The 102,487-nt window shown below is 67.6% G+C and carries 104 protein-coding genes, 4 tRNA genes and 2 pseudogenes; 58 read left to right on the top strand and 52 right to left on the bottom strand.

Annotated features, from left to right (window positions below; all coding sequences use genetic code 11):
• On the top strand, nt 1–697 hold a 697-nt coding region (gene purQ / locus A5691_RS00735), incomplete at its 5' end, for a phosphoribosylformylglycinamidine synthase subunit PurQ (RefSeq protein ID WP_369830449.1).
• On the opposite strand, the gene A5691_RS00730 is transcribed toward purQ, so the two are convergent.
• The 3 genes from A5691_RS00730 to A5691_RS00720 form a co-directional block, all read right to left on the bottom strand.
• Nucleotides 694–2,073, bottom strand: a complete 1,380-nt coding sequence (locus A5691_RS00730; RefSeq protein ID WP_197694426.1) for a wax ester/triacylglycerol synthase family O-acyltransferase — start codon at nt 2,071–2,073, stop codon at nt 694–696. The genes purQ and A5691_RS00730 overlap by 4 nt on opposite strands.
• 73 nt (nt 2,074–2,146) lie before the next feature.
• The gene (locus A5691_RS00725) at nt 2,147–2,962 is read right to left on the bottom strand and encodes a lysophospholipid acyltransferase family protein (RefSeq protein ID WP_067752299.1); all 816 of its coding nucleotides are present in this window, start codon (nt 2,960–2,962) and stop codon (nt 2,147–2,149) included.
• Nucleotides 2,963–3,216: 254 nt separating this feature from the next.
• Nucleotides 3,217–3,684: a hypothetical protein gene (locus tag A5691_RS00720; RefSeq protein ID WP_067752302.1), complete on the bottom strand. Its 468-nt coding sequence runs from the start codon at nt 3,682–3,684 to the stop codon at nt 3,217–3,219.
• 211 nt (nt 3,685–3,895) lie between these two features.
• Here A5691_RS00720 and A5691_RS00715 point away from each other — a divergent pair, with 211 nt between their 5' ends.
• Entirely contained in the window at nt 3,896–4,294 is a 399-nt protein-coding gene (locus A5691_RS00715) for a VOC family protein (protein ID WP_067891515.1), read from the top strand.
• On the opposite strand, the gene A5691_RS00710 is transcribed toward A5691_RS00715, so the two are convergent.
• From A5691_RS00710 to A5691_RS00675, 8 genes are all read right to left on the bottom strand, one after another.
• Complete coding sequence (locus A5691_RS00710) at nt 4,288–4,746, bottom strand: cupin domain-containing protein (protein ID WP_067891519.1); 459 nt, start codon at nt 4,744–4,746, stop codon at nt 4,288–4,290. The two genes, A5691_RS00715 and A5691_RS00710, sit on opposite strands and share 7 nt — an antisense overlap.
• 3 nt (nt 4,747–4,749) lie before the next feature.
• Nucleotides 4,750–6,201, bottom strand: coding sequence for an NAD(P)/FAD-dependent oxidoreductase (locus A5691_RS00705; RefSeq protein WP_068017523.1), 1,452 nt, complete (start codon nt 6,199–6,201; stop codon nt 4,750–4,752).
• 25 nt (nt 6,202–6,226) lie between these two features.
• On the bottom strand, nt 6,227–6,907 hold the full coding sequence (locus A5691_RS00700; protein ID WP_067752314.1) for a haloacid dehalogenase type II: 681 nt from the start codon (nt 6,905–6,907) through the stop codon (nt 6,227–6,229).
• 2 nt (nt 6,908–6,909) lie between these two features.
• Entirely contained in the window at nt 6,910–7,503 is a 594-nt protein-coding gene (locus A5691_RS00695; RefSeq protein WP_067752317.1) for a TMEM175 family protein, read from the bottom strand.
• Complete coding sequence (locus A5691_RS00690) at nt 7,503–8,426, bottom strand: DUF427 domain-containing protein (RefSeq protein WP_082950076.1); 924 nt, start codon at nt 8,424–8,426, stop codon at nt 7,503–7,505. Before A5691_RS00690 ends, A5691_RS00695 begins: the two co-directional genes overlap by 1 nt.
• A 154-nt stretch (nt 8,427–8,580) precedes the next feature.
• Entirely contained in the window at nt 8,581–9,255 is a 675-nt protein-coding gene (locus A5691_RS28470; protein ID WP_067891529.1) for a TetR/AcrR family transcriptional regulator, read from the bottom strand.
• On the bottom strand, nt 9,252–9,941 hold the full coding sequence (locus A5691_RS28465; RefSeq protein ID WP_067752323.1) for a TetR/AcrR family transcriptional regulator: 690 nt from the start codon (nt 9,939–9,941) through the stop codon (nt 9,252–9,254). Before A5691_RS28465 ends, A5691_RS28470 begins: the two co-directional genes overlap by 4 nt.
• 78 nt (nt 9,942–10,019) lie before the next feature.
• On the bottom strand, nt 10,020–10,892 hold the full coding sequence (locus A5691_RS00675; protein ID WP_067891532.1) for an alpha/beta fold hydrolase: 873 nt from the start codon (nt 10,890–10,892) through the stop codon (nt 10,020–10,022).
• 216 nt (nt 10,893–11,108) lie between these two features.
• Here A5691_RS00675 and A5691_RS00670 point away from each other — a divergent pair, with 216 nt between their 5' ends.
• Nucleotides 11,109–12,812: an MOSC and FAD-binding oxidoreductase domain-containing protein gene (locus A5691_RS00670; protein WP_067891537.1), complete on the top strand. Its 1,704-nt coding sequence runs from the start codon at nt 11,109–11,111 to the stop codon at nt 12,810–12,812.
• A 14-nt stretch (nt 12,813–12,826) separates the two neighbouring features.
• Here A5691_RS00670 and A5691_RS00665 read toward each other — a convergent pair whose 3' ends face one another.
• The 3 genes from A5691_RS00665 to A5691_RS00655 form a co-directional block, all read right to left on the bottom strand.
• Nucleotides 12,827–13,567 (bottom strand): SDR family NAD(P)-dependent oxidoreductase, encoded by a 741-nt coding sequence (locus tag A5691_RS00665; RefSeq protein ID WP_067891539.1) that lies wholly within the window; start codon nt 13,565–13,567, stop codon nt 12,827–12,829.
• Nucleotides 13,568–13,634: 67 nt separating this feature from the next.
• On the bottom strand, nt 13,635–14,432 hold the full coding sequence (locus A5691_RS00660; RefSeq protein ID WP_067302911.1) for a family 1 encapsulin nanocompartment shell protein: 798 nt from the start codon (nt 14,430–14,432) through the stop codon (nt 13,635–13,637).
• Entirely contained in the window at nt 14,432–15,439 is a 1,008-nt protein-coding gene (locus A5691_RS00655) for a Dyp-type peroxidase (protein WP_067891542.1), read from the bottom strand. Before A5691_RS00655 ends, A5691_RS00660 begins: the two co-directional genes overlap by 1 nt.
• Nucleotides 15,440–15,605: 166 nt before the next feature.
• Here A5691_RS00655 and A5691_RS00650 point away from each other — a divergent pair, with 166 nt between their 5' ends.
• A complete protein-coding gene (locus tag A5691_RS00650) occupies nt 15,606–16,865 on the top strand; it encodes a M18 family aminopeptidase (protein ID WP_082950075.1) in 1,260 nt (419 codons plus the stop codon).
• Nucleotides 16,866–16,888: 23 nt separating this feature from the next.
• Here A5691_RS00650 and A5691_RS00645 read toward each other — a convergent pair whose 3' ends face one another.
• Together A5691_RS00645 and A5691_RS00640 are read right to left on the bottom strand one after the other, a co-directional pair.
• On the bottom strand, nt 16,889–17,257 hold the full coding sequence (locus A5691_RS00645; RefSeq protein ID WP_067752341.1) for a DoxX family protein: 369 nt from the start codon (nt 17,255–17,257) through the stop codon (nt 16,889–16,891).
• Nucleotides 17,258–17,302: 45 nt separating this feature from the next.
• Nucleotides 17,303–17,752, bottom strand: coding sequence for a nitroreductase family deazaflavin-dependent oxidoreductase (locus A5691_RS00640; RefSeq protein WP_068017518.1), 450 nt, complete (start codon nt 17,750–17,752; stop codon nt 17,303–17,305).
• Nucleotides 17,753–17,940: 188 nt separating this feature from the next.
• Between A5691_RS00640 and A5691_RS00635 the strand changes: the two genes are divergently transcribed.
• The 5 genes from A5691_RS00635 (at nt 17,941) to A5691_RS00615 (ending at nt 23,305) form a co-directional block, all read left to right on the top strand.
• On the top strand, nt 17,941–18,363 hold the full coding sequence (locus tag A5691_RS00635; protein ID WP_068017515.1) for a hypothetical protein: 423 nt from the start codon (nt 17,941–17,943) through the stop codon (nt 18,361–18,363).
• Complete coding sequence (locus A5691_RS00630; RefSeq protein WP_068017511.1) at nt 18,360–19,889, top strand: multicopper oxidase family protein; 1,530 nt, start codon at nt 18,360–18,362, stop codon at nt 19,887–19,889. Before A5691_RS00635 ends, A5691_RS00630 begins: the two co-directional genes overlap by 4 nt.
• 65 nt (nt 19,890–19,954) lie before the next feature.
• Nucleotides 19,955–20,302 (top strand): VOC family protein, encoded by a 348-nt coding sequence (locus A5691_RS00625; protein WP_067752354.1) that lies wholly within the window; start codon nt 19,955–19,957, stop codon nt 20,300–20,302.
• A 50-nt stretch (nt 20,303–20,352) separates the two neighbouring features.
• Complete coding sequence (gene purL, locus A5691_RS00620; RefSeq protein WP_068017507.1) at nt 20,353–22,650, top strand: phosphoribosylformylglycinamidine synthase subunit PurL; 2,298 nt, start codon at nt 20,353–20,355, stop codon at nt 22,648–22,650.
• Between the two features lie 19 nt (nt 22,651–22,669).
• Complete coding sequence (locus A5691_RS00615) at nt 22,670–23,305, top strand: CPBP family intramembrane glutamic endopeptidase (protein ID WP_068266371.1); 636 nt, start codon at nt 22,670–22,672, stop codon at nt 23,303–23,305.
• On the opposite strand, the gene A5691_RS00610 is transcribed toward A5691_RS00615, so the two are convergent.
• On the bottom strand, nt 23,287–24,501 hold the full coding sequence (locus A5691_RS00610) for an MCE family protein (protein WP_067752216.1): 1,215 nt from the start codon (nt 24,499–24,501) through the stop codon (nt 23,287–23,289). The genes A5691_RS00615 and A5691_RS00610 overlap by 19 nt on opposite strands.
• A 19-nt stretch (nt 24,502–24,520) precedes the next feature.
• Here A5691_RS00610 and A5691_RS00605 point away from each other — a divergent pair, with 19 nt between their 5' ends.
• From A5691_RS00605 to purM, 3 genes are all read left to right on the top strand, one after another.
• Complete coding sequence (locus A5691_RS00605) at nt 24,521–24,910, top strand: sterol carrier family protein (protein ID WP_067752213.1); 390 nt, start codon at nt 24,521–24,523, stop codon at nt 24,908–24,910.
• Between the two features lie 139 nt (nt 24,911–25,049).
• Nucleotides 25,050–26,585 carry an amidophosphoribosyltransferase gene (gene purF / locus A5691_RS00600; RefSeq protein WP_067752210.1) on the top strand — a complete coding sequence of 512 codons (1,536 nt, stop codon included), beginning with the start codon at nt 25,050–25,052 and terminating at the stop codon, nt 26,583–26,585.
• Between the two features lie 71 nt (nt 26,586–26,656).
• On the top strand, nt 26,657–27,751 hold the full coding sequence (gene purM, locus A5691_RS00595; protein ID WP_067752207.1) for a phosphoribosylformylglycinamidine cyclo-ligase: 1,095 nt from the start codon (nt 26,657–26,659) through the stop codon (nt 27,749–27,751).
• A 61-nt stretch (nt 27,752–27,812) separates the two neighbouring features.
• Here the strand turns inward: purM and A5691_RS00590 are convergent, their stop codons facing one another.
• Both A5691_RS00590 and A5691_RS00585 read right to left on the bottom strand, forming a co-directional pair.
• On the bottom strand, nt 27,813–27,998 hold the full coding sequence (locus A5691_RS00590) for a DUF3073 domain-containing protein (protein ID WP_067752204.1): 186 nt from the start codon (nt 27,996–27,998) through the stop codon (nt 27,813–27,815).
• 144 nt (nt 27,999–28,142) lie between these two features.
• Nucleotides 28,143–29,225, bottom strand: a complete 1,083-nt coding sequence (locus tag A5691_RS00585) for a folate-binding protein YgfZ (RefSeq protein ID WP_067780700.1) — start codon at nt 29,223–29,225, stop codon at nt 28,143–28,145.
• Between the two features lie 96 nt (nt 29,226–29,321).
• Between A5691_RS00585 and A5691_RS00580 the strand changes: the two genes are divergently transcribed.
• Nucleotides 29,322–30,182: an aminodeoxychorismate lyase gene (locus A5691_RS00580; protein ID WP_156675657.1), complete on the top strand. Its 861-nt coding sequence runs from the start codon at nt 29,322–29,324 to the stop codon at nt 30,180–30,182.
• Nucleotides 30,183–30,424: 242 nt separating this feature from the next.
• Here the strand turns inward: A5691_RS00580 and A5691_RS00575 are convergent, their stop codons facing one another.
• The 8 genes from A5691_RS00575 to lmeA form a co-directional block, all read right to left on the bottom strand.
• Nucleotides 30,425–31,966 (bottom strand): sensor domain-containing protein, encoded by a 1,542-nt coding sequence (locus tag A5691_RS00575; RefSeq protein ID WP_067752195.1) that lies wholly within the window; start codon nt 31,964–31,966, stop codon nt 30,425–30,427.
• A 141-nt stretch (nt 31,967–32,107) separates the two neighbouring features.
• Nucleotides 32,108–34,483 carry a hypothetical protein gene (locus tag A5691_RS00570; RefSeq protein WP_067752193.1) on the bottom strand — a complete coding sequence of 792 codons (2,376 nt, stop codon included), beginning with the start codon at nt 34,481–34,483 and terminating at the stop codon, nt 32,108–32,110.
• A gap of 129 nt (nt 34,484–34,612) precedes the next feature.
• Nucleotides 34,613–35,332, bottom strand: coding sequence for an FABP family protein (locus A5691_RS00565; RefSeq protein WP_231980970.1), 720 nt, complete (start codon nt 35,330–35,332; stop codon nt 34,613–34,615).
• Between the two features lie 145 nt (nt 35,333–35,477).
• A complete protein-coding gene (locus tag A5691_RS00560; protein WP_067269500.1) occupies nt 35,478–35,780 on the bottom strand; it encodes a DUF1416 domain-containing protein in 303 nt (100 codons plus the stop codon).
• Between the two features lies 1 nt (nt 35,781).
• On the bottom strand, nt 35,782–36,615 hold the full coding sequence (locus A5691_RS00555; RefSeq protein WP_067752190.1) for a sulfurtransferase: 834 nt from the start codon (nt 36,613–36,615) through the stop codon (nt 35,782–35,784).
• A gap of 34 nt (nt 36,616–36,649) precedes the next feature.
• Entirely contained in the window at nt 36,650–37,120 is a 471-nt protein-coding gene (locus A5691_RS00550; protein WP_067752187.1) for a DUF4395 domain-containing protein, read from the bottom strand.
• A 108-nt stretch (nt 37,121–37,228) separates the two neighbouring features.
• Nucleotides 37,229–37,318: an Ms5788A family Cys-rich leader peptide gene (locus A5691_RS29045; protein ID WP_368730642.1), complete on the bottom strand. Its 90-nt coding sequence runs from the start codon at nt 37,316–37,318 to the stop codon at nt 37,229–37,231.
• An 82-nt stretch (nt 37,319–37,400) separates the two neighbouring features.
• Nucleotides 37,401–38,213 (bottom strand): mannan chain length control protein LmeA, encoded by an 813-nt coding sequence (gene lmeA, locus A5691_RS00545; RefSeq protein WP_067780725.1) that lies wholly within the window; start codon nt 38,211–38,213, stop codon nt 37,401–37,403.
• A gap of 176 nt (nt 38,214–38,389) precedes the next feature.
• On the opposite strand from lmeA, the gene A5691_RS00540 reads away from it, so the two are divergent.
• The 6 genes from A5691_RS00540 to pstB all read left to right on the top strand — a co-directional run bounded on the left by A5691_RS00540 (nt 38,390) and on the right by pstB (nt 44,148).
• Nucleotides 38,390–39,166, top strand: a complete 777-nt coding sequence (locus A5691_RS00540) for a response regulator transcription factor (RefSeq protein WP_067752184.1) — start codon at nt 38,390–38,392, stop codon at nt 39,164–39,166.
• Nucleotides 39,163–40,077 (top strand): mycothiol synthase, encoded by a 915-nt coding sequence (gene mshD / locus A5691_RS00535; RefSeq protein ID WP_068015796.1) that lies wholly within the window; start codon nt 39,163–39,165, stop codon nt 40,075–40,077. Before A5691_RS00540 ends, mshD begins: the two co-directional genes overlap by 4 nt.
• 162 nt (nt 40,078–40,239) lie before the next feature.
• Nucleotides 40,240–41,367: a phosphate ABC transporter substrate-binding protein PstS gene (gene pstS, locus A5691_RS00530; protein ID WP_067752177.1), complete on the top strand. Its 1,128-nt coding sequence runs from the start codon at nt 40,240–40,242 to the stop codon at nt 41,365–41,367.
• A gap of 48 nt (nt 41,368–41,415) precedes the next feature.
• Nucleotides 41,416–42,447, top strand: a complete 1,032-nt coding sequence (gene pstC, locus A5691_RS00525; protein ID WP_369807406.1) for a phosphate ABC transporter permease subunit PstC — start codon at nt 41,416–41,418, stop codon at nt 42,445–42,447.
• Nucleotides 42,444–43,358, top strand: a complete 915-nt coding sequence (gene pstA, locus A5691_RS00520) for a phosphate ABC transporter permease PstA (RefSeq protein ID WP_067752225.1) — start codon at nt 42,444–42,446, stop codon at nt 43,356–43,358. Before pstC ends, pstA begins: the two co-directional genes overlap by 4 nt.
• Before the next feature lie 13 nt (nt 43,359–43,371).
• Nucleotides 43,372–44,148, top strand: coding sequence for a phosphate ABC transporter ATP-binding protein PstB (gene pstB / locus A5691_RS00515; RefSeq protein ID WP_067752171.1), 777 nt, complete (start codon nt 43,372–43,374; stop codon nt 44,146–44,148).
• Between the two features lie 9 nt (nt 44,149–44,157).
• Here pstB and phoU read toward each other — a convergent pair whose 3' ends face one another.
• From phoU to A5691_RS00490, 5 genes are all read right to left on the bottom strand, one after another.
• A complete protein-coding gene (gene phoU, locus A5691_RS00510; protein WP_067752168.1) occupies nt 44,158–44,826 on the bottom strand; it encodes a phosphate signaling complex protein PhoU in 669 nt (222 codons plus the stop codon).
• Between the two features lie 56 nt (nt 44,827–44,882).
• Entirely contained in the window at nt 44,883–46,943 is a 2,061-nt protein-coding gene (locus A5691_RS00505) for an LCP family protein (protein WP_068015266.1), read from the bottom strand.
• Between the two features lie 220 nt (nt 46,944–47,163).
• Nucleotides 47,164–48,297, bottom strand: a complete 1,134-nt coding sequence (dusB, locus tag A5691_RS00500; RefSeq protein ID WP_067752162.1) for a tRNA dihydrouridine synthase DusB — start codon at nt 48,295–48,297, stop codon at nt 47,164–47,166.
• A 7-nt stretch (nt 48,298–48,304) separates the two neighbouring features.
• Nucleotides 48,305–49,327: an acyl-ACP desaturase gene (locus tag A5691_RS00495; RefSeq protein ID WP_068015263.1), complete on the bottom strand. Its 1,023-nt coding sequence runs from the start codon at nt 49,325–49,327 to the stop codon at nt 48,305–48,307.
• Between the two features lie 173 nt (nt 49,328–49,500).
• Nucleotides 49,501–50,106 carry a TetR/AcrR family transcriptional regulator gene (locus tag A5691_RS00490; RefSeq protein WP_067752156.1) on the bottom strand — a complete coding sequence of 202 codons (606 nt, stop codon included), beginning with the start codon at nt 50,104–50,106 and terminating at the stop codon, nt 49,501–49,503.
• A gap of 66 nt (nt 50,107–50,172) precedes the next feature.
• Here A5691_RS00490 and A5691_RS00485 point away from each other — a divergent pair, with 66 nt between their 5' ends.
• Nucleotides 50,173–51,201, top strand: coding sequence for an oxygenase MpaB family protein (locus tag A5691_RS00485; RefSeq protein ID WP_067752153.1), 1,029 nt, complete (start codon nt 50,173–50,175; stop codon nt 51,199–51,201).
• A 15-nt stretch (nt 51,202–51,216) separates the two neighbouring features.
• On the opposite strand, the gene A5691_RS00480 is transcribed toward A5691_RS00485, so the two are convergent.
• The 3 genes from A5691_RS00480 to A5691_RS00470 are packed head-to-tail and all read right to left on the bottom strand — an operon-like array spanning nt 51,217 to nt 52,391.
• Complete coding sequence (locus tag A5691_RS00480; protein ID WP_067752150.1) at nt 51,217–51,420, bottom strand: zinc transporter Slc39a7; 204 nt, start codon at nt 51,418–51,420, stop codon at nt 51,217–51,219.
• Between the two features lie 19 nt (nt 51,421–51,439).
• The gene (locus A5691_RS00475) at nt 51,440–51,847 is read right to left on the bottom strand and encodes a metalloregulator ArsR/SmtB family transcription factor (protein ID WP_082950072.1); all 408 of its coding nucleotides are present in this window, start codon (nt 51,845–51,847) and stop codon (nt 51,440–51,442) included.
• A 43-nt stretch (nt 51,848–51,890) separates the two neighbouring features.
• The gene (locus A5691_RS00470; RefSeq protein WP_067752146.1) at nt 51,891–52,391 is read right to left on the bottom strand and encodes a nucleoside deaminase; all 501 of its coding nucleotides are present in this window, start codon (nt 52,389–52,391) and stop codon (nt 51,891–51,893) included.
• A gap of 85 nt (nt 52,392–52,476) precedes the next feature.
• Between A5691_RS00470 and A5691_RS00465 the strand changes: the two genes are divergently transcribed.
• Nucleotides 52,477–53,373, top strand: a complete 897-nt coding sequence (locus tag A5691_RS00465) for a class I SAM-dependent methyltransferase (protein ID WP_068018522.1) — start codon at nt 52,477–52,479, stop codon at nt 53,371–53,373.
• A gap of 31 nt (nt 53,374–53,404) precedes the next feature.
• Here the strand turns inward: A5691_RS00465 and A5691_RS00460 are convergent.
• Nucleotides 53,405–53,477: transfer RNA gene (locus A5691_RS00460), tRNA-Lys, on the bottom strand.
• Between the two features lie 124 nt (nt 53,478–53,601).
• Here A5691_RS00460 and A5691_RS00455 point away from each other — a divergent pair.
• The 3 genes from A5691_RS00455 to A5691_RS00445 all read left to right on the top strand — a co-directional run bounded on the left by A5691_RS00455 (nt 53,602) and on the right by A5691_RS00445 (nt 53,880).
• A tRNA-Glu gene (locus A5691_RS00455) sits at nt 53,602–53,674 on the top strand.
• Between the two features lie 29 nt (nt 53,675–53,703).
• Nucleotides 53,704–53,780 (top strand) — tRNA-Asp (locus A5691_RS00450).
• Between the two features lie 26 nt (nt 53,781–53,806).
• Nucleotides 53,807–53,880, top strand: a tRNA-Phe gene (locus A5691_RS00445).
• 79 nt (nt 53,881–53,959) lie between these two features.
• Here A5691_RS00445 and A5691_RS00440 read toward each other — a convergent pair.
• The 3 genes from A5691_RS00440 to A5691_RS00435 all read right to left on the bottom strand — a co-directional run bounded on the left by A5691_RS00440 (nt 53,960) and on the right by A5691_RS00435 (nt 56,602).
• Entirely contained in the window at nt 53,960–54,214 is a 255-nt protein-coding gene (locus tag A5691_RS00440; RefSeq protein WP_067751898.1) for a DUF2510 domain-containing protein, read from the bottom strand.
• Nucleotides 54,215–54,385: 171 nt separating this feature from the next.
• Complete coding sequence (locus A5691_RS27760; RefSeq protein WP_156670031.1) at nt 54,386–54,595, bottom strand: hypothetical protein; 210 nt, start codon at nt 54,593–54,595, stop codon at nt 54,386–54,388.
• Between the two features lie 297 nt (nt 54,596–54,892).
• Nucleotides 54,893–56,602: a CocE/NonD family hydrolase gene (locus tag A5691_RS00435; RefSeq protein ID WP_067751902.1), complete on the bottom strand. Its 1,710-nt coding sequence runs from the start codon at nt 56,600–56,602 to the stop codon at nt 54,893–54,895.
• A gap of 58 nt (nt 56,603–56,660) precedes the next feature.
• Here A5691_RS00435 and A5691_RS00430 point away from each other — a divergent pair, with 58 nt between their 5' ends.
• The 7 genes from A5691_RS00430 to A5691_RS00400 all read left to right on the top strand — a co-directional run bounded on the left by A5691_RS00430 (nt 56,661) and on the right by A5691_RS00400 (nt 62,915).
• Complete coding sequence (locus tag A5691_RS00430; RefSeq protein ID WP_067751905.1) at nt 56,661–57,263, top strand: TetR family transcriptional regulator; 603 nt, start codon at nt 56,661–56,663, stop codon at nt 57,261–57,263.
• Nucleotides 57,264–57,305: 42 nt separating this feature from the next.
• Nucleotides 57,306–57,998, top strand: coding sequence for a M15 family metallopeptidase (locus A5691_RS00425; RefSeq protein ID WP_067751908.1), 693 nt, complete (start codon nt 57,306–57,308; stop codon nt 57,996–57,998).
• A 56-nt stretch (nt 57,999–58,054) separates the two neighbouring features.
• The gene (locus tag A5691_RS00420; RefSeq protein ID WP_067751911.1) at nt 58,055–58,867 is read left to right on the top strand and encodes a class I SAM-dependent methyltransferase; all 813 of its coding nucleotides are present in this window, start codon (nt 58,055–58,057) and stop codon (nt 58,865–58,867) included.
• Nucleotides 58,868–58,940: 73 nt separating this feature from the next.
• Nucleotides 58,941–60,518, top strand: a complete 1,578-nt coding sequence (locus tag A5691_RS00415; RefSeq protein ID WP_067751914.1) for a methylmalonyl-CoA mutase family protein — start codon at nt 58,941–58,943, stop codon at nt 60,516–60,518.
• Entirely contained in the window at nt 60,518–60,943 is a 426-nt protein-coding gene (locus tag A5691_RS00410; RefSeq protein WP_068018524.1) for a cobalamin B12-binding domain-containing protein, read from the top strand. Before A5691_RS00415 ends, A5691_RS00410 begins: the two co-directional genes overlap by 1 nt.
• Nucleotides 60,928–61,884: an LLM class F420-dependent oxidoreductase gene (locus tag A5691_RS00405; protein ID WP_067759832.1), complete on the top strand. Its 957-nt coding sequence runs from the start codon at nt 60,928–60,930 to the stop codon at nt 61,882–61,884. Before A5691_RS00410 ends, A5691_RS00405 begins: the two co-directional genes overlap by 16 nt.
• A complete protein-coding gene (locus A5691_RS00400; RefSeq protein ID WP_067759829.1) occupies nt 61,881–62,915 on the top strand; it encodes a CaiB/BaiF CoA-transferase family protein in 1,035 nt (344 codons plus the stop codon). Before A5691_RS00405 ends, A5691_RS00400 begins: the two co-directional genes overlap by 4 nt.
• 41 nt (nt 62,916–62,956) lie before the next feature.
• Here A5691_RS00400 and A5691_RS00395 read toward each other — a convergent pair whose 3' ends face one another.
• Complete coding sequence (locus A5691_RS00395; RefSeq protein ID WP_067759826.1) at nt 62,957–63,859, bottom strand: LysR family transcriptional regulator; 903 nt, start codon at nt 63,857–63,859, stop codon at nt 62,957–62,959.
• Between the two features lie 165 nt (nt 63,860–64,024).
• On the opposite strand from A5691_RS00395, the gene A5691_RS00390 reads away from it, so the two are divergent.
• Entirely contained in the window at nt 64,025–64,918 is an 894-nt protein-coding gene (locus A5691_RS00390; RefSeq protein WP_067759819.1) for an SDR family oxidoreductase, read from the top strand.
• 113 nt (nt 64,919–65,031) lie between these two features.
• Here A5691_RS00390 and A5691_RS00385 read toward each other — a convergent pair whose 3' ends face one another.
• The 3 genes from A5691_RS00385 to A5691_RS00375 are packed head-to-tail and all read right to left on the bottom strand — an operon-like array spanning nt 65,032 to nt 66,974.
• A complete protein-coding gene (locus tag A5691_RS00385; protein WP_067888158.1) occupies nt 65,032–66,297 on the bottom strand; it encodes an amidohydrolase family protein in 1,266 nt (421 codons plus the stop codon).
• Between the two features lie 4 nt (nt 66,298–66,301).
• Entirely contained in the window at nt 66,302–66,616 is a 315-nt protein-coding gene (locus tag A5691_RS00380) for a DUF4286 family protein (protein ID WP_067759852.1), read from the bottom strand.
• A gap of 22 nt (nt 66,617–66,638) precedes the next feature.
• Nucleotides 66,639–66,974, bottom strand: coding sequence for a 2Fe-2S iron-sulfur cluster binding domain-containing protein (locus tag A5691_RS00375; protein WP_067759850.1), 336 nt, complete (start codon nt 66,972–66,974; stop codon nt 66,639–66,641).
• 122 nt (nt 66,975–67,096) lie between these two features.
• Between A5691_RS00375 and A5691_RS00370 the strand changes: the two genes are divergently transcribed.
• The 4 genes from A5691_RS00370 (at nt 67,097) to A5691_RS00355 (ending at nt 71,385) form a co-directional block, all read left to right on the top strand.
• Nucleotides 67,097–68,500, top strand: a complete 1,404-nt coding sequence (locus A5691_RS00370) for a class I adenylate-forming enzyme family protein (RefSeq protein ID WP_067759816.1) — start codon at nt 67,097–67,099, stop codon at nt 68,498–68,500.
• Nucleotides 68,478–69,383: an acyl-CoA dehydrogenase family protein gene (locus tag A5691_RS00365; RefSeq protein WP_067759810.1), complete on the top strand. Its 906-nt coding sequence runs from the start codon at nt 68,478–68,480 to the stop codon at nt 69,381–69,383. Before A5691_RS00370 ends, A5691_RS00365 begins: the two co-directional genes overlap by 23 nt.
• Entirely contained in the window at nt 69,370–70,458 is a 1,089-nt protein-coding gene (locus A5691_RS00360; protein WP_067759804.1) for an acyl-CoA dehydrogenase family protein, read from the top strand. The genes A5691_RS00365 and A5691_RS00360 overlap by 14 nt, the downstream gene beginning before the upstream one ends.
• A gap of 165 nt (nt 70,459–70,623) precedes the next feature.
• Nucleotides 70,624–71,385 (top strand): enoyl-CoA hydratase/isomerase family protein, encoded by a 762-nt coding sequence (locus A5691_RS00355; RefSeq protein WP_067759793.1) that lies wholly within the window; start codon nt 70,624–70,626, stop codon nt 71,383–71,385.
• 12 nt (nt 71,386–71,397) lie between these two features.
• Here the strand turns inward: A5691_RS00355 and A5691_RS00350 are convergent, their stop codons facing one another.
• On the bottom strand, nt 71,398–72,261 hold the full coding sequence (locus tag A5691_RS00350) for a proline iminopeptidase-family hydrolase (RefSeq protein ID WP_369807441.1): 864 nt from the start codon (nt 72,259–72,261) through the stop codon (nt 71,398–71,400).
• Nucleotides 72,262–72,452: 191 nt separating this feature from the next.
• On the opposite strand from A5691_RS00350, the pseudogene A5691_RS00345 reads away from it, so the two are divergent.
• The 3 genes and pseudogenes from A5691_RS00345 to A5691_RS00335 all read left to right on the top strand — a co-directional run.
• Nucleotides 72,453–72,629 (top strand): annotated as a pseudogene (locus A5691_RS00345) (acetyl-CoA C-acyltransferase); the annotation flags it as partial.
• Nucleotides 72,630–72,668: 39 nt separating this feature from the next.
• Complete coding sequence (gene meaB, locus A5691_RS00340; protein WP_068018527.1) at nt 72,669–73,547, top strand: methylmalonyl Co-A mutase-associated GTPase MeaB; 879 nt, start codon at nt 72,669–72,671, stop codon at nt 73,545–73,547.
• Nucleotides 73,548–73,747: 200 nt separating this feature from the next.
• Nucleotides 73,748–74,659: a thiamine pyrophosphate-dependent enzyme gene (locus A5691_RS00335; protein ID WP_067759765.1), complete on the top strand. Its 912-nt coding sequence runs from the start codon at nt 73,748–73,750 to the stop codon at nt 74,657–74,659.
• Here the strand turns inward: A5691_RS00335 and A5691_RS00330 are convergent.
• Nucleotides 74,652–75,305 (bottom strand): response regulator transcription factor, encoded by a 654-nt coding sequence (locus A5691_RS00330; RefSeq protein ID WP_067759759.1) that lies wholly within the window; start codon nt 75,303–75,305, stop codon nt 74,652–74,654. The genes A5691_RS00335 and A5691_RS00330 overlap by 8 nt on opposite strands.
• Before the next feature lie 107 nt (nt 75,306–75,412).
• Here A5691_RS00330 and A5691_RS00325 point away from each other — a divergent pair, with 107 nt between their 5' ends.
• Together A5691_RS00325 and A5691_RS00320 are read left to right on the top strand one after the other, a co-directional pair.
• A complete protein-coding gene (locus A5691_RS00325; protein ID WP_067759754.1) occupies nt 75,413–76,633 on the top strand; it encodes a sensor histidine kinase in 1,221 nt (406 codons plus the stop codon).
• Nucleotides 76,634–76,696: 63 nt separating this feature from the next.
• Complete coding sequence (locus A5691_RS00320) at nt 76,697–77,071, top strand: limonene-1,2-epoxide hydrolase family protein (protein ID WP_067759748.1); 375 nt, start codon at nt 76,697–76,699, stop codon at nt 77,069–77,071.
• Here the strand turns inward: A5691_RS00320 and A5691_RS00315 are convergent.
• Together A5691_RS00315 and A5691_RS00310 are read right to left on the bottom strand one after the other, a co-directional pair.
• Nucleotides 77,068–78,687, bottom strand: coding sequence for an FAD-dependent oxidoreductase (locus tag A5691_RS00315; RefSeq protein ID WP_068018530.1), 1,620 nt, complete (start codon nt 78,685–78,687; stop codon nt 77,068–77,070). The genes A5691_RS00320 and A5691_RS00315 overlap by 4 nt on opposite strands.
• A gap of 14 nt (nt 78,688–78,701) precedes the next feature.
• On the bottom strand, nt 78,702–79,379 hold the full coding sequence (locus A5691_RS00310; RefSeq protein WP_067759737.1) for an IclR family transcriptional regulator: 678 nt from the start codon (nt 79,377–79,379) through the stop codon (nt 78,702–78,704).
• Nucleotides 79,380–79,503: 124 nt separating this feature from the next.
• On the opposite strand from A5691_RS00310, the gene A5691_RS00305 reads away from it, so the two are divergent.
• Genes A5691_RS00305 through A5691_RS00270 form a run of 8 tightly spaced genes read left to right on the top strand, consistent with a single transcriptional unit; the run spans nt 79,504 to nt 88,651 of the window.
• Nucleotides 79,504–80,367 (top strand): alpha/beta fold hydrolase, encoded by an 864-nt coding sequence (locus A5691_RS00305; RefSeq protein WP_068018534.1) that lies wholly within the window; start codon nt 79,504–79,506, stop codon nt 80,365–80,367.
• Nucleotides 80,367–82,073: a bifunctional 3-(3-hydroxy-phenyl)propionate/3-hydroxycinnamic acid hydroxylase gene (locus A5691_RS00300; RefSeq protein ID WP_067759727.1), complete on the top strand. Its 1,707-nt coding sequence runs from the start codon at nt 80,367–80,369 to the stop codon at nt 82,071–82,073. Before A5691_RS00305 ends, A5691_RS00300 begins: the two co-directional genes overlap by 1 nt.
• The gene (locus tag A5691_RS00295; protein ID WP_067759723.1) at nt 82,021–82,938 is read left to right on the top strand and encodes a 3-carboxyethylcatechol 2,3-dioxygenase; all 918 of its coding nucleotides are present in this window, start codon (nt 82,021–82,023) and stop codon (nt 82,936–82,938) included. Before A5691_RS00300 ends, A5691_RS00295 begins: the two co-directional genes overlap by 53 nt.
• Nucleotides 82,935–84,671 carry an FAD-binding protein gene (locus A5691_RS00290; protein ID WP_067759718.1) on the top strand — a complete coding sequence of 579 codons (1,737 nt, stop codon included), beginning with the start codon at nt 82,935–82,937 and terminating at the stop codon, nt 84,669–84,671. The genes A5691_RS00295 and A5691_RS00290 overlap by 4 nt, the downstream gene beginning before the upstream one ends.
• A 3-nt stretch (nt 84,672–84,674) precedes the next feature.
• The gene (locus A5691_RS00285; RefSeq protein ID WP_067759710.1) at nt 84,675–85,982 is read left to right on the top strand and encodes an LLM class flavin-dependent oxidoreductase; all 1,308 of its coding nucleotides are present in this window, start codon (nt 84,675–84,677) and stop codon (nt 85,980–85,982) included.
• A 31-nt stretch (nt 85,983–86,013) separates the two neighbouring features.
• Nucleotides 86,014–86,838 carry a coniferyl-alcohol dehydrogenase gene (locus tag A5691_RS00280; RefSeq protein ID WP_067759707.1) on the top strand — a complete coding sequence of 275 codons (825 nt, stop codon included), beginning with the start codon at nt 86,014–86,016 and terminating at the stop codon, nt 86,836–86,838.
• The gene (locus tag A5691_RS00275; RefSeq protein WP_067891025.1) at nt 86,835–87,827 is read left to right on the top strand and encodes a cyclase family protein; all 993 of its coding nucleotides are present in this window, start codon (nt 86,835–86,837) and stop codon (nt 87,825–87,827) included. Before A5691_RS00280 ends, A5691_RS00275 begins: the two co-directional genes overlap by 4 nt.
• A complete protein-coding gene (locus A5691_RS00270; protein ID WP_067891028.1) occupies nt 87,827–88,651 on the top strand; it encodes an alpha/beta fold hydrolase in 825 nt (274 codons plus the stop codon). Before A5691_RS00275 ends, A5691_RS00270 begins: the two co-directional genes overlap by 1 nt.
• On the opposite strand, the gene A5691_RS00265 is transcribed toward A5691_RS00270, so the two are convergent.
• The 4 genes from A5691_RS00265 to A5691_RS00250 form a co-directional block, all read right to left on the bottom strand.
• On the bottom strand, nt 88,648–90,282 hold the full coding sequence (locus A5691_RS00265) for a multicopper oxidase family protein (protein WP_067891031.1): 1,635 nt from the start codon (nt 90,280–90,282) through the stop codon (nt 88,648–88,650). The genes A5691_RS00270 and A5691_RS00265 overlap by 4 nt on opposite strands.
• Nucleotides 90,283–90,431: 149 nt before the next feature.
• Entirely contained in the window at nt 90,432–91,298 is an 867-nt protein-coding gene (locus A5691_RS00260) for an ABC transporter substrate-binding protein (protein ID WP_067759688.1), read from the bottom strand.
• Between the two features lie 5 nt (nt 91,299–91,303).
• A complete protein-coding gene (locus A5691_RS00255; RefSeq protein ID WP_067759683.1) occupies nt 91,304–92,047 on the bottom strand; it encodes an SDR family NAD(P)-dependent oxidoreductase in 744 nt (247 codons plus the stop codon).
• A gap of 33 nt (nt 92,048–92,080) precedes the next feature.
• Nucleotides 92,081–92,848 (bottom strand): SDR family oxidoreductase, encoded by a 768-nt coding sequence (locus A5691_RS00250; RefSeq protein ID WP_067759678.1) that lies wholly within the window; start codon nt 92,846–92,848, stop codon nt 92,081–92,083.
• Between the two features lie 148 nt (nt 92,849–92,996).
• Here A5691_RS00250 and A5691_RS00245 point away from each other — a divergent pair, with 148 nt between their 5' ends.
• Nucleotides 92,997–93,803 (top strand): SDR family NAD(P)-dependent oxidoreductase, encoded by an 807-nt coding sequence (locus tag A5691_RS00245; RefSeq protein WP_067759673.1) that lies wholly within the window; start codon nt 92,997–92,999, stop codon nt 93,801–93,803.
• A 10-nt stretch (nt 93,804–93,813) separates the two neighbouring features.
• Here the strand turns inward: A5691_RS00245 and A5691_RS00240 are convergent, their stop codons facing one another.
• Nucleotides 93,814–94,458 (bottom strand): PAS domain-containing protein, encoded by a 645-nt coding sequence (locus A5691_RS00240; protein ID WP_067781453.1) that lies wholly within the window; start codon nt 94,456–94,458, stop codon nt 93,814–93,816.
• A gap of 219 nt (nt 94,459–94,677) precedes the next feature.
• On the opposite strand from A5691_RS00240, the gene A5691_RS00235 reads away from it, so the two are divergent.
• The 8 genes and pseudogenes from A5691_RS00235 to A5691_RS00205 form a co-directional block, all read left to right on the top strand.
• Nucleotides 94,678–95,343 (top strand): TetR family transcriptional regulator, encoded by a 666-nt coding sequence (locus A5691_RS00235; RefSeq protein WP_067759664.1) that lies wholly within the window; start codon nt 94,678–94,680, stop codon nt 95,341–95,343.
• A gap of 11 nt (nt 95,344–95,354) precedes the next feature.
• The gene (locus A5691_RS00230) at nt 95,355–95,549 is read left to right on the top strand and encodes a ferredoxin (protein ID WP_067759844.1); all 195 of its coding nucleotides are present in this window, start codon (nt 95,355–95,357) and stop codon (nt 95,547–95,549) included.
• Between the two features lies 1 nt (nt 95,550).
• On the top strand, nt 95,551–96,798 hold the full coding sequence (locus A5691_RS00225; protein ID WP_067759658.1) for a cytochrome P450: 1,248 nt from the start codon (nt 95,551–95,553) through the stop codon (nt 96,796–96,798).
• A gap of 159 nt (nt 96,799–96,957) precedes the next feature.
• Nucleotides 96,958–98,019 carry an amidohydrolase family protein gene (locus tag A5691_RS00220; protein ID WP_197505044.1) on the top strand — a complete coding sequence of 354 codons (1,062 nt, stop codon included), beginning with the start codon at nt 96,958–96,960 and terminating at the stop codon, nt 98,017–98,019.
• A gap of 8 nt (nt 98,020–98,027) precedes the next feature.
• A complete protein-coding gene (locus A5691_RS00215; protein ID WP_067759648.1) occupies nt 98,028–99,278 on the top strand; it encodes a Xaa-Pro peptidase family protein in 1,251 nt (416 codons plus the stop codon).
• Nucleotides 99,268–100,386: a Xaa-Pro peptidase family protein gene (locus A5691_RS00210; protein ID WP_067759643.1), complete on the top strand. Its 1,119-nt coding sequence runs from the start codon at nt 99,268–99,270 to the stop codon at nt 100,384–100,386. Before A5691_RS00215 ends, A5691_RS00210 begins: the two co-directional genes overlap by 11 nt.
• A 2-nt stretch (nt 100,387–100,388) precedes the next feature.
• Nucleotides 100,389–100,507: pseudogene (locus A5691_RS29040) on the top strand (enoyl-CoA hydratase/isomerase family protein); the annotation flags it as partial.
• A 113-nt stretch (nt 100,508–100,620) separates the two neighbouring features.
• On the top strand, nt 100,621–102,487 hold a 1,867-nt coding region (locus tag A5691_RS00205), incomplete at its 3' end, for a CaiB/BaiF CoA-transferase family protein (protein WP_231975404.1).

Raw genomic sequence — 102,487 nt, 5'->3', positions numbered from 1 at the left:
GCAGGGTCGTGGCGATCGCCCCCGCGCGCAGGTAGTCGCCGTAGGAGAAACCGCCGGGCACCACCACGGCGTCGACGCCCTTGAGGTCGGCGTCGGCGTGCCACAGGCTGACGGCCTCGGCACCGACACGCCGCGCCGCCCGGGCGGCGTCGACGCCGTGGTGGTGCCCGGCGGTTTCTCCTACGGCGACTACCTGCGCGCGGGGGCGATCGCCAGGTTCGCCCCGGTGATGGGCGAAGTTGTGGCCGCCGCAAACCGCGGCATGCCGGTGTTGGGCATTTGCAACGGGTTTCAGGTGCTCTGCGAGGCGGGGCTGTTGCCGGGGGCCCTGACCCGCAACGTCGGTTTGCACTTCGTCTGCCGCGATGTGTGGTTGCGCGTGGCGTCGACGTCGACGGCCTGGACGTCGCGTTTCGAGCCCGATGCGGACTTACTGGTGCCGCTGAAGTCCGGCGAAGGCCGCTACGTGGCGCCCGCCGACGTCGTCGAGGAGCTCGAGGGCGAGGGCCGGGTGGTGTTCCGCTACCACGACAACCCCAACGGCTCGCTGCATGACATCGCCGGCGTCAGTTCCGCCAACGGTCGCGTGGTCGGACTGATGCCGCATCCCGAGCACGCCATCGAAGCGTTGACGGGGCCGTCCGACGACGGCTTGGGCCTGTTTTATTCGGTATTGGACGCGGCGCTGTCGGTCTAGGCGGAAACGCCTGCCGCGGAGCGCAATTCGGCGAACGATGCGCAGATGGCGTCGGTCGCCTCGTGCGGGTCGTCAAACGTCCGGTCATCGGTGAGCACGGCGACGCCCAGCTGGTCGACATAGCTCCACACGGTGATGTTGACCGGGGCGCCCGGTGATAGCACCCCGGTCGAGTAGATCTCGGTGACCGTCGCGCCGCCGAAGTGTCCGCGCTCGCGCGGGCCCACCACGCTGGAGACCGCGACGTTCATCAGCTTGTTGGGTGCGTCGCGCCGCCCCAGCCACCGGAATGCGGCCGGAGCGAACGCGGTCGGCAGATAGGCCATCAGCCGGCCGTAAAGCTCGGGGCCGAGGATCTCGTGGTCTTCCTTGGCGATTCGGGTCGCCAGCGCCACCAGCCGTGCCCGTTCGGCGGGATCGGCGACGTGCACCGGCAACGAAATCATCAGACCGCTGATCTCGTTTCCGGTGATGCGGTCCGACTTGTCGGTGGCCGTCGGCACCGACGCGATGAGCGGCCGGTCGGCCGCGCCGTCGTAGGCCAGCAACAGTGTGCGCAGGCCGCCGGCCGCCGTGGCCAGTATCAGGTCGTTGAGGGTGATGCCCAGCGCCTTGGCGGTCGCCTTGGCTTCGGCCAGCGGCAGCGTCGTGCTGGCGAACCGCCGCACGGGCGACACGACGTGATTCAGGAAGGTCGGTGGAGCGTCGAAGGCCTCGGCCAGATCCGGGTGGGCACCCCGTTCTCTGGATCGGCGGCGGACCCGCGTCAACCCGGTGGCGGCATCCCTCAGCAGCCCGGGGAGCTCGGCGATCTGCCGCGCGTGGTCGCGGGCGGCAGATCGCAGCAGGTCGGCGGGCGACGCGGTGACGCCCGCTTCGTCGTTGTCCCGCTCGTCGGTCGGCCCGTCCTCGAGATCCATGGCGCGCGCCAAGAGGTTGACGGAGGCCACACCGTCGGCCAGCGCGTGATGGACCTTGCCGATCAGGGCGTACCTTCCCCCGGCCAGTCCCTCGGCGAAGTGGAATTCCCACAGCGGGCGGCTGCGGTCCAGCGGCATCGAGGCGACCTGGCCGATCGTCTGATCGAGTTCTAGCCGCCCGCCGGGCGCGGGCACCTGCACCCGCCGGAGGTGGTAGTCGAGGTCGACCGCGCAGTCCTCCTGCCACATCGGGTGATGCAGCTGCCAGGGAATGTCGACGAGCTTGTAGCGCAACGGTTCCAGCAGGTGCAGCCGGCGTCGCACGTGGCGGCGGAACGCCTCGAAACCGAAGTCGGAGTCAGCGGGGTCGATGACCGCCACTTTCAATGTGTGAGTGTGGAGGTTCGGTGTCTCACTGTAGAGCAGCATGGCGTCCATGCCGTTCAACCTTTTCACGCGCCACCCTGCCGGACAATCAAGTTGCGCTGCAGCGGATTTCGCATGATGTCGAACCTCGAGTCGCGGTCGGTCAGCCTAGGATGGGCAGCTTGCGTTGACCGGCCAATCGCTGGAGGGCCGACTCCATCACCCCGCGCACGTAGGCGTCGACTTCGTCGATGTCGGGATCGTCGCCGAATTGGGCCGTGACGTCGATCGGTTTGAGTACTTCGGTGACGATCTTGGCCGGCAGTGGCAGGTTCGGCGGGAAGATGACACTGAGTCCGAAGGGGAATCCGAAGCTCACCGGCAGAATGTCCATGCGCGCCCTGGTCAGCCCCAACTTGCGCGCCAGCCAGTTTCCGCGGGTCAAGAAGAGCTGAGTCTCCTGGCCCCCGATCGACACGGTAGGCACGATTGGCACCCCGGCCTCGATGGCGGTCCGCACGTAGCCGGTGCGGCCGTTGAAGTCGATGGTGTTGGCGCTGAAGGTGGGCCGGTAGGAGTCGTAGTCGCCGCCCGGGAACACCAGCACCACCGCGCCCGAGTGCAGCGCGGCGGCGGCGTTTTCACGGCTGGCCTCGATGACCCCGAGGCGGCGAAGCCAGCCATCTAAGGGTCCCATGAAAATGCCGTAGTGGCCCAGGGTGTAGACGGGGCGGTCGTAGCCGAACTTCTCGTAAAAGGCCGGGGAGAAGATCAGCACGTCGGGCGTCAGCATGCCGCCCGAGTGGTTGGACACCACCAGCGCGCCGCCCGACGGCGGGACGTTGTCGATGTTGCGCACCTCGGCGCGATACCACCGCTTGATGACCGGTCCGAGGGCCTTGCTGACCTGCTCGGTGAAGGCCGGATCCCATTTGGTGGTCTCGTGGTTGTCGGCCACCTCAACGCCGCTACCCGCCATGGCTCCCCGCCGTCCGTGTCAGTGCTGTTTGGCATTGATTGCCGATGTGACGCAGATCTCAAACCCCGTGCCTGTTGAGCATATAATACTCTCCGAAAAAGAGAATGTCATATCCGTTTGCTGAGCGGTTTGGCCGCGGCGGGGACGCGCGCCTAACGTCCGTTTGCACTCGGATTTTCGGGCTCGCCGGCTCATCGGCGCAGAGCGGGGACGCCGCTCGCCGCCCCGTTGGGGTGACGACCTGTCCGGCAGGATCAGCCCGCGTCCCGCAACAACGGATGCGCCGTCGGCAGTTCGACGGCGGGGCTCAGAGCGTCGAACAACTCGGTCGCATCCGCAATGGTGTGGTCGACGAAGGCGGCGAAATCGTCAAACGAGACGCTCCGTCGAATCCAGTGCGACCTGCGCGCCACCACGCCGATGCGCTGCGGATCGGACGACCCGTGCACGATCGCGGTCACCTCCCGATCCTGGCGGTTCCAGGTGTCCGAGAAGTGCACCAGCCAGGGCCGCTCGGTGGCGGGGAAGAAGCAGCCGGGAGTCACCCGAATGATCAGCACATCGCCGTGCGCGGGCGAGATCTCGAGATGGACGTGCAGGCGCCGCGGGTGGGCGCTGGTGACGAAGAAGTATTCGCGATCATGATGGCCACGGAAATAGCGGCGCCCGCGGACGCGCAGGTACCGTTCGACCAGGTTCGCGCACATCGGCTCGTTCGTCATGAAAACATGCTGCGGCCAGTGGCTTTGCGGATGCTGGGAGACAAGCCATGAGTCGCCGAAGAATCTGTTGAGAATTGGCTGAGTGAATGGGGAAAGGTTCCATCGGCCGACGATGTCAGCGGGCAGACGCCGCTCGACGATCACGGCGCCGGGCGAGTCGGATTAGTCTGGTGCCAAATGGTTTTCGCTCAGCCGTAGGGGAGGGCCGAACATGGAGCTCATCGTGGAACGGATCGACCATGTGGTGCTGAACTGCCGAGACGTCGAGGACACGGCCGCGTGGTACGAGCGGGTCCTCGGGATGCGGCGGGAAACGTTCGGGCCGTCCAACCGAATCGCGCTGCGGTTCGGGGACCAGAAACTGAACCTGCGGCCCGTCGGGGCGCTGGGGGACGATCCCGAGTGGGTCACCGGTTCGGTCGAAGCGGCCGGGTCCGAGGACTTGTGCTTCATCACTCGTTGCAGCCCGGGCGAGGTGCATGCCCACCTCGTGCGATGTGGGGCGGAGATCGTTGCGGGACCGGTGACCAGGACGGGGGCCCTGGGTCCGATGATCTCCCACTACTGCCGCGACGTCGACGGCAACCTGGTCGAAATCGCGGTTTACTGAAGGGGATACAACGCCGGCAGGTTCACCACGACCGCCTCTTGGGTGCTGCGCGCGATCACCACCTCCGCGGGCGTGTTCGGGTCGGGGTTTTCCTCTCGGTGCGGCAGATACGGCGGGATGAAGACGTAGTCGCCGGGTGAGGTCGAGATCCTCACCTCTTGCGCGCCGTCGTGAAAGACGAATTCCGGGTGGCCGCTGCGCACGTAGATGGCGGTTTCCGAGTCGCCGTGATGGTGGTTGGACGAGACGGTCGACGGTGACGCGTGCGTCTCGCCCATCCAGAGCTTTTCGGCGCCGACTGACGTTCCGCTGAGCGCGGCGAAGCGGCGCAGTCCCTCCGATTGCGCGGTGTCGGAGCTGATGTCCGCACCCCTGACGTGGTGCACCCGGTTGTGGGTCGCTTCCGGTGTTGCCTCGTCGAAGTCTGGGTGGAATCCATCTGCGGTAGCCATGCGTCAATTATGGTCCGACGCATCCCGATACGCCTCGAGGAGCCGCAGCCACAGCTCGCTGACCGTGGGGAAGCAGGGCACCGCGTGCCACAACCGGTCGATGGGCACCTCGCCCGCGACGGCGATGGTGGCGGAGTGGAGCATCTCGGTGACTCCCGGCCCAACCAGCGTGACCCCGAGCAAACGCCCACGGTCGAGGTCCACCACCATCCGTGCGCGCCCGGCGTACCCGTCCGCATAGAGCTTGGCCCCCGTCACGACGTCGCCGATCTGCACATCGACGGTGCGCAGCCGGTACCCGGCCTGTTCGGCTTGCCTGGCCGTCAGGCCGACGGCGGCGGCTTCGGGCACGGTGAAGAAGGCCTGCGGCACAGCGTAATGGTCGGCGGTGGTTGCGTGCCGGCCCCACGGTGCGGTGTCCAACCGGGCGCCCGCGGCCCGCGCTCCGATGGCCGCTCCGGCAATGCGACCCTGGTACTTCCCCTGATGGGTCAGCAGGGCCCGGTGATTGACGTCGCCCGCGGCGTAGAGCCAACCGTCTTCGATGGCCCGTACTTGGCAGGTGTCGTCGACGTCGAGCCAGTCGCCGGGCGTCAGCCCCACGGTGTGCAGGCCGATGTCATCGGTGAGCGGTGCGCGACCCGTCGCGAAAAGCACTTCGCTGACCACCAATTCGGAGCCATCGTCCAATTCGAGGGTCACCTCCGCGCCCTCGGGCCGGCGCAGCGTGCGCACCGATACGCCGACGCGCACGTCCACGCCCGCATCGGCGAGGCCACGGCCGATGAGTTCACCGACGAAGGGCTCCATCCGCGGCAGCAGACCCGAGCCCCGCGCAAGGAGGGTCACCTGAGATCCCAATCCGCGCCACGCAGTCGCCATTTCGACGCCTACGCCGCCGGCGCCCACCACCGCGAGCCGCTCGGGGACCGAACTGCTTTCGGTGGCTTGGCGGTTGGTCCACGGCCTCGCCTCGTCGATGCCGGGCAAGTCGGGCAAGAGGGGCCGGCTTCCGGTGCAGATCACGACGGCGTGCCGCGCGGTCAGCACGGACGTCGCCCCGTCGGACGCGGTGACCGCGACTCGCCGGGCGCCGTCCAACCGGCCATGGCCGCGCACCAGGGTGGCGCCGATTCCACCCACCCAGCCGGCCTGGCCGGTGTCGTCCCAGTCGGTGACGTAGCGGTTGCGGCGGCCGAAGACCCCCGGAATGCCGATGGACCCGCTGACCGCCTCCCGCGCGCCGTCGACTTGGCGGGCCTCCGAGATGGCAATCACCGGACGCAGCAAGGCTTTACTGGGCACGCAGGCCCAGTAGGAACACTCGCCGCCGACGAGTTCGCGCTCGACTATGGCGACACTCAGGCCTGCGGCCCGGGCGCGCTCTGCGGCGTTCTGCCCGATCGGCCCGGCGCCGAGCACAACGACGTCATAGCCCGACTCTTCGTGTGCCATCGTTCGTGGTCCTCCCCGGTTGTCCTCAGTGGTCGATCAGCTGCGCGGCCAGCTGGCGCAGGTCGCCCGCCACCAGGTCCGGTTGGGGCAGTCCGTCGACGGGCAGCGGCGGATTGCCGGGCCGCGCGATGAGCGCCCCGCCGAAGCCGACACTCTGGGCGCCGAGGGTGTCCCATACGTGGGCGGCCACCATCATGCAGTCAGCCGGGGCCACTCCGAGCGTCTCGCACGCATACCGGTACACGGTGGGCGACGGCTTGAAGGCGCGGCAGGCATCGACACTCAATTGGTGTTCGAAGAATTCGGCCAGCCCGGAACTCTGCAGCGCCGTAGGACCATCCGGGTTGGGCGGCGAATTGGTCAGGGTGACCAGACGAAAACCGTTGTCTTTCAACATGGTGAGCCCCTCCGCCGCATCCGGGTGGGCCGGCATGGTGAGCAAGCCGTTCTTCAGCCGGTGCGCGTCATCGTCGGAGACGGCCACGCCGTGGATATCGCCGACCATACGGAACACACCTTGGGCCAGCGTGGAGAAGTCCACATAACTATCCGCCAACGTCGCGGACATCGAATACATGACCAGCTGGGCGAACCACTCGCGGAGCACCCGTTCATCGCCGAACAGCTCGGTGAAAAGCGGTGCGAGTGACTCGATGTCGACCAACGTTTCGTTGACGTCGAAAACCAGGACGGAGGGCACGGGCATGGTCAAACCTCGATCTTCTTCGGATTGGGAACATCCGGTCGTAAATACCCGATCAGACAAACGCAAATCAATGTCATTCCCAGCAACGGCCACCAGAGGGCGGTCACCCCGGCCGTCGTGAAAACGCCGACCGTGATGAATGACCTCATCCGCATCAACCTACGCATCCGGTCGGTGGGGCCTTCGTGGGCCGGCCGATCGATCACTTCCCGGCACAGCGCCAGATAGGTGACGTTGACCAGAACGAAGACGAACGCGTACAACGCCACGGGCGCAGCGGCGAGCCTGCTGTCGGCGATCCACTCGGTGGTGATCGGGAGGAGGGATACGGAAAATAGGTGGGCGAAATTCGACCACACCAGCCGCGGCGTCGCCAGCTCCGCATAGCCGAACAGGTGATGATGGTTGACCCATACGATGGCGATGAAGAAATAGCTGACGACATAACTCAGGCCGGTGGGCCACAGTGGTAGCAAGGCGCTGAAGCTGGCCGCGGCGGGCGGCTTGAGCTCGAGCACCAAGATCGTGATCAGCACCGCGAAAACGCCGTCGGAGAACGCTCCTACCCGATCCGGACTGGTTCTCCGCCCGACCACTACGCCTGCCCGGACGATTGGTGGTTTCGTTCCTGCACTACCCCGACATTGCCCTCGGCACCGTGAAAATCCGAGACCTCTTCGATGTCGAGCCCCCGGTCGACGCCGTGTGGAATGACGGTCTGGCCGGGCTCGAGCCGCAACTGTTTGCCGTCGAGGTAGACGTCGATCTTGTCCGGTTCGAAGGACACCAGATCGCCAACTCGTATCACCTCGCGCCAGGCGTTTCGATACGACCACGCCGCCCGCTTGCGGTCGCCGATATCGTAGTAGGAGCAGATCCCCTTGTATGGGCAAAAGGTCTGCGTGTCAACCAGTTCGAGGGCAGATTCGTCGACGTCCTCGCGGGGCACGTACCAGCGTGGAGCGAATCCGGATTCGTACAAAGCTAGTGGGTGCTTGGTATCGGCAATCACTCGGTCGCTGCTACGAGCGATGAGATGCCTTGAAGTGGAACGGATATCGATCCGATGATAGGCATCGGCAGCGTGCCCGACGATCCGCTCGTTCTCTTCGTAGAAAGCGTCCATGGCACGCCAAGCGAATGCGAGGTGCCCGTCGAGTACCGAAGCGTGCGGCGGCAGCGCGGTGTGCTGCCACGCCGCACGGGTCGCCTCTCGCTCCGCGACTTTGACGGTGAACCACCGGGTGTCGCCTAGGTCCTGGTGCTGGGTGAGCCTTTCCTCGGCCACCAGGGCCCCGGCCTCGATATCACTGCGCGGGAAGTAGGCGACCGGATAACGCCCCGGCTCGTGCAACAGGATCACGTCTTGGCTGTCGGCAACCCATGTGTCGGCGAGGCGAACTCGCATGCGCCTCCTCAGCGGTTCGACGTACAAGAGCCGCGCCGGCAACGGCTGTTCAGTCAGAAAGTGACCGACCGATCCCGTGGCGAGCGGACCCTGCTGCCATGCCAGCCCCATCTCCATCCCCTCTTTTCAGCGACACCCCTGAGACAGCTAATCTCCCCGCGTCACAGGGGCATCCATTGGAACCGTGAGCCGCAACGACGTACTGGGCCAATCAACCCAGTTATTATGGGCCAAACATCCCATTCTGTCCAGCGGCGAGGTGACCTCATTCGGATCGGGATTGGCCCCGGCGCCGCTTCGAAGCGGCTCGGCTCTTCGGCTTCCGCGTTCCGAAGGAGCGGACGTAGTCGACGGCGGCGTTGACGGCGGCGCGCAGCGGTTCCGCATCGCCGGTGGCATATGTCAGCATGGCGCCGCCCTGGTGCGCGACGACCAACGACACCGCCAGGTGCCGCGGATCGGCGTCGGGCCGTAGGTCGCCGCGCCGGCGCATCGCCGCAAGACCGGTCTCGAACAACTCGATCCACAGGTCATAACCGGCGGAGAGATCGTCGTGAATTTCGTCGTCGGAATCGATCAATTCGCCCGCCAAGGAGCCGTACACGCAACCGCCCACCCGGTACACGGTGTCGACGGCGGCGACGCAGGCGTCGGCCCAGGCCTGCAGGGCGGCGAAGCTGTCGAGGGCGCCCAGCGGTGGCTGGGTGTGGAAGGCCCGCACGTCCTCGCGGCGGGTGGCAACGACCTGACGGATCAGATCGCGTTTGTCCCGGAAGTAGTGCCCGATCTGTGACCCGCCCACTCCGGCCGCTCGCCGTACCTGGTCGATGCTGGTGTTGGCGACGCCCCGCTCGAACATGATTCGCGCGGCGGCGTCGATGATGCGCGCGCGAGTCGCCAGTCCCTTGCGCGTGAATCGTCCCGGACTTTCGGCGTTCACGTGGCGGTCCTCGCTCGGCGCCGGGTGCGCCGCGCCGGGCGAGGGGCTCGCTCGTTCGGATCGGTGGCGAAGGTGCGGAGGTAGTTGATCGCGAAGCGCACCGCGTCGGCGTGCGGCCATTCCGCGCGGTAGGTGAAGGCCAGGGTGCCACCGCCCTGATGGGCGGCGACGATGACCATCGCCAACCGTCTCGGGTCGGCGTTGGCGACCAAGACGCCGTTATCTTTCATCCGCCGGATCGCTGCCTCCAGCAGGTCGATCCACTGCCCATAGCCGGTGGCCAGCGTCTCCCGCGTCGGCTCGTCCGACTTCGCCACTTGGGCCGCGAGAGCGTGGTAGGTAGGCGTGCCGAAATACCCGATGCGCCTGAGGTATCGCATGTTGAGATCGCCCCACCGCTCGAAGTCGTCGAACGTTGTCAGGCCTCCCAGCCCGGGTTGGCGGTGAAAGTCGAGAACCACGCCGATCTGGCGTCGGATGACCGCGCGGATCAGTGCGGCCTTGTCGGCGAAATAGTGGGCAAGCTGGGATCCGCTGACCGACGCCGCCCTGCGGACGTTCTCCATGTTCGCAGCCGACAGGCCCTCGGTGACGATCAGTCGGGCGGCCGCTTCCACGATGCGATCCCGGGTGGCACGCCCCTTGGCGGTCAACCGTTGTTCGTCGCGAACATCGGGATGGGCCATCGCGTCAGGCTAACCCGCGGCCGCCCCGAACTATGGGATATCCAACCCATTGATGCCCCGGGCCGTCGGCGCGTTCGGTCAGGCAGCCATGTCGGCCCTGGCGAGGAAGCCTCCGATCAGTTCGGCTACCTCGTCGAGTGCGGACTCGAGCAGGAAGTGTCCGCCGTCGAGCAGGCGGATCTCGGCATTGGGGAGGTCGTCGGCGAACGCCTGGGCGCCGGCCGGGCCGAAGATCTCGTCGCCACGGCCCCACACCGCCAGCAGCGGCACCTGGCTGGCGCGGAAGTACGCATGCAGGCGCGGGTAGAGCGGCGCGTTGGTTGCGTAGTCTCGTAACAGTTTCAGCTGCACCAGGTCATTGCCCGGTCGCGATATGAGCGCGTAATCGTGGTGCCACGATTCGGGGTCGACGAGCGTCTCATCGGCAACGCCGGTGACGTATTGCCATCGAGTGGCATCCAGCGTGAGGAACTGCCGGACCGCGGCCTCGGTCTCGGGCGTTTGTTCGCTTTGGTAAGCCCGCACGATCTTCCAGAAACTGTCGACGAATCCCGCGTCGTAGCCGTTACCGTTCTGGGTGATGATCGCGGTGATCGACGACGGGTCGCGCAGCGCCAGCCGCCAGCCGATCGGCGCGCCGTAGTCCTGGACGTACATCGCGTACCGGTCGACGTCGACGGCGCGCAGCAGTGCGGCAGTGAGGTCGGTCAGCGCGTCGAAGGTGTAGTCGAACTCGTCGACGGACGGCGCGTCGGAGAGCCCGAAGCCCAGGTGATCCGGCGCGATGACGTGGTAGCGGTCGGCGAGCACCGGGATCAGATGGCGGAACATGTAGGAGCTGGTGGGAAACCCGTGCAACAGCACCAGCGCGGGAGCGCTCGAGTGGCCCGCTTCGCGGAAGAACAGGCGGTGACCGTCGACGGTGGCATAGCGATGATGAACAGCCGCCATGGCTCTACTCCTTAATTTCGCCCTCGACCGAAGCGGCGAATTTCAGCTACGCCACGTTGATCCCGGACTTTGGGTTATGCAACCCAGTATGCACCGGACGGTGCGCCGCGCAACAGCCGTGGTGCGCATATCGGAGGCGTCGCCTCGTGTTGCCGTCGTCTTCCGGCTGGCATAGTGTGAGCCAGCCCTCCAGTCAGGGCCTGCGGAGGTGGCCCGGTGGGCAAACTGATATCGGTGAACGTGGGGCTGCCCCGCAACGTCGAGTGGCACGGCAAAACCGTCTACACCGGGATCTGGAAAAAACCGGTCGAAGGGCCGGTCATGGTGCGTCGCCTGAACATCGACGGCGACGGTCAGGGCGATCTCGGCGGACACGGCGGCGAGCAACGGGCCGTCATGGTCTATCAGACCGAGTCATACGACTTCTGGAAGAGCTACCTGGGTCGCGACGACCTCGTGCCCGGCCACTTCGGAGAGAACTTCACCATCACCGGGCTGCCCGACGACGAGGTGTGCATCGGCGACCGCTACCGGATCGGCGAAGCCGAGTTCGAGGTCACCCAGCCCCGCGTCACCTGCTTCCGGGTCGGCATGCGCGTGGACGAACCCAGGATGCCGAACCTGCTTGTCTCCCAACGTCGTCCGGGCTTCTACTTTCGGGTGATCACCGAGGGGCGGGTCCGCGCCGGCGACGACATCGTGCGGACCCGCCGTGGTCGCCATCAACTCAGCGTCGCCGACGTCGACGCGCTGTTGTACCTGCCGGACCGTGACCTCGGGCTGCTCCCCAAGATCGTCGATGTCCCCGCGCTCAGCCCCGGGTGGCAGCAATCATTCCGGGACATGCTCGACGCACCACAGGGATCGGCGGCCGTGTCTCCGGGTGCGACGCCGGCATGGGCCGGGTTTCGGCCCTTACGGGTCAGTGGAATTCGCCGGGAAAGCCCACAGGTGATGTCCATCGAGCTTCGGGCGGACGACCGTTCCGCGCTGCCTGCGCCGCTTCCGGGGCAATATCTGACCGTGCGAATTCCCGGCGCCGGCACGCCGGCGCCGCTGCGAAGTTATTCCCTCTCCGGGGACCCCGCGGCGGGCCACTACCGCATCAGCGTCAAGCGCGAAGAGCATGGTCTGGTCAGTTCGTGGCTGCACGAGCACGTCGTGCCGGGCTCGGTCGTCGAGGCCGCCGCCCCACGGGGCGACTTCTGCCTCGCCGACGGCGGCGGCCCGGTGGTGCTGATGTCGGCGGGAATCGGCATTACACCCGTCTTGGCCATGCTGCACGCGCTCGCGGCGGCCGGCAGCACCCGTGACATCTGGTGGCTGCACACCGTCCGCAACCGCGAAACGCAGGCTTTCGCATCGGAAGTCGCTAGTTTGGTCGATGCTCTGCCGAGTGCGCGGCAATCGGTGTTCTACACACAAACTCAAGGCCGCTTGGACCGCCCGGCCATCGCGGCCCTGGCTATCCCGGCCGATGCCACGGCATACCTGTGCGGCCCGACCCAGTTCATGAGCGACATGCGCGAGGCACTCGCCGCGGGCGGTCTGGCGCCCGAGCGGATCCATAGCGAACTATTCGGCGCCCTGCCGCCCATCAATCCCGGCATCGTCGATGACACCCCGCGCAAACCGCCGCATCCCCCGGCGGGGGTCCCGGGGACCGGCCCGCCAATCACGTTCGCGCGCAGCGGCCTGACGGCCACCTGGTCGTCCGCGTACGGAAGCATCCTGGAGCTGGCGGAAGCATGCGACGTGCCCACCCGGTTCTCCTGCCGAAGCGGCGTCTGTCACGTCTGCGTCACCGGTGTGGTTTCCGGCAGCGCCACCTACGTGCAGCAGCCCCTGGAGCCGCCCGAGCAGGGGACGGTGCTCATCTGCTCGGCGGCTCCGGAGACCGATCTCGTGCTCGACCTGTAGCGAAAAACGTTGCCTCAGGCGGTGATCGCGCGCTGACCGCCGCTCACGGGTATGACGGCGCCGTTGACGTAGCTGGCGCCGGCGGCGCTGAGAAAGACGACCACGCTGGCGATTTCACTCGGATCGGCCGGCCGGCCCAACGCGGTGCTGGCCGCCACCGCCTCCAGCATGCCGGGTAGCGCCGCGGTTCCGGGAGTGTCGGTCGGCCCGACGGAGACCGCGTTCACGCGTACCCCCGATGGCCCGAACTCATCCGCCCACACGCGGGTCAGCAATTCCAGGCCCGCCTTGGTGGCGCCGTAGATGCCGGCGCCGCTCGCCGGCACCGAAGCCGCCACGGTGCTCACGCTGACCACCGATCCGCCGCCACGCTCGATCATTCCGGGCACCAACTGCTGGACCAAGATGTAAGGGGCGCGCAGATTCACGTTCACGTGCTCGTCGAACGCCGCGTCATCAGTCTCTGTGGTCGCTCCGAATTTGTAGATTCCGGCATTGTTGATCAAAATGTCGACCGGCCCCGCCTCGGCCGCAAGGCGCCGCACGTCGTCGGCATCGTTGAGGTCGGCGGCGACAAAACGCGCTGTACCACCGGCGTTTTCGATATCGCGAACCGTCTTGGCGCCGCGTTCGGAGCTGCGACCGTGCACCACGACCTCCACCCCGCGTTCCGCGAGTTGTAACGCAACCTCGCGGCCGATGCCGGACGTGGCTCCGGTCACCAGAGCGGTGGACCCGGCCATTGTTGTTGCCATCGAACCCTGCCTCCAGGAGAGAAGTTCACTTGCCTCCCCGACAGCAGCGGTCCGCCGGCATTTATTCCTACGAGCTCAGCGGGACCGACGCCTCGGCGGTGTAGCAGAGGAACGTCAGCGTCTCCTGCAGGTACAGCTGCACGGTCTCCGCATCATGGCTGGTGTAGCCGATCGACACATCGGTCCCGAGCTGCAGATCGAAGTCGCCGCCGCGGGTGGTGAGCACGAAAGCACCGTCGATAGCCGGCGCCCAGATGATGTCCCCGGGGACCAGCCGGTCGATGTGCTCGAGGATCGGATAGCCGTGTTCGGTGGTTTCGCTGACCTTCGTGTAGACGTCGGCGGACAGCAGCACCGAATAGGGACCGTCGACGCCGGCCAGCCGGAGTTCGGAGATCGCCTGCGTGATGACGTCCGGAATCTCGCGGGGGTCGGCCGGCAGGGTCAGCGGCTTGTTCGAGCTGCAGGTGCGAATGCCGTCGATCGACGCCGCGGGGTAGCCCTCGAAGATGGCGCGGTCCTCGACGAACGCCAGCTTCTTGGCGGCGGCCTTGACCGGGTCCCAGTCCGAGTCCTGCGCCCCGCGCTCCACGTTGTCGATCTCGTAGCGGGACAGAGTGAACGGAACACGCAGCCGGACAAGGGGTTTGCTCGCCCGGAGGTGCGCCTCGACGCCGTCGGACGGGGACGTCACGTCGACCAGGCGGCCGGTGCTGACCGCCGCGGTGACCGGACCGCCCGGCTCGCTGACGTCGACAACCCGGCGTCCGGCGATGTGGCGTTTGAAGGTCCGGGACGCCTCGGTTTCAATTTCTTTCCACGCCGCTTCGGTGACCGGTGCCAACTCGCGGTAGAGGTTGTTCATCAAGTGGTTCCTTTCAGGCTGCCGATCGAAAGTGAGCCGTCTTGTACGGCAAGCGTTTCCGTCACCGGTACCGCGGGCAGCGGCGGTGGATCGTCGAGGAAGTCGACGGTGGGCGAGAAGAACAGGCCACCGGTGACCGCGGTGGAGAATTCGAGGATGCGGTCGGTGTTGCCCGGTGGATCGCCGAGGAACATGTTGCGCAGCATCTGTTCAGTCACCTGCGGCGTGCGGGAATAGCCGATGAAGTAGGTGCCGTACTCGCCCTTCCCGAGTCGGCCGAAAGGCATGTTGTGCCGCACGATCTTGAGTTCCGTGCCGTCGGCGTCGGTGATGACGTTGAGCGCGATGTGGGCGTTGGCCGGCTTTTCCCCATCATCCAGCTCGAGGTTCTCCAGCTTCGTGCGGCCGATCACCAGCTCCTGCTCGGCGACCGACAGGGCGTTCCACGAGGACATCTCGTGCAGATACTTCTGCACGTGCACGTAGCACGAGCCCTCGAAGTCGGGATCCTCGGCGCCGATCGTGGTGGCGCTGGCGGCGAGTGAGCCATCGGGGTTTTCGGTGCCGTCGACGAAGCCCAACAGGTCGCGGTTGTCGAAGTAGCGGAATCCGTGCACCTCGTCGACGACGGTGACCGCGCCGGCCATGGACCGCAGGATGCGGTCGGCCAATTCGAAGCAGACATCCAGGCTTTCAGCCCGGATGTGGAACAGCAGGTCCCCGGGCGTGGCCGGGGCGGTGTGCCGGGGGCCGTTCAGTCCGACGAAGGGGTGCAACTCTGCGGGGCGGGGCCCGGAGAACAAGCGATCCCAGGCCCGCGAGCCGATGGAGGTGATGGCCGACAGCCGTTTCGGCGGCTCACGAAATCCGATTGCGCGCACCAGCCCCGAAATGTCGGGCAGCGCGTCATGCACCGTCGCTTCTCCGCCGTCATCGATGGTCACCACCAGGAAGACCGCCGCAGGCGTCAACGGCTCGAGGATGGGCTGTGGCTGGACGGGAGGCACTCTGCTGACCCTAGCGTGGCGACGGTGAGCGCAGGAAGTGCGCGAGCAAGGAGCCGCGCGATCGGGCCCAGCGTGGCGACGGTGAGCGCAGGAAGTGCGCGAGCAAGGAGCCGCGCGATCGGGCCTAGCGTGGCGACGGTCGTCGTCGACAGTCATGATGATCAACATGTCGGCCAGCGCCGCAGGCCTCTGCGATTTTATCGACGCTTCTCCGTCGCCATTTCACGTCTGCGTCACAGTGGCCGCGCGACTGATCGCGGCGGGATTCGCCGAACTGAGCGAGTCGGACCGGTGGCCGGCGGAACCGGGCCGCTACTTCACGGTGCGGGCCGGCTCGCTGGTGGCCTGGAACTCCGAGGGCGCCGACGGCCCATTCCGGATCGTCGGCGCACACACCGACAGCCCTAACCTGCGCGTCAAGCAGCATCCCGATCGGCTGGTTGCCGGGTGGCGTGTGGTCGCGCTCGAGCCGTACGGCGGGGCGTGGCTGAACTCCTGGCTGGATCGCGACCTGGGCATCAGTGGACGGCTGTCGGTGTATGACGGCGCCAGGGTCGAGCATCGGCTGGTCCGGATCGACGACCCGATCCTGCGGGTGCCCCAGCTGGCCATCCACCTCGCCGAGGACCGCAAATCGCTGACCCTCGACCCGCAACGCCACGTCAACGCGGTTTGGGGAGCCGGTGCGGACATCAAGCCGTTCGTCGACTTCGTCGCGCAACGGGCCGGGGTGGCGCCGACCAGTGTGCTGGCCGCCGACCTGATGACCCACGACCTGACCCCGTCGACCGTGATCGGCGCCGACGACGATCTGCTCAGCGCGCCGCGCCTGGACAACCAGGCGAGCTGCTACGCGGGTACGGAGGCCCTGGTGGCGGCCGAACCGCGGGGATTCCTGCCCGTGCTGGTGGTCTTCGATCACGAGGAGGTGGGGTCGTCCTCCGATCACGGCGCCCAGTCCGACCTGCTGGGCACCGTCCTGGAGCGGATCGTACTGGCGGCCGGCGGCACCCGCGAGGACTTCCTGCGCCGTCTGCCCGCCTCGCTGCTGGCCTCGGCGGACATGGCCCACGCCACCCATCCCAACTACCCGGAGCGGCACGAGCCCGGACACCTGATCGAGGTCAACGCCGGACCGGTGCTCAAGGTGCACCCCAACCTGCGTTATGCCACCGACGGACGGACGGCCGCCGCCTTCGAGCTCGCCTGTCGGCAGGCCGGGGTCGGCCTGCAGCGCTACGAGCACCGGGCCGACCTGCCCTGTGGATCGACAATCGGGCCGTTGGCCTCGGCTCGGACCGGCATCCCGACCGTCGACGTCGGCGCCGCGCAGCTGGCCATGCACTCCGCGCGCGAGTTGATGGGCGCGCACGACGTGGCCGCCTACTCGGCGGCGATGGAAGCGTTCCTTTCGCCGATGCCGTAGTGCGGCCTGACGAGGTGGCCGTACTAGAGCACGACCGGGTGCGCGATCACGGTGAGCGTCAAGGTCGCGACGTTGACGGCAAGCAGGAACCCCGCCAGTGCGAACTGTCCGGAGATGTCGTGGGCGAGGACGTGCGTGTACATCGCGCAGACAAAGAAGATTGTCAGTCCCGCCGCTGCGGCGGCGCCGACTGCCGGGACTGACAGGCCGACGACCAGTCCAAGGGCGCCAAGGGTTTTCAGCGTGCCGATCGGAAAGGTCAGCCAGGACACCGGGACGCCCGCGCGTTGCATGGGCGGAATGATCGGCGCGAAGTGCACCAGCGCGCTCACGCCGGAAAATCCGTTGAGAATGATGGCAGCTATCGTCATGACGAGGTACGCGGTGTGCATGTTGCGGCTTCCATATCTGGTCGGTCGGTGGCGGATCGTTCGGCGTCAGTTCGCCGGGATCGGGTCTAGTCGGAACACCGCGATCCGGCCCGCCAGCGCCTCGACTTCTTCGGGATTGCCCCGGCGTACCAGGCCGGAGCGTTTCAAAAAGCCAACACCGACCGGCACTTCGGCCGGATATTGGCGCAACACCGGCCGAGCTTGCTCGGCGGTCAGCTCAGTTATCCTGACGCGCCGCGTCTTTCGGCCCTTGCCGAGCGTTCCCGCGCCGGCGGCGCGGGCGTTGCGCGCCCAGTCGGCGCCGGGGAATCCGGCCACGGCATAGAGGTGCCCGTCGAGGGTGAACGGCGTCATCGGGGTGCTGCGAGGACGGCCCGTTTTGCGGCCCGGCACCGTCAAAACCATGGGGGGGCCAGTCGGTATGCCAAGTTTTTGCAGCGCAATCATGAACCTGTTCATCGGCTTCAGCCAACGAGGGGGCATCGGATGAGACATCTCTTCTCCTGTCGCGAATTTCGTTGCGGTGGAACCGCAGCCGGTGGGTCCGCCGCAATGGGGAGCCGGTCATCAGCAACCCGTATCCAAGGACGGGTCGGTGGCGCGGAAAGTTACACATGCGTGCGTAACTTTTTGCGGCGCCGTTCCGTCGTTATCTCTTGAGTGCGCAATCTCTGGGAGGACTGATGACAGCCGATGACTGGCACGGCCCGCGCTGGCCCCGTGTGATCGCCCGTGCCACCAGCGCGGCGTTGGCATTGCTAGCCCTGGTGCAAGCCGCGTTCGCCGGGAGTTTTCTGGGCGGCCGATACGACGCGCTGATGCTGCACTCGGTCGGCGCGAGGGTGACCACGGTGCTTTCCGTCGTCCAGGTCGCGGTGCTGGTGATTGTGAGCAGGACGGGCGGGCCGCGACGGCCGGCGGCGCTCGGGGCCCTCGTGACCCTCCTCTTCGTCGCCGAGTTCGCCTCGGGGGAATTGCGCTTGACGGGCTTACACGTTCCGCTCGGAGTGCTGTTGATCGTGGGGATCTTCAAGCTGACTGCCGAGGTGTGGCGTTTGCCGCTGGCCGCACGCTCGCGTCCGGCCGAGCGGGAACCGATCCGATGAATCGGCGTGGCGCGTTGCGGCTGGGCGCCGCGGCGGCGGGCATCGGCTTCATCGGCGCCGGCTGGCCGCTCGCCGGCGCGCTGCTGGGCCCCGCCGAGTCAGGACGGCTGATACGCAGCCAAACCAGGTTGCCCGATCGCTATCAAGTCCCGCTGCCGATCCCGGAACAATTGACGCCGGTTCGTAGCGACGCTCACGCCGACTACTACGAGATCACCCAGCAGACCACGCAATTGCGCATATTGCCCGGGCTCCCCACGGCGGCGTGGACTTACAACACGAGCTTTCCCGGCCCGACCATTGCTTCGCGGTCAGGCCGACGCACCGTCGTGCGGCACCGCAACGCCCTGCCCGTGCCGGTTGTGGTGCACCTACACGGCGGCCACACACCGGAAGACCACGATGGGTACCCGACCGACTTCATCCTGCCGCCCGGCGTCCGGCTCGGGGCTGAAGCCATGGCGCGCAACAGCGTTGTCGGAGAGCGCGAATACGTTTACCCGCTGAACCAGCGGGCCGCCACGTTGTGGTACCACGATCACCGCATGGGCTACACCGGCGCCGCGGTGTGGCGCGGCCTGGCCGGATTCCACTTGGTCCACGACGACGAGGAAGACGCGTTGCCGCTGCCGCGCGGCCGGCGGGACGTCCCGCTGATGATCACCGACCGCGCGTTCGCCGCCGATGGCTCCTTTCGCTACCCGGACGCTGCCGGCGGCGGAGCGACCGGCGACTACATGAACGGCGTCCTCGGCGACGTCATCCTGGTCAATGGTGCGCCGTGGCCGGTGCTGTCGACCGATCCCGCCCGGTACCGCCTGCGGCTCTTGAACGCATCCAACGCCCGTCGCTACCGGCTGCAGCTGGACCCGCAACCACCCGGCGGTTCGGCGTTGGTGCAGATCGGCAGTGACGGCGGATTACTGGCGCGACCCATAGGCCACGACTACATCGACATCGCTCCGGCCGAACGATTCGACGTCGTGGTCGATTTCGGCCGCTACCCGGTGGGAACACAATTGCGGCTGCTCAACCGGTTGGGTGGCGAAAGCGCCGGCGAGGTCATGCGATTCGACGTCGTCGGCGCCGACCGTGCCGACGATTCGGCCATCCCGGACCGGCTCAGCGGAAGCTTCCCGGGTCTCGACCCACAGGCCCGCGTGGCCACGCGAACGTTCCTCTTTCGCCTCGGCAGAAAAGCGGTGTGGACGATCAACGACCTGGCCTATCAACCGGGCCGGCCGCTGGCGCGCCCTAAGCTCGGCACCACAGAAGTCTGGCGGTTCATCACCGAGTTCCACCATCCCGTTCACGTGCACCTGAATTCCTTTCGCGTGCTCTCCCGCAACAGCCGTGCGCCGGGCCGGTTCGACATGGGATGGAAGGACACCGTCGATGTGCGCCCAGCCGAAGCCGTTGAAGTCCTCACCCGGTTCACCGACTACACCGGTTCATACCTGCTGCACTGCCACAACCTCGAACACGAAGACATGGCGATGATGGCCGACTTCGTGACCGTCGATTGACCACTGGGCGACCCGGGACGGCGACCCCTTCAACTGGGCCATTTCGAGGCCTAAGGTCGGGCGGTATGGCGCTCAACCTGGAGATGATCACCTTCGACTGCAGCAATCCGGCGCAGCTGGGCGGCTGGTGGGCCGAGCAGTTCGGCGGCACGACGCAGGAGCTGCTCGCCGGCGAGTTCACCGTGGTGAGTTTGCCGGAAGGGCCTCGGCTCGGCTTCCAAAAAGTGCCCGACCCCACCCCCGGTAAGAACCGCGTGCACCTGGACTTCGGGCCCGCCGACGTGGATGCCGAGGCGTCTCGGCTGACGGCCGCCGGGGCCACCGAGGTCGGCCGGCATGAGTTCGGCGACAATTTTCGCTGGGTGGTGCTGGCCGACCCCGAAGGGAACGTCTTCTGCGTCGTCGGCCAATAGCCTCCACGGCGACCCGACGGTGACGGAAGCGCCGACCTAGACTGTCTGGCGTGACAGTCCCCGGGACGAGCGCCCGCACCCAGGCGATCGACACCGTCGAGCACGCCGCCGCCAGCCCCGACCAGCCGCAGCCCTTCGCCGAGCTGGGCCTTAAAGACGACGAGTACCAGCGAATCCGCGAGATCCTGGGCCGCCGACCCACCGACACCGAGCTGGCGATGTACTCGGTGATGTGGAGTGAGCACTGCTCCTACAAGTCGTCCAAGGTGCACCTGCGCTACTTCGGCGAGACCACCACCGACGAGATGCGCGCGGGCATGCTCGCCGGCATCGGCGAGAACGCAGGCGTGGTCGACATCGGCGACGGCTGGGCCGTCACCTTCAAGGTGGAATCGCACAACCACCCCTCCTACGTCGAGCCCTACCAGGGCGCGGCGACCGGTGTCGGCGGCATCGTGCGCGACATCATGGCGATGGGTGCGCGACCCGTCGCGGTGATGGACCAGCTTCGGTTCGGCGCCGCCGACGCGCCGGACACGCGCCGGGTGGTCGACGGAGTTGTCCGCGGGATCGGCGGCTACGGCAACTCGCTGGGGCTGCCCAACATCGGCGGCGAGACCGTCTTCGACGCCTGCTACGCGGGCAATCCGTTGGTAAACGCGTTGTGCGTGGGCGTATTACGCCAGGAGGACCTGCACCTGGCGTTCGCCTCGGGCGCCGGGAACAAGATCATCCTGTTCGGTGCGCGCACCGGCCTGGACGGCATCGGCGGGGTGTCGGTGCTGGCTTCGGACACGTTCGACAGCGAGGGATCGCGCAAGAAGCTGCCTTCGGTGCAGGTGGGCGACCCCTTCATGGAGAAGGTGCTCATCGAGTGCTGCCTCGAGCTCTATGCGGGCGGCCTGGTGATCGGCATCCAGGACCTTGGCGGCGCCGGATTGTCATGTGCTACTTCAGAACTCGCATCGGCTGGCGACGGCGGGATGGCGATCGAGCTCGACACCGTCCCGCTGCGGGCAAAGGACATGACGCCCGCGGAGGTGCTCTGCAGCGAATCGCAGGAGCGGATGTGCGCCGTGGTCTCGCCGGAGAACGTGGACGCGTTCTTGGCGGTGTGCCGAAAGTGGGACGTGCTGGCCACCGTGATCGGCGAGGTCACCGACGGCGACCGGTTGCGAATCAGCTGGCACGGCGAGACCGTCGTCGACGTGCCGCCGCGCACGGTGGCCCACGAGGGGCCGGTGTATCAGCGGCCGGTCGCGCGCCCCGAGTCGCAGGACGCCCTGAACGCCGACCGGTCGACGAGCCTGCCGCGGCCAAAGACAGGGGAGGAGCTGCGCGCGACTTTGCTTGCCCTGCTGGGCAGCCCGCACCTGTGCAGCCGCGCGTTCATCACCGAACAGTACGACCGCTACGTGCGCGGCAACACCGTGCTGGCCGAGCACGCCGACGGCGGCGTGCTTCGCGTCGACGAGGCCACGGGCCGCGGCATCGCGCTGTCGACCGACGCGTCGGGACGCTACACGCTGCTCGATCCCTATGTCGGAGCACAACTGGCCCTGGCCGAGGCCTACCGCAACGTCGCGGTCACGGGCGCGACCCCGGTCGCGGTGACCAACTGCCTCAACTTCGGTTCTCCGGAAGATCCCGGGGTGATGTGGCAGTTCTCGCAGGCGGTGCGGGGACTGGCCGATGGTTGTGCGGCCCTTGGCATTCCGGTGACCGGCGGCAACGTCAGCTTCTACAACCAGACCGGGTCGGCGGCCATCCTGCCGACGCCGGTGGTCGGTGTGCTCGGCGTGCTCGACGATGTGGGCCGGCGCATTCCGACGGGCCTGGGCGGCGAGCCGGGCGAGACCCTGATGCTGCTGGGCGATACTCGCGACGAATTCGACGGTTCCATCTGGGCGCAGGTGAGCGGCGACCACCTGGGCGGGGTGCCGCCCGCGGTCGACCTGGCGCGCGAAAAACTGCTGGCCGAAGTGCTGAGCGCGGCGTCACGCGACGGGCTGGTGTCCGCCGCGCACGACCTGTCCGAAGGTGGGCTTGCGCAGGCCATCGTGGAGGCGGCACTCGCGGGCGAAACCGGCTGCCGCATCGTCCTTCCCGAGGGCGCCGATCCGTTCGTCACGTTGTTCTCCGAGTCCGCGGGCCGGGTTCTGGCGGCGGTGCCCCGCACCGAGGAGAGCCGGTTCCGGGCGATGTGCGAGGCGCGCGGGCTGCCCGCGGTGCGCATCGGCGTCGTCGACCAGGCCTCGGACGGGGTGGAGGTTCAGGGCCTGTTCACCGTGTCGCTGGCCGAACTGCGCGAGACGTCCGAGGCGGTGCTGCCGCGCCTCTTCGGATGAGCCGCAGCGACGAATCCTGATGGGCGAGCGCGACTTCCGTCGGGCCCGTGCGTTCGCGTTGGCCGCCGCCCTGGTGGGCTGGAGCTTCGTCGGGCCCCGGCTGCCCACGGCGTGGCGGGTGACGACCCAAGCGGCGGCGGCCGGAGTGCTGGTGGTTGTGACGCGCGCACCGTTGGGGCTGACCGCACCGCGGTTGTGGGCGGGGCTGCGGCTGGGGTCGGCGGCCGCGGCCGCCGCGGCGGGCGCGATCGCCGCAGCGACGGCGGTGCCGACGGTGCGGGCGTCCATGGCAGACCGCGAGCCGACCGGGTCGGTGGCCGGCTGGCTGCTGCTGCGCATCCCCGTCGGCACCGTGTGGGCCGAGGAGGCCGCGTTCCGCGCGGCGCTCACCACCGCCGCTTCCGCTGCCTACGGAAGGTCCGGCGCAAGGTTGTTGCAAGCGGCGAGCTTTGGGCTCTCCCATGTCGCGGATGCGCGAGCGGCGGGCGACCCGGTGCTGGGCTCGGTGTTGGTGACGGGCGTCGCGGGCTGGCTATTCGGTTGGCTCGCAGACCGTTCCGGCAGCGTGGCCGCTCCCATGCTGGTGCACTTGGCCATCAACGAGGCCGGCGCGATCGCCGCGCTGGGCGTGCGACGTCACGGGTTGATGGTGTAGTCACCGAGCTGGCGACCCCACACGTGCTCGGTGAAAAGTGGGGAGCCGAGCTCGAAGTGGTTGTAGGGAGCCATGCTCGCGCCGGTGTCCATCACCAGGAGCGGGGCCGGCCACAGTTCCCGGGTTATCGTCTGCCAACAGCCCGGTCGGCCGCCGGGACCGCCCCGGGCGTTGGTACGGGGCAGGTTCTCCGGCCAGATGTACGGGCTCGGCGCCCCGGTGATGCCGCCGGCCGCGTGGGCGCCGAGCGAGTAGCCGTTGTCGCCGAGCGCATTGTGAATCCTGGGCCCAACTTCAGCGAAATTCCTTATGGTGCAGAAGATTTCCGGGCTGTATTCGTCGAGCAGCTGGCTGGGGGTGACCAGATCGGTGGCCCCGCGCGCCAGGTAGGGGCCGCCGCGCCCGAACACGTCTGCGCCCGCGCCCCCGAGCCCGGCCGCCGCCAGCAGCGCCGCGTCCAGATCGGCTTGCTGCCGGTTCAGCGTGCGCGCCGCGGTCACCGCGTGGTCGAGGGCGTCCCATAGGTCAGGCGAAGCGCTGGAGTACGTCTCGCCGAGAGCGGCCAACCGCGCAACGTCGAAGCGGATCGCGGGCATGCGGGCGTTCACGTCGTCGAGAATCGCGTTGCCGTTGACCAACGAGTCGCCAAACTTCTCGCCCAGTCCCGTCAGCGCTTGCGCCGCCGCGCTGAGCGTCAGGTTCACCTTGACCGGATCGACCTTCTCCGCGATCGACATGAGCGTCTCGAACACGGTGTTGAACTCTGTGGTCACCGCGGTCGCGTCGATCACGGTCGACGGTGTGATCGATTGCGCCGCGGGCTTGGGCGGCGAAGTCAGCGCGACGTACTTGTTGCCGAACACCGTTGTCGCTTTGATGGTGGCCGCCACGTTGGCCGGGATGAGCTCGAGATACCTGGGGCTGACATCCAGCGTCACCCTGGCGGCCGGCCTGCCGTCGCGGGTGATCTCCGAAATGCTGGCCACGCGGCCGATCTGGACACCGTTGTAGGTGACCTTGGAGCCGGGATCCAATACCAGGCCGGCCCGGGCCGCCACCATCGTCAGCTTCGTTGTCGGCGTGAGCTCGCCGCGAAACTGCAGATACAGCAGCGACCCGACCAACCCCATGATGACGAGCGTCACGAGGCCGACGGACTTGTACGGTGGCCCGCGCCGCAAGCGACGACGCTCCATGAGTTTGAGACCCTAGGGTATGGCCGCCCGTCAAAAGGCCGATCCGGCAAAGACCCGGCAGGCCGTGTTGGCCGTTGCGGACTGGTTGCGGGACGCGACCCGGCCCGTTCCCGATCGCGAGAGCCTCGGGGCCGCGGTCCGGCTCACCGCCCGCACCGTGGCAGCGGTGGCGCCCGGGGCCAGCGTCGAGGTGCGGATCCCGCCGTTTGTCGCGGTGCAATGCATCGCCGGCCCCAGGCACACCCGCGGCACGCCCCCCAACGTGGTGGAGACCGATCCGCGAACGTGGTTGCTGCTGGTGACCGGGATGCTGTCGTTCCACGAGGCGACGGACGCCGGTGCGCTGAGCCTTTCCGGCTCCCGCGCAGGTGAGATCGAACACTGTCTGCCCCTGTTCGATGTCAGCTGAATAGTAACCCTGAACTGCAGGTTTAGGGTGGTGCGAGGGAATTTTCGACGCGCAACACGCGCTGTGAATTCGCAGTCGACGGCGTTGGACCCGTAGACTCCGATACGTCACCAACCGTTCCCCGGGGAGCCGCCGAATCGTGACCGTCGCAGGAGCCGAAGCACCCGAGCAGGACCTGAACTCGCCCCGTGAAGAGTGTGGTGTCTTCGGGGTCTGGGCCCCCGGCGAGGATGTCGCAAAACTCAGCTATTACGGCTTGTACGCCCTGCAGCATCGCGGGCAGGAGGCCGCCGGGATCGCCGTCGCCGACGGGTCGCAGGTCCTCGTCTTCAAGGACCTGGGTCTGGTCAGCCAGGTGTTCGACGAGCAGACCCTCGCGGCGATGCCGGGCCACGTCGCCATCGGTCATTGCCGCTACTCCACCACCGGCGACACCACGTGGGAGAACGCCCAGCCGGTGTTCCGCAACACCGCCGCCGGCACGGGCGTTGCGCTGGGCCACAACGGCAATCTGGTCAACACCGCCGAGCTTGCCGCCCGCGCCCGCGACGCCGGGCTGATCGCGCGGCGTTGCCCCGCACCGGCGACGACCGACTCCGACATCCTGGGCGCACTGCTCGCCCACGGTGCCGCGGATTCCACGCTGGAACAGTCCGCGCTGGAGCTGCTGCCGACCGTGCGCGGCGCGTTCTGCCTGACGTTCATGGACGAGAACACGCTGTATGCGGCGCGCGATCCCCATGGGGTGCGGCCACTTTCGCTCGGACGCCTCGACCGCGGCTGGGTGGTGGCCTCCGAAACGGCCGCGCTCGACATCGTCGGCGCCTCGTTCGTGCGCGACATCGAGCCGGGCGAGTTGCTGGCGATCGACGCCGACGGGGTGCGTTCCACCCGGTTCGCCAACCCCACCCCGAAGGGCTGCGTCTTCGAGTACGTGTACCTGGCGCGCCCGGACAGCACGATCGCCGGCCGGTCCGTGCACGCCACCCGGGTGGAGATCGGTCGCCGGCTGGCCCGTGAATGCCCGGTCGAGGCGGACCTGGTGATCGGCGTTCCGGAGTCGGGCACCCCGGCCGCGGTCGGATACGCGCAGGAGTCCGGCATTCCGTACGGGCAGGGCCTGATGAAGAACGCCTACGTCGGGCGGACGTTCATCCAGCCGTCCCAAACCATCCGCCAGCTCGGTATCCGGCTGAAGCTCAACCCACTTCGCGAGGTGATCCGCGGCAAGCGGCTCATCGTCGTCGACGACTCGATCGTGCGCGGCAACACCCAGCGCGCGCTGTTGCGGATGCTGCGCGAGGCCGGCGCAGTGGAAGTTCACGTGCGGATCGCTTCGCCGCCGGTCAAATGGCCCTGCTTCTATGGCATCGACTTCCCGTCCCCGGCGGAGTTGATCGCCAACGCCGTGCAAGACAAAGAGGAAATGCTCGAAGCGGTGCGGCACGCCATCGGCGCCGACAGCCTCGGTTACATCTCGCTGCGCGGCCTGGTCGCGGCGTCCGAACAACCCGCGTCGCGGCTCTGCACCGCCTGCTTCGACGGCAAGTACCCGATCGAATTGCCCGAGGAGACGGCGTTGGGGAAGAACGTCATCGAGCACATGCTCGCCAACGCAGCGCGCGGGGCCGGGCTCGACGAACTGGCGCCCGACGAAGTGCCGATCGTCCACTGACGGCCTTCCGATCCGGCCCTTCCAAGACGTTTGATAACGGCGGTCGGCGGCGCCCGGTAGCCTTTATCGCGATGACGGATCCCGGAAAAAGCCCCGGACGTAACCCGGGCAGCCACGGCATTACCTACGCGTCGGCCGGGGTGGACATTGAAGCCGGTGACCGCGCCGTTGAAATGTTCAAGCCGCTGGCGACACGGGCCACCAGACCCGAGGTGCGGGGCGGACTCGGCGGGTTCGCAGGGCTGTTCGCTTTGCGCAACGACTACCGCGAACCGCTGCTCGCGGCGTCGACCGACGGCGTGGGTACCAAGCTTGCGGTGGCTCAGGCGATGGACAAGCACGACACCGTCGGCCTGGACCTGGTCGCGATGGTCGTCGACGACCTCGTGGTGTGCGGCGCCGAACCGCTGTTCCTGCAGGACTACATCGCGGTGGGCCGGACCGTGCCCGAACGCCTCAGCGCGATCGTCGCGGGCATCGCCGAGGGCTGCGTGCGCGCCGGCTGCGCTTTGCTCGGCGGCGAAACCGCCGAGCACCCCGGCCTGATGGAACCCGACCACTACGACATTTCGGCGACCGGTGTCGGCGTCGTGGAGGCCGACGACGTGTTGGGCCCCGACCGCGTCAAACCCGGCGACACCATCATCGCGATGGGCTCCTCGGGCCTGCACTCCAACGGGTACTCGTTGGCCCGCACGGTGCTACTCGAGATCGACCGGATGAACTTGGCCGGGTATGTCGAGGAGTTCGGCCGCACCCTGGGTGAGGAACTGTTGGAACCCACCCGGATCTACGCCAAGGACTGCCTGGCGCTGACAGCCGAAACCCACGTCCGCACGTTCTGCCACGTCACCGGCGGCGGGCTGGCCGGCAACCTGCAACGCGTCATCCCGCATGGCCTGGTCGCCGAAATCGACCGCGGAACCTGGACGCCCGCACCGGTGTTCGCCATGATCGCCCAGCGCGGTCGGGTCACGCGGGAAGAGATGGACAAGACGTTCAACATGGGCGTGGGCATGGTCGCCGTCGTCGCGCCCGAGGACACCGACCGGGCCCTGGCCATTTTGACGGCCCGCCACTTGGACTGCTGGGTGCTGGGAACCGTCTGCAAAGGCGGCAAAGAGGGCCCGCGGGCAAAGCTCGTCGGACAGCATCCGCGATTTTAGAGGACGGGAGTCGAGCCGGCGCCGTGCCGAAGCCGATTAGACCGGCGCAGCGACGTCAGTTCTAGCGGCGCCAGTCGTCGCTGTCTTCCCAGGAGTCGCCGACGCCGTCGTCCTCCAGCTCTGTGGAATCGTCGGCACCCGTTCCTGACAACTCGCGCTGAAGCCGCGTGAAGTCGGTTTGCGGGGAACTGTATTTGAGTTCTCGAGCAACCTTGGTCTGCTTTGCCTTAGCCCGGCCGCGGCCCATGGGGGAACCCCCTCGCGCAATAACGGAGCGGCCCGAATCAGGCGGCTCCGATCTCCTGGTGTCGTTATTGTCCTGCCGACAGTTTACCGTGCCTTACGGTCGGGCGTCGGTGCCCCCTGCCGCTGTGGCGCACTTCATCGAGGATTATCTCGCACCGCCCCGCAACCGTTCAACGGCGAGCCGTCCCGCGCCGATGTGTTCCGTTGCCGGCAGCGAATCGGCGTCGATGACCGCCGCCACCGAGGACTGGGCGCCGGTCGCAAGTTCGGTATCGGCCGGCACCCCGCGCTTGAGCAGCGCGAGGGCTACGGGCCCGAGGTCCACGTGATCCACCACGGTCCCCAGGCGGCCGACGGTGCGCCCGCCGGCGAGCACCGGATCTCCCGTGGCCGGCCGCTCCACCGAACCGTCGAGGTGCAACAACACCAGCATCCGGGGCGGTTTCCCGAGGTTGTGCACCCGCGCGACGGTCTCCTGCCCCCGGTAGCAGCCCTTGTCGAGGTGGACCGCAGCACCGACCCACTCCACCTCGTGCGGAATCGTGCGCTCATCGGTGTCGACGCCCAGTCGCGGGCGCAGCGCCGCCACGCGGTGCGCCTCGTAGGCCCAAACCCCCGCCGGCCGCAGCCCCGCCTGCACGAGGCGTTGCTGCCAGCCAGCCGATTCGCCGCGCGGGACCACCAAATCCAGTTCGATCTGGCCGGCCGGGGCGCCCGCCATCCTGCGCACGAACCCACCTCCGGAGACCGGGACCGCCGTCAGCTCGGCGGGCAGGGCGTCCAGCCCCAGCACGTCTAGCACCGCCCGGTCGGCCAGCCGCGGCCCGAGCAGTGAGAGCACCGCCATGTCGGCGGCGGCCGGGCTCACATCGGACCAGAAGACCATCTTGCGCAGGTAATTCAGCAGCGGCTCACCCCGCCACGGCTCGGTGTCCAGGTAGGTGGTGCCCCCGAGTTCGGTCTGGATCCAGTGGTCCTCGACGCGGCCCTGCCCGTCCAGGCTGAGGTTTTGCGTGCTGGCGCCCTCGGGCAGCTCGCTGACGTGCTGGGTGGAGATGCTGTGGAGCCACTTCTGGCGATCGCCGCCGGTCAGCGTGAGCACCGCGCGGTGCGAGCGGTCCACGACGACCGCGCCGGTCTCGGCCGCGCGCTGCTCGCCGAGGGGATCGCCGTAATGCCAGACGGCGCCCGCGTCGGGGCCGGCATCTGGTGCGGGTACTGCGGACACACGTCAACTCTACGGACCTTGATGCCCGGTGCGCCGAGCGTGCGGGCAGCCTCACGTTCACGGCTAGGCTTTACCTCCATGGCAGGCCAGACGGGTGTGATCGTCACGCTGGACGGCGCGATACATCCGCCGGATGCCCCGCTGCTGCACGCCGACGACCTGGCGGCGGTTCGCGGCGACGGCGTCTTCGAGACGCTGTTGGTCCGCGACGGCAGGCCCTGCCTGGTCGAGTCGCATCTGCAGCGGCTGACCCAATCGGCGAGGCTGATGGACCTGCCCGAACCCGACCTGCCCAGCTGGCGCGCTGCGATCGATGCGGCCAGCAGTGAGTGGGTGGCCGCCACCGCCGACGAAGGGGCGATGCGCCTGATCTACACCCGAGGCCGGGAGGGTGGAACCGCCCCGACCACCTACGTGATGGTCAACGCGGTTCCCGAACGAGTCACCGCGGTGCGGCGCGAGGGCTTGGCCGCGGTGATGCTGGACCGCGGACTGCCCGCGGCCGGTGCCGACGCGATGCCATGGCTGCTCGCCGGCGCCAAGACCCTGTCCTACGCGGTCAACATGGCCGCCCTGCGTCATGCCGCCCGGCAAGGCGCCGGCGACGTGATCTTCGTCAGCTCGGACGGCTACATCCTGGAAGGCCCGCGCTCGACGGTGGTGATCGCGACCGGATCCGGTGGGGACCTGTGCCTGCTGACGCCGCCGCCGTGGTATCCGATTCTGCGCGGCACCACGCAGCAGGCCCTTTTCGAGGTGGCCAGGGCCAAAGGGTACGACTGCGACTATCGGTCCCTGCGTCCCGCTGATCTCCATGCCGCGCAAGGGATCTGGTTGGTGTCGAGCATGACGCTGGCCGCCCGCGTGCATACGCTCGACGGCCGCCCGTTGCTTCGGTCGCCGTTGGCCGCCGAGTTCGCCGCATTGGTCGACTCGGCGATCGTCAGCGATCGCTAAGCGCTGAATTGTGTTGTCGGCTTGCGGAATCGCGGGTACGGTCGGCCGTACACAAGAAGGGAGGTGGTCCGCGAAATTGATAGCTTCATGGACATGTGAGGTGGCTGCGCGCTAGCAGCAGTGGCTTGCGAAGAGCTGGCGGCATACGCGCGCTAGCGAATTCCCCGCAGCCACCCGGCCCCCGAGCTTCCGGTCTGTCCAACCAGGAGCCTTGCTCGGGGGCCGCTCCATGTCTGGAGCCGTTACTGGCTCACCTTCGCGGCAATCTGCCCGGCGAGCTTGCCCGCCTGACCCGTCTCGGCGTCGGGGCCGCACAGCAAGAGGTCCACGACCACACTGGACGCCGCGTGCAGCGCGTGATGGCAGATGCGGGTTCCGTCCGCCTGCGTCCGCTCCTGGAAGATCTTCGGCACGGCCCCGGTGACCTCACCGAACTTCCATTCGCTGGTCTTGCCGTTGTAAGTCAACGTGATCGATTGCCCGGAGCACGCCTTCCACCTGTCCGCCGAAGCCTGCACGAACGCGGTCGCCTTGTCCGGCGAGGAGAACTGGACGACAGCTTCGTAGACGCGGTGAGCCTGGGTCTCGCCGGGGCTGTGTACGGCTTGAGCGCTTACCCCGGTGTAGCCGTCCGCGTCCTTGTAGGACGATTCTTCGATGGGTTCGAATTCGCCCTTGCAATCCGGGTTGGACAGCGTCGGCCTGAAGTTACGCAGTTGCGCGGCCTTCTCCGAGACCACCAAATTCGGGTCGCCGATGACGGCGCCGACATCGGCGGCGCCGAGGAGGTAGGCGTCCAGCTTCGAGGCGTTCCCGGAATTGGGGTCATTCGGCGCGGGGTTGGCGGCGGTCTGAGCCGACGTCCCACCGGTGCCGGCCTTCGGGGCGGGCTTGGTCTTGCCGCCCTGCGTGGCGAACACGACGACGATCGCGATCACCGCGATCACCGCGGCGGCGGCGCCGCCGATGATGAGCAGCCGCTTATTGGATCCGGCCGCCGGCTGCGGCGCCGCGGTTCCGGCGGACGGGCCGGCGGACGGGCCGGCGGCCGGCGTCGCGGCGGCCGGCGCTGCGGCCGCCGCCGGTGCCTGCGACTTGCCCGCGGCCGCGGTCGTCGGCGAACCGCCCTTGGCCTCGATCTCGGCCAGCACGTTGTCGATTTCGGTGCGGGTCCGGTAAGTGACGTCGTGGCGCAGGCGCAGCATGCGCAACAGCTGGGCGATGTCGCCGCGCGCGCTGGGGTCATCCCCGTCCTCGTCGAGTCCCTGCCTCAGCTCGATCAGAAGTTGGGTCTGCTGCTGCGGGCTGAGCTCCTTTTCGGCGAGGGTGTTACCCAACCGGGTGATGTACCCGAACGGCACCGGCGGCTCTTCGGGCAGCGGATCGGGCAGCGGCACCGGCTTGCCTTGCAGCGCGTGTACCGCAGTCACGAGTTGAATCCCGGCGTCGACGGTCGGTTCGCGGTAGTCGATGATCTGCAACGCGGCAAGGGGATTCACCCGCATGCTGTCGATGTCGCCGATCCGAACCGGAAGGATCGGCCGATTGAGCGCCCTGGCGTACCGCAACTCGGCCTGACTGGGCTTGGACTGCAGCCAGTTGTTGGACAGCGCCACGATGAACACGTCACACGAGCGGATCTGCTCGAGGATCTTGTTCCACCAGGAGTCACCGCCGCCGAGTTCTTGGTCGAACCAAACCTGTTGTTGGCCGCGCCGAAGCGCGGTCGTCAGGGCGTCGACCGTCGCCCTGTCCTGGCTCGAGTAGCTGATGAACAGCGGCATCGCGGTCTCCTACGTAGGGGCGTAGCAAACGAAGGGGGGGTATCGGCGCGTGCGGCTATTACGCATGCGCCGATACCGTATCAGTGTCCGGGCGTATCGGACGGCGCAAATTCGTGGCCATTTGCGCGCGCAGCCCAAAACTCAGCCGTGCCCGCCGTCCACCGCGGAAGCCTCCTCCGGCGGGTGGAATTCGGCATAGCGGCGGGCGAATTCGTCTCCGGGAACCGGCCACTGTTCACCGGTGGATCCGCGGACTACCCAGTCGCCCTCCGCCGCGGTTGTGGGACCCTCCAAGGTGTTTATGGTCTCGCCCGGGTAGGCGGGGCGCGCTTGGACGCGACCTTTTCGCCGCCAGCGCCCCTCGCCGGCGGGCTCGTAGGTGTCCTTGAAGATGTCGTCGCGCACCGACCACACCTTGCCGTCCCCCTGGACGGCCCAGTCGCCGGCGTCGGCGCGCATGATGTGTCCCGAATCCGACGTCCATGTCCATGGGGCGCTTCGTTGTTCGGCGGCCACCGTTCCGACCCTTGTGAACGATTGCCAGAGCGGCCGCGACCGGAAGCCCAACTGCCGCAGGCTCCATAACGTGCCCGCCAGGCTGCGGACGGCGGCGTTGAGTAGGGCCGGGTTGCTTTCGACCGCCGACCAGTCGACCAGCTTGTCGTGGATCTTGCGCGAATCGTCGCGCGGCGAACCGTATTTCCAGCCGTTGCGGCGGTAGTAGCGGCACCAATCCTCATGCTCGGCGCGGGCCATGCTCATTGCCGAATCGTGGTCGAAGCCCATGAGCGCGAGTTGTTCCAAGGGCGGCAGGTCCGCCATCTCGTGGCCGGACAGCTGCGCGGGCGGGCTGCCCCAGGTGTTCCAGGTGTGCCCCGCGATCTGCTCCACCATCCACAGCGCGTTGCGCACCTGACGCCGGTTGGACCCGCGGTAGAACTCGTTGAGCTCGGCCCACGGCATCGCGGCCGGGGATCGCGGCGCGTCCGGGTCGATCGTTGAGACGTAGCGCTCGTGGATCAACCTCGCCGCGCGCTCCCAGGCGTCCTGTACCTGGCCCTCCTGGGTGTCCAGGACCAGCGAGTAGGACTGCAGCCGCCCCACCACCTGGATCGAGTCGTCGCTGATGCTGGTGTTCAGGTCCGAGGCGTAGATGGGCATGTCGGGGAAGCGGGCCGCCAGCCTCGCGGCGGTCGTCGCGGCGTGGGAGTCGACGAAGATCACGGCACTGGTCGCGGGGTCGGCGTCGCCGATCAGCTTCAGCATGGTGGGAACGGTCGGTGTCTCCGCGGTTGCGTCGATCGCCGGTCCCTCCGAGGCGAATCCGGCCTGCCGCCGGTGGAACTCGTGATCCGCCAAATACTCGCCGGCGTCTTTTTCGACCAGCGTGAGCGCGGGCAACGGGACCGCGCCGGGCGGGGTGTAGAAGTCGCGTTCCAGGGCGCGCTGTGTTAGGTCCGCGCACAGAGCCAGCGTCAATTGCGAAGTACCGCAAATGAATACGCGTTTCGTTCGCCCGCTCGCGATAATGCCGTCGAGCAGCCTGCCCGCGGTCACCTCGTACTTCCCGACCACGTCGGCGGCCCATCGGGTGTCCGACCCGCCGAACTGCTGGGCCCGCCAGGCCTGGGCCAGCCAGGGATCGTCCATCCGCACGATCAGCGGCAACCGCCGTTTGCGGGCGACCTCGTCGAGCCGGCGGCTGATCAGGTCCAGCCACAGCAGGTTGATCGCCGGGTCGGGCGCCATCAGATACAGCCGGGATAGGTTGCGCCACAGCCGCAACGACACCAGCGTGGCGGGGTTGTTGAAGTCCACCAGGACCACCCGCGCGCCCTGCCTGCGGGCCCGCTGCACCCGGTCGTCGCTGGCGCCGGTGAGGACGACCAGCGTGCCGCGCCGGTCCAGCGTCCGGGCGACCGCGCTGATCATCGACTGCGTGTCCGCGTCGACCCCGACGACGGCCGTGACGGAATCGGCCAGGTTGGCCCGCAGCCGGTCCACCTGGGACCGGAAGACCCCGACGACGACGCCGCCCAACCCGGTGAAGATCGCCGACAGCGCCGCGATTCGGGCCAGCTCCAGGCCGACCGGTGTCGGGTTCGGACAGGTTCGCCCGCCCACCGAGAAATCACCGGTGCCGCCCTTGACCAGGCTGGCCGTCGCCATCAGCGGGGTGAACAAGGCCGGATGGTTGGCGTCGTGACAACCCCAGTAGGACGTGAGGCCCAGGACCGCCGTCATCGGGACCAGGCCTGCGATCAGCGTGAACGAAACCCCCACCATCCGATGGCTTCCGCCGGACCGGAAGGTCAGCACCGACGCGGCGATCAGCACGGTCACCACGATCGCCAGCGTCGGCATCGATCCGGGCCTGCCGAACCACGCCAGGGCCGGGGGCAGCGCGTCGATGATCCCGGGCTGCAGGTCCAATACGGCCAAATAGACGATGAGGAGCAGCCCGACCGCGGTTACGCCCCAGCGCAAGATGGGCGAGGGTGTCCTGGTGGGGGGCATCCGCCGATCTCCCTTCGCGCGGTATCGGCTGTTCGGACGTCGAACAGTACACGCAAAAGATCGGCCGAAGGCAATGATTCCGGGCCCGCGCACATCGCCGAGTTGCCCACGCGGGCAACGGGTCGGCGGTTATCCCGCGTAGCGGGAGAGCCGGGCGGAAAGGTGCGGCACCAGGCCGCCGTCTGCGTCCACCCGCTCCTCGACGTAGGCCAGGTCGCCGCCCTCGACGATGCCGTAGAGCCGTTTGGCGCCACCGACCAGGACGCCCGACCGGCTGCGGGCAAGTGCGTCGGTCACCAGCTCCCACGACGACTGATTGCGCGGTCGGCCGTAGAACAGCTCCACATAGCCGGCCGAATGGGCCAGCAGTAACTCGATCGCCTGGGATTCGCTGGGATCGTCGGGATCGCTGACGAAACGCCAGAACCCGGTCTCCCGCAGGCCGCGCTCCTGGTAGTCGCCCGCCTCGCTGAGCCGCCACGAGCGGGATTCCCAATTCAGGTAGTCGCCGCCGTCGTGCGAAACCACGATCTGCTGGCCGAACCGGTAATCCCCGTCGTGTGCGCGGCCCTCGCCGTGCCCGCGCCACACACCCACCAGCGGCAACAGCGCCAGCAGGGCGTCGTTCAGGTTGGCGCCTTCACGCAAGTTGGCGGTGTCGGCGGGAAGCGGCAGATCGTCGAAGGCGGGAATGTTGCGGCCGGCGGTCAGCTTGGCGCGCTCAGCGGCGGCAGCCACCGCGCGATCGCCGGAGCTCGCAGAACCCAGTGGTTCGTCAGAAGTCGTCCGCCACTCCTCACCGTCGCTAGCGGAAGGTACCCTCACCGGATCGTCGTCCGCGCGAGTCACGATTCGTCGGTGATGAGCCGGTACAGCGTGTACAGCGCGAACCATGAGATCACCACGACGGCCACGACCAGCATGATCTCGAAGAAGAGCACCACGGGGACAAGTCTATTCGCCCCGCGCGATCCCGGTCAGGGCAGCCGGGGTCTCAGGCGATCTTGACGTCCACCTCGTGGATGCCGGCGCCCGACGGACTCACCACGGCGTTCCCGTTGCCGGAGGCCGACAGCGCGCGCAGCGTCCAGGACCCGGGCGCCGCGAAGAACCGGAAGTCACCCGTTGCCGACGCGACGACCTCGGCGGTGAACTCGTCAGACGAGTCGAGCAGGCGGACGAAGGCGCCGCCCACCGCCTGGCCATCGCTGTCCACGACCCGGCCGGTGATCACCGTTTCCTTCTCCAAGTCGACGCTGGCGGGCAACGTCACTCCTTGTTTCGGGGCAGAGCACATATCAGCTTCCCAACTCGATCGGGGCACCCACCAGGGAGCCGTATTCCGTCCAACTTCCGTCGTAGTTCTTGACGTTTTTGTGGCCGAGTAATTCCCGGAGCACGAACCAGGTATGCGAAGACCGCTCGCCGATCCGGCAATACGCGATCGTTTCCTTGGAGCCGTCCAGGCCGGCGTCGGCGTAGAGCTTGGCCAATTCGTCGTCGGACCTGAACGTGCCGTCCTCGTTGGCCGCCTTGCTCCACGGCACGTTGATCGCCCCGGGGATGTGGCCGGGCCGCTGGCTCTGCTCCTGCGGCAGATGCGCCGGCGCCAGGATCTTGCCCGAGAACTCGTCGGGCGAACGCACGTCGACCAGGTTCTTGGTGTTGATGGCCGCGATGACCTCGTCGCGGAACGCGCGGATGCTGTTGTCCGGCGCGGCCGCGGTGTACGAGGTGGCCGGCCTGCTGACGGTGTCGCTGGACAGCGCGCGCCCGTCGAGCTCCCACTTCTTGCGGCCGCCGTCGAGCAGCTTGACGTCGGCGTGCCCGTACAGCTTGAAATACCAGTAGGCGTAGGCGGCGAACCAGTTGTTATTGCCGCCGTAGAGGATCACGGTGTCGTCGTTGGCGACGCCACGTTCGCTGAGCAGCTTCGAAAACTGCTGCGCGTCGACGAAGTCGCGCTTGACGGGGTCCTGCAAGTCGGAACGCCAGTCGAGCCTGATCGCACCGGGGATGTGGCCGGTGTCGTATGCGCTGGTGTCCTCGTCGACTTCAATGAAGACGACGCCGGCGGCGTCGAGATTGCTCTCGGCCCAGTCCGCGGAGACCAGGACGTCGGAGCGTGCCATGCGGTGATCCTTTCGATCGCTTTCTATGAACGGGTCATGCCGTGCGCGCGGCGCCTCGGAAGCGCGCGACCAGCGGGTAGAGCTGGCAGCCCAGGCAGATGCCGAAGGCCGCATTCAGGAAGGCGGCGGTCAGCGCCGCGGCGGTGGCGATGACGCCGACCACGAAGGCGCCCGCGGCGAACGCGACGACGCCGACGACCGCGAAGACCAGGCCGACGAGTTGGGCGAACTTCAGCGGTGCCACCGGTTCGCGTTCCCCGACGGGCCCGAGCCGGGGCGCCACGAAGCGGGCGAAGATCCGCCCGTACGGGTGCTTGCGCGGGCCGCCGACGGCTCCGATGGCGAAGATGATCGCTTGGACGCCGAGAATCGCCGCCGCCGCCAGCGGACTGACGGCGGAGAAGGCGAGGGTGATCACCAGGACTGCGGTCGTGACCCAGGCGGCGAACCTTGGACCCCGCACGTCGACGACGTCTGGCTGGGTGGTGGTGTTGCTGCTCGGCACGGTACTACTCCTGGATACGCCTGTTGCTTATGGGAACGAATGACGGGAGACGGGCCTCGGTAACGTTCCGGGGTTGCTCCGAGTGCTTACGCGAAAGCGCGCGGCGACTCAGCAGCTACAGCGACAGCAACAGCCCGCGGTGCGGCACAGATCGACTGCGCGGCGTTGGGTGAGCAGGGGCTCAAGGCGGGCTAGCACGTCGGCAAGCTTACCGAATGACCGACGGCGATCAAATTTGCGGCGGGTGCCGCGCACCCCGCGCGCCCCGGCGATGACCGGGTCACGACTGCTTGAAGCCGTCCAGGCTGACGGTGACCCCGTAGCTGATGCCCTCGATGATGACGTCGGAGCCGCGCGCCCCCTCGGTCTTGGGTGCCACCCCGAAGGGAAGCCGCTGGTTGGGCACCCGGGTCGTGAAGGCCCGCAGCACCGCATCCCGCTTGTCATCCGGAACCGGTTGATCCGCGGTGTCCGCGCCGGTCAGAACGCCGGTCGGGGTGATCACCAGCGTCGCCTGGTCGTCCGGGGCGATGGACAGGTCCACCGAGACGCTGACCCGGTGTTCGAAGTCGGCCGAGTGCGGGGTGCCGCTGAACACCACACCGTGGCTGTCGGAGATGCCCGACGCGGTGACGCCACCGGTGGCGGTGTTGGTTTCCTTGGGGGGCGCCTCGACCATCAGATCGCTGATGCCCAGGTACCGGCCCAGGTGCGTCGAGTCGATGATGACGCGGCTCTCCAGTTTGCCCACCGGCAGCTTGGCATCGGGCCCGATCAGCCACGACGCGTGGCTCAGGTCGACCGAGTACATCGTGGCTTCGAGGGTGGCCTTGCCGACCGTCGCGTGGTCGACGGCGTTGGCCTTGATCTCCAGCTGGTTGTAGTGGTCGCGCATCGCCTGCGGGATGAACGGAAACGCCACGATCGCGACGAACGGGTCGGACCGCAAATGGGCCGCTTTGCGCACGCTGCACGACAGCCGGTATTCGGCGTAGATGCTGCTCCCGTAGTCCACGGCGACTGCCCCGGCCACCACCACGGCCACGGCGATCGCCACGCCCGCCACCGCCACCGCCACCTTGCGCACCCGCACATTGTCGCGTAACCCTGAGCCCGAGCTGTCGCGGACCACCCGGGTGGCGGCGCTCACACTGCGTCGTCGCCGCACCAAAGTGGCAGGTGGCAAGTTATCGTTAGATGACCTGGCAACTAACGCGTCGTTGCGTTGCGAATTGTGAAGATGCCGTTCTCCCGAGTTGGAGGGGCTAGTTGGAGCTATTACTGCTGACCTCGGAGCTGCATCCCGACCCGGTCCTGCCGTCGTTGTCGTTGCTTCCCCACGCCGTCCGGACGGCGCCTGCGGAACCGTCCTCGTTGCTCGAGGCCGGGACAGCGGACGCCGTACTGGTGGATGCGCGCACCGACCTGTCGTCGGCGCGCGGACTCTGCCGTCTGCTGAGCACCGCCGGCCGTTCGGTCCCCGTCCTGGCCATTGTGAGCGAAGGCGGCCTGGTGGCGGTCAGCGCGGACTGGGGGCTGGACGAGATCCTGCTGCCGAGCACCGGGCCCGCCGAGATCGATGCCCGGCTGCGGCTGGTTGTGGGTCGCCGTGGCGGGCTGGCCGACCAGGAAAGTGCCGGCAAGGTGAGCCTGGGCGAGCTGGTGATCGACGAGGGCACCTACACCGCGAGGTTGCGGGGCCGCCCACTCGATCTGACCTACAAAGAGTTCGAGCTGCTCAAATACCTGGCGCAGCACGCGGGACGCGTCTTCACCCGCGCGCAGCTGTTGCACGAAGTGTGGGGATACGACTTCTTCGGCGGCACCCGCACCGTCGACGTGCACGTGCGTCGCCTGCGCGCCAAGCTCGGCCCCGAATACGAGGCGTTGATCGGGACCGTTCGCAACGTCGGCTACAAGGCCGTCCGGCCGGCACGAGGACGCGCGCCGATCGCGGACTCGGCGGAGGACGAACCCGCCGACGACATCGAGTCCGACTCCGAGGATTTGCAACAGCCGCTGGGCGACCCGTTGCGCAGTCAGTGACCGCGCCCGCCTGGCGCCCGACGCTGACCGCTGACGAACAACGGCAGATACGCGAACTCATCACGGCCGCAACCGAATTCGACGGAGTCGCGCCCGTCGGTGAACAAGTGCTGCGCGAATTGCCGCACGACCGCACCGGGCACCTGCTGACCACCGGGCCCGACGGGGTCGTCGGCTACCTCAATCTGTCGCGCGACCCAGAAGCGGCGATGGCGGAACTGGTGGTCCACCCCCGCGCCCGCAGACAAGGTTTCGGGACCGCGCTGGCGCGGGCGGCGTTGGCCGAGACCGCCGCAAGCAACCGGTTCTGGGCGCACGGCACGCTCGAGCCCGCCCGCGCCACCGCGGCCGCGCTCGGTCTGGTTGCGGTCCGCGAGCTGCTGCAGATGCGACGCACGCTGCGCGACATCCATGACTTGGTGCGCCCCGTGGCCGGGGTGCGGGTCCGCACCTACGCGGGCACCTCCGACGACGCCGAGCTGCTGCGCGTCAACAACGCCGCCTTCGCCGACCACCCCGAACAGGGCGGCTGGACCGAAGCCCAGCTGACCGAGCGGCGCGACGAACCGTGGTTCGACCCGGCCGGTCTGTTCCTGGCGTTCGACGACTCCGATACCAAACAGGCGGGCAAGCTGCTGGGCTTCCACTGGACCAAGGTGCACCCCGATCAGCCCGGCTTGGGCGAGGTCTACGTGGTAGGCGTCGACCCGGCCGCGCAGGGCCGGGGCATGGGTCAGATGCTGACGGCCATCGGCATCGAGTCGTTGGCGCACCGGCTGGCCGGTGCGGCCGATCCGACCGTGCTGCTCTACGTGGAGTCCGACAACCGCGCCGCGGTGCGCACCTACCAGCGCCTGGGTTTCACCACCTACAGCGTGGACACCGCCTACGCGGTCGCCTCGGCCGACTGACCACGGGCGGGAGGCGGGCTCTTGCCCCCGGTTGTTCACCTGCGCTTGCTAGTGACAAGTAGCCGTGGGCTGCGGCGGAGCATAATTTCGCGACGACCTGGCAACCTCATGGGAGACGGCCGGCGGCACGCGGGCACGACAACGCGTCAGGAAGCGAGATCGGTGAGGCTCGACAGGGGAGGCAGGGCGCTGGCCGCGCTGGTCGTGGCGGTGGCCGTAGGCAGCGGCGCGCTGACCGGCTGTGGCAGCGATCAGAACCGCCGCGGGGCGTCGCCCGCGGCCGCGTCCGGGCCCACGGGCACTGCGGGGTGCAGCGGTAAGAACAAGCTGACGGCGGAGGGTTCGACGGCACAACAGAACGCGATGGCGCTGTTCAACCAGGTCTGGGGGCAGTACTGCCCGGGCAAGAGCGTGTCGTACAACCCGACCGGTTCCGGCGCCGGGCGCGAGCAGTTCATCGCCGGCCATGTCGACTTCGCGGGCGCCGATTCCCCGCTCGCCGCGGACCAGATCGGTCCGGCCTCCGCGCGCTGCGATGGAAACCCGGCCTGGGACCTGCCGCTGGTGTTCGGGCCGATCGCCCTGGTCTACAACCTCGCCGGGGTGCCCGGGTTGGTGGTCAGCAGCGACGCGCTGGCCAAGATCTTCAGCGGGCGGATCATGGCGTGGAACGACCCGATCCTGGCCGCCCTCAATCCCGGCGTCGCACTGCCCGACACCAAGATCACGCCGATCTACCGGACGGACTCGTCGGGAACCACCGACAACGTGCAGAAGTTTCTGACGGCCGCCGCACCGCAGAGCTGGACCAAGGGCGTGGGCACCGAGTTCCAGGGCGGGGTCGGCGAGGGGGCCACCAAGTCGGCCGGTGTCGTGCAGGCGGTGCGGGCCACCCCGGGCGCGATCGGTTACGTCGAGAAGGGCTTCGCCGACCAGGCCGGCCTGCCCTACGCCCAAATCGGCACCAACAAGGGTGGCGTCATCCCGCTCACCAACGAGACCGCCGGGAACGCCGTGCGGGCGGCCAATTTCGTCGGCGCCGGCAACGACCTGGTGCTCGACCTGAATGCGATGTACAGCTCCCAGGACCCGCGGTCCTACCCGCTGGTTCTGGCGACGTACGAGATCGTCTGCTCGAAGGGCTCCGACGCGGACACCTCAGGGGCCATCAGGTCGTTCCTCACGGTGGCCGCCGGCAGCGGGCAGGCCGACCTTCCCTCGGCCGGCTATGTTCCGCTGCCCGATAAGGTCAAAGAGCGGCTGGTTGCCGCGATCAACGCCCTGCAGTGACCGAGTGGCCCCGGGCGTAAGGAGCGACAGAACTGTGCCGGGATCACGGTGACCACGCCAAACCCCACCGACGCCGGCTCGGGCGCGACCGTGGCCGCGCCGTTCCCCGAGGCGCCGCTGATTCCGATCAACCCGTGGGGACAGACCCGCCCACACGTCGGGGATCGGGTGTTCCGCTGGCTCGCCAACGGTTCGGGCCTGCTGATCGTGGTGGTGATCGGCGCGATCGGCGGATTCCTGCTGCTGCGCGCGATACCGGCGTTGAAGCGCAACCGGGAGAACTTCTTCACCTACGACGGCAACTGGGTCACCACCGACACCTCGGCGATGCACTTCGGCATCTCCGATCTGCTGAAGGTCACCGTGTTCGTGTCGGCGTTCGCGTTGCTGCTCGCCATGCCGGTCGCGCTGGGCGTCGCCATCTTCATCACGCAGTACTCGTCGCGGCGCACGGCCAGCCCGTTGGCCTATGCCGTCGATCTGCTGGCCGGGGTTCCCTCCATCATCTACGGCGCGTGGGGCCTCTACGTCCTGGCGCCGCAGTTGCGACCCGTCGCCACCTGGCTCAACCGATCGCTTGGTTGGTGCTTTTTGTTCGCCGACGGCAACACGTCGGTGGCCGGTGGCGGCACCATCTTCACCGGCGGCATCGTCCTGGCGGTGATGATCCTGCCGATCATCACCGCCGTCACCCGCGAGGTGTTCGTCCAGACACCGCATGAGCAGATCGAGGCCATGCTGGCGCTCGGCGCCACCCGCTGGGAAGTGGTGAAGACGATCGTGCTGCCGTTCGGGTGGTCGGGCTACATCAGCGCGGCGGTGCTGGGGCTGGGCCGCGCCCTGGGGGAGACGGTCGCGCTGCTGATCATCCTGCGCGGCACCCAGGCAATGTTCGGCTGGTCACTGTTCGACGGGGGCTCTACCGTCGCGACCAAGATTGCGGGCACCGCCGCCCAATTCAACGACCAATACAAGGCCGGCGCGTACATCGCCGCGGGACTGGCGCTTTTCGTGCTCACGTTCCTCGTCGACGCCCTGGCGCGTGGCGCCGCGGCCGGTACCCGATGGGGCGCCCGATGACCTCGATGCTGGACCGCCCGCTGAAGCCGCGCACGTTCTCGCGGCCGAGCCGGCGCCGACGGGCCGCGGATCACGTTGCGCTGGCACTGGTTTCGCTGTCGATGGTGATCGCGGTGACACCCCTGCTGCTGGTGCTGTACTCGGTGGTCGCCAAGGGGTCCAGGGCGATTGCATCGACCGTTTGGTGGACGCACTCGCAAGCGGGCATGACCGCCTTCGTGGCCGGCGGCGGCGCCTACCACGCGATCGTGGGCACGCTGTTGCAGGGATTGGTATGTGCGGTCATCTCCATCCCGGTCGGCATCATGCTCGCGATCTACCTGACCGAATACGGCGGCGGCACCGCGCTGGGCAGGCTGGCCACGTTCATGGTCGACATCCTGAGCGGAGTGCCCTCGATCGTGGCGGCTTTGTTCGTCTACGCCCTGTTCGTTGCCACGCTGGGCATGCCCCGCTCCGAGTTCGCGGTGTCGTTGGCCCTGGTCCTGTTGATGCTCCCGGTGATCGTGCGAGCCACCGAGGAGATGCTGCGAATCGTCCCGGTGGATCTGCGCGAGGCCAGCTATGCGCTCGGCGTACCGAAGTGGAAGACGATCCTGCGGGTGGTGATCCCCACCGGGCTGTCCGGCATCATCACCGGCATCATGCTGGCGACGGCCCGGGTGATGGGCGAGACGGCGCCGCTGCTGATCTTGGTCGGCTACGCGCAGTCTATGAACTTCGACATCTTCAGTGGCTTCATGGGGACGCTACCCGGCATGATGTACAACCAGACCAGCGCCGGCGCGGGCGTGAGCCCGGTCCCCACGGATCGGTTGTGGGGTGCCGCCCTAACCCTCATCCTGGTGATCGCCACAATCAATGTCGGGGCCCGAGTGATAACGAAATTGCTCGGCACCAAGAAGTCATAGGTAGGAGCAGTCAGTGGCCAAACGGTTGGACCTCAAAGCCGTCAACATCTACTACGGTTCGTTTCACGCGGTCGCGGATGTGACGCTGTCGATCCTGCCGCGCAGCGTCACGGCGTTCATCGGCCCGTCGGGTTGCGGCAAGACGACGGTGCTGCGCACGCTCAACCGGATGCATGAGGTGGTCCCCGGCGGGCGCGTTGAGGGCAACGTGCTCCTCGACGACGAGGACATCTACGGCGCCGGAGTCGACCCGGTCGGCGTGCGCCGGGCGATCGGAATGGTGTTTCAGCGGCCGAACCCGTTCCCCGCCATGTCGATTCGTGACAACGTGGTGGCGGGTTTGAAGCTGCAGGGTGTGCGCAATCGCAAGGTGCTCGACGAGACGGCCGAGTACTCGCTGCGCGGGGCGAACCTGTGGGATGAGGTCAAGGACCGGTTGGACAGGCCGGGCGGAGGGTTGTCCGGCGGGCAGCAACAGCGCTTGTGTATCGCGCGGGCGATCGCCGTGCAGCCAGACGTGCTGCTCATGGACGAGCCGTGCTCCGCGCTGGACCCGATTTCGACGATGGCCATCGAGGAACTGATCAGCGAGCTCAAGCAGGACTACACCATCGTCATCGTCACCCACAACATGCAGCAGGCCGCGCGGGTCAGCGACTACACCGCGTTCTTCAACCTGGAGGCCGTCGGCAAGCCGGGGCGGTTGATCGAGGTCGACGACACCGAGAAGATCTTCTCCAACCCCAGCCAGAAGGCGACGGAGGATTACATCTCCGGCCGCTTCGGCTGATCCGGCCGCCTATTGCGAGGCCGGTTTCGTCTCCTCTTCGGGGAGCTTTCCGGTCGCCTGAAAGATGACGCGCCTGGCCACTTCGACGGCGTGGTCGGCGAAGCGCTCGTAGAACCGGCCCAGCAGGGTGACATCGACCGCGGCCGCCACCCCGTACTTCCATTCGCGGTCCATCAGCACCGAGAACAGGTGGCGGTGCAGATCGTCCATCGCGTCGTCCTCTTCGCGAATCCGGGCGGCCTTCTCCGGATCGCGGGACATCACCACCTCTTGCGCGCTGTTGCCCAATTCGACTGCGACCCGGCCCATTTCGGCGAAGTAGCCGTTGACCTCTTCGGGGAGCGCGTGCTGGGGGTGCCTGCGGCGGGCGATCTTTGCGACGTGCAGGGCCAGCGCGCCCATCCGGTCGATGTCGGCCACCATCTGGATCGCGCTCACGATGGACCGCAGGTCACCGGCGACCGGTGCCTGCAAGGCCAGCAGCACGAAGGCGCTCTCCTCGGCGCGAGCGCTCAGCGTGGCGATCTTTTCGTGGTCGGAGATCACTTGTTCGGCCAGCACCAGGTCGGCCTGCAACAGGGCTTGGGTGGCTCGCTCCATCGCGATACCCGCCAGCCCGCACATCTCGCCGAGCTGCTCGGATAACTCCGAGAGCTGCTCGTGGTAGGCGGTCCGCATACCGCCAAGCCTACGTTCTCGGGGCCGAAAACGGGCGGCGGAGCGCCCAAAAGCGCTTACTCGCAGGTGGTATCGGCAGCGTTGGTGACGGTCAGGTCCTCGGGGAGCTTGGCCGGTGCGCTGCCGGAGCCGCGTTCGATCTGCAGGCTGATCGATGATCCGCTCGGCTGCGGGGTGGCGACCGACTTGAAGTCGGGTCCGAGCACCACCTGAACGACCTGCCCGTAGCCGGAAACGCGCTGAACCCTCGCGTTGGCGAACGACGACGCGACGGTCGCCGCGGCCTGCTCGTTGCCGGCCGAGAACAACACCGTCGTCGTGTTGATCGAGCTCGGATAATCGTCCGGCGTCATCACGTTGAAGCCATTGCGCTTGAGCTGGCTGGTGGCCGTGGCGGCCAGGCCACTCTGCGTCGTCGCGTTGGACACCCGCACCGTGACGTCGCCCGGCGTGGTCGTGGTCACCTGCTCGTGCCGGGCCTCCGGGGCCGCGGTGGGGGCCGGCGTTTGCTTGGGGGCGGGCGCCTTCGTCTGACCGGACTTGTCGTCGGATGTTCCCAAATTCTTTGCGTTCTGGTCGTTTTCCTCGGGCAGCGGATCGTCGTTGATGATGGCGTCGAACAGCGCCCGCATGTCGCCCATGCGCGGCGGTTCGTCGCCGTTCTGGTCGGTCACGCCGGTCGGCACCGTGACGAAGGTGACGTGCCCGGCCGCCATCCCCTGCAACGACTGACCGAGCTGGATCAGGTCCTTCGACTGCACGTTGTCGACGACGGTGTCGCTGATGAACATGTTGACGACGTTGTTGAGCTTGTTGAGGTCGAGCAGGGTGTCCTCGGAGATCAGCGAGCGCAGCAGCGACGACAGGAACAGCTGCTGGCGTTTGATCCGGCCGTAGTCCCCGTTGGTTTCGGTGGTGACCTGGCGGGCCCGCACGTAATTCAGGGCGGTCGGGCCGTCGAGGACTTGGCGGCCGCCGTGATCGAGCACCGTGCCCAGCTCATAGTCGTGCAACGCGGATTTCGAGCACACCTCCACGCCGCCCAGGGCGTCGACCATCTTGGCGAACCCGGCGAAGTCCACGGCGATGAAGCGGTTGATGCTCAACCCGGACAATTTCTGGATCTCTTTGACCAGACATTTCGGGCCGCCGAAGGCGAATGCCGAGTTCAGTTTGGTCTCCGTGTAAACCATTTTCGGGCCCCAGGTCTTGGTCTTCGCGTCGTAAAGGGGCCCGTACTTGCCCGTGTCTGGGTTCCATGCCTCGCATTGCATCGGGGTGATCGCCAGGTCGCGGGGGAACGACACCGCCACCACCCGTTTGCGGTTGGCCGGAATGTTGACCAGCATCACCGTGTCCGATCGCGCGCCCCCGGCGTCTTCGGTGTCACCGGCGCCCATGTTGGCGTTCTCGCCGGCGCGCGAGTCCATGCCGACGATCAAGAAGTCTTCGTCGCCGTATTGCCCGTTGCGGTCGCGAATGTCATCCGACCCCTGGTCGAGCGCGCTGACGGTGTTGAGCCGGGCGTTCTTGGACGTGCTCCACTGCCACGCCCCGCCGGTCAACGCCACGGCCAGCACGGCAAACAGCGCCGCCACCGAGCGAGCGGCCAGCAGCATCGGGCGGTGGCGGCGGCGCGGTTTAGGCGCGTGATCGTCGGGAGTTCCCTCGGCTGGCGGCCCGTCGCCGTTTCGGCCGTCGCCGGCCTCGAGGTCGGGAAGCTCCGAGATTACGTCGAGCGAGTAGGCGAGGTCCTCGATAACCTGCGTCTGCCGCAACTCGACCGGGAGGTCCGATTCGGCCTCGGCGGGCCCGGGTTCGGGCTCCGGTTCGAGTTCGAGTTCGGGTTCGGGCTCCGGTTCGGCGTGGCGGTGCGTGGACCGGCCGGTCGACGGGGCGCCCAGCTTCGCGATCAGGTCGGCGACGCTGAGCCCCCCGCCGGTGTGTGACCCGGATCCTTCGTCGTCGGCTGCGGACGGCTGGACGGTCTCGACGGCGGCGCCGGTCTGCCATAGGTGCAGGCTGTAGTCGGACGGGGGCTCGGAGAACCGCTCCCACGGGGCGGCGCCCAGCGCGGCCCGCCGAGCGTCGCGAGTGGCGTCCTCGGCGTCACTCATGTCCTACCGGCCTCCGAAGCTCTGATGCGGATGTCAGCGTGTCCGTGCGCAATGCCGTCCCAGCGCTCGGCATTCTCGGCGCTGCGGCTCGTGCCACCCGTGGGTGGCACTCCTTTGTCGCGCTCCGACGGCGGTGCGTTACCGATCCGCCAGAACGCGCCATGCAGCAAGGTCCACATCGTACTGAGTTATCGGTCCGGACGCGATTTCGAGCGGTCGATCAGCCGCCGGAGTGCATCACGTCGGCGCCGGCCGGCACGGTGCAGTCGTCGGGGTCCGTCAGCCAGCCTTCGGGCAGCGCCACGCGGGCGGGTGACCCCTGCCGGCCCCGGGGGCCGCTCGCCGCGTCCGGGAAGGGGACCGTGCCGTCCAATTGGCTTAGCAGAGAATCGAGTTCGTCGAGCGTCTTGACCATCGCCAGCGCCCGGCGCAGCCCCGAGCCGGCCGGAAAGCCGTGCAGGTACCACCCGATGTGCTTGCGGATGTCGCGCATGCCCTTGTCCTCGCCGAAGTGCGCGGCCAGCAGCCGCCCGTGTCGGCGGACGATGTCGGCGACTTCACCCAACGTGGGCGGGGTGGGGGCCGGGCTCCCGGTGAACGCGGCCGAGAGTTCGGCGAAAAGCCAGGGGCGACCCAAGCAGCCGCGGCCGATGACGACGCCGTCGCAGCCGGTTTTGGCCATCATCGCCAGCGCGTCGCTGGCGTCGTAAATGTCGCCGTTACCCAACACCGGAATCGTCGTCACGTGCTGCTTGAGCAGCGCGATCTGTTCCCAGTCGGCGGTGCCGGAGTAGCGCTGCGCCGCCGTGCGGGCGTGCAGCGCGACGGCGGCGGCGCCCTCGGTCTCGGCGATGCGGCCGGCGTCGAGGTGCGTGTGATGCTCGTCGTCGATGCCGACGCGGAACTTGACGGTCACCGGCACCCCGGAACCCTCGGCGGCACGCACGGCCGCCGCGACGATCTGGCCGAACAGCCGCCGCTTGTACGGCAGCGCGGCGCCGCCGCCGCGTTTGGTCACCTTGGGCACCGGACAGCCGAAATTCATGTCGATATGGTCGGCCAGGCCCTCGTCGACGATCATTCGGGCGGCGTCGTACGTGGTCGCCGGGTCGACCGTGTAGAGCTGCAACGAGCGTGGCGACTCATCGGGAGCGAACGTGGTCATGTGCATGGTGACCGGGTGGCGCTCGACGAGGGCGCGCGCCGTCACCATCTCGCAGACGTAGAGCCCGCTGACGGTGCCGGCCTTCGACCGCTCGAGCTCACGACACAGCGTTCGGAATGCGACGTTGGTCACGCCCGCCATCGGGGCCAGCACCACCGGGCTGGCGAGCGTGATGGGACCGATGCGCAACGCTGGGTTACCGGCGGCTCATTGCCAGCTTGCCGGCGGTCTGGTGCAGCTCGAACGCGGTGGTCTTCTTGCCGGTGCGGGCTTCACGCTCGAGCTGGCGCTGCTTCGAGATCTCGAACTTGTCGCAGGCCTGCTCGAGTTCCTTGATCAGCAAGGCGAGGTCGTCGCGCATCGCCGCCGCCTCGCCGGTGAAGTCCTCGCGCTCGAAGATGCGCCATTTCTTCAGGACGGGCATGACGACGTCGTCGAGGTGGATGCGCGGGTCGTAGACGCCGCCGACGGCGATGAAGACGGCCTTGCGCCGGAACTCGGGGACCTGGTAGCCGGGCATCTGGAAGTTGCGCAGCACCTTGTGCAGCTCTTTCATTGCCTGATTGGGCGCAATCTCGAACCCGGCCTCGCTGACGTCGCGGTAGAAGATCATGTGCAGGTTCTCGTCGGCGGAGATCTTCTGCAGCAACTGGTCGGCGATGGTCTCGTTGCAGGCCTTGCCGGTGTTGCGGTGTGAAATCCGGGTCGCCAGCTCCTGGAAGGTCACGTAGATGACCGAGTCGAACAGGCTCTCGGCGAACAGGTCGGCCCGCACCTGCTGGTTCTGGCCCGGGCTGAAGCCCCGGTTCACCACCTCGGTGCGGAGTTTCTCCAGCTCGACGGGGTCCACGGCGCGGGTCACGACCAGGTAGTCGCGCAGCGCGATGCCGTGCCGGTTTTCTTCGGCGGTCCACCGGTTGACCCACTGGCCCCAGGCGCCGTCCAAGCCGAAGTTCATCGCGATCTCGCGGTGGTATGACGGCAGGTTGTCTTCCGTCATGAGGTTCTGCACCATCGCCACCTGGGCGAGGTCGGAGAGCTGGCTTTCCTCGGGGTGCCAGTCCTGCCCGCCCAGCGCGTAGAAGTTCTTCCCGTCGGACCACGGGATGTAGTCGTGCGGGTTCCAGTTCTTGTGCATGCTCTCGTGCCGGTTGAGGCATTTCTCGACCACCGGTTCGAGCTCGTGCAGCAGCTGTAGGTTTGTCAGCTCTGCTGACATGGGGGCCCCTCCAGTTATCTGTGTCGACGGGTAGCAGTCAATATATCTGTGTACCTCAGTAGCATCAAGCTGCCTGGCCGCGCGCCGCGTAACGGTTAGATCCCACATCCGGGGCGTTCAGCTCAGGTCGTAAGGGTTGCCGCCGGGGTGGAGTCGATAAACCGGCAGTCGCACTAGCCCAAGTCGGGGGCGGGCACGTACGGGGCGGCCGTGATGTACAGCATGTTGACGCAGTAGTCGATGAATTGTTTTCGCGTTGCACCGAGCTGCCCGTTCAGGTACGCGGTGAACAGGCTCGAAAGGCCGCCGACCAGGCTGGTGGCGATCATCTTCTCCAGCACCGGGTCACCGATCCGCGACAGCTTGCGCTGCAGCAGTTCGATGAAGTTGGGCATCCACTCCGCGCCAGACCGGGTCAGGATCGGTTCGACCGCCGGCGCCAGCAACAGCACCCGGCCGCGAACCGGGTCGTCGACCATCAGCTCGACGAACTTTTCGACGGCTTCCCGCGGGGTGTTCGCCGAAGTGAGCGTGTTCATCGCGCGCGTACACACGTCGTCGTAGACCGCGCGGACGAATTCGTCGCGGTCCGAGAAGCTTTCGTAGAAATACCGCTCCGTCAGGGCGGCCTCGCGGCACACCGCGCGCACGGTCAGCGCGGGCCGGCTGCCGCTGCCGAGCAATTGCACGCCGGCGGCGATGAGGTTGTCGCGACGGAGGGTGAGGCGATCCCCCAGGGGGACGCCGGTCCACCGGCCCCGTCGTTGACCGGACTGCACATCGCTCCTAAGCTAGAACTGACAACACGTGTAGTCAGATTTGCAGATACCCACAGGAATCCAATAGTGACCCAACATACGTCCGGACCCCGGCCGCTGACCAGCGACGTCGCCTGCGACGAATCGGGCGGACCCGCCGTGGCCGCCGGCTGCCCGGTGTCGCCCCTGGGCTACGAGGCGCCACCGGTCCCGCTGGGGCCCGACTCGCTGACGTGGCGGTATTTCGGTGATTGGCGCGGCATGCTGCAGGGCCCGTTCGCGGGATCCATGCAGAACATGCACCCGCAGTTGGGCGCCGCGGTGGAGCAGCACTCGACGTTCTTCCGCGAACCCCTGCCGCGGGTGATGCGGTCGCTGTATCCGATCGGCGGGGTGGTCTTCGACGGCGACCGCGCTCCGACGACGGGCGCCGAGGTCCGCGACTACCACACCGACATCAAGGGCGTGGACGACCAAGGCCGCCGGTATCACGCGCTGAATCCCGACGTCTTCTATTGGGCACACTCCACGTTCTTCATGGGCACGATTCTGGTGGCGGAGCGGTTCGGCGGCGGTCTGACGGAGGCCGACAAGCGGCAGCTCTTCGACGAACACATTCAGTGGTACCGGATGTACGGCATGAGCATGCGCCCGGTGCCCAAGACCTGGGAAGAGTTTCAGGAATACTGGGACCACATGTGCCGCAACGTATTAGAGGACAATTACGCGACGCGGGCCGTGCTCGATCTGACCATCTATGACAAGCTGCCGATCGCTCCCTGGCTCCCGGACTGGCTGTGGGGCGGCCTGACCAGGCTGTCGCGGCCGTTCTTCGTCTGGCTCACGGTGGGCTTGTATCACCCGGCCGTTCGCGAACGGTTGGGCTTTGAGTGGTCCGACCGCGACGAGTGGCTGCACCGGCGCTTCGGCAACCTGGTGCGCCTGGTCTTCGCGTTCGTGCCGCGCCGGTACCGCAAGCACCCGCGGGCCCGCGCCGGCCTCGACCGTGCTTCCGGGCGCATCCCGGCCGACGCGCCGCTGCCGCAGACGCCGGCACGCAACCTCCCGCCGGTGGCCGAGCGGGGCGACCCGAAGCATTACTGCCCCGTCTCCTGAGCGCCGGCGCCCGCGTTAGGCGTGGGTGTGACCGTGAACGTCCTCGACGCCGGCCTGGTGCACATGCTGATGGCTGTGCTCGGTGCCGTCGGTGTGGCTGTGGTGGTGCTCGTGCTCGACGTGGTCATGCTCGTGCGCGGTGTGCGCGTGCGCGTGGGTCAGGTCGCCATGCCCATGCTCGTGCGCGTGGGGCTGGTCGTGGGTGTGCTGGTCGGTCATCGGTGCCTCCTTGGATCAATCACTTGGTGCCGCCGCGCCGCCGGTTCGACGGTTGCGCTGCTTCGCCGACGGCCTTCAGGCCGCCGTCTCTGCGGTGATGACCGGGCACGCCCGGGCCGGCGTGTTCGGCGTTGAAGACGGCGTCGGTGACGAGCTGCCGGACGTGGTCGTTCTCCAGGCTGTAGAAGATCGTCGTTCCCTCGCGGCGGGTGCGGACCAGCCGCGCCATCCGCAGCTTGGCCAGGTGCTGGGAGACCGACGGCGCCGGCTTGCCCACGTGTTCGGCGAGTTCGTTGACCGACATCTCGCGCTCGGTCAGGGCCCACAGCGCTTGCACCCGGGTGGTGTCGGCCAGCATCCGGAAGACCTCGACCACCAGGCTCGTCTGATCCTCGGGTAAGCGGCCTGCGCCACTATCTGCATGCATACGCAGATAATACCCGGGGTGCCGCCGCTGCCCCGCGCGCCGCTCAGGGTGACGGGACCACCGTGGACCGCCGCTGGCCGCCGTTGCGCTCGTTCCAGAACCGGTAGACGTCCACCGCGCCCGCGTCAGGTTGGTAGCGCATCGGCAGGCGCCGCTGATCCCAGCTCTTGGCGAATTCGTCGTAGAAGGTGGACACCTCGAAGTACTTGCGGTCGTCGAGGTAATAGTCCTCGTACGCCTCGCGCGTGATCAGAAAGACGACTTCCTTCGGTGAGCAGTAGTACAGCGACCCCAGGCACATCGGGCACGGATGCGCCATGACATAGATCGTGCTGTCGACCAAGTGCTCGGTGCCCAGCTTTGTGCACGCTTCACGGATGGCCAGGATCTCGGCGTGGGCCGTCGGGTCGTTCGTCTGCGCCACTTTGTTGGCGCTCTCTGCGAGCACCTCGCCGTCCTGGACGATCACGGTGGCGAACGGGCGGCCGCCCTCCGCGACGTTTCGGCGGGCCAGGTCGATCGTCCGCTGGGCGAAGTCGGTCACAGGTCGCAGGGTAGTCCCGCGGGGCCAAACCGCCCTGCGATACTGACTAGATTGTCTATTTAATTCGGGGGCGAGAGGGAGCACGATGGCGCGCACCGATCGTGATCGTTGGGACCTGGCAACCAGTGTGGGCGCGACGGCGACCATGGTCGCGGCGCAGCGGGCCCTGTCCTCCGACGCGGAGTTGATCGACGACCCTTATGCGGCGCCGCTGGTGCGCGCCGTCGGGATCGACGTCTACGTCCGGATGGTCAACGGCGAAATCCCGACCGGTGGAGCCGCCGAGTTCAATCCGCAGCGGATGGCGCGCAGCATGGCTTGTCGCACACGGTTTTACGATGACTTCTTCCTGGAGTCGACTCGGAGCGGCATCGGTCAGGCGGTGATCCTGGCGTCGGGGCTCGATGCGCGCGCCTATCGCCTGCCGTGGCCGGCGGGCACCGTCGTCTACGAGGTCGACATGCCGGAGGTGATCGAGTTCAAGACCTTGACCCTCGAGGAGCTGGGCGCCGAGCCGACCGCCGAGCGGCGCACCGTCGCCGTCGACCTGCGCGACGACTGGGCCACCGCGCTGCGCCAGGCGGGATTCGATCCGCAGGCTCCGTCGGCGTGGAGCGCCGAGGGACTGTTGGTGTACCTGCCGGAGTCGGCCCAGGACGCGCTCTTCGACAACATCACGGCCCTGAGCGCACCCGGCAGCCGGCTGGCCTTCGACTTCGTGCCTGACACCGCCGTTTTCACCGACCCGCGCTGGCGCGCCCACCACGACCGGATGAGCGAGCTCGGCTTCGAGGTCGACTTCAACGACCTCGTCTATCACGGCGAGCGCAGCCACATCGTCGACCACCTCAGCCAGCGCGGCTGGCGGACGTCGTCGCGGACGGTAGCGGAACTGCACGCGGCCAACGGCTTCGCCTACGCCGACGACGAGGTCGCCCTTGCCTTCGCGGATGTGACCTACAGCAGCGCGGTGCTCGGGTAAGCGCCGATCTGCCGAGACCATCACGCGCCGGTGCCCCCACCAGGGCTCGAACCTGGGACCTGCGGATTAAAAGTCCGTAGCTCTACCAACTGAGCTATAGGGGCCGCGGAGATTCAGGATACTTGGGCCGCAAACGGGGCTCGTTTGAGGATTGGGCCCGCGGTGACCTAAGCTGACGTGGCTCCTAACGAAACCTCGTTGTGAGTACCCCGGAGTGATTCGGTTCTGGCCCCCATCGTCTAGTGGCCTAGGACGCCGCCCTTTCACGGCGGTAGCACGGGTTCGAATCCCGTTGGGGGTACGCGACGCGGTGACGCGGAGCAGCAGCAAGGCCCTGTGGCGCAGTTGGTTAGCGCGCCGCCCTGTCACGGCGGAGGTCGCGGGTTCGAGTCCCGTCAGGGTCGCCAACTCGGCGAGGCACTTCATGCCTTCCGGCCAGGTAGCTCAGTCGGTACGAGCGTCCGCCTGAAAAGCGGAAGGTCGGCGGTTCGATCCCGCCCCTGGCCACCGTCAAAGCGTTTTAATGCGGTGTCAGTGCCCGCAACTCAGCCTGTCTCGACGCAATCGGCGATCCCGAGAGATGCGGTCAAGCGCGAGGCTGAGTCTGCGCCGTCCACACTCGACCGTCGAAATAGCGCATCATTTGCATGTCTTGCTGGTCGGGGTACCAGCCAGGTGCCAAACCGCTGGTCGCAACGGGCTGTTGTTGTACCACCGGCCGCTCGACAACCGGCCGTTCCGCGCGCGGGGCCGACACTGCGCGGACTACCGCGATGATCACCGCGACAATCGCGATGAGCACCAATATCCAGACAAGGGAATTCACAGCGCCAGCGATCATGAGCCTGCACCCTCTTGTTGCGGCGGTTCCAGTGCATCCTCTAATACCCTCACCCTTTGCCACCGAAACTCGCCGCGCATGCGCTCGACAGTGGTCGCTCGGCACTCCGAGTCGCCCACCGAGGTGACCGCGGCCAGCCGGGCCGGCTGGCCGGCCGAGCCGGGGGGCGAGCTATGCCGATTTACGCCGGGAATTAAAGCCGTAATCTCCAAGCCGCGAAGCGCCGCCGGTGCGCTCTAGGCGTTCATCCAGCAGAGCATCCGCCGCGTCGATCGATGGCAACGGGCGGCCCAGTCGGCGAGCTGCATAGCGAAGAGCGGCAACTGATTGCAGCTCCGCGTCGATCGTGTCGATGTCGCGAATGGTGATGTCGCTGGGCATTGCGTCCTCCTGTCGGAGAAATCGTCGCCCCCCGGGTTCCTTTCAGTTACCCAGATTCATGGGCAATATTCCTGACACGCCGGCAATGGTTCGTGACCCATCTGACCGGCACGGTGCCCATGGGGTGCTTGCGGCGGCCAACCGCGACCGGCGAGGGTTCGAGAATCCGCATCAGTTCGGCCGGACCGCAAGAACGTCCGCCGGCACGTCGCCTTCGTCCGTGGCATCGGCCTCCGCGTGGGCTTACCGAGTTGCCTGTCGAATTCACCCCGGCGGATTGACCGGCCGTCACCGGCGCTACCCGAGCACCGGCAGCAGTAACCGCGACGACGAGCGCACCGTGTTCCAGCTGGACGTGCCGACGCTGGCATGGCGGAAGTTCATGATGGCCGGCGTCGACGGGTCCTGGTCGTCACTGGTGAGCGTGAGACGGATGCGGTGGCCGGCCTTGAAGCGTCGGGCGTTGGGCACCAATGGGATTCGGTACTCGACGTCCTCGCCCAGCGGCACCGCTCGGGGGTTGCGGCAGGGCAGCGCCGGCGCGCCGGGGCGACTGGCCGCCTCGTCGACCTCGCGCAGGCTGGCGCGCAGCCAGCCCGCGGTCACGTCGGTCGTTGCCCCGTCGGGTGCCACGTCGTGCAGCGTCGCGATCCACGCGGTGTCGATCGCCGTCGCCGAGGCGACCAGCCGCAGTTCGATGTCGCCCACCACGTCGACGTCCTCGGTCAACGGCGCGCCGGTCCAGGTCAGCACCGAAGGCGGATCGATCTCGCTGGGTTTGATGCGGCCCAAACCCGCGCCCAGAACCATGAATTCGCGGCTGCCCGGCTCACCTTCGTCGGCGGCCAAACCACCGTCCGCCCGCAGGGCCAGTTCACGATGCGGGGCGGGCGCCGGTGGCCAGGAGTCGGCGGTTCGCCACTCGTCGGCGCCGGGCAGGAAGTATCGAATGGGTGGCCCATCGGTGATTCCGGTGTCGCGGCCCTTCAACCATTGGTCGTACCAGGCCAGGGCCTCGGTGTGCATGCTTTCCCAGGGCCAGGTCAGACCGAACTCACCGAGCATGCCCATCCGCACGCAGGCGTTGTCCGACAATCCTTTCCATGCGGCGAAGGTCGACGGCAGGTGTAACGGCACGTTCTGCCAATCGCAGCCCAGGTAGACCGGGATGTCGATCTCCTTGAGCAGTGGCAACAGGTTTCGTTCTTCCCACCAATCGTCACGCGTCGGGTGTTTGACCACCGCCTCCTGCCACAACTCGTCCCACGGGTGGGGATTGTGTGGCAGCCTGAGCAGCTGGCGCAGCATCGTGACCGCCGCCTCGCCGTTCTTGGTCTCGAATTTCTTATGGATGCCAGGGCTGTTCAGCGCGCGCCGCGCCAGTCCCACCGGCTTGCTGCGCCACAGTTTGTCGCTGCGGTCGGAGGTGAGGCCCATCATGGCGAGAAACGGTGTGATGAACGACGAACTCACCAGCCCGTGGTGGTTGGCGCCCTCGTACAGGTCGGCGGTCACGGCCAGGGGGAAGATCGCTTTGAGGTGCGGCGGACGCTCGACGGCCGCCTCGAGTTGGGTCATCGCGAAGTAGCTGATGCCGATCATGCCGACGTTGCCGTCGCACCACGGCTGCGCCGCGGTCCACTCGACGAGGTCGTACACATCCCGGCGTTCCTGCGCGTCGAAGAAGTTGAAAGAGCCCTCGGAGCCGCAGGTGCCGCGGAGGTTGGCGATGACGTGCGCGTAACCGCGCGGCACCCAGAAGTCCGTCCTGCCGGCCTCGACGAACCCCGCCGGGGCGCCGAGGTCCTGCATCTGCCGCGGGTACGGCGACGCCGCCAGCAGTGCCGGGAAGCGGCCGTCGGCATCGGGCCGGTGCACGTCGGCCAGAAGCGTTGTGCCGTCACGGACCGTGATCGCGGTATTGATGTCGGTGCGCGACGCGTACCGCGGCTCGCTGAGGTTTCGGTATTCGCGGCCGGTGGTCTGCGGGCCGTTGAGCGTGATCACAGTTTCACGCTATGTTGAAATTAGTTTCAACGCAAGATGAAACTTCGGCTATGGTGGCATGGTGCCGACGCGATCGACGACCCCCGGTCCGCGCGACGAGCGCGGCGTGCTGGCGGCGCGCATTCTGGCCGCCGCTCGCGACGAGTTCGCCGAACATGGCTGGGCCGGCACGGCCATCCGCGCCGTCGCTCGCACCGCCGACGTCGATCCGGCTCTGATCTACCACTACTTCGGCTCCAAGGAGGGCCTGCTCGACGCCGCCACCACGCCGCCGCAGAAGTGGCTCGACGCGGTGTCCGCTACGTGGGCGACGCCCAAGGCGGACCTGGGCCGGCAGTTGATCCGCACCGTCTTGGACACCTGGACCGACGAGGAGGTCGGTCCCGTCCTGCGCGCCGTGGTGCTGACGGCCGCCCACGAGGACAAGACCCGGGAGAAGCTGCGGCTGATCGTTGAGCGGGGCCTGATCGGCGGTTCCACCCTTGGAGACGACGAGGGCGACCGACTGCGGCGCAGCGGGCTGATCGCCACCCAGCTGATCGGCTTCGCGTTGTTGCGCTTCGTCTGGAAGATCGAGCCGATCGCGTCGATGTCCGAGGACCAGGTGGTGGCCGCGGTCGCGCCGAACCTGCAGCGCTACGTCGAGGGCGACATCGCATAGGCGCTAACGCAACTCACGGCGACCAACGGCGACAATGACCGGATGCGTCTTTTGCGCCCGAACCTTGCACTCGCGGTCGCGGCGGGTCTGGTCCGTGTCGCGACCGCGCACGCCAGTCCCGACGTCCCGCCGGTGAGCGACGCGGCCCGCGCGGCCGGATTCGTCGACGTCCGCAGCGTGGTCCCCGACGCCATCATCGACCTGCGCTACGCGACCACCAACAACTTCACGCACACGCAGCTGTACCCGTCCGACGCCCGATGCCTGGTGCACCAGTCGATGGCGTCCGGACTGGCGACGGCCGCGACGGCGCTCCGGCCGCAGGGACATCTCCTCGTGTTCTGGGATTGCTATCGGCCCCACGACGTGCAGGTCAAGATGTTCAACGTCGTCCCCAACCCCGCGTGGGTCGCGCGCCCCGGCCAGTATGCGCACAGCCACGAGTCGGGGCGCTCGGTCGATGTGACGTTCACGACGGCAGAGCAGCCGTGCGCATCCGGGCTACACGCGCAGGGGCTTTGCCTGGCCGACATGGGCACCGATTTCGACGACTTCTCCTCGCGCGCAAACGCTTTCGCCACCCAGGGGGTGAGCGCCGACGCCCAGGCGAACCGCGCGGCGCTGCGCGACGCGATGAAGTACGGGGGGTTGGCGCCCTACTCCGGGGAGTGGTGGCACTTCGACGGCCCGGGCGCCGCGGTCGACCGGCCGATCCTGAATGTGCCCGTGGACTGATCTCATATTTCGAGACGAATATTTCAATATATGAGTCACGCCCGTAGGCTTCGGGCATGAACTGCGAAGACGGGGCCACCTACACGCACGGGCACCACGAGTCGGTGCTGCGGAGTCACCAGCGGCGCACCGCGGAGGACTCCGCGGCCTATCTGCTGCCGCACCTGAACTCGGGGCTGTCGGTCCTGGATGTCGGGTGCGGGCCCGGAACCATCACCGCCGATCTCGCGGCCCGGGTGGCGCCGGGTCCGGTGACGGCGGTCGACCAGTCGACCGACGTGCTCGATGTGGCCCGCGCCGAGGTCGAGCGACGCGGCCTGTCGAATGTTTCCTTCGCCACCGCCGACGTGCACCGGCTCGACTTCGCCGACGACGCCTTCGACGTGGTGCACGCGCACCAGGTGCTCCAGCACGTCGCCGACCCGGTGGGGGCGCTGCGGGAGATGAGGAGAGTGTGCGCGCCCGGCGGCCTGGTGGCGGCCCGCGACGCCGACTACGCGGGATTCATCTGGTTCCCGCAACTGCCGGCGCTCGACCTGTGGCGCGACCTTTACGAGCGGGCCGCGCGGGCCAACCGCGGCGAACCCGATGCCGGGCGACGGCTGCTGTCGTGGGCGCGGCAGGCGGGCTTCGCCGACGTCACCCCGACGAGCAGCCTGTGGTGCTACGCGACGCCCGCGACGCGCGAATGGTGGGGCGGGATGTGGGCCGACCGGATCCTGCACTCGCGGATCGCGAGCGACCTGTTGGAGTTGGGTCTGGCCACCAGTGCGCAGCTGGAGGAGATCTCCGCCGCGTGGCGCGACTGGGCGGCCGCCCCCGACGGCTGGATCGCCATTCCCCACGGCGAGATCCTCTGCCGGGTGTAGTGCGCACACAGGTTTGACCAGGTCAAGCGCGTGGTATTGGCATTCTCTTTTTTTGCAAGTACGTTATTCACCGATGGATAATATGGCCCACACTCCGTCGGGTATCCCGCTGCAGCCGGTCTATGGGCCGGCGGACGTCGGCGCGGAGCCTCCGCAACCGGGGGAGTTTCCCTTCACCCGGGGCAACTTCGCGTCCGGCTACCGGGGCAAGCTGTGGACCTTCCGCCAGTACTCCGGGTTCGGCACCGCCGAGGAATCTAATCGCCGGTACCGCTACCTCCTGGAACAAGGCGGGACCGGGTTGTCGGTGGCGCTCGACCTGCCTACCCAGTGTGGCTACGACTCCGACGACCCGGAGTTCGGCGAGGAGGTCGGCCGGGTGGGCGTCGCGGTCGACACGCTGGCCGATTTCGAGGTCCTGTTCGACGGCATCCCGCTGGACAAGCTCAGCACCAGCATGACGATCAACGGAACGGCGGCGATCCTGCTGGCGTTCTACGTCGCCGCCGCCGAGAAGAAAGGGATACCGCGCGCGAAGCTCACCGGAACCATCCAGAACGACATCCTCAAGGAGTACGCCTCGCGCGGGACCTGGATCTGGCCGCCGGAGCCGTCCCTGCGGCTGATCGCCGACACGATCGAGTTCTGCGCGGCCGAGGTGCCGAGGTTCAACGCGATTTCGGTGGCCGGGGCGCACTTCCGCGACGCGGGGGCGAACGCGGTGCAAGAGATGGCGTTCACCCTGGCCGACGGGGTGACCTACTGCGACACCGTGGTCGAGCGCGGCCGCATGACGATCGATCAGTTCGCGCCGCAGATCTCGTTCTTCTTCTACACCCACGGCGATTTCTTCGAGGAGATCGCCAAATACCGTGCGGGGCGCCGACGTTGGGCCACCATAGTCAAGGAGCGGTACGGGGCGACGGCTGACAAGGCGGCGATGTTCCGCTTCGGCTGCGTCTGTGGTGGCGCCTCGCTGTACGCACCACAGGCCCACAACAACATCGTCCGGGTGGCCTACGAGGCGATGGCCGCCGTGCTGGGCGGTGTCCAGTCGATGTTCACCGCGGCCTGGGACGAGCCGTTCGCCCTGCCCACCGAGGAAACCACCACGCTGGCGCTGCGCACCCAGCAGATCCTCGCGCACGAAACCGGCGTGGCCAGCGTCGCCGACCCGTTGGGCGGCTCCTACTTCGTGGAGGCGCTGACCGACGCCACCGAGGCGCGCATCGTCGAGATCATGGACGACCTCGAGCGGCACGGCGGCATGGTCCATGCCATCGAAGACGGCTATCTACAGGGTCTGATCGCCGACGAGGCATTCAAGGTCCACCAGGACATCGAATCCGGCGCTCGCCCGGTCGTCGGCGTGAACCGGTTCGTGACCGAAGAGCCCGAACACGATGTCGTCACCTATGAGCTCGACGCCGAAGGGCGCGATCTCCAGCTCAAGCGGCTCGCTAAAGTGAAGGCCGAAAGGGATTCGGCCGCAGTCAAATCCAGTCTCGCAGCACTATCGCGCGCCGCCGAAGGGGACGACAATCTGATGCACAACCTCATCGAGTGCGCCAACGCATACTGCACGGTCGGTGAAATGGTCTCCGCGCTCAAGGCGGTATGGGGCGAGTTCCAGCAACCGGTGGTGTTCTAATGGCGCCCCGGTCGTGTCCGTCCAGACCCGGTTTGGCGACGAGGATCCGGGGCGCCAAGATCGTCGCCCGCACCCTGCGCGACGCCGGCTTCGAGGTGATCTACACCGGCATCCGGCAGCGCATCGAGGACATCGCCTCGATCGCCGTCCAGGAAGACGTGGCGGTCGTGGGCTTGAGCATTCTGTCCGGTGCTCACCTCGCACTCACCGCCCGCACCATCGAGGCCCTGCGGGCCGCCGACGCTTCCGACATCGCCGTCGTGGTCGGCGGAACCATCCCGCATGCCGACGTGCCCAAGCTGCTCGCCGCCGGTGCCGCCGCCGTTTTCCCCACCGGCACATCGCTCGATGTGCTCGTGCGCGAGATACGCGCGCTGACCGGAACCCCCGAGCCCGTTGCGGAGGAACAGTGCGCGTCGGAGTGATGATCGGCGCCGAGCGTGGCGACATGGCCCGCAAGGTGCACAAGCTGGCCTCCGACATCGAGTGGGCCGAATCCGCGGGTCTGGACACCGCGTGGATGCCGCAGGTTCCCGACGATTTCGACTGCCTGACCATGGTATCGCTGATGGCCGCGCACAGCTCGCGCATCGAGCTCGGCACGGCGGTGGTGCCGCTGCAAGCCCAGCATCCGATCGCCCTTGCCCGCCAAGCGCTTTCGACTCATGCCGTGACTGGCGGGCGGTTGGCGCTGGGCGTCGGACCGTCGCACCACTGGATCATCCGGGACATGCTCGGCTTGCCCTACGAGAAGCCGGCCGCCTACACCCGCGACTACCTGCAGGTGCTGGGCGCCGCCATCGCCGGGCCGGGACCGGTCGACGTCGAGAACGATTCGTTCACGGTGCACAATCCGCTGGCGATCGGGGCCGACGCCCCGATGCCGGTTTTGGTCGCAGCTCTGGGGCCGGTGATGTTGCAGATCGCCGGCGAACTCGCCGACGGCACCGTGTTGTGGATGGCCGACGAGCGCGCGATCGGCGACCACATCGCGCCGAAGATCACCAAGGCCGCCGCGGACGCCGGGCGGCCCGCGCCGCGGATCGTCGCCGGCATCCCGGTATGCCTCTGTGAGCCGGCACGAGTCGAGGAGGCCAAGGAGCGGGCCAATCGGATCCTGGGTGAGGCCGAGGTGTCGCCCAACTATCAGCGCCTGCTGGAACGCGGCGACGCCCGTGATGTCGGTGACCTCTGTGCGGCCGGTGACGAGCAGGCGATCCTGACCCGGATGCGCCGCTTTGCCGACGCCGGTGTCACGGACCTGTCCGTGCGGCTGCTGCCGATCGGTGACAACCGCGACGAGCTGATCGCCTCCAAACGCCGCACGCGCGAGATGATCGCCACGCTCGCAACGGAATTGCGGTGACGCCTACCGGGCCGCTCGCGGGGATACGCATCCTCGAGGTCGGCACCATGCTGGCGGGACCGTACGCCACCATGCTGCTGGCCGATCTGGGCGCCGAGGTCACCAAGATCGAGCCGCGCGGCGGCGAGATCTCCCGCGGCGTCGGGCCCAGCTACTTCGCCAGCCTCAACCGCAACAAGTCGAGCATCTGCCTTGACCTGAACTCCGACCCCGGACAGCAACGGCTGGGCGAGCTGGTGGCCGAATCCCATGCGCTGCTGGTGAACTTGAAGCCGTCGGCGATCCGCCGGCTGGGATTGACTTATGAGAGATTGCGGCGGCACAACGAGCGGATCGTGTGCGTCGCGATCACCGGATTCGGCCTGTACGGCGGCGACGATCCGGCCTTCGACTACGTCGTGCAGGCGGGCGTCGGCACCGCCGCCCTGACCGGCGACCCGCAGGGCCCGCCGACGCTGCCCGGTTACTCGTCGGCCGACAACTCCACCGGGATGACCGCGGCGCTGGGGCTGTTGGCCAAGATCATCTCCGGAACCGGAGGACAAGTCGACGTTTCGCTGCGCGACGTGATGCTGTCGCAGCTGAACTACCACGCGTCCGCCTACCTCAATGACGGTGTCGAGCCGCAGCGGCGTCCTTATGGCGCGCACTCGTATTACGTTCCGGCGCAGCTCTTTCCGACCGCCGAGGGGTATCTGGCGTTGTTCATCACGCACGACGGCTTCTGGAAGTCCTTCGCCACCGAGGCGGGCATCGGGGGGTTCGAGACGATGTCCGAACGGGTGTCCCGCCGCGACGAGGTGCTGGCCGTCGTCACGGCGATGCTGGCGACCGACACCGCCGCGGGGTGGGAACGCCGACTGCGTCCGCTCGGAGTGCCGGCGGCGGCCGTCAGGACCCTGCCGGAGGCGCTCGAAGCAACCCCCGAAATCATTGTCACGGCCGGCGATTTCCGGCTCGTCGGTAGCCCGATCCACGTCTCCGGTTACGACCCCGAATACCGTCCGCCGCCGGAGCTGCCCCAGGTCTAGCGCGCACCGCTCGCGAGCGCGACGGTGGTTTCACGCCGGCGTCAGGACACCGGACCCCTCAGGTGCGCCTCGGCGAGCTTACGGAAGGCCGCCACCAGCCGACTGCGGTCCCCGGCGCGCGTCGCCAACACCACGTGACAGGGCTCGACGCCTTGCAACGGGACGGTGGTGATGTCGGGCCGCAGGGCATTGCCGCGGAACCCGGCAGTGATTGCCACCGCCTGCCCGGAGGCGATGACTTCGAACTTGTCCTCGAGCGCGTCGATGAACGGTCCATCGGGCGCCCGGCGGCCATCGGGCCGGGGATCGATGCGCCAGAAGGCATTCCACGCCGGGTCGGAGTCACGGACTCGGGGCATCGGCTCGTCGGCGATGTCGTCCAGCGTGACGAAGTCCCGGCCCGCGAGGCGGTGGTCGACCGACATAGCCAGCACCCGGGGCTCGTCGTAGAGGATGGTCACGTGCAGGCCGTCTGTCGGGAACGGTAGCCGGGTCACCACGGCGTCCACTCGATGTCCGAGCAACGCGTCCAGGGCCTGGCCCCAATCCAGATGCGAGACTTGCACTTCGGCGTCGGGGTGTTCGCGGCGCATCTCGCGCACCGCGGGGGTGACGATCATCCCGGTCGTGTATCCGATCGCGATTCGGCTGGGCTGGGCGGCGGCCCGGGCCTGTGCCGCGGCTTGCGTGGCCGAGCGCAGCAGGGCCTTGGCCCGGGGCAGGAACACCTCTCCCGCCTCCGTCAGCCTGGTGCCTTGCGGCGTGCGATCCAGGAGTCGAACACCCAGTTGTTGCTCGAGCCGGCGGATCTGCCGGCTCAACGACGGCTGCGCTACGCGCAGCGCGGTCGCGGCGCGGCCGAAGTGCCGGTGTTCGGCCACCACGACGAAATATCCGACCAACCGCAGATCGAGGTCGATCACGGGCAATACGGAACGGGCCATGCTGAGAGTGTAACGGCGCCGGCAACTGACATCCGCACCGAAGGTGCCGGTGACATGCGGTGATGCCGATTCGGTATCACGCCATATGAAACAGGTCTTGGACAGTCGGTCTGCCGCGGTCATTGACTGGAAGCCGGCGAATACGAAACAGCGAAAGGGATTTCCATGCATGTCTTTGTCACTGGCGCCAGCGGGCACATCGGTTCGGCCGTCATCGACGAGCTCGTGCGTGCGGGTCATCAAGTCACCGGCCTCGCCCGCTCCGACGAGTCGGCCGCCGCGCTGACGGCGAAGGGCGTGCGGGTGCACCGCGGCGACCTCGACGACCTCGACGGGTTGCGGTCCGCCGCCGCGGCGTCCGACGGCGTCATCCACCTGGCTTTCAAACACGATTTCGACAACTTCGTGGCGGCGGCCGAGGCGGATCTGCGGGCCGTCGAGGCCATCGGGGAGGCGCTCGTCGGCTCCGACCGGCCCTTCGTCAGCACCTCGGGAACGCTGCTTCTGTCGTTGCTGGGGCATGACGGCCCCAGCACCGAACAGGACACATTGCCCGGGGGACCGCGGGTCGACTCGGAGAACGCGGTGATCGCGCTGGCCGAGCGTGGGGTGAGATCGTCGGTGATCCGGCTATCCCCGATCGTGCACAGCGATCTCGACCACCACGGCTTCACGCATCACCTCATCAACACGGCCCGCGACAGCGGGAAGTCCGCTTACATCGGCGAAGGGACCAACCGCTGGCCGGGGGTGCACACGCTAGACGCCGCCCACCTGTACCGGCTGGCGCTCGAAAATGCGCCCGCGGGTACGCGTTTGCACGGCGTGGCCGACGAAGGCGTGGCGTTCCGCGACATCGCCGCCGTAATCGGCCGCCACCTGGGTGTGCCGACGGTGAGCATTCCGGCCGAGGATGCCGGTCATTTCGGCTTCCTTGCACTCTTTGCGGCGCTGGACAATCCGACGTCGAGCGCGCTGACGCGCAAGGAACTTGACTGGAACCCCGAACGGGCCGGGCTGCTGGAGGATCTCGACGCCGGCCATTACTTCGGCGAGTGAGCGTCGCCGTGGCCGGCATCGCGGTCGAAGCTGCCAGGGAGGCGCCGGGGCGCACTCGATGAGGCCAGCCGCGCGAGTGTGAAGCTAGCCGCACATTCGGCGGCACTGCCGCGCTACGGCAGCTTGGCGAGTTGCTTCTCCCGATAGAGCCGCGCCCACTCGGCGCGCGACCGGATCGACACGTCGACGTCAAGGGCATTGGCGCGCAAGGCTTTCACGGTCGCCCGCTCCCGCGGCGTCCGCGCGAACGGATCCCAGCTGAAGAACCGGCAGGCGTTGGCCCAGTTGATCTTGTTGATGTCGGAGTCGTCGGCCCCGGCGGCGTTCAGCTCGGCCAACACCTGCTCGGGGGCGTCCGGCCAAAAGCAGTCCGAGTGCGGGTAGTCGCATTCCCAGGCGATGATGTCGATGCCGATCTCGTGGCGCAGCTTCAGCGACGTCTTGTCGGTGACGTAGCAGGCCAGCGAGTGCTCGCGGAAGACCTCGCTGGGCAGCTTGTCCCCGAAGTCCCGGCGCAGCCACTTCTGGTTCGTGTAGTGGCGGTCGCTGCGGTCCAGGTAGAACGGGATCCACCCGATGCCGCCCTCGGAGAACGCGAACTTAAGTTCGGGGTAGTTGCGCATGGCAGGCCCCCACAGCAGATCCTGGGCGCACATCGCCGAGACCTGGGTGGCCAGGATGATCAGGTTGTCGATCGGCGCGTTGGGGGCCATGCTGATCGCCCCGAACCCGGTGCCGATGTGCAGGCACATCACCACGTTCTGCTCGCACAGCGTGCGGAACACCGGGCCCCAATAGTCGTCGTCGTGGTAGCTCGGAAGCCCTTCCAAATGAGGCAATTCCGGCATCGTGACCGCCCGGCAGCCCTTGGCCGCGACCCGGCGGATCTCGGCGCACATGCCCTCGGGGGTCCAGGTCGGCAGGATGGCGATCGGGATGAAGCGCTCCGGGTAGGAGCCGGCCCACTCGTCGATGTGCCAGTCGTTGTAGGCCGACACCATCACCAGCGTGACGTCCTCACGCGTCATGTTGAGGTGCCGCGCGGAGAATCCGGTGAAGGTGGGGAAGCACATCGAGGCCAGGATGCCGTTGCGGTTCATGTCCCGCACGCGCTCGTGGACGTCGTAGACGCCCGGGCGCATTTCGGCGAAACCGGCCGGGTCGCGGCCCCATTCCTCGGCCGGCCACGACACCACCGCGTTGAGCCCGCTCACGCCCTGCGGCCTGCCCTGGTACATCCACTGGTCGACGCCGTGAGCGTCGGTCACGACGATCGGGGCCTCCTCCCTGTACTTGTCGGGCACGTGGCGCAGGAACATGTCCGGCGGCTCGACCACATGGTCGTCGATGCTCACCAGGATCAAGTCATCGACGTCCATCGGCTCAGCGGCTCCGCTCGCTCGTCGTCTCGAGCAATCGAGGGATCGGCGCGGGATCCAATAGCAACGCATCGGACATGTGCAGCTGCCCGGCGTTGGCCATCATGTTGTCCAAGATGGCCTGCAGATCGTCGCCTTCGAGTTCGTAGATGGCGACATAGGGGCCCTGCCCGTCAAGAGGGCGCAGCCGTCGCGCCGCGACGATTCCGTCGAGCGCCAGCAGTTCGGGGATGTGCACCTCGTCGTACCAGGTGTTGTATTCCTGGTCGCGCGCAGGCGAACAGGGCCGACTTTCGACGTACATGATTCCCTTGGCCATCGCCGCCACCTCTCTTCGGGTGCTACTCGTAGCGCACCGTGACCGAATCCGTTTCCGGCACGCCCTGGCACGTCAGAATGTAGCCCTCGGCGACCTCGTCGTCGTCGAGAGCATCGTTGACCCGCATGGTCACATGGCCTTCTTCGAGCCTGGCCATGCACGTGCCGCAATTGCCCGCCTCGCAACTGAACGGCGGCTCGAGGCCGGCCCGCCGCGCGCTCTCCAACAGCGTCTCGCCGGGAATTATCGGCACCGAGACCTTCTTGCGGTCCATGTGAATGGTGACCGTGCCCGCAACGGAGCCGTTCGACGGATCTGTCACCCGTGGGGTCTCCTCGATGCTTCGGGTGACTGCCATCGTCACCACCCTCCCGTACTTGCATTCTTCACTATAGAGAATACTATTCTCACAGAGCGATAGGATCTTCTCAAGCTTGTGGGGATGTCAGGTCAGCCCGGCCTGTCAGGGAAGGACGGGACGTGACCGAGCCGGCCGCGGTCGTGTTCGAGGAACGGCGTTTCAGCCTGCCTCAGTTGGATGCATTGGCCGCCGGCTGGTCCGCAATCCTGGCCAAGAACGGTGTCGGCGCGGGTCAGCGCGTCGCGATCATGGCGTCCAATCGGCCGGAGTTCGTCGCCGTCTTGCTGGCGATCTGGCGCCTGGCGGCGACGGCCGTGCTGATCAGTCCGGCCTGGAAGCGTGACGAAGTCGACCACGCGCTCGCCTTGACCGAACCCGCTCACGCGGTCGGTGACCACCCGGTGCTGGCAGGCGCGATGCCGATGCTGCACCTGGACGAGCCGATCGCGCCCGGGGAGTCGACGCCCTCGGCGCCGTCGCCACGGTCCGACGCGGTGCTGGTGTTCAGTTCCGGCACCACTGGGCTGCCGAAGGCCGTCCGGCACACCCACGCGGCGCTCGACGAGGCCGTCCGGCATTGGCGCGGGGCGCTGCAGCTCACGGTGCGCGACCGCATTCAGGTTGCCACGCCGCCGTCGCACATCCTCGGGCTGCTCAACATCCTGACGGCGCTGCGCACCGGCGTCCGCGTGCGGCTGCACCCCCGGTTCGACGTCGACCGGATGCTGCATCACATCGAAACCGACCGCATCACAGTCGAAATGGCGGTCGCGCCCATCGCGCTGGCCATCGCCTCGCATCCCAGGCTCGAGTCCTACGACCTGTCCTCGTTGCGCTACATCATGTGGGGGGCGACGCCGGTCAGCGCCCACGTCGCCGAGGCGGTCACCCGGCGCACCGGCGTCGGTTGGGTTCCGGCGTACGGAACCACGGAATTGCCTGTCATCGCCTGCAATCCGATCCAGGGAGCCCGGCTGGACGCCGTCGGTCGCCCGGTGCCGGGCGTGGACGTGCGGGTGGTCTCACTGGAGACGGGTGAGCCGGTCCGCCGCGGCGAGGTCGGTGAGATTCAGGCCCGCTCTTCATCGCTGATGGCCGGCTACCTGCCGGCCGAAGCAACCTCTGAGGTGATCCATGACGGCTGGTACCGGACCGGTGACGTCGGCTGGCTCGACGGCGAAGGCTGGTTGCGGATCACCGATCGCCTCAAGGAGATGATCAAGGTGCGCGGATTTCAGGTGGCGCCCGCCGAGATCGAGACGGTGCTACACGGCCATCCCGCCGTCAAGGACTGCGCGGTGTTCGGCGTGCCCGACGGAATCAACGGGGAGGCGGTGGTCGCCGCCGTCGCGACGTGCGCACCCGTCGATGCCGGCGAACTCACGGCCCGCGTCGATCAGCGGCTGGCTTCCTACAAACACCTGAGCCGCGTCGTGTTCGTGCCCGACATCCCTCGCCTGCCCTCGGGCAAGGTGCTGCGCCGAGTGCTGAAGGAGCGCTATGGACGTACGTCTGACGGCTGAACAACAGCAACTGCGTGACGCTGCCGCCAAACTGGCCGACGACCTGGGGCCGTCGGCGGTGCAGGACCTCGACGACCAGAGCCGGATTACGCGTCTGGACAAGCAACTCGCGGGGACGGGGTGGCGGTCGCTGCGCTCCGACGGGGCGTCGGGCGTCGAAGTGGCCATCGTCGCCGAGGAATTCGGACGACGGCTGATCGACGCGCCGTTTCTCGGCCCGGTGCTCGCGGACGATCTCACCCGCCACGTCGGCGCCGACGCCGCGGGCGCGACCATCGCGGTCGACGGTCGCGCGATCGACGCGCGCGGCGCCCAGCGGGCCCTGAGCCTGGCCGGTGGCGAGGTCCTCGCCGCGGACGTAGGGGGCCCGACCGACGGTGCGGACCTGACCCGCGCCGACGCCAGGATCGCGGGAACTCCGGCGGCGCTGGGCGAGGTGTCCCCCGACATCGCCGCGCAATGGCGCGCGCTCGCGCTGGTCACCACGACGGCGGACCTGGTGGGGATCGCCCGCGGTGCGCACGCCGTCGCGTGCGACTACGCCAAGATCCGCGAACAGTACGGCAAGCAGATCGGGTCCTACCAAGCGATCGCCCACCTGCTGGCCGAAAGCCGTGCGCTGATTGAGGGTTCGATCAGCGTGTCGCGGCATGCCGCGTGGGCTGTCGACGAGCTGCCGCCCGCCGACGCCATCCGCGCCGCCCAGGTCGCGAAGGTCTACTGCGCGCGAGCCGCCCGAACCGTCTGTGAGACGGCCATCCAGGTACACGGCGGCATCGGCAACACCTGGGACTGCGTGGTGCACGTCTACCTGCGGCGCGCCCTGCTATCGACGGAACTGTGGCCCGTCGCGTTGAAGGAGATCGATCTTGGACTTTCGTGACTCACCAGAGGAGGCAGCGTTCCGGGAGCGGCTGCGGTCCTGGCTTTCCGTGCACGCGGGAGAGTTCTCCGGGTCGGGCGACGAATACTGGGCCCGTCAGGCCGAATGGCACGAGGCCCTGTATCGAGAGGGATTCTTCGGGCTGTCGTTCCCCCGCGAGTACGGCGGGCGGGAGCTGCCGCCCGTCTATGACGTCATCGTCGACGAGGAACTCGCCCGGGCCGGCGCCCCGCCGCGTCCCAGCGTCGGCTACCTGATCTACGGAATCGGCCGGCACGCCAATGACGCAGTGCGTCAACGCTTCCTGCCCGGCATCATCGACGGCACCGAGCGATGGTGCCAAGGTTTCAGCGAGCCCGGCGCCGGCTCCGACCTGGCCTCGTTGACCACCACCGCTCGCCTCGAGGGCGACACCTACGTGGTGAACGGGCACAAGATCTGGACCAGCTACTCCGACGTTGCGGACTGGTGCCTGTTGCTGGCCCGCACCGACCCGGAGGCCAAACGTCACCGTGGCCTGTCGGCGTTCGTGCTGGAAATGAAACAGCCTGGTGTGCAACAACGTCCGTTGCGCATGATCAACGGTGTGACCAACGAATTCGGCCAGGTGTTCTTCGACGACGCGAAGGTTCCGGCCGACAGGATGGTCGGCGCCCCGGGTGATGGCTGGGCGGTGGCCATGACCGTCGTCGGCCATGAGCGCGAACCGTCCACGCTCGGCTACGCGGCGCGCTACGGCAAACTCGTGCGAAGCCTGTACGCGCGCACCGAAGGACCGGTGTCCGAGGAGCTGGCGTGGGCGGCGGTCCAGTCGGAGATGCTGACGCATCATGTGCGGCGGCGGCTGTCCGAACAGCTCGACGGTGTCTCGCACGGGCCCGAGGGATCGCTGGACAAGCTGCTGATGACTTGGGTCGAGCAGTCCGTCGGACACGCTGCGCTGGCGGTCAGCGGGACGCGAGATCCGGACCTGCTCAGCGCCTACCTGTACAGCCGCGCGCAGAGTGTGATGGGCGGGACATCGCAGATACAAAAGAACATCATCGCTTCACGCATCTTGGGATTGTCCGAGTGATCGCGAGCGCGGGCGAAGCCCGGGTGAAGCGGGTGACGACCATAGACGGAGTGATCGCGAGCGCGGGCGGAGCCCGGGTGAAGCGGGTCACGACCATAGACGGAGTGATCGCGAGCGCGGGCGGAGCCCGGGTGAAGCGGGTCACGACCATAAAAGGAGTCTGACGTGTACGACATGCCTGCCGAAATCGACGTCCAAGCCGACGGCCCGCTGCGGATCATCACCTTGAACCGGCCGGAGTCGCTCAATTCGGTCAACGACGATCTGCACGTCGGACTCGCGCGACTGTGGCAGCGACTGACCGATGACCCGACGGCCCGCGCGGCGGTCATCACCGGGGCCGGCAGGGCGTTCTCGGCGGGCGGGGATTTCTCCTACCTCAAGGAGCTGTCGACCGATGCCGACTTGCGCGCCAAAACCATTCGGGACGGCCGCGAGATCGTCTTGGGCATGGCGCGGTGCCGAATTCCGGTGGTCGCCGCGGTCAACGGCCCGGCCGTAGGGCTGGGCTGCAGCCTGGTAGCCCTGAGCGACATCGTCTACATCGCCGAAGAGGCCTACCTCGCGGATCCGCACGTGCAGGTGGGATTGGTGGCCGCCGACGGCGGTCCGCTGACCTGGCCACTGCATATCAGCCTGCTGCTGGCCAAGGAGTTCGCCTTGACGGGCACCCGCATCAGTGCCCAGCGCGCCGTCGAGCTGGGGTTGGCCAACCACGTGTCCGCCGACCCCGTCGCGGACGCAACCGCTTGTGCGAAAAAGATTTTGGAGCTGCCTCAGCAGGCGGTGGAAAGCACCAAACGGGTGCTCAACATTCATCTGGAGCGCGCGGTCCTCGCCAGTCTGGACTATGCCCTGTCGGCCGAGCACCAGTCCTTCACGACCGACGACTTCCGCTCGATCGTCACCAAGCTGGCGAAGAACTGATGTGACAGCCGCTCACGCGGAATCGTGATGCCGCAGAAAGTCTCGCATCACCCGATCGAACTTGGCCGGCTCCTCGATGAAGGGCATGTGAGCGCTCGACTCGAACAGTTCGTAGCGCGAGCCAGCGATGCGCCGGTGCATCTCCCACATGTGTTCGGGCACGCATTCGTCGAACCTGCCGGCAAGGACGAGGGCCGGCAAGGTGATTTCCGGCAATCGGTCGAACACGTCCCAGTCGCGGATCGTCCCGACGATGTGGAAGTCACTCGGCCCGAACATCGTCTCGAAGATATCGGTTCCCATGTTGGCGAAGGCCGCCAAAAGCTCTGGGGGCCAGGGCCGCACGCGGCAGAGGTAGGTTTCGTTCCAGGTGCGAATGGCGTCCTGATATTCGGCCGTGTACGTCGTCCCCGCGGCTTCGTGGCGGTCGATCGCGGACTGCGTCGCCGGATCGAGCTCGGCCTTCAAGCGGGCCACCATCTGGGAGAACTCCGGTATGGAGGCGATGCTGTTGGAGATGGTGAGGCTGACGGCGCCCGACGGGACGTCGAGCGCGTACTGCTGCGCCATCATCCCGCCCCACGAGTTGCCGAAGAGATGAAAACCCTTGAGGCCGAGTCCTCTTACCACAGCATCCATTTCGGCCACCGACCGCGACATGGTCCACAGATCCGGGTTCGACGGGCGCTCGGAGTTGCCGCAACCGAGCTGATCCCAATAGACGACTTCGCGCTCGTCAGCCAACCGCTCCAGCGAACGCAGGTAGGTATGCGGCAATCCGGGCCCGCCGTGCACGACGAGCAGGGGAAGGCCCGGTCCGCCACCGATGCGCTCGAACCACACGTTGCCGCCCGGGACCGCGATCATTCCGTCCATTGCCGACGATGCCTCCTGATTTGCGAGCAGACGCAGAATCGCACCCAGCGATGCTGGTATATGCGATTTTGCGACTGGTCGCGAGCCGATCTCTCCTTGCAACGCCGACTCGCAATGAGAGAATAGTGTTCTCACAATCTTGCGGGGGCTCTCGGGCACTCGCGACGCGCTCGTCGAACTGGAGAAGACCCGTGCCTGACGCCGTCATCATGTCCGCCCTGCGCACACCCATCGGCACCGCCCGAAAGGGCACGCTGCGCGACACCAGCGCCTTCGACCTCGGGCACCACGTCGTCGCCCAGGCGGCGAAGTATTGGGACCCCGCGCAAGTCGACGACGTGATCCTGGGGGAGGGGCTATACGGCGGCATCGGGTCCGCCACCGTCATCGAGGTCCCCGCCCCCTAAATGGAGATCACCGACCTGATCATCAGCGCGCGCAACGGATCTCCGCGCGCGGCCGGTCGGCTCCTTTCGCTGGTCGAGGGCGAGCGCCGTGACGAGGTGCTGGCCAGCCTCGAACCGTCATCGGTGAACGTCGTTGGCATCACCGGGCCCCCGGGCGCGGGCAAGTCCACGACGATCGCCGCCCTGGTCGGCGGCTACCGGGAGCGGGGGTCCCGGGTGGCGGTGCTGGCCGTGGACCCGTCGTCGCCGTTCAGTGGTGGTGCACTGCTGGGCGATCGAATACGGATGGCCGCGCATATCAACGACTCCGACGTGTTGATCAGGTCGGTGGCGACCCGTGGTCACCTCGGGGGATTGGCCGCCGCGGTACCGGCGGCCATTCGGCTGCTCGGGGCGATCGGTTACCACGTCGTGCTGCTGGAGACCGTGGGGGTGGGGCAGTCCGAAATCGAGATCGCCGCGGTCGCCGACCCCACCGTCGTCATCCTCAATCCCGGTGCGGGCGACGCGATTCAGGCGGCCAAGGCAGGGGTGCTCGAAGTCGCCGACATCGTGGTCGTCAACAAGGCCGACCGGGACGGCGCCGAACAGACCGTGCGGGACCTGCGGGCCGAGACCGACGCACCCATCGTCAGCCTCGTCGCCGCGCGCGGCGAGGGCATCGCGGAATTGATGGCGGCCATTGAGGATCACCACCGCACCGACACTCGCGCCCGCCGGCTGGCCCGCGCCCGCGCCCAGATCCTGTCGCTGGCGCAGACCCGGCTGCGGGGCCGGCCGGACCTCGACCGGCTCGCCGAGACGGTCGTCGACGGCGACCGGGACCCCTACTCGGCGGCTGAGCAGTTGCTGTCACCGACCCCTCGCGACCAGGACTGAGCCGCCGCGCTGTCCCCCGATTGGGGGAACGGAGATTCATCCCCTTTGCGGACCGATCGGCGGAGTTCCGGCCCGCCCTGCCGCCCTACGTTGATCGTGTGTACAACGGCAGTCACCTCAGCCACCGACCGGACCCCCGTCCGTCGCAGTGCTCCGGCCGACGCCGCCACGATCCCGCGACGAGTTAGGAGACCCGGCACATGGCTCGCACACCCGAACTGTCGGCCGCACGCGTTGAAGAGCAGCTGGAGCTGTACCGCCAATTGTGGGTACTGCGCCTCCTTGACATGGCGTTGGAAGAGCGGCGCATCGACGGGCTGCTCAACGGGCCCATGGAGGCCGCCTTCGGCCAGGAGGCCGTGGCCGTCGGCACCATCGCGGCGCTTCGGCCGGGCGACATCCTGAACACCGCGATCCGCCACTTCCAGCACGCCCAGGAGGTCGGCCTCGCCCGACCGTTAGGTCCGGCCATCGCCGAGATGACCGCCCCGACGAGGCCTGCGGCCGGCGGTGCGAAGGAAAGCGTCTTCGCCGCCGAATGGAAGCAGATCTTCGGCACGTCGAGCCCGGTCAGGCAATCCATTCTGTTCGCGATCGGCGACGCCTACGGGCAGCAGGTGGCGGGCGCAGGCGGGGTCACCGTGTGCGTCATCGGGGACGACGCCGCCAAGTCCGCCGAGTTCCAATCGGCCGCGCGGATCGCGGTGTCGTGGCGGCTTCCGGTCGTGTTCGTCGTCGAGAGCATCCGCGACGGGTCCGGTGTGCGCCGCGGGCCGCGCGACTGCTACGGGTTACCCGTCTCGTCGGTCGACGGCAAAGACGTTGCGGCAGTGCGTGCTTCGGTCGGCGAAGCGGTGCAGCGAGCCGGCGCCGGCGGAGGTCCCGCCATGGTCGAGGCGGTTACCTACCGGACCAACCATCCCGCAGGAGTCGATCCGTTGGTCTACGCCCGCCGACGGCTGACCAACATCGGAGTCGGCGCCGGCCACCTCTACGAGGTGGAACGGCGGGCCCGCCACCTGGTGGGCGAGGCCGCCGCGGTCGCGAACTCACTTCTGCGGACGGACGGTCCGACGATCAGCGAATCGGACCACTGGCCGGCCACTAGCTGAGCAGGCCTTGCCGCATCGCCTCGGCAACGGCGGCAGCACGATCGCTGACGCCAAGTTTCTCGTACAGGCGCTGCACGTGCGTCTTGACCGTCGACGGGGCCACGAACAGCTCGGCGGCGATCACGGGAATGCTTTGGCCGCGCGCAATTCGGTTGAGCACCTCGCGCTCTCGCGCGCTGAGCACGGGTCCTGTCGGTTGCGCCCGATGACGGATCTCCGCGGTAAGGCCCCCGACGAGCGACGGCGCCACCACGTCGCGGCCCTGCGCGCAGTCGAGCACGGCCTTGACGATGTCGCTGCGCGTCGAGTCCTTGAGCACGAACCCGGCGGCGCCCTGCTGCAATGCCTGGTACACGATGGCCGGCTCGTCGTGCGCCGAAATCAGCAGCACGCGGGTCGGCAATTCCTGACTCCGCACCGCCGCGGCGACCTGCCCGCCATCCATGCCGGGCATGCGGAAGTCGAGCAGGGCGACGTCGGGCCGATGTTCTTTGATCAGTTCCAGTGCCGCCGAACCGTCGTCGGCCTCGCCGACCACGTTCACCGAACCGCTCGACGACAGGGCGCGCACGACGCCCTCACGAAACAGGGGGTGATCGTCGCCGACAACCACCCGCACCTTGTCGGGCGCTGCTGGGCCGGCCATGGCGATGAGTCTAGCCCGCAAAGCGTCCGCGGCAATCAGCGAAAACTCTGATGCACGCCTGGGCGCTTTGCCCCGAGAGAGCCGCCGCCGATGAGTACTGTGTTCGCGTGGCGGTCGCGAGCGACGCGGAACTGGGTCGGGTGCGCAGGCTTCATCAGCTGCGTTCGTATCGGCTTGCGTCGGTCCTCCGGGTCGGCGTGGTGGGCTTGATGATCGCTGCGATGCTCAGCGGCACCCGCCGGTCCGAGTGGACCCAGCAAACCGTGCTGATCGTGGTGTACGGCGTGGTGGCGCTCTTTGCTCTGACGCTGGCTTTCTCGCCGAGCCGGCGATGGCTCACCCGGGGGCGGCTGGCCCGCGTCGGCCGCCTGGAACCCTTTGCGTTCACGGTCATCGATGTGGTCCTGCTGACCGTCTTCCAGGTGTTGTCGACCAACGGGCTCCATCCGCTGCTCATCATGACGGCGCTGCCGGTCCTGATCGGGCTCGACGTCTCGTCTCGGCGGGCGGCCGTGGTGCTGCTCTTCTCGATGGTGGGGTTCGCGATCGCGGTGCTCGAGGACCCGGAAATGGTCGGATCGATCGGCGTGACCGAAGCCACGTTCCGGTTCCTGCTCTACGGATTCCTTTGTGTCACGGCGTTTGTCGCCGTCCGGGTGGAAGAACGGCACACCCGCTCGGTGGCCGGGCTCAGCACCCTGCGCGAGGAGCTGCTCGCCCAGACGATGACCGCTTCCGACGTCGAGCAGCGACGGATCTCGGAATCCATCCACGACGGACCGCTGCAGGACATCTTGGCGGTGCGCCAAGAGCTGGTCGAATTGGACTCGGCGCTACCGGGCGACGACCGGGTGGCGCGCGCGATGGCCGGTCTGCAGATGGCATCGGAGCGATTGCGGCAGGCCACGTTCGAGCTGCACCCCGCCGTCCTCGAGCAGGTCGGGTTGGCCGCGGCGGTCCAGCAGTTGGCGACGTTGACCACCCAGCGATCGAACATCGACATCTCGACCGACATCGATTACCCGATCCGCACTGAGATCGACGCGATAGTGTTCGGCGTGCTTCGCGAGTTGCTGTCCAACATCGTGCAGCATTCGCGGGCCCGTAGCGCTTCGGTGTTGCTCGGCTTCACGGACGGAACGTGCGTGTTGCACGTGGTCGACGACGGCGTGGGGTTCGACGACCAGACGGTGGCGCGCCGGCTCGGCGAGGGGCACATCGGATTGGCGTCGCACCGCGCCCGCGTGGAGGCCGCCGGGGGAACGTTCGTCTTCCTCGACACTCCGGTGGGCACCCATATCTGCGTCGAGGTACCGGTGCCAGACTGAACCGCGAGCCGCTCAGCGTCTTCGGTCTTGATTTGCTCCGCGGCGATGTGTTGCATGAGGGGCATGACACGTTCTGCCGATGAATTGGTGACGGAATTCTGCGAGCGTTGGGCATCGCCGGACCCGGACGAGATTGCCGCGTATTTCACCGAAGACGCGGTCTACCACAACATCCCGATGGATCCGGTGCATGGCCGCGAGGCCATACGCGAATTCATCGCGGGATTCCTGGCCGCGTTCGACGGAATCGACTTCAACGTGCACCGGCAGGTCGCCGACGGGTCGTTGGTGATGAACGAGCGCACCGATGTCATGCGCCGCAAGGACGGTGGATCGATCCCGTTGCCGGTGATGGGCGTTTTCGAAGTGCACGACGACCGGATAGCCGCGTGGCGCGACTATTTCGACATGGCAGCCATCACGAACGCCTTCAGTTAGCGCGACTCGAGGTCGACGGACTTCCCGGTAGCGGCCGCGTGACCGGCGCGGTATCCGAAAACCATTGCCGGGCCCAATGTCCCGCCGGCGCCACCGTAGGCGCGTCCCGTGACCCCACCCATCGCATTCCCGGCGGCGAACAGGCCCGGGATCGGCTCGCCGCCGACATGCAGCACCCGCCCGTCGCGGTCGGTGCGCGGACCGCCCTTCGTGCCCATCGCGCCGATGCACACCGGCACCGCATAGAACGGGGCGGTGTCGATCGGGCCGAGGGTCTTGCCCGCGGCTGTGGTCGCGCTGTCGTCGCCCCAGTAGCCGTCGTAGGCGCTGGAGCCGCGCCCGAAGTCGGGGTCGGCCCCCGCGGCCACGTGGCGGTTCCAGTCGTCGATGGTGCGGATCAAGCCGTCCGCGTCGATGCCGGTCTTCGCGGCCAGCTCGGTGAGGTCTGCGGACTCGCAAAACCAGTCCGGGACGGGCTGTCCCGGCTCGACGCCCAGGAATCCATAGCGCTGCAAATGAATTGAATCGAACACCATCCATCCGCGGTCGTTGACGTACCCGCCGCGGGGATCGAGGTAGTGAAAGGCGCCGGCCATGGAGTTGTAGTCGCACGCCTCGTTGACGAAGCGCCGCCCCGCCGAGTTGACGATGATGCTCCGCGGCCGAGTCCGCTCCAGGCGCACGCTGCGGCTGCGTTGCCTGCCGTCGATCGTGTCGCCCGGGATCTGGACGATCGGCACCCACCAGGCCTCGGCCATGTTGGCCAGGTCGGCGCCGTGCGCCATCGCCATGCGCAGGCCGTCCCCGGTGTTATGGGGCGGGGACACCGCGCCGTGCATCGGGCCGCGCAGGAATGCCCGCACCAAACCCGGATCCCATTCGAAGCCTCCGACGCCCAGGACGACTCCGCGGCGCGCGCGCACCCGAATGGTTCGCCCGGGCAACGCGATGCGCGCCCCGACGATTTCGCCGTCCTCGGCGATGAGCTCCTCGGCCCGGGCGTCGGTCCGGGGCGTGACCCCGGCGTCCAGCAATCCCTTGAGCAGACCCGCAATCAACGCCGTGCCTGCGACGCACAGGTCGCTGCCTTCGCCGACCGTCACGTGCAGGCGGGCCCTCGTTTCGGCATCGATACCGACGTTGGACCAGTCGGCGGGGAACGCGGTGATCCGGTCGCCCCACTCGCCGAGCCGGTTCAGATCGAAGGGCCCCGCGCTCAGCGACCGCCCGCCGCCGGGACGGCCCCCCGGCAGCTCGGGCCGGTAGTCCGGGAAGCCGGTGGCGACCTCGAAGCGCAGGCCGCTGTGCGCCTCGATGAAGTCGAGCATCGCGGGACCGGTGTGCACGAAAGTCTCGACCAGCTCGTCGTCCATCGAACCCAGGGACTGCGCGCGCAGGTATCGCAGCGCGTCGACCGGGGTCAATTCGCCTTCGGGAGAACGGTTGTGGGCGGGGATCCACACCACACCGCCCGACACCGCGGTCGTTCCGCCGACCGTCGACGCCTTTTCGAAAACCTCCACCGACGCGCCGGACGCGGCGGCGGTGAGTGCGGCGGTGAGCCCGGCGCCCCCGCTGCCGAGCACGACGACATCGACCTGCATGTCCCACGGCATGTATCGCTACCCCTTCAGCTCAGCAGGTCCGACAACTGTTGCGCGGCTTTGACGACCGCGTCCTTACCGCGCATCACGACGTCTTCCCGGTGCGAGATGAGGTTGATGCAGGTTGGCGGCGACGGCGGCGGGCGGCGCACCGCCACGGCGAGGCCATAAGTGTTGGGCTCGATCTCCCCGTACGTGCTCACCCAGCCGCGCTCACGCGCGCGGGTCACCAGGTCGCGCTCTCCCGGACGCGGCGGCATGCTCGCGAGCAACGCGATCCCGGCGGCGCCGCGGTCCAGCGGATATCGGCTGCCCTCGTGGAAGGACAGCTGATAGGCCACGTGGCTCGGCACGATTACCGCGATGGCCACCTGCTGGTCGCCTTCCGCGATGAGCAACGAGACCGTGGTGCCGAGCTCGTCGGCCAGGGCCCGCAGCGTCGGAAGGCTGACTTGGCGAACGTTGCGGTCGAACGCGGCGCCGAGTACTGCGAGGCCGGCTGCGGGACGGTAGCGGCCGTCCTCGCCCTTGGCCACCAACCGAAAGTCCGCCAGCGTCGTCAGCAATCGATAGGCGATGGTGCGGTGCACTCCGACCTGGTCGGCGAGCTGTTGCACGGTGAGGCCGCCGGGGGAATCCGCCACCAGTTGCAGCGCGGTCAGTCCCCTGGCCAGCGTCTGCGAACCCGTTCCCGAACCCGTCACAGCCTTGACAGACCCAGACGGGAGAGCGAAGCTCTATATATAACGCACATTAGTGTGCGATATTAGCACACGCGATACGCCGAAAACGAGAACGAGATTCCCACTCATCGGCCAGAGAGGAACCGTGGCGGAGTTCGAGAGCATCTGGAGCGATCTGCAGGGCGTCGCGTTTGAGCAGGGCTACCTCGACGCCGGCGGAGTGCGGACGCGCTACCTGCGCGCCGGCGACCCCGGCAAGCCGGTGCTGGTGTTGTTACACGGATCGGGCGGCCACGCCGAGGCATACGTCCGCAACCTCGCAGCGCACGCCGGGCACTTCTGGACCTGGTCGATCGACATGCTGGGGCACGGCTACACGGATAAGCCGGGCCACCCGCTGGAGGTCCGCCACTACGTCGAACACCTGATGGCCGTCCTGCGCGCGGTCGGCGTCGATCGCGCCGGCATCAGCGGTGAATCGCTGGGCGGCTGGGTGGCCGCCCGCGCCGCCATCGACCATCCGGACGTGGTGGACCGGCTCGTCCTGAACACCGCGGGCGGCTCGCAGGCCGACCCGGTCGTGATGAAGCGGATCATCACGCTGTCCATGGCCGCCGCCGAAGACCCGACCTGGGAGACGGTGCAGGCGCGGATCAAGTGGCTGATGGCCGACAAATCCAAGGACTACGACGACCTGGTCGCCAGCCGCCAACGCGTCTACCGTCAGCCGGGATTCGTCGACGCCATGCGCGACATCATGGCATTGCAGGACCCCGAGATTCGGGCGCGCAACATCATCGGCCCGGACGAATACGGTGCGATCACCGCGCCGACCCTGGTGTTGTGGACCAGTGACGACCCGACCGCCGACGTGACCGAGGGCCGCCGGATTGCGTCGATGATCCCCAACGCACGCTTCGAGGTGATGCCTGGCTGCGGTCACTGGCCGCAGTACGAGGACGCCAAGGCCTTCAACCGTTTGCACCTCGACTTCCTGCTGGGGCGGTGATGAGCGGCGACGGGCAGCAACCCGACTTCGACGTCGTGGTCGTCGGCGCCGGACCGGTCGGCCTGACGCTGGCCAACATCCTTGGCCTGCAAGGCATCCGAACGGTGCTGGTCGAAGAACGCGACACGCTGATCGACTATCCGCGCGGAGTGGGGCTCGACGACGAGGCGTTGCGGACGTTTCAGTCGATCGGGCTGGCCGACCGGGTCGTGCCCCACACGGTGCCCAACCAGATCCTGCGTTTCGTCGACGCGAAACGGCGCGTGCTCGCCGAAATGGCCCCGCCCGACGCGCGTTTCGGGTGGCCGAAGCGCAACGGCTTCGTGCAACCCCTCGTCGACGCCGAATTGCTCACCGGCCTGGACCGGTTCGAGCACGTCGAGGTGTGGTGGGGGCGACCGATGACGGGGTGCCGTGAAGACGCCGGTGGGGTGACCGTCGAGCTCGGCGGGCACGACCACGAAACGTCCAGCCTGCGAGCGCGTTACGTCGTCGGTTGCGACGGGGGCCGAAGCACGACTCGCCGCATGATGGACGTGTCGTTCGACGGGACGACATCGTCGACGCGCTGGCTGGTGGTCGACATCGCCAACGACCCGCTCGGGCACCCCAACAGCGAGGTCGGCGCCGATCCCGAACGGCCGTACGCATCGATCTCGATCGCACACGGAATCCGGCGGTTCGAGTTCATGATCCACGCCCACGAGACCGACGAGCAGGCCGAAGATCCGGCGTTCCTGACGCAGATGCTGGCCCGGATGGTGCCGCACCCGGAGCGGGTCGACGTGATCCGGCGGCGCGTCTACACCCATCACTCGCGGATCGCCGGGGCGTTCCGCAAGGGTCGGCTGCTGCTGGCCGGCGACGCCGCGCACCTGATGCCGGTCTGGCAGGGTCAGGGCTACAACAGCGGAATCCGCGACGCGGCCAACCTGGGTTGGAAGCTGGCCGCGGTGGTGAGCGGTCGGGCCGGCGACAAGCTGCTGGACACCTATGACGTGGAGCGCCGCAAGCACGCGCGGGCGATGATCGACCTGTCCACGATGGTGGGTCGAGTGATCTCGCCGACCAACCGGCGCGTGGCCGGTGCGCGAGACCTGCTGGTGCGGTCGGCGTCGATCGTGCCGTCGCTCAAGCGATATGTGCTGGAGATGCGGTTCAAGCCGATGCCGCGCTACGAACAAGGAGCCGTCGTGCACGCCGCCCCGGGGCGGGCGGATTCGCCGGTGGGCACGCTGTTCATCCAGCCGCGGGTCGATACCCGCGAAAACGACAACGTGCTGTTGGACGACGTCATCGGTGACTGGTTCGCCGTGCTGTGCTGGAACAACGACCCCCGCCAGATCCTCGGCGACGTCGCCTTCGCGAACTGGAAAGCGCTGGGCGCGAAGTTCATTGCGCTGCGGCCCGTGACCCAGCTGCACTGGACCGGTCACGACCATCCCGACGTGGTGGTCGTGGGGGACCCCACCGGTGCCGTCAAGTCCTGGTTCGACACCCACCAGGAGTCGGTGCTGTTCCTGCGTCCGGACCGCTGTATCGCCGGCGCCTGCATCGCCCAGCGCGCCCCCGACCTGAGCGCCGCACTCCTCGCCGCGCTCACCCTCACGCCACGAGGGGGTGATCCGCAAAGTGGCACTGGCTCTGTGCTGTATGTCGCACAGCCCGCTCCTGAATCTTCCGGGGCCGTCGCAGGACCTGCTTGACGACATCGAGGGAGCGATCGCCGACGCGCGCCGCTTCGTCGACGACTACGATCCCGAACTCGTCGTCAGCTTCTCCCCGGACCACTACAACGGGTTCTTCTACAAGATGATGCCGCCCTTCTGCATCGGCACGGGCGCCAACGGGATTGGGGACTACGGCACCCATGCCGGTCCGCTCGACGTTCCCGAGAAGCTCGCGACCGACTGCGCGAAAGCCGTGCTCGACGCCGGGGTCGACGTCGCGGTCTCGGCCTGCATGGACGTGGACCACGGCACCGTCCAGCCGCTGGAAAAGCTGTTCGGCGCGGCGACCGCGCGCCCGGTGATACCCATCTTCATCAATGCGATCGGCGTGCCGCTGGGGCCGTTACATCGTTGCCGGGCACTCGGTACCGCCGTCGGCAGCTACCTGGCCACGCTGGACAAGCGGGTATTGGTGCTGGGCTCGGGTGGGCTCTCGCACAGCCCGCCGGTGCCCACGCTGGCGACCGCGCCGGCACCCGTGCGGGAGCGCATCGTGCACGGTCGGCCGATGACACCCGAACAGCGCCAGGCCCGGCAGTCTGCCGTGATCGATGCGGCCAAGAGTTTCGCCGCCGGCGACAGCGACCTGCAACCGCTGAACCCGATGTGGGATCAGCGGTTCCTCGAGATCATCGACGGCGGATGGCTCACCGAACTCGACCAGTGGTCCAATTCGTTCGTGACCCACGAGGGCGGCAGCTCCGCCCAGGAGATCAGAACGTGGGTCGCCGCATTCGGGGCGCTGGCGAGCGCGGGCCCCTACGAAACCGTCGGGCGCTACTACAAGCCCGCCCCCGAACTGATCGCCGGATTCGCCATCAGGACGGCGGTACCGAAATGACGGCCACGACAGACGGTTTCGACCATGTCGTCGACGTTCTCGTCGTCGGGTCGGGTGGCGGCGGCATGACGGCCGCGCTCACCGCCCAGGCCGCGGGTCTGGACGCGCTGGTGGTGGAGAAGTCACCGTGCTTCGGCGGCTCCACCGCCCTGTCCGGGGGTGGCATCTGGGTGCCGGGGGCGCCCGCGCAGCGCAGGGAGGGCTACGTCCCGGAACCCGATCGCGTCATCGAATACCTGCGGCTGATCACCGAAGGACTGGTGAGCGAGTCGCGAATCCGGCAGTACGTCGAGTCCGCACCGAAAATGCTCGGGTTCCTGGAGCGGCTCTCCGGATGGTGCGAGTTCGTCTGGAAGCCGGGCTACGCCGACTACTATCCGGAGCTGCCCGGCGGATCGGACCTCGGCAGCACCATCAACGTCCCGCCCATAGACCTGCGGGAGCTGGGGCCCGACGAACAACTGCTGCTGAAGCCGCTGGCATTCGCGCCCAGAGGAATCTGGCTGGGGCCCAAGGAGCTTCGGACCTTTTACCGCATCCGGCAATCGTGGGCCGGCAAGGGCGTGTTGCTGAAGCTGATCGGGCGGATGGTCCGGGCACGGGTGTTCGGTGAGCGGATGGCGGCGATCGGGCAGTCCTTGGCCGCTCGGCTCAGATTGACCATGCGGGAGCGCGGCATCCCGCTGTGGCTCGACTCGCCGATGACCGAGCTGCTCGCCGACGCCGACGGATCGGTGACCGGTGTGGTGGTGGAAAGGGACGGCGAAGCGCGGCGCATCGGCGCGCGTCTCGGCGTCATCCTGGCCTCCGGTGGCTTCGACCATGACCTGGCCTGGCGCAAGGAACTGCTACCCGTGGTGGATCAGGACTGGAGCTTCGGCAACCCCGCCGCCATGGGCGACGGCATCCGCGCGGCCCAGAAGCTGGGTGCCGCAGTCGAGTTGCTCGACGAGGCGTGGTGGTTTCCCGCCATCCAATGGCCGGACGGCCGGATGCAGTTCATGCTCAACGAGCGCATGATGCCGGCGCAGTTCATCGTCAACGGCGACGGCAAGCGCTTCGTCAACGAGGCGGCGCCCTACATGGACTTCGGCCACGCCATGATCGACGGACAAAGGACCGGGGTCACCCACATCCCCTGTTGGCTGATCACCGACCACAGGTCGTGGAATCGCTACGTCATCGGAGGCCACCTCCCGATACCCAAGATCCCGGGTGCACCGGTGCCCACCGGCCGCAAGGTCCCCGCGGCGTGGCTGGAATCGGGCGTGGTCAAGGCCGCGATGAGCTGGGACGAGATGGCGGACCGCATCGGCGTGCCTGTCGACCATCTTTCCCAAACCGCCCGCCGTTTCAACGAACTCGCCCGCAATGGTCACGACGACGATTTCCACCGCGGCGACAGCGTCTACGACAACTACTATGGCGATCCCACACTGCCCAATCCCAACCTCCATCCGCTGGGCGACCCGCCGTATTACGCGTTCCGGATCGTCCTCGGTGACCTCGGGACGTCCGGGGGCCTGAGCACCGACGAATACGCGCGGGTGCTGCGGGACGACGCCTCGGTGGTGCCGGGACTGTACGCGGTGGGTAACACCTCCGCGCCGGTGATGGGCCGCAGCTACGCCGGCGCGGGGGCGACCATCGGCCCCGCCATGACGTTCGGCTTCGTCGCAGCGAATCACATTGCCGCACATGCCGCCAAAACCCTTAATTCTCATAGGAGGTAACAAATGAAGGTCTCGCTGTTCTACGAGTTCGCCCTGCCACGGCCCTGGGCACCCGACGACGAACACGTCATGATGCAGGAGTGCCTCGACGAGGTCGAGGCGGCCGACAAGGCCGGCTTCTCCACCGTCTGGCTCACCGAGCACCACTTCCTCGAGGAGTACTGCCACTCGACGGCGCCGGAGATCTTCCTGGCCGCGGCCAGCCAGCGGACCAAGAGCATCCGGCTCGGATTCGGCATCATGCACCTGCCGCCGGTGGTCAATCACCCTGCCCGGGTCGCCGAACGCATCGCCACCCTCGACCTGCTCTCCAACGGCCGAGTCGAGTTCGGCACCGGGGAATCGTCCTCCGTGGGCGAACTCGGCGGGTTCAACATCGATCCCGCCGACAAGCGGGCCCAGTGGGAAGAGGCCCTCGAGGTCTCGATCCGCTGCATGATCGAGGAGCCGTTCTCCGGCTTCGACGGCGAGCACGTCCAGATGCCGGCGCGCAACGTCGTTCCCAAGCCGCTGCAAAAGCCCCACCCGCCGGTCTGGGTGGCCTGCACGCGGCCGGCGAGCGTGCAAATGGCAGCCCAAAAGGCAATCGGCGCCTTGAGTTTCGCCTACACCGGTCCCGGCCCGCTGACCGAGCGGGTGAACGGGTACTACAAGGAGTTCGAAGAGAACGGCGTGCCCGTCACGCCGCGCATCAATCCGAACATCCTGGCCATCGGGGGCGACCTGTCGATGATGGTCGCCAAGACCGACGAGCAGGCGCTGCAACGGCTGGGACAGGGCGGCGGCTTCTTCTCGTTCGGCATCATGCACTACTACATGACGGGCGTTCACACCCCCGGGCGGACCGGGGTATGGAAGCGGTACCTGGAAGAGGTCGAGAAGGATCCGACGCTGGCCTACGGCCCCGGGCGTGGCGCGATCGGATCGCCCGCCACCGTGCGTGAATTCCTGCGCGGCTACGAGGAAAGCGGTGTCGACGAGATCATCCTGCTGCTCAACCCGCGCAGCCACGAGGGCACGATGGAATCCATCGAGTTGATGGGCTCCGACGTGCTGCCCGAATTCATCGAGCGCGACGCCAAGGCGGTAATCGAGAAGGCCAAGCGGTTGGAGCCCGTCATCGAGAAGGTGGAGGCGCGGCGGCCGCAATCCAGCGCGCCGCAGTTCGACGAGAAGTACTCATTCGGTGGGCTGCCCACCGGCCGGGGCGGTAAGTTCACCGCCAGCGAAATCCCCGAAGCGATGGCGGAGATCAACGAGGGCCGGGTGCAGGCGGCCCAGCGGTTGAAGGAACAACAGCAGAACAAGTGACTCCGGGAGGTCGCTGAAACAGGAGACGGCCTTGGGATCGATCGACGAGCTCTGGCGCTACGACGGCCGCCGTGCGGTGGTGACCGGGTGCGCCTCGGGCATCGGGGGGCAGCTGGTTCGCCAACTCACCGAACTCGGTGCCGACGTCGTCGGGCTGGACAGGCTGCGACCGGACGTGCAGCTCAACGACTTTCGTGAGGTGGACCTGGCTGTCCAGGGTTCGATCGATGACGCCGTCGCCTCGATCGGCGGGCCGGTCGACGCGCTTTTCAACGTCGCCGGCGTCTCGTCCGGGATCGGCGACCCCGCCCTCGTTGCCACGGTGAACTTCCTGGGCCTGCGCCATTTCACCGAGGCGCTGGTTCCCAAGATGGTCGCGGGATCGTCGATCGTGAGCGTGTCCTCGCTCGCGGCGGCCGCCTATCGCGAACACGTGGCGCTGGTCGCGCCCCTGCTGAACACCGCGACGATGCGGGAGGGCATCGAGTGGTGCCACGCCAATCCCCAGGGCCTCGGCAACGGCTACCAACTGTCCAAAGAGGCGATCATCTTCTACACCATGCGAAGCGCTACACCGCTGGGTGCCAGGGGCATCCGCATCAACTGCACCGGCCCCGGGGTCACCGAGACCCCGATCCTCGACCAGCTCCGGACTGCGTACGGGCAGGGATTCCTCGACGACATCCCCAAGCCGTTGGGTCGGGTCTCCGACCCCGAAGAGCAGGCCGCGGTATTGCTCTTCTTGAATAGTGGTGCAGCCAGCTACATCACGGGCCAGGTCATCTGGGTCGACGGCGGAAACGTGGGCGCCGCGATTGCGCGTGACCTCTTACCAAGGCAGGAAGGAGCCCGGTGACCGACTTGACCGACTTCCGTCGGGCCGCGCGCGACGTCTCCAACTGGGGACGGTGGGGCGACGACGACGAGCTAGGCACCCTCAACTTCATCACCGCGGACAAGGTAGCCCAGGCCGCGAGTCTGGTGAGGCACGGCAAGGTGTTCCCGCTCGGCGTGGACTTCGGCGCCTCGGGTCCGCAGGGCGCGTTCGAGTTCCGGCACAACCCGGTCCACATCATGACCGTCGACGGCGGCGACGTGCACACGCTGGCCAAGTACGGGCCGAACTGGCCGCGTAACCCGTTGGCCCACCAGCTGAGTGGCTACATGACGGCCGACAACCCGTTCCGGTTCAACGACGACATCATCATCATGCCGTTGCAGGCGGCGAGCCAGTGGGATGCGCTGTCCCACGTCTACTACGACGACCACCTCTACAACGGTTTCGCGGCGGATTCGGTGACCAGCATGGGCGCCTACCACTGCGGTATCGACAAGGTCGACGTCAAGGGCATCACCTCCCGCGGCGTGCTGCTGGACCTGGTTCGCCACCGCGGGGCGGAGGTCTTCCTCGAAGCCGGGAATCCGATCTCGCCGGAGGAACTCGACGACGTGGTTCGCGCCCAGGGCGTGACCATCGGCCGGGGCGACATCGTGCTCATCCGGACCGGCTGGTGGACAAGGTTTCTCATGACCGGAGACAAGACGGAAGGCTACTCCGGGCTCGACTGGCGGTGCGCCCACTGGCTGCACGATCACGAGATCGCGGCCGTCGCCGCCGACAACCTTCAGGTCGAAGACCTGGTGTCCGGCATCGACGGAATCACCTTCCCCCTGCACCTGCTCTGCCTGCGCGACATGGGGATGATCTTCGGCGAATACTGGGACCTCACCGCGCTCGCCGAGGACTGCGCCGCCGACGGCGTGTACGAGTTCCAGCTCGTCGCGCCGCCCCTGCGGGTGGTCGGGGCGGTCGGCTCTCCGGTCAACCCGATCGCGATCAAGTGATGGCCTTCGCGCGCAAGAGCATGCTGGTGGACGGCCTGACGACCGGCTACCTTGAGGCGGGCGACGGCGAGCCGGTGGTGCTGCTGCACGGCGGTGAATTCGGCGCGAGCGCCGAGCTGGGCTGGGAACGCAACATCGCGGCGCTGGCCGGCCGATACCGGGTGCTCGCACCGGACCAGCTGGGCTTCGGGGCCTCGGCGAAGGTCATCGATTTCGTCGACGGGCGCGGGATGCGGATCCGGCACGTGGCGCGGTTCTGTGAACTGCTCGGCGTCGACTCGGCGCACTTCGTCGGCAACTCGATGGGCGCCATCAACCTGCTCACCGACGCCACGGCGGACACGTCGCTGCTACCGGTCCGCAGCCTGACGATCATCTGCGGGGGCGGAGACATCCAGCAGAACAAACACTTTGCGGCGCTGCAGGAGTACGACGCGACGCTCCCGGCCATGCGGCGCATCGTCGAAGCCCTGTTCCACGACCCCGGCTATCCGGACGACGAGCAATACGTGGGACGCCGCTACGAGTCGAGTACCGCGCCGGGTGCGTGGGAGGCGGTGGCGGCGGCGCGTTTTCGCCGCCCGGGCTCGTCACGTCCCCCCACCCCGTCGAGCGCGCGGGTCTACCAGCGCATCAGCGTGCCGACGTTGGTCGTCGAAGGGGGAGACGACAAGCTGCTGCCGGCCGGCTGGTCCGCCCAGATCGCCAAGCAGATCGACGGTGCCCGCTCCGTCGTGGTCGACAGGGCCGGCCACTGCCCACAGATCGAGCAGTCGGCAGCGGTGAACGGTCTGCTGCTCGATTTCCTCGCCGCGAACGTTTAGAACACGTAGTCCAGCCGGGTCTGCATGCCTGCCTCTTGGTGATAGGTGTTGTGGCAGTGCAACATCCACAAACCCGGATTGTCGGCCACCAGCACGGCGAGCAGTTTCTGGTTGGGCAGCACCATCAGGGTGTCCTTGCGGGGTCCGGGGCTTCCGTCGGCCTTGATCAGTTGGAAAGTGTGGCCGTGCAGGTGAATCGGGTGATACATCATCGTGGTGTTGTCGAACGTGATCGTGGGGCGTTCACCCTGCCGGACGTGCAACGGTTCGGTGTCGCTGTAGGGCTTTCCATTGATAGTCCAGTTGTACTGGACCATGTTGCCGCCCAACACCACCGGGAGGTTCAGGCCCGGCTGCGGCCGGCCCAGGTTCACCGGCGTTGTGGCCGTGAACATCTCGACCGTGCCCACCCGTCGATTGAGCTCCGGCGGTTGGAATCCGGGGTCGGGCGGGCCGCCCGCGCCGGTGGACAGCAGCGCGCGGGCCAGAGCGTTCTTTCCCTCCGCGAGTGCGACCAAGGGGAATACGCCGTCGGCGGCGGTCACGATGACGTCGTAGCGCTCGGCCATCCCGATCAGCAGCGCGTCGACCTGGGTGGGGACCACGGGGTAACCGTCGGTGTGGGTGACCGTCATCGAATGACCGGCCAGCGCGACGCGGAACGTGGTGTCGGAGCCGGTGTTGATGAAGCGGATCCGGATGCGCTGCCCCGGCTTCGCGCTGAAGCTCATGGGAGCGGCGGGGATTCGGCCGTTGATCAGGTAGTAGGGGTAAGCGATGTCGCCGGCGTCGCCGCCGATCAGATCGCTTCTGCCCACGCTGCCGCCAGAGGTCGCGGCCGTCGGGGGCGGCGGGCTTGTCGAGCTGGTCGGGCTGGTCGACGTTGCCGAGGTCTCACTCGTCGACGTCGTCGTGGGCGTCTCACTCGTGGTGGAAGTGGTGGTCGTCGTCGGGGGCGCGCTTGGCGGGGCGGGCTTGTTCGGGCTGGTCAGTTCGGTGTAGAGCTGCTGAGGCGACTTTCCGATGCCGTCGGTCCAGTCATCAAGTACCACAATCCATTCGGCATCGTAATTGCCCTCCGTCGGGTCGTCGACGATGACCGGCAGGTAGAGACCCGTGTCGGCGTCCAGGCCGCCGGTATGCGGATGGGCCCAGTAGGTGCCCGCATTCGGGACGGAGAAGCGGTAGGTGAAGTCCTGGCCGGCCGGGATGTTCGGGCTGGCGGGCGCGGCGCCGTCCATGTCGTTGCGCAGCGCGATGCCGTGCCAGTGCACCGACGTCGGGTGGTCGAGCCGGTTCGACACGTTCACCACCAGCTCGTCACCGATTCGCGCCCGAATCGGCGCTCCGGGGATCGAGTTCCCGTAGGCCAGCGTGCGGACAACGGGACCGCCGAGGTCGATCTGGACCGATTGAGCGGTCAGGCTGGCGGTGACGGTGCGGCCGCTGTGCGGCCGGGCGGCCTCGGCGGCGTCAATGGCGGCGGCCATCTGGGCGTCGCCCGACAGCGCGGGCTTGGATTGACTGCACGCCGTCAGCGCGAACCCCCCGGCGATGCCGGCGGCGATGAATCCTCGCCTGGTGAGGAGCGTTTGCTCGAAGGGGGCACCACTTGCGGGTTGCACACGCATCGATCGCTCCTCGTTTGCTCGACTCGTCCCCCTGTCTTATACCGCGTCCGGGCGGCCCGCGGAGCGCAACGGGCAGCACCGATCGTGGGCGGCGAGCAGCGCCGCGCGGCCGAAGCGAACATGAACCGACCTCGTTTTTCAGTGCCCGGCTAGACGGCAGGCTGGTAGATCCGCTGGGCCGGCAGCGGCGTGACGCCGAGTTCGGCGGCGACCGCGTCGAGCGCGCGCTGGGCGGTATCGAGGTGCACCCGGCCGTCGGCGGTGAAGTACGGACCGATGTAGTGCTCGTAGTGGCGTTGCAGTTCGGCGACCGTCAGCCGGTTCAAGAATGACGCCATGTGGCCGATCGCCAAATCGGGCCGTTCCGCCATGGTCTTCAGGGCACGTCGGTTGGCCCGCACCACCGCTTGGACAGCCGGGCTGTCGATCGGAAGCCGGGTCGGATCCACAGCGACTCCGACGGTGGGAATCTGGAAGTGATCTCCCACCCAGGCCAGCGCGTGGAAGCCTTCCTCCTCGGCGACCTGCTCGGGATCAAGAGTGCTCCCGACATACGCGGCGTCGATCGACTTATCCCGCAGCTTCCTCAAATCCATCTGGTAGTCACCGGGCGCGCGCACCACACACTCGAGGTCGTGATCGGGATCAAGGCCGTGCCGACGCAGCACGATTCGGGCGAAGCAGCCCGGCGCGGTGTGCGGTGCGTGCACCGCAAGCCGGCGCCCGCGAAGATCCGCCATGGATCTCACCCCGGCGCCGCCCAGGAACCAGAACAGCGGACGGTGCGTGTTGACGCTCAGGACCGTCCATTCGATGCCGTGCGTCAGTCGCGACAACACGGCACGTCCGAGGCCGATCGTCGCGCAGGAGCGCAGACGCTCTGTGTCCCAGCCTATTCCGTCCCGCACCGCCACGTGCACCCCCTCATCGTGGAAGTAACCCTCCTGATCGGCCACATACGCGACCAGTTCTTCGTGAATGCCGCGCCCGACGTAGGCCAAATCGATGGTGTGCACGGTGTTCAGTCCATCGCCAGGCCGCCGTTGACCGGCAGATAGTGCCCGGTGGTGAAACCCGAGTCCGCACTGGCCAAGAACGCGATCGTGTGGGCGACCTCCTCGGGGGTGACGAGCCTACCCATCGGCGCGGCCTCTCCGAGCTGACGCACCCGCTCGGAGGAGAGCTGCCCGGTCACCGTCGTGCCGCCCACGGTGGCGGGCGCGACGAGATTCGCGGTGATCCCGTGCGGCGCCAGCTCGAGTGCGACGTATCGGACGAACTGGTCCAGCGCCGCCTTCGCCGTGCCCAGCGCGATCATCCCTTCGCGCGGACGACGCGAAAGTCCGGTGCTCAGATAGATCAACCGGCCATATTCGCGGGAAATCATGTGCGGTACAACAGATTTGGTCAACAGGTATGCGGCGTGCAGCTCGGTGTTCACCTTGCCACCCAGTTGTTCCCAGGTGAGGTCGGCGAACGAGGTGACGACGAACGGGATCAGCGCATTGTGGACCAGCACGTCGGCCCCGCCCCAGCGCTGCGCGATTTCGTCGACCATCGCCGACACGTCGCCGGGCACGGTGACATCGGCTTGAATCGCGACGGCTTCGCCGCCGGCCGCGGTGATGCCGGCCACCACCTCCTCCGCTTCCGGCGCGCTCGCGCGGTGGTTGACCACCACCCGCATGCCCGCCTCGGCCAGGACCCGCGCGGTCGCCGCCCCGATTCCCCGGCTTGCTCCGGTGATCAATGCGACTCGTGGCATCGGTCTCACCCCCCGGTGGCTTTCCGCGGCCGGCTAGCGCGCACCGCTGGGAGTTTGACTGGCCTTCCAGTCGCTGAAGCGGGTGGAGTAGATCGTCGGGTCTTCCCCGTCGATGGGAACGATGCTGTGGTCATCGAGTTCGGCGCCGTAGTAGCGCGCCGTCGGATCGGTCACGACCTGGCGTGCATCGCCGTCCGCGGCCAGGCTGGCGCGGGCGAAGTCGTCCATGCCCAGCTTTTCGGGACCCGCGATGTTGGTGACCCCATTGGTCGGCTCACCGGCCGCTGCGCGGCTTACGGCCGCGGCGACGTCCTTGGCGGCGATGGGCTGGAACGCCGCATGCGGCAGGCGAACAGTGTCGCCGTCGGTCGCCGAATCGGCGATGCCGCTGACGAATTCGAAGAACTGCGTCGCCCGCACGATCGAGTACGGCTGTCCCGATTCCTTGATCAGCTTCTCCTGGGCGACCTTGGCCCGCATGTAGCCGCTCTCCTGGGTGCGATCGGCGCCCACGATCGAGAGGGCTACATGGTGCTGCACGCCGGCGGCCCGCTCCGCCTCCAGCAGGTTGCGGGTGGAGGTGGTGAAGAAGTTCAGCACATCGTCGTCGGCCCACGACGGCGAATTCGACACGTCTACCACCGTGTGCACGCCCGCCACGGCCTCGGCGAGACCTTCGCCGGTCACGGAGTCGACCCCCGACCGCGGCGAGGCTGACACCGCCTCGTGCCCCAACTCCGTCAGATTGGCGATGACCTGCGACCCGATGAGTCCGCTGCCCCCGATGACCAATACCTTCATGTCGAGCCCTCCCGAGTTTCCCGATGAACTGGTCCCCTCAGCATGGCCGGTGCGCGGGACAAGGGGAACCCTCGGGCCGTACCCTCTCCCTCCGACCGCTTAAATCAACTGCTTGACTTAACCTGGTCGACGCGGATTAACTCGTCGGGTGGTCAACGAACTGGCTGGCAAGGTTGCCATCGTTACCGGCGGCGCGTCGGGAATCGGTCGCGGGATAGCGGAACGGTTCGTTGCCGAGGGGTCGCGGGTGGTCATCGCCGACGTCGAGGCGGACCGGGGCGAGGAGCTGTCCGCCACGTTGGGCGCCGGGGCGTTGTTCCGGCGCACGGACGTCTCCGATCCCGAACAGGTCGGGGCTTTGGTCGCCACCACCGTCGAGAGATTCGGCGGCCTGCACGTGATGGTGAACAACGCCGGGATTTCCAGCCCCCTGCGCCGGCTGCTCGACGACGATCTCGCCGACTTTCACCGGGTGATGGGGGTCAACGTCCTGGGGGTGATGGCCGGCACCCGGGATGCCGCTCGCCACATGGCCGAAAACGGCGGCGGATCGATCATCAACCTGACGTCGATCGGCGGAATCCAGGCGGGCGGCGGGGTGATGATCTACCGTGCTTCGAAGGCCGCGGTCGTCCAGTTCACCAAGTCGGCGGCAATCGAGTTGGCGCGCCATGAGATTCGGGTCAACGCGATTGCCCCCGGCAGCATCCCCACCCCTATCCTGGCGTCGTCGGCGGTCGACGTGGATCCGGATGAGCTGGCGCGGTTCGAGGCGAAAATTCGGCAGGGGATGCGCGACGACCGGCCACTGAAGCGGGAGGGCACGCCCGAGGACGTCGCCGAGGCGGCGTTGTACTTCGCCACCGACCGGTCGCGCTATGTCACCGGTACGGTGCTGCCGGTAGACGGGGGGACGTCCGCCGGCAAGGTGATCCGCCCCCGCAAGGGCGAGTGAGGGCGCCGCGTCAGGGCTCTTGCGCTGGATGTCCGGCGTGGGTTTCCAGCCGTAGCTTCGCGAGTGCCTGCGCGCGCTCAAGGTCCTCGGCGCCAGCGCTTTCCGTGATCACGCTGTGCGAGTGCGTCAGCACGCCGAGCACCGCTTCGCTGGGGAGATCGGGAAATTGGCGCCCGAGCACCTCGGCCGCGCGCCTCAACTCGAAAAGTTTCGGATACGCGCGCTCCTCCGGCGTCGGGGGTACGACGCGGGTGACGTCCTGGGCGTGCTGCAGGACGGCGACGGTCTTCTTGCCGTCCTTGATCGGGTCGTTCATCGGTGTCCAGACCCGGTAGACGAACGCGCCCGGGTTCCGCCGGTCGGGAAGGTCGTAGCGCTGGACCCCCATCCAGTGCCGAACCCCACGGCGGAAGACCCACTCCAGCGACGCGGAGACGTTGGCCACCCCGTCCGCTTCAGGATCAGCCGGGTTGTCCGGAAAGACGTCGAACAGCTGGTGGCCCAGCAGCTCTTCGCGCGGATGCCCCGACACGCGTTCGCAGGCGGAATTCACTGCGCGGATGCGCAAGTCGGCGTCGGCCAACAGGTACGGCGACCACTTCGATTGGAACCACGCGGATTCCTCGATCGCCGCTACCCGGCTGGCTGACAACATGCCTACCCCCGCAATGGTTCACCGTCCTGACACCGCCACGTCGCCGCCGCGCAAGAAGCCATCGTGACCCAGTGGGGCCGACCCGGGCGAGGGACCTTTGTCACCCGCTGTCCGCCATGTGGCACCGAAGCGACGCCGTCGCACGGCGAACGGCGAATGGCGAATGGCGAATTAAATCAATCGCTTGACTTAATCGCGCGGCCGCGGTTGACTGTCCGGGTGACCACCATCGGCCGGACCGTGCGAACCGAGCGGGCCAGTTCCACGCAGGAAGCGATCTTGGTCGCGGCCGAGCGGTTGTACGCCGAGCACGGCATGTTCGCGGTGTCGAACCGTCAGGTGAGCGAGGCCGCCGGCCAGGGCAATAACGCCGCGGTGGGCTACCACTTCGGCACCAAGGCCGATCTGGTCCGGGCGATCGAACACAAGCACCGCCGGCCGGTCGAGCAGTTGCGCGAGCAGATGGTGGCCGAGTTGCTCGACTCGAAGAAATCCCCGGGGATGAGGGATTGGGTCGCCTGCCTGGTGCGCCCGCTGACCGATCACCTGGAGGAGCTCGGCAATCCCACGTGGTATGCGCGGTTCGCGGCGCAGGCGATGACCGATCCCGCGTACTACAACATCATCGTCAAGGGCGCGCTGAGCTCACCGTCGCTGGTCCAGGTCGTCGACGGCATCAACCGCTGCCTGCCCGACCTGCCGGCCGAAGTGCACTTCGAACGAAACATCATGGCCCGCAACCTGTTGATGCACACGTGCGCCGATCGGGAACGAGCGCTGGCCGCGGGTGCTTCACCGTCCCAGCGGTCCTGGCGGGCCGCGGCATCGGGCCTCATCGACGCCATCGTGGGCTTGTGGCTTGCGCCCGTCACGCCGTACGAGTGAAAGGTCTGCAGATGAAAGTGGCTGTCGACCAAGACGTCTGCGCGTCGTCGGGGAACTGCGTGTTGAACGCGCCCGAGGTGTTCGACCAGCGCGACGATGACGGCGTCGTGGTTCTGCTCAACCCCAGTCCATCGCCCGAACAGGCCGACGGCGCCCGGCGGGCAGCCGCGGCCTGCCCCGCGCTCGCCATCCACATCGAGGAATGACATGTCGGAAACGCTGACCAACACTTCCGCGGCCGAGGCGGCATCCGGGATCCCGGATTATCCGATGCCGAGGCAGGTGGGCTGCCCGTTCGCGCCGCCGCCTGGTGTGATGGCGCTGGCCAAGATGCGACCGCTGTCCCGGGTCCGGATCTGGGACGGCAGCACACCGTGGCTCATCACCGGGTACGAGCAGGTGCGGGAGTTGTTCTCGGATTCCCGGGTCAGCGTCGACGACCGGCTGGCCGGTTTTCCGCACTGGAACGCGGGCATGTTGTCCACGGTGCACAAGCGGCCGCGTTCGGTCTTCACCGCCGACGGGGAAGAGCACACCCGGTTTCGGCGCATGCTGTCGAAACCCTTCACGTTCAAGCGCGTTGAGGGTCTGCGCCCGGCCATCCAGCAGATCACCGACGATCACATCGATGCGATGCTGGCCGGCCCGCGGCCCGCCGACGTGATCACCGCGCTGGCGTTGCCGGTTCCGTCGTTGGTGATCAGCCAGTTGCTCGGGGTCCCGTACGAGGACGCCGACATGTTCCAGCACCACGCGAATGTCGGGCTCGCGCGGTACGCGACGGGCGAAGACACCGTCAAGGGCGCCATGAGCCTGAACAGGTATCTCGCGCAGCTCGTCGAGGCCAAGATGGAGGATCCGGGCGAGGATGCGGTGTCCGATCTCGCCGAGCGGGTGAAGGCCGGCGAGCTGAGCGTGAAAGAGGCGGCGCAGCTGGGTACCGGGTTGCTGATCGCCGGGCACGAGACCACCTCGAACATGATCGGCCTCGGGGTGCTCGCGCTGCTGATGAACCCGGACCAGTTGGCGGTGTTGCGCGACGCCGAGGACCCCAAGGTCGTTGCCAGCGCGGTCGAGGAATTGTTGCGCTACCTCAGCATCATTCAGAACGGTCAGCGTCGCGTCGCGCTCGAAGACATCCACATCGCCGGCGAGACGATCCGCGCCGGCGAAGGGATCATCATCGACCTGGCCCCGGCCAACTGGGATCCGCACGCATTCCCCGAGCCCGACCGGTTGTACCTGCACCGCTCGGGGGCCGACCGCAACGTCGCTTTCGGCTACGGCCGGCATCAGTGCGTGGGACAGCAGCTCGCCCGCGCCGAGCTGCAAATCGTGTACCGCACCCTGCTCCGCCGCATCCCGACGCTCGAACTGGCCGTCCCGGTCGAGGACGTGCCCCTCAAAGACGACCGACTCGCCTACGGCGTCTACGAACTTCCGGTGACCTGGTAGCCCCCGGGTCGCTACGCTCACAACGCCGATCCGAATGGAGGGTCAACGATGACGACTCAAACAAGCACCGTTTCGCTCTATCCGCCCGGCGGCTTCGGCGCCCCCAAGGATCGCCGCGGCCACGCCTCGGGCGCGGACGTCGGCCTGCCGCCGGGAACCGTGGTGTTCTCCGCGGACAACCACATCTCGCTGGCGGATGACATTTTCTACCAACGCTTTCCCGACGACCTCAAGGACAAAGCGCCGCGGATCTGGTACGAGGACGGCGCCTACCAAGTCGGCCGCAAGGGTCAGTCGTTCCTGCCGGGTGACTTCAGTGCGGTGCTGATGCAATACGACGACCTTCCGGGCGCGGCAAGCACCAACATCGAGGCGCGCATCCAGGAGCTGCACGACGACGGCGTCGAAAAGGAACTGGCGTTCCCCAACGCGATCCTGGCGCTGTTCCATTACCCGGACAAGAAACTTCGCGAACTGGCCTTCCGCATCTACAACGAGTACATCGCCGAGCTCCAGGAACGCTCGGATGGCCACTTCTACGGCGCCGGCCTGATCAACTGGTGGGACCCCCAAGGGACCCGACGGACGCTGGACGAGCTGAAGTCACTGGGGCTCAAGACTTTTTTGATGCCACTGAACCCGGGCAAGGATGACGACGGCAACCCGATCGACTACTCCAGCACGTCGATGAGCCCGGTGTGGGATGAGATCGAAGCCGCCGGCCTTCCGGTCACCCACCACATCGGGGAGACGCCGCCGAAGAGCCCGACCGAGTTCAACAGCGTCGTGGTCGGGATGATGATCAACATCGACGGCTTCCGGGAGACGTTCGCCAAGTACATCTTTGGCGGCATCCTCGACGATCATCCCGGCCTGCGGATCGGCTGGTTCGAGGGCGGCATCGCCTGGGTTCCGTGGGCGTTGCAGGACGCCGAGCACCTGGTCGCCTCCTACCAGCACATGTTCAACCGCCCGTTGCAGCACGACGTGCGGTACTACTGGGACAACCATATGAGCGCGTCGTTCATGGTCGACCCGCTCGGCCTGCAGCTGATCGACAAGATCGGTGTGGACAAGGTGATGTGGTCCAGCGACTACCCGCACAACGAAAGCACCTACGGGTATTCCGAGAAGTCGCTGGCCGCCGTCGTGGACGCGGTCGGCCCCGCCGACGCCGCGAAGATCGTGAGCGGCAACATCACCGCATTTCTGGGCCTGTAGGAGACCCGATGACGACGTTCGCGCAAGCGGGCGCGGGCACCAGCAGCCTGGTGATCCCCGAGACGCCAGACCTGGGCCGCATGCGCCGCGAAACAGGGGACCGGCTCCGCTCGGCGATGGCCGAACGCGGCGTCGACGCGCTGATCCTGCTGGGCAACAGCGCGGTGGTCTATGCCACCGGGACGAGTTGGCCGCTCGGCGACGCCGGGCTGTCCTATGTGGAGCGGCCGGTCGCCGTCGTGCTCGCCGGGGACGAGTGGCCGCACCTGTTCCTGCCGTTCCGTGAGGGCGCGTCGCAGGAGTCGGACCTGCCCACCGATCATGTGCACGGCCCGGTCTATCTCGAATTCGACGAGGGCGTCCAAGAATTCGCGCGCCTGCTGGCCGGCTTGATCCCGGCCCAGGCGGTGATCGCGGTCGACGAGTGCACCGGCGCCATGTCGCGCGCCGCGAAGTCGCTGTTTCCCGGCGGTCCGCCCGTCGATGCCGCGGCCGTTGTGAGCGCCGCCAAGTCGGTGAAGACGCCGGACGAGTTGTCGTGCATGCGCACCGCCATCCGCATCACCGACGAGGCGATGGTGGAGGTGCACAAGCGACTGGCTCCGGGGATTCGCCAGATCGAGTTGTCGGCGAGCTTTTTGCGGCGGGCCTTCGAGTTGGGTGCCACCGCCAGCATGCTCGAACCGATCTGGCAGGTGATGCCGCCGAGCAAGGCCGACGGCGTATGGACCACGCACGGCGACCTGGCGTTGCCGCTGCTGACCACCGAGCGGGTGCTCGCCGAGGGCGACGTGCTGTGGACCGACGTCAGCATCACCTACCGGGGCTACTGCTCGGATTTCGGCCGCACGTGGATCGTCGGCAGGGACCCGTCGCCACGCCAGCGGGCGCAGTTCGACCGGTGGTTCGAGATCATGACCGCCGTTCTCGGTGTCGCCAAAGCCGGCGTCACGGCGGCCGATCTGGGCCGGGCCGCCATCGAAGCCAATGGCGGGAGCAAGCCGTGGCTGCCGCACTTCTACCTGGGCCACGGGATCGGTGTGAACGCCGCCGAAATGCCCATGATCGGAACCGATCTCGGCGCCGACTTCGACGAGAGCTTCGTCCTGCGGCCCGGCATGGTGCTGGTCTTGGAGCCGGTCGTGTGGGAGGACGGCACCGGCGGTTACCGCAGCGAAGAGGTCTTGGTAATCACCGAGGAGGGCTGGATCCGCTTGACCGACTACCCCTATGACCCTTATGGCTCCCATGTCAGTTGAAGTTTGCCCCGACGACCGTGCGCTGCGCTCGGGTCGCCGCCGGCGTGTGCTGGATCAGATGGCGGCGCGCGACCTCGACGTCCTGGTTCTCGGCCGCCAAGCCAACGTCCGATACGTCACCGGCGCGCCGCAGTTGTGGGTCGCCGGCACCCGGCCGTTCGGCCCGACGTGTGTGCTGGTGCGCGACACCGGCGCGATCCATCTGCTCAGCACCTGGGATGAGGGCGTCCCCGACGACATCCCGCACGAAAACCTCTACGGGATCACGTGGAACCCGATGAACACCGTGTCGGCGCTGCAGCGCATCGACGGGGCCGCCGCCGCCCGGCGCGTCGGAACCGACGCGATCTCACCTGTGTTCGCGCAGTTGTTGCCGACGGCGTTCCCCAACGCGGAACTCGTGGACGGCGAACTGGCGATGCGCGCCGCCCGGCGCATCAAGACGGCCGAGGAACTGGTCCCGTTGCGCGAGGCAATCGCGGTCGCCGAGTCGGGCTTGGCCGCTGCCGTGTCCGAATTGCGGCCCGGGGTAACCGAACAGGCGCTCGCCGGCGTCCTGCTGGAGGCCGTCGCGGCCGGCGGGGTGAGCACGCCGTCGAACCAGGATGTCGCATGGGTGACCTCGCCAGACCACCCGTGGCGGCTAGCCACCAGCGACGGCCGGGTGAAAGATGGCGACCTGGTGGCGTTCTCGGCCGGTGTGCTGGCCGGTGGCTACGTCGGCGAGGTTGGACGCACCTGGCCGGCCGGCGCGGCCCGCGGTGCGGCGGCGCTGTATCGGCGCTGGAACAGCCTGTGGGACAGGCTGCTAGCCGCATGCCAACCCGGAACCGGAGCAGGTGAGTTGTTGTCCGCCTACGAGGCCGCGGGGGAGGCCGCGCCGCCGATGCCGGTCGCCCGCGGGCTGGGCATGGGCTTTGACCCACCCGTCATCTCCAATCGCCTGCCGGCGACCGCCGCGGGGGAACGGCTCGAGGCCGGCATGGTGTTGGCCGTGACTGGCTACGTGTGGGAGCAGGGAACCGGTGCCGTCTTCGGGCGGGAGGCGGTACTCATCTCCGCCGACGGACCCGAGGTGCTGACTTGCAGCCCGTCGTGGCACGAATAGTCATGTCCGGCAACTCGGAACCCTCCGCCGAGGAGATCGTCAGGTACCACAAGGATGGCGAGACCCGCATCGCCCCATCACGTTCGATCGGCCGGATCAGCTGAATGCGCCCACGATCGCCGGGCTGGGCGGGGCGGTGAGAGACAACGACGGTAAGTTGCCACCGGAATGGCGGCCGAGCAAGAAGGGGCGCAAGGGCGCCAAGAAAGACACCGACCGAAAGCGGAAGCGGTAGTGGCGGAACCGACCCCCGAACCACCGTTGGCCGGCTATGCCGTGGTCGACCTGTCCACCGGGATAGCGGGCGCCTACTGCACCAAGTTGCTCGCCGACGGCGGGGCCGACGTCGTCAAAGTCGAGCCGCCGAAGGGCGATCCACTGCGTTCATGGTCCGCCTCCGGCACCCGCATACCACCCGGCGGTGACGGCGCGCTGTTCAGCTTTCTGGCCGGAGCAAAGCACAGCGTCGTCGCGGATCCGGGCATCGAAGACGACGTCGAGCTGGTCGACAGGCTGCTCTCGGCCGCCGATGCGGTGGTGTGGTCGGGCGGCTCGAAAGTCGCCGAACACGACGATTTTTCGCCTACGGCAATGCACCGCCGCTACCCGCATCTCACCGTCATGTCGATCACGCCCTTCGGCCTCCAGGGGCCGTGGCGTGACCGTGCGGCCACCGAATTCACGCTGCAGGCATGGTCGGGCGGCATCATCGGCCTCGGCCGTGGCGAACCGGGCCGGGCGCCGGTGTTCGTCGGCGGACAGGTCGGCGAGTACATGGCCGGCGTCCACGCGAGCGCGGCGATGCTGGCATCGCGCTACGGCCGAACCTGCGGCGGCGCCGGCGAACTCCTGGACCTGTCGATGCTGGAAACCCAGATCTTGTCGCTGACCTATTATCCCGTCACCTATTTCGAGATGCTCGGGCGGCCGTGGCGCGACGCGCGGCGCCTTACCGTTCCGGGCGTCGCCCGCGCCAAGGACGGACTCGTCGACGTCGGCTGCGGGACCGCGCAACAGTGGTTCGACCTGTGCGCGATGATCGGCCGTCCGGAATGGATCGACGAACACCTCGAACTGACGATCACCGAGCGGGCCAACCTCAACGCCGACGAGATCTACGCGTGGTTCGAAGACCACACCGTGGAGGAGATCCGAGAACTCGCGACGGCGTTCCGGATACCCAACGCTCCGGTTGCCAACGGCGCCAACGTCGCATCCCTTGACCACTTCGTCGAACGCGGCTCGTTCGTGCGCAGCCCCGACGACCGGTTTGTCCAACCGGGCCATCCTTATCGACTGCATCCCCCACTGCTGTGCCGGCCCCAACCGGCGCCGCGGCTGGGGGAGCATACGGCGCATTATCGGACCGCAAACCTGACCCTCCGCCCCGGGCCGAGCCGGCCGGCAAACCCGCTGCCCCTGAACGGGGTTCGCGTGCTCGACTTGACGACGTTCTGGGCCGGCCCATGCTGCACGCATTTCCTGGCGATGCTGGGCGCCGACGTCATCCACGTCGAGTCCGTCCGCCGCCCCGACGGGACCCGGCTGATCGCCGGCGTTCCCGTCACCGAAACCCAGTGGTGGGAGCGGTCGCCGATTTTCGCGGCGCTCAACACCAACAAGAAAGACTTGACGCTGGACCTGCAGACCCCCCGCGGGCGGGAGCTACTGCGCCGGTTCATCGCGACCTGCGACGTGGTCGTCGAGAATTTCACGCCCCGCGTCCTCGAGCAGATCGGGCTGGATTTCGCTGCCGTGCAGGCCATCAAGCCCGACGCGGTGCTGGTGCGGATGCCGGGGTTCGGCCTGGACGGGCCGTGGCGCGACAACCCGGCCTTCGCCTATGTCATCGAGGCGGCGTCCGGACTGACGTGGCTGACGGGATACGCCGACCGCACGCCCTACGATCCCTACTCGATCGGTGACCCCAATGCGGGCATGCACGCCGCGAATGCGGTGCTGCTGGCGCTCTCGCACAGGCGGCGCACCGGCCGGGGCGTGTTCGTCGAAGCGGCGATGGTCGACGCCGCGCTCAGGGCCTCCCACTGCTCGTCGGTGTTCACCGCGATCGCTACCCAGCTGTCGGACCGGCCGAACTCAT

The sequence above is a fragment of the Mycobacterium sp. E183 genome, assembly GCF_001667735.1.
In the GTDB taxonomy this organism is placed as follows: Bacteria; Actinomycetota; Actinomycetes; order Mycobacteriales; family Mycobacteriaceae; genus Mycobacterium.
The sequence above is the reverse complement of the archived record's forward strand: the minus strand, read 5'-3'. Positions and strand labels throughout refer to the sequence as shown.

Coding starts and splice junctions, on each gene's coding strand:
- A5691_RS00240 (WP_067781453.1), bottom strand. CDS start 94,458: ATGTTGTCAGCCAGCCGGGTAGCGGCGATCGAGGAATCCGCGTGGTTC.
- A5691_RS00255 (WP_067759683.1), bottom strand. CDS start 92,047: ATGCCACGAGTCGCATTGATCACCGGAGCAAGCCGGGGAATCGGGGCG.
- A5691_RS00420 (WP_067751911.1), top strand. CDS start 58,055: ATGAACTGCGAAGACGGGGCCACCTACACGCACGGGCACCACGAGTCG.
- A5691_RS00295 (WP_067759723.1), top strand. CDS start 82,021: ATGTCGCACAGCCCGCTCCTGAATCTTCCGGGGCCGTCGCAGGACCTG.
- A5691_RS00635 (WP_068017515.1), top strand. CDS start 17,941: ATGACAGCCGATGACTGGCACGGCCCGCGCTGGCCCCGTGTGATCGCC.
- A5691_RS00570 (WP_067752193.1), bottom strand. CDS start 34,483: ATGCCCCCCACCAGGACACCCTCGCCCATCTTGCGCTGGGGCGTAACC.
- A5691_RS00495 (WP_068015263.1), bottom strand. CDS start 49,327: ATGTCAGCAGAGCTGACAAACCTACAGCTGCTGCACGAGCTCGAACCG.
- A5691_RS28465 (WP_067752323.1), bottom strand. CDS start 9,941: ATGGCCCATCCCGATGTTCGCGACGAACAACGGTTGACCGCCAAGGGG.
- A5691_RS00720 (WP_067752302.1), bottom strand. CDS start 3,684: ATGACGAACGAGCCGATGTGCGCGAACCTGGTCGAACGGTACCTGCGC.
- A5691_RS00430 (WP_067751905.1), top strand. CDS start 56,661: ATGGTGCCGACGCGATCGACGACCCCCGGTCCGCGCGACGAGCGCGGC.
- A5691_RS00230 (WP_067759844.1), top strand. CDS start 95,355: ATGAAAGTGGCTGTCGACCAAGACGTCTGCGCGTCGTCGGGGAACTGC.
- purM (WP_067752207.1), top strand. CDS start 26,657: ATGACGGATCCCGGAAAAAGCCCCGGACGTAACCCGGGCAGCCACGGC.
- A5691_RS00215 (WP_067759648.1), top strand. CDS start 98,028: ATGACGACGTTCGCGCAAGCGGGCGCGGGCACCAGCAGCCTGGTGATC.
- A5691_RS00705 (WP_068017523.1), bottom strand. CDS start 6,201: ATGGCACACGAAGAGTCGGGCTATGACGTCGTTGTGCTCGGCGCCGGG.
- A5691_RS00615 (WP_068266371.1), top strand. CDS start 22,670: ATGGGCGAGCGCGACTTCCGTCGGGCCCGTGCGTTCGCGTTGGCCGCC.
- A5691_RS27760 (WP_156670031.1), bottom strand. CDS start 54,595: ATGCCCAGCGACATCACCATTCGCGACATCGACACGATCGACGCGGAG.
- A5691_RS00350 (WP_369807441.1), bottom strand. CDS start 72,261: ATGGACGGAATGATCGCGGTCCCGGGCGGCAACGTGTGGTTCGAGCGC.
- A5691_RS00725 (WP_067752299.1), bottom strand. CDS start 2,962: ATGGCGGGTAGCGGCGTTGAGGTGGCCGACAACCACGAGACCACCAAA.
- A5691_RS00630 (WP_068017511.1), top strand. CDS start 18,360: ATGAATCGGCGTGGCGCGTTGCGGCTGGGCGCCGCGGCGGCGGGCATC.
- A5691_RS00505 (WP_068015266.1), bottom strand. CDS start 46,943: ATGAGTGACGCCGAGGACGCCACTCGCGACGCTCGGCGGGCCGCGCTG.
- A5691_RS00575 (WP_067752195.1), bottom strand. CDS start 31,966: ATGCCGCTGTTCATCAGCTACTCGAGCCAGGACAGGGCGACGGTCGAC.
- A5691_RS00605 (WP_067752213.1), top strand. CDS start 24,521: ATGGCCGCCCGTCAAAAGGCCGATCCGGCAAAGACCCGGCAGGCCGTG.
- A5691_RS00710 (WP_067891519.1), bottom strand. CDS start 4,746: ATGGCTACCGCAGATGGATTCCACCCAGACTTCGACGAGGCAACACCG.
- A5691_RS00665 (WP_067891539.1), bottom strand. CDS start 13,567: ATGGCAACAACAATGGCCGGGTCCACCGCTCTGGTGACCGGAGCCACG.
- A5691_RS00385 (WP_067888158.1), bottom strand. CDS start 66,297: ATGGACGTCGATGACTTGATCCTGGTGAGCATCGACGACCATGTGGTC.
- A5691_RS00415 (WP_067751914.1), top strand. CDS start 58,941: ATGGATAATATGGCCCACACTCCGTCGGGTATCCCGCTGCAGCCGGTC.
- A5691_RS00320 (WP_067759748.1), top strand. CDS start 76,697: ATGACACGTTCTGCCGATGAATTGGTGACGGAATTCTGCGAGCGTTGG.
- A5691_RS00560 (WP_067269500.1), bottom strand. CDS start 35,780: ATGTGCTCTGCCCCGAAACAAGGAGTGACGTTGCCCGCCAGCGTCGAC.
- A5691_RS00645 (WP_067752341.1), bottom strand. CDS start 17,257: ATGCACACCGCGTACCTCGTCATGACGATAGCTGCCATCATTCTCAAC.
- A5691_RS00660 (WP_067302911.1), bottom strand. CDS start 14,432: ATGAACAACCTCTACCGCGAGTTGGCACCGGTCACCGAAGCGGCGTGG.
- A5691_RS00250 (WP_067759678.1), bottom strand. CDS start 92,848: ATGAAGGTATTGGTCATCGGGGGCAGCGGACTCATCGGGTCGCAGGTC.
- pstA (WP_067752225.1), top strand. CDS start 42,444: ATGACCTCGATGCTGGACCGCCCGCTGAAGCCGCGCACGTTCTCGCGG.
- A5691_RS00480 (WP_067752150.1), bottom strand. CDS start 51,420: ATGACCGACCAGCACACCCACGACCAGCCCCACGCGCACGAGCATGGG.
- A5691_RS00425 (WP_067751908.1), top strand. CDS start 57,306: ATGCGTCTTTTGCGCCCGAACCTTGCACTCGCGGTCGCGGCGGGTCTG.
- A5691_RS00475 (WP_082950072.1), bottom strand. CDS start 51,847: ATGCATGCAGATAGTGGCGCAGGCCGCTTACCCGAGGATCAGACGAGC.
- A5691_RS00375 (WP_067759850.1), bottom strand. CDS start 66,974: ATGGCAGTCACCCGAAGCATCGAGGAGACCCCACGGGTGACAGATCCG.
- A5691_RS00465 (WP_068018522.1), top strand. CDS start 52,477: ATGGCGCGCACCGATCGTGATCGTTGGGACCTGGCAACCAGTGTGGGC.
- A5691_RS00265 (WP_067891031.1), bottom strand. CDS start 90,282: ATGCGTGTGCAACCCGCAAGTGGTGCCCCCTTCGAGCAAACGCTCCTC.
- A5691_RS00290 (WP_067759718.1), top strand. CDS start 82,935: ATGACGGCCACGACAGACGGTTTCGACCATGTCGTCGACGTTCTCGTC.
- A5691_RS00700 (WP_067752314.1), bottom strand. CDS start 6,907: ATGCCCGTGCCCTCCGTCCTGGTTTTCGACGTCAACGAAACGTTGGTC.
- A5691_RS00650 (WP_082950075.1), top strand. CDS start 15,606: ATGTCGGCCAGCGCCGCAGGCCTCTGCGATTTTATCGACGCTTCTCCG.
- A5691_RS00675 (WP_067891532.1), bottom strand. CDS start 10,892: ATGGCGGCTGTTCATCATCGCTATGCCACCGTCGACGGTCACCGCCTG.
- A5691_RS00555 (WP_067752190.1), bottom strand. CDS start 36,615: ATGGCACGCTCCGACGTCCTGGTCTCCGCGGACTGGGCCGAGAGCAAT.
- A5691_RS00365 (WP_067759810.1), top strand. CDS start 68,478: ATGGACGTACGTCTGACGGCTGAACAACAGCAACTGCGTGACGCTGCC.
- A5691_RS00715 (WP_067891515.1), top strand. CDS start 3,896: ATGGAGCTCATCGTGGAACGGATCGACCATGTGGTGCTGAACTGCCGA.
- A5691_RS00335 (WP_067759765.1), top strand. CDS start 73,748: ATGGCTCGCACACCCGAACTGTCGGCCGCACGCGTTGAAGAGCAGCTG.
- A5691_RS00300 (WP_067759727.1), top strand. CDS start 80,367: ATGAGCGGCGACGGGCAGCAACCCGACTTCGACGTCGTGGTCGTCGGC.
- A5691_RS00225 (WP_067759658.1), top strand. CDS start 95,551: ATGTCGGAAACGCTGACCAACACTTCCGCGGCCGAGGCGGCATCCGGG.
- A5691_RS00440 (WP_067751898.1), bottom strand. CDS start 54,214: ATGATCGCTGGCGCTGTGAATTCCCTTGTCTGGATATTGGTGCTCATC.
- A5691_RS00410 (WP_068018524.1), top strand. CDS start 60,518: ATGGCGCCCCGGTCGTGTCCGTCCAGACCCGGTTTGGCGACGAGGATC.
- A5691_RS00210 (WP_067759643.1), top strand. CDS start 99,268: ATGTCAGTTGAAGTTTGCCCCGACGACCGTGCGCTGCGCTCGGGTCGC.
- A5691_RS00270 (WP_067891028.1), top strand. CDS start 87,827: ATGGCCTTCGCGCGCAAGAGCATGCTGGTGGACGGCCTGACGACCGGC.
- A5691_RS00390 (WP_067759819.1), top strand. CDS start 64,025: ATGCATGTCTTTGTCACTGGCGCCAGCGGGCACATCGGTTCGGCCGTC.
- meaB (WP_068018527.1), top strand. CDS start 72,669: ATGGAGATCACCGACCTGATCATCAGCGCGCGCAACGGATCTCCGCGC.
- A5691_RS00590 (WP_067752204.1), bottom strand. CDS start 27,998: ATGGGCCGCGGCCGGGCTAAGGCAAAGCAGACCAAGGTTGCTCGAGAA.
- A5691_RS00640 (WP_068017518.1), bottom strand. CDS start 17,752: ATGTCTCATCCGATGCCCCCTCGTTGGCTGAAGCCGATGAACAGGTTC.
- A5691_RS00330 (WP_067759759.1), bottom strand. CDS start 75,305: ATGGCCGGCCCAGCAGCGCCCGACAAGGTGCGGGTGGTTGTCGGCGAC.
- A5691_RS00610 (WP_067752216.1), bottom strand. CDS start 24,501: ATGGAGCGTCGTCGCTTGCGGCGCGGGCCACCGTACAAGTCCGTCGGC.
- A5691_RS00690 (WP_082950076.1), bottom strand. CDS start 8,426: ATGGGGCTGGCATGGCAGCAGGGTCCGCTCGCCACGGGATCGGTCGGT.
- A5691_RS00285 (WP_067759710.1), top strand. CDS start 84,675: ATGAAGGTCTCGCTGTTCTACGAGTTCGCCCTGCCACGGCCCTGGGCA.
- A5691_RS00380 (WP_067759852.1), bottom strand. CDS start 66,616: ATGGCCAAGGGAATCATGTACGTCGAAAGTCGGCCCTGTTCGCCTGCG.
- A5691_RS00315 (WP_068018530.1), bottom strand. CDS start 78,687: ATGCCGTGGGACATGCAGGTCGATGTCGTCGTGCTCGGCAGCGGGGGC.
- A5691_RS00395 (WP_067759826.1), bottom strand. CDS start 63,859: ATGGCCCGTTCCGTATTGCCCGTGATCGACCTCGATCTGCGGTTGGTC.
- phoU (WP_067752168.1), bottom strand. CDS start 44,826: ATGCGGACCGCCTACCACGAGCAGCTCTCGGAGTTATCCGAGCAGCTC.
- A5691_RS00625 (WP_067752354.1), top strand. CDS start 19,955: ATGGCGCTCAACCTGGAGATGATCACCTTCGACTGCAGCAATCCGGCG.